Raw genomic sequence first — 115,343 nt, 5'->3', positions numbered from 1 at the left:
AGGCACCTCGCGCAGCAAGTAGTAACGAAGTTGATCCAGACCATAGCGGTCAATCAGCGTTACAGGGTCTACGACGTTACCTTTGGACTTGGACATTTTACCGTCCTTCATGAGTAGCCAGCCGTGTGCAAATACTTTTTTAGGCAACGGGAGATCCAGCGCCATCAGCATGATTGGCCAGTAAATCGTGTGGAACCGTACAATTTCCTTCCCTACGATATGCACATTGGCAGGCCAAAATTTATCGTATAGCTCGGTATTGGAGGAACCATAGCCCAGGGCTGTAATGTAGTTGGAGAGCGCATCAATCCACACGTATACGACATGCTTCGGATCACCCTTCACCTTAACGCCCCAGTCAAAGGTTGTACGGGATACAGCCAAATCCTCCAGCCCCGGCTTGATGAAGTTGTTAATCATCTCTTTTTTACGGGATTCCGGCTGGATAAACTGCGGATTCTCCTCATAAAATTGCAGCAAACGATCAGCATACTTGCTCATACGGAAAAAGTAACACTCTTCCTTGACCAGTTCTACAGGGTGGCCACTGTCCGGGCTTTTACCTCCAGCCACGTTGCCTTCCGCATCCTTGACCACGTCAACCAGTTGAGTTTCCGTGTAATAAGTCTCGTCAGGAATGCTGTACCAGCCTTCGTATTCGCCCTTGTAAATATCCCCTTGCTTGAGCAAACGATCAAATATTTCCTGTACAACGCTCTTGTGCCGTTCTTCCGTTGTGCGAATAAAATCGTCATTGGAAATATCGAGCTTCCGCCATAAATCCTGAATCCCTGCCACAATATCGTCAACGAAACGTTGCGGTGTTTTGCCAGCCGCACTCGCCTTCTGCTCAATCTTCTGTCCATGCTCATCCGTTCCTGTCAAATAGCGCACCTCGTAGCCGCGCAGCCGCTTGTAGCGTGCCATCGCATCTCCGGCTACCGTAGTGTACGCATGACCGATATGTAGCTTGTCGCTTGGATAATAAATCGGTGTCGTAATGTAAAATGTTTTCTCATTGGACATGTGTATTGCCTCCTGTTTTGTTCATGGCAGCAAAATAAGGCATGCTCCCCTGAATTCGGTACTCCAATTCATGTTTTTCACACCAATTGGGCACAAAAAAGACCCCCGTCCCTATGGGACGAGAGTCACCTCACGCGTTACCACCCAAATTTCCCGTATCCTCGCAGACTACAGGCTTCACCAGTCACTTCTGACCGCCCATTAACGCTGGATCACGCCTTTCCCTTACGGTTGCCCCTATAAACATTGAACTGCTGGCAAACACGCTCGAAAAAGGTTCCTCCAGGACCATATTCAGGCTTCGTTCCAGACCGGTTTGCAGCTAACCCCGGCTCTCTGTACTGGACGGCTGACCCTACTCATCCCTTCACAGGAAAACATTATTATCCAAAATATAACCAAACCCGCATAGCTATGTCAAGTCAATCCCTTCCCGGTACGGTCAGCAAAACGATCTTCATCGGATCTATTCGCCCTCTTTTTAGCAGGAGGCACCAGATCTACACCACCTGGATGAAAGGGATGGCACTTCGCTATACGTTTGGCGGCCAGCCAGGAGCCCTTGAGCACACCATGCACCTCCACCGCCTCAAGTGCGTACTTTGAACACGTCGGATAGAAGCGACAGGTTGGTGGCTTTAACGGTGAAATATAGGATCGGTATAACTTAATCGGAGCTTGAACCACTCTGCGTGTGGTAATCTTCATTTCAGTAGCCTCCGTGGCTGTGAGTGTGACCGCTCGCCTGTTTGTATCCCCCATTAGAATTGGCCTCTGCTTGCCCGTTCTTCTTCTGGCATTCCTTGCAATAACCGAAAATCTCAAACTTGTGTTCAACGATTTGGAACTGATCTGTCGTATCTGTCATCTGCATCGGGCAGAAAGAGATCGGTAAAGTTTTCTGACAGCTCAGGCAAATCATATGATGGTGGTGATGATGCTCATTGCAGCTCACCTTGAACTTCATCCCATCCTCAAAAGATACCTGCTCCAGGACACCCAATTCCTGCATCACACGCAAATTACGGTAAACGGTGTCAAAGCTGAGTCCGCTGTATTTTTTACCCATATATTCATAAACGTCTTTTGGGGACAGATACCCTTCATTCTCGGAAAATAACGTGGCCAGCGTCTTGCGCTGATCCGTAATACGCAGTCCCTGAGTGGACATTGTTGCGATAATTTCATCCTTTGTCAGCATGCGTTTCACCCTCCCCTGTCTGTAGTTTCAGGTTATCTGATGCAGGCTTAGGCTTGCATCTACTTATTATACCACGATTAAAGTCAAAGTTATAAGAGATATTCGCGCTCTTGATAAAGAAAAAGACGTTCTCCTGTGCTTGAACCGAATCCGCAACAGGAGAACGCCTTTATTCTGTAAGTGATCTGACTTTAAACGGTGAATGATGAGACCCTTCGGTCTAAACCGATAAACAAAACCGGATGTTCATATTAATTTTTAATAGCTGGTAATGGCATAACTACCACGGAAACTGGCAAGTTACTACCCGCCGCAGCAGTGAAATACATCTCTACACTTTCCTCGATATGACCTGTACGATACAGTACACTCATCTCATTCGGAGCCCACACGGAGCCGTTCGTCGGGATACCCACGACCTGATTATTCACCATAGCATAGCCAGAGTATTCACCACCACGCGGATTAAATGTAATCAGGGAATACGGCGCTACGCGATCCAGTTTAACCTTATACACAACACCAAAATTACCCGCATTGGAGGAAGAAGAACCGTCCAGACCGTCTGAACCAAGCAGGTTCGGGTCTACTTTATTGTCGCCAAGAACGATACGCTGAGCTGTTTTACCAACCTCTTCCGTATATTGAAGCGTAATATCCGAATTCGCATACGTTCCACGGTTATGAATGCCGTCCTTAGGCAGTTTTGCGAGAGTAGGCATTGCAGTCAACGGATCTGCATTTGCATCTAACACAACAACTGTGTATTGAATAGGTTGATCCGTATACAAGTCGGATAAGAGAGAAATGACCTGTTTTTGCTTAATTTTTTGCGCATTCAAATCCTGTAAAATAACGCGGCTTTCGCCTGGATTCAGAATTGTGCTGGAACGTTTGCTTCCATCCTGCATGGATTGAAAGTACCGCTGAATCGAAATCTTACCCGCAGCCGTCGCAAACTCAGATGGGCCGGCGAAACCGGAATTTTCGACGTTCAGATTGGTAGCAGTAATATTATTGTTGGTTGCGATAACGTACATTTTTACATCTCTGCCCGTTTCATTCACATGATGGACGAGTATACGTGTGCTGCCTGATCCCATTTCCTGATACACAATGCCATCCTGGAATACACGTTCCGGGCTGTTAGCACGGATCAGAAGGCGTGGTGAAGATGTACTGGTTACCGGAATGGTAGCCATGGTAGGCACCTGACTGCCATCTACACTGTATTTATCACCAAAGGGCGTGAAGATTTTGTTGAAATCATCTTCATTGTACAGCAGTTCATTCGTAATTTTAATCGTTTGACTTACTGTACCCGTTTCGCCATGTTTGTCGGTCACGGTCAGTGTAATGGTCACATCACCTGGCTCGAAAAACGCCAGCTTCTTGTTCACCCAGTCACGCTTGGTGATGGCATTTTCATCGTCCGTACTCAAGTCGGTAATGGTAATTTTTTCACCCATTTTGTATTCTTTTTTATCAGTCGTAAACAGAGCCACCGGCGGTTGGTTTGGCGGTCTTACTGTGATGGTCACGGAGTAAGGATCGCTCCAGTTCCCTGCCGAATCAAGAACGGAATATGTAACTACATATGTACCCGGCTCCTGAAATACATCCTGCTTGCCTTCCCAACGCTGGTTCACAATCGGAAGACCTGTAGGAGAAGATTCCTTCGTAAGATACGTAACTGTCGTTTGGTCTGCATAGATATCTTTTTGCTGAACCGTGAAGGAAGCTTTAGGCTTTTGATTCAAATCCATAATAACCTGTTTTGTAATATTATTTACAGTATAAGGAATATTCAAGGCCTGTGTAATAGAGGTCAACGGCACCATAAATACGTTCTTTTGCTGGAATGCCGGTCCCTTCATTTGTCGAGCCTCACCGTTAACCGTATAAATTTTGCTATCAGTCTTGAAGCGTAGCACGTTTGTACCTTGGGTGATAACGGTTTCCTTGGTAGCAGTGTCATAACTAAACTGTAATCCGACGCGGCTGACAAGCGAACGGATAGCTACATAAGAAACACCGTCCTTGACTGTCATCGGCTGAGTCGCCGTGTACACCTGTCCGTTTTGTTCCATTTTTGCGCTGTTCAAATACAAAATCAGTTGATTTGCACTCATGGATGTTGGAGAACCACCAGGGTTGATGATCGTTCCGTCCCCACCGTATACATCATTGGATACGTTCGATCCGTTGGTTGTATCCGTCGGCAAACCAGACAATGGATCATTGGATACGCCTGTGTTATCAGGTGTCACCATGTCATTTTGTGTTCCAGTGCTATCTTGTCCCCCGATGCTATTATCAACGCCGGAATCTGTGACATTGGCCTGAGCCTGCTGTCCGCTAACCGAATCGGTGGATTGAACAGTGGATACTGCTTCTGCTCCTACAGGGGCTACTGCAGCCACCTGGGCTACCGCAAGCGCGGTGAGCATGGTCCATTTCTTGAAATTCATTCTCTGTCTCCTTCTATTACCAAATTATTATCATCCCCGTAAAAAGTCATACTATTAGACGCGGCTGTTGCCCAAAAGTTGCTGGGAATTTTTCTGAACATGAAAAAAAGGGAACTTTCTCCTGTGGCTGCAAGAAATACTACAACAAAAAAACGCCGCCCCATCTGACCTGATGGGGCGGCGGCTTCATAAACAGAAAGTATTTTAACGGTCATTCAACATTATGACGGACGGACGGCGACATTTATCCCTGCAGTCTCCAGACGGCCCTCTTCAATGAGACGGTAAGCCCGTTGGACCTCTTCATCTGTAGGGGAAGGAACCCCTTCCAGCGGATACGCCTTGCCGAGCATTTCCCACTTGTATACACCCATTTGATGGTAGGGTAAAATTTCGAACTTTTCGACTCCGTTCAACGTTCCGATAAACCGTCCCAAATTCAGCAGATCCTGCTCATCATCATGAATACCCGGTACAAACACGTGTCTAATCCACATCTTGCGCCCTTGTTCAGACAACCAGCGTGCCGTACTCAGCATACGGTCATTGGACTTGCCTGTAAGCTTAATATGCTTGTCGTTGTCAATATGCTTAATATCCAGCAACACCAAGTCTGTTACGTCCAGCAGTTCATGGATACGGCCTGCATCATTAAAACCGTTACTGTCCAGCGTCGTGTGCAAATTCCAGCGTTGCTTCACTTCTTTGAACAGCTCTGCTACAAAATGAGCTTGCAGTGTCGGTTCTCCACCGGATACGGTCAATCCGCCTCCCGAAGAACGGTAGTAGGCTAAATATGGCTCAATTTCAGCCAATACCTCTTTCAGTGTCATTGGATTGCCTTCATTTAAAGCCCAGGTGTCCGGGTTGTGGCAATATTGACATTTTAACAAGCATCCTTGCATAAAAAGCACGAAGCGGATGCCAGGACCATCTACGGTCCCGAAGGTTTCCAATGAGTGTATGTGACCTTTCAGCATGTTGCATCTTCCTTCCCGCATCCGCTATGCGTGCGTCGTTGTAATATGTGATACGTAAAGCTTTGTTACATTGTACCGTGGAAAGTACGATTAATGACATCCAGCTGTTGTTCACGAGTCAGCTTGATAAAGTTAACGGCATAGCCTGATACGCGAATCGTAAGCTGTGGATAGTTTTCTGGGTGATCCATCGCATCCAGCAATTGTTCACGAGCAAACACGTTAACGTTCAGATGATGCGCATGGCTTCCAAAGTAGCCGTCCATCATGGAAACGAGATTCGTTTTGCGTGTTTCTTCTTCTTTACCCAGTGCTTTAGGCACGATAGAGAAGGTATTCGAGATACCATCCAGACTGTGCTCGTAAGGCAACTTAGCTACGGAGCTAAGGGAAGCCAAAGCACCTTTTTTGTCGCGTCCGTGCATTGGGTTCGCACCTGGTGCAAACGGTTCGCCAGCTTTACGTCCATCCGGTGTTGTACCTGTTTTCTTACCGTACACCACGTTGGAAGTAATGGTCAATACAGATTGAGTAGGAATCGCATTCCGGTAAGCTTTGTGCTTGCGGATCATGCCCATGAAGGACTCTACCAGTTCTACTGCGATGTTATCTACACGATCATCGTTATTACCGTAGCAAGGGTATTCCCCTTCAATTTCAAAGTCAATGGCGATGCCTTTTTCGTTACGGATCGGTTTCACCTTCGCATGTTTAATGGCGCTCAGGGAATCGGCTGCAACGGACAGACCAGCAATACCACAAGCCATCGTACGGACAATATCACGGTCATGCAACGCCATTTCAATCCGTTCGTAGCTGTACTTGTCATGCATGTAGTGAATAACGTTCAAAGTGTTCATGTACAGTTTTGCCAACCATTCCATCATTGGCTTGAAGCGGCTCAGCACTTCCTCGTAATCCAACACTTCACCTGTAATTGCAGGATATTCAGGGCCCACTTGAGCACCTGATTTTTCATCCACACCACCGTTGATGGCATACAACAAAGCTTTAGCCAAGTTGGCACGGGCACCAAAGAATTGCATTTGTTTACCGATTTTCATTGCCGATACACAACAAGCGATACCATAATCATCGCCATAAATCGGACGCATCAGATCATCATTTTCATACTGAATGGAGCTAGTTTCAATAGAAACTTTGGCACAATATTTTTTGAAGCCTTCAGGCAATTTTTCAGACCACAGTACAGTCAGGTTTGGCTCCGGTGCAGGTCCCAAATTGTACAGGGTGTGCAAGAAACGGAAGCTGTTTTTAGTAACCCGAGTTTCTCCAGTAATGGACATACCGCCAATGGATTCAGTTACCCATGTTGGGTCTCCGCTGAACAGTTCATTATAGTCAGGTGTGCGCAGGAATTTAACAATACGCAGTTTCATAACAAAATGATCGACCAATTCTTGTGCTTGCTCTTCTGTCATTGCGCCTTCTTCCATATCCCGTTGAGTATAAATATCAAGGAAGGAAGATACACGTCCCAAGGACATTGCAGCACCATTTTGTTCTTTGATCGCTGCAAGATAGCCAAAATACACCCATTGGAAAGCTTCTTTTGCGTTGTTAGCAGGCTTTGAGATGTCGAAACCATGCTCAGCAGCCATTTGTTTCAGCTCGTTCAAAGCGCGAATTTGCTCGGAAATTTCTTCACGCAGACGAATTACGTCTTCTTCCATGGAATCCACTTCAAGGCTTTTCAGTTGAGCCTTTTTGTCTTTAATCAGGAAGTCTGCGCCGTACAGTGCTACACGACGGTAGTCACCGATAATGCGACCACGACCATATGCATCTGGCAAACCAGTGATAATACCCGCTTTACGAGCTGCTCTCATATCATCGGTATAAGCGTCGAATACACCCTGATTATGCGTTTTGCGAATATGAGTGAAGATATCAACAATGCTTTGCGGTACTTCAAAGCCATAGGCTTTGCAAGCGTCGATCATCATCCGGATTCCACCAAACGGCTGCAAAGAGCGTTTGAATGGAGCGTCTGTTTGTACACCGACAACTTGTTCTTTATCCCGGTCTAGATAGCCCGGCTTATGTGAAATAATGGTGGATGGCGTATTCACGTCTACATCAAGCACGCCACCGTTTGCCAACTCTTTTTTGGTAAGATCGGATACAATATCCCACAGTGCAGTTGTGTTGGCAGTAGGACCAACTAGAAATTCCTCGTTACCGACATAAGGTAAGATATTGGTTTCAATAAAATCGTTGACGTTGACTTCTTTAGTCCATTTACCTTTTTTGAAACCTCTCCAGCCAGATTGTTGCTCTTGTAATTCTCTCTCAATCACCGACATGTAAATCCCTCCAAATTGTTTGGTCTTCCGGACTTGTGATTTTTTTCACATTAAAATAGTGTCTCGAGCCCGGCCTTTTCACCGATGCCTTACGCTCAGTGTCGGGACCTTTCTTACACCCTTATTGTAGAATAATGATAGAGTGTAGTATGTGACAAAAATCACAATACAGGTGACATTTATCACTTTATTTTCTTTAGCTTCACGCCCGTACTTTTATCCTTGCCGTTCACCCCCCTTCCCAAACCAACAGGCCCTCTATATAGAGAGCCTGCGTTGGTATTAACGGGAAAATGCTTAGTCACAAGCCTCTTCGTACCTATATATTATTGGTCAAAACGTCCGTAGAAGGCATTGCGGTATACATCAGCCAATTCGGTAACCAGCGGCAGCTTCGGATTCGCAGTTGTACATTGATCCTCAAAAGCGCGGTCAGCCAGATAATCTACACGCGATTCAAAATCCTTCGCATCGAAGCCGATTTGCTGGAACGATTCCTCGATACCGAGTGTTTTGTTCAACTTGCGGATCGCTTCGATCAGACTGTTAACCCCTTCTTCCGTTGTACGGGCAGGCAGTCCCAGTATGCGTGCAATTTCTGCATAACGCTCATCCGCAACAAAGTGCGAATATTTAGGGAACGAAGCAAACTTCGTTGGTTTTTTCGCATTATAACGAATGACGTGTGGTAACAAAATGGCATTCGTGCGACCGTGCGCTGTATGGTATTGTCCGCCCCATTTGTGCGCAAGACTGTGGTTAATACCCAGGAATGCATTGGCAAACGCCATCCCTGCCAGTGTGGAAGCATTATGCATTTTTTCACGAGCCAGCTTGTCGCCAGTCAGAGCCGATTGCTCCAGGTATTGGAATACCAGTTGAATGGCTTTAATCGCCAGACCGTCTGTGTAGTCACTAGCCATTACGGACACGTAGGCCTCGATAGCATGCGTCAGTACGTCCATACCTGTATCCGCTACAGCTGTTTTAGGCAGCGAGTATACAAACTCAGGGTCAATAATTGCCACATCAGGAGTCAGCTCATAGTCAGCCAGCGGATACTTCGTGTTGCCCTGATTTTTGTCTGTAATAACTGCGAACGACGTAACTTCCGAACCTGTACCCGAGGTTGTAGGAATGGCTACAAATTGTGCCTTCTGACCAAGACGCGGGTATTTGTAGATCCGTTTGCGGATATCCATGAATTTTTGTTTCAAGTTGTTGAAATCAGTATCTGGGTATTCATAGAACATCCACATGCCTTTAGCCGCATCCATCGGCGAACCGCCGCCCAATGCAATAATGCAATCCGGTTGGAAACGTCTCATCATTTCAGTACCACGTTCTACCGTAACTGTCGATGGATCTGGCTCTACTTCAGAGAACACTTCGATAGCTACTGGCGTTTGGCGTTGGTGTAAATAATGAATGACACGATCCACATATCCGAGTTTCACCATCATAGGGTCTGTGATAATGGCTACACGTGTGATATCAGGCATTTTAGCAAGATACTGAGTCGAATTTTTTTCGAAATAAATTTTGGAAGGTACTTTGAACCATTGCATATTCACCGTTCGTTTCGCCACCCTTTTCACATTAATCAAGTTGACTGCCGATACGTTCGACGAAGTCGAGTTACGTCCGTACGAACCACAACCCAGTGTCAGCGATGGAAGGTTGGTGTTGTAGAGGTCACCGATCGCACCATGTGTGGAAGGCGAATTTACAATGATACGGCCTGTTTGCAAACGGTTTGCGAACCGAGCGATAACGTCCTCATCGTTCGAATGAATAGCGGACGAGTGGCCCATGCCCCCGAATTCCACGACTTCAGCAGCGCGTTGAATACCTTGTTCCGCATTTTTTACTTTATAGCAAGCCAATACAGGACTCAATTTTTCCGCAGACAATGGGAATTTTGTTCCTACCCCTTCAATCTCAGCGACCAAAATTTTAGTTCCTGCTGGTACTGTGATACCACTCATTTCAGCAATTTTTACAGCAGACTGCCCGACAATAGCTGGGTTCACTGCACATTTCTCGACATTCATAGCTCCTTGAGTGAGCTTAGCTGCTTCTTCTTTATTTACAAAATAGCAGCCGTTAGCGATCATCAATTTTTTCACTTGTTCGAAGATTGGCTCTTCGATAATAACCGCTTGCTCGGAAGCACAAATCATACCGTTGTCAAAAGATTTGGAGAGGATGAGATCGTTCACAGCCTGCTTGATGTCTGCTGTTTTTTCAATAAAGCAAGGCACGTTACCTGGGCCTACACCCAGAGCAGGTTTACCGCAGCTATATGCCGCCTTAACCATGCCTGATCCACCAGTTGCCAGAATCAGCGCCACATCCGGGTGATTCATGAGTGAATTTGTCTTATCCATCGATGGAGCTTCAATCCATTGAATACAATCTGCCGGAGCACCATGTTTGACGGCTGCTTCAAGCAAAACGCGAGCTGCTTCCGCACTACACGATTGAGCGGATGGATGGAAACCAAAGATGATCGGGTTACGTGTTTTAATAGCAATCAACGCTTTGAACATTGTAGTTGAAGTCGGATTAGTCACTGGAGTGATCCCCATAATGATGCCGACGGGCTCTGCTATTTTTTGAAAACTGTCAAAGTCATTATCTTCAATGACACCAACGGTTTTTTCATTTTTGATGCTATGATAGACATATTCTGTTGCAAACATGTTTTTAATGATTTTGTCCTCATACACACCGCGTCCTGTTTCTTCAACAGCCAGCTTCGCCAGATGCATGTGCTTATCCATCCCTGCGATTGCCATAGCTTGTACGATTTCGTCAATCTGCTCCTGATTCATACTCATAAAAGCCTTCTGTGCCCGGTTCCCCCGGTCAATCAGTGTTTGAATATACTGCTCAGCGCTTTGCTCTTTTTGGATAACCTCGTTTTTAACAGCCATTTCCCTCATCCTCCTGTTATCTCGTGTACTATCTCTTGTTCACGCACTGATCGTAACACAGCTTTTCAAGATATATTGTGATTTTTTTCACAATCTATTTAAAATTTTATTTTATGAAGTGAATTAAATCACAAAGTTTGGAATTCTGCCACTTTTACCCCCTCTTCTTGCCCCAAAAACGCATAGCACAGGTATATAATGAATTTGAATTGATCAAGTTGCAGATAAAAAAACAAAGGAAACAAAGGGGAAATGGACGATGAGAAACCCTGCAAACGTAATGGAAGCCCGCGGCAACACCTGTTGCTTCTCGGAGACCAGCTTCAACCGGCTGCAAGTGATGATGAAAGATCGGGTCATGCCAGAAAGCTCACATCTGTTCTGGGAAGGAGATACAGCGGATAAGCTGTTTTATATCAAGCGCGGACGCGTGAAAGTAACGAAAACAACGGATGAGGGTAAGGAACTTATACTATATATGTACCAAAGCGGCGATCTGATTGGTCAAGCTGATCCATTTTTCGGTACCAAGCACTCCTTTTCTGCCGAAGTTCTGGAGGACAGTGATATCGGTGTTGTCGATCATACGGATTTGGAGCTGCTTATTTGCCAGCACTGTGATTTTGCCATTGACTTTATGAAATGGATGGGGTCCCACCACCGTATTACTCAGACCAAATTTCGTGATCTGATGATGTACGGCAAGCCCGGTGCTCTATGCTCCACGCTAATCCGCCTGTGTAACACCTATGGTGAGCCTCATGGGGAACATATCCTTATTCATAAAAAAATCACTCATACCGACCTCTCCAATATGATCGGTGCCACCCGCGAAAGTGTAAACCGGATGCTGAGTGATTTGCGTAAAAAAAATGCAGTCGAATATGATAATGGCATGATCGTCGTAAAGGATTTGGAAATGCTGCAAGGTGTATGTCATTGTGAGCTGTGCCCGCGTGAGATTTGCCGGATCTAAATTATTGTTTTATTTTATGTAAAAGAGAGTGTTCTGTAAACTGTATGGCTTACAGAACACTCTCTTAATTTTACACTCCCACTCCACCTAAATGGCGGGCAGCAGCGGAGCAATCCATTTGAATCTGAAGAAGCGAAGCATTCGCCTTTGCAGCGGGATTCTCACCTCTAAATGTCTTATACAACCCAAAAGAATCCCGCTGCAACAGCGATCATAAAATCAAATGGATCGCGAAGCGGCTAACACCACGCCAACATCCTTCTCTACACTTTTAGAACTGAAAGCACAGATAACTTAAATTCCCCATCTCATAGCTCCTGTGGATGACCTTGGCCTTATTCGCCGGATCTCCACTCCCCATGGCAATAAGCAACGGTACAAAATGTTCAGCTCTCGGTACCGCTTGACGAGCATATGGGGCTTCGCTTTCATAGCGATCCAAAGCCTCCACATCTCCACTCTGTACATTTTCAATAATCCAGTCATCAAAATCAAGTGCCCAAGGCTCTGTTTTCGTTTCTCCCCATTTGACGATGCGCAGATTATGAACAGTTACACCACTGCCAATGACCAAAATATCCTGCTCACCCAACCCCCGCAGCACTTCACCGATAGCATATTGTGCTTTAGGCGATAGAAACGGATTCACGGAAATCTGGACTACCGGAATATCCGCCTCAGGATACATACGATGCAAAAGTGTCCAGGACCCATGATCCAGCCCTCGCACCCGGTCCGTTTGTACGTCAATACCCTTTTGCTCATATAATTCTTTCAACTTGGCCGCCAGCTCCACCGAACCATGCGCTGGATATTTCACCGCATACAGCTCCGGCGGGAAACCGCCAAAATCATAAATCGTATCGTAAATGTCGTCTATCGAACTAACTGTCAATGCCTGCGTTTCCCAATGGGCGGTAAAGATAACAATAGCCTTCGGGCGAATACTCTTTCCAAGCTGCTCCAGAAAGGCAGTATATTCTGTCTGTTCAATAGCAAGCATAGGTGATCCGTGGGCTAAAAACAAAGATGGCATCATGTGAAAATCCCCTTATCATTTATCAATTTATTTTTCTCAACAAGTAACTTTATGTAAGTAATAATACATAAGTAACAAGGTTATGTCAATGCAGATTTTAGCATACACTTAAAAATCGTCGCTTCCTTAAATAAAGATTGATATAGGTATAAAGTCATAGTAGTATATAACTAAATATTCACTATAACTCGATATAAAGGACTGGTTTCTATGGAGATACATACTGCTAATTGCCCAAAGTGTGGTTCCGTTTTCCGCCAAATTCTTAGAAACCTGTGCAATACTTGTATTCAAGAAGAAAATTTATTTTATGACCGCTGTTCTAACTATTTGTGGAAACATCCCACTACTCATACTCGCCAGCTTAGTGAAGTAACCGATACACCTATGGATTTGCTTACAGACTGGGTGAGAGCAGGCAAGTTTCCCTCCACCTATAGCCAGCTTGATTATCCTTGCGAGTCTTGCCATTCCCCGATTTATGCGGGAAGGCTTTGCCATTCCTGCCTCGGTACGTTCCGTACAGCAGCGCTCGATATTCAAACCCGTGTCCCCCGTCGTACTGCGACAGGATTGTTTTCAATCGCAGGCCGCGCCAAAGTTTATTAAGTATTACAAAATAAAAAACAGCCTTTTTCCTAGGAAAAAGGCTGTTTTGCTATGAAAAACGTTTATTCGGCTTGGTACTCATCTAATCCATTCCTCGGCCCAATATTGAATCTGTTCCATTACCGGCTGAAGTGCACGGCCTTTGGTTGTCAGCTCATATTCAATGCGGACAGGAGTTTCCGGGTATACATGACGTGTAAGAATTCCTTCATTCTCCAGATCCTTCATCCGCTCAGACAGCATTTTATCGCTCATTGTAGGAATCAGATTGGAAATATCCTTAAAACGCTTGGGACCGCTCATCATGGATTGAATAATGAGTCCGTTCCAACGCTTACCCAGACATGAAAAGGCACTTTCAAAACGCGGACACATTTTTGTAAGTTGCGGTTGAACCTCCATATTTTTCACCTTCTTTAGCATTTCGGTTTGATAAAGCTTTCCTTTTGTTAGTATATATAATTTTAGCATACTTTATCCCGAAAGAAAACACTTTCTTCTTAATTTAATACCTGATCCGATAAAGTTGCCATGACCAAAGCTGATTATACAACAAACCTACATAAGAGGTATATGGCAAATGCGTTAAATAAAAAACAGACGGAATCTCAAGAGATTTCCGCCTGCAAGTCTGTTCAATATCATGCTTATTGGAATAAATAAATGGAAATTATACCAATACCCCACCGAGAGGTCTAACAGGCTCGCTTTTACCATATACTGGTTTAACTATACCTGTCGGATAAGCCCAGCGTATACTATTGGCAATGACCTTCAGAATATCGGGCTGGTAATAGGTCGGATACGTTTCATGACCCGGGCGGAAATAAAATATTTTACCACTGCCACGACGGAAGGTACAACCGGTTCTGAATACCTCTCCACCTTCAAAGTTGCTGACAAAGACCAATTCATCCGGCGCTGGAATATCAAAAAACTCACCGTACATCTCTTCGCGCTCTAACAAAATTTTGGCGTCAATTCCATTCGTAATGGGATGGGATGGATTTACGGACCAAATAATTTCCTGTTCTCCTGCCACTCTCCATATGAGATCACAGCTTGTGCCCATCAGGGCTTTGAACGGCTTGGAAAAATGTCCCGAGTGCAGCACGATCAAGCCCATACCTTCCTCTACCCGCTTTACAACACGGGCTGTAACTTCATCACTCACCTGATCGTGTGCTTTATGCCCCCACCACAACAGCACATCTGTAGAATTCAGGATTTCTTCTCCCAAACCATGTTCAGCATCATCACGTAACGTAGCCGTTCGAATTGCGAACCCTTCGCCTGAGAGGCCATCAGCCAGTGCCTTGTGTATCCCATCAGGATATACCTGTTTGGCTTCATCATTCAGCTTCTCGTTCAAAAACTCATTCCAAATGGTGACGTTAATCATCAATACTTCCCCCTATTAGGTTAGACCCACCACATCTCGCTCAGCGGTTCTTCAATGAGGACCTGGCGAAGATTGTGGACGGCTTTAGTAAAGCCTTCCTCAACGGACATCAGCCCATCCTCGTGCTCAATACTCACTACATAATCGTAACCCACCAGGCGAAGAGCACTAATAATATCCGCCCATGTTTTGATATCATGTCCATAGCCGACAGTACGGAACTGCCAAGCGCGATCCAGCATATTCGAGTAATCCTGCATATCGGTCAAACCGTATTTATTCACATTAATCGGGTCAATCGTCGTATCCTTGGCATGAAAATGGTGAATGGCTCCCTCTCGGCCCAGAATTTGAACCGCCTGTACCGGATCAATACCCTGCCACCACATATGGCTCGGATCCAGATTGGCACCAATGACCTCCCCGACCGCTTCACGCAGACGAAGCAAGGTCGCTGGCGTATGAACGGAAAAGCCACCATGCAGCTCCAGCCCGATTTTGACGTGATGATCTGCTGCGAATTTTCCGGCTTCGGTCCAGTAAGGGATAATTTTATTTTCCCATTGCCATTTTAGCACTTCCTGAAAATCATTCGGCCACGGCGCAACAGGCCAGTTCGGATACTTCGCATCCTCATGATCACCCGGACAGCCGGAAAAGGTGTTCACAACGGGAACTTCCAGCTTTTCTGCCAAACGAACCGTTTTAAGAAACGCCTCGTGATCAGCCTGTGCCAAATGCTTTTGCGGATGGAGCGGGTTGCCATGACAACTGAGTGCGCTAATGGTCAGTCCACGGGACTCTACTGCTTTTTTGAAGTTTTTGAGCGCTGTTTCGTTATCCAGCAGTTCATCCGGCTTGCAGTGTTTATCGCCCGGGTTACCGCCTGTGCCGATTTCTACTGCATCCAGTCCTTGGGATGCTACATAGTCCAAAGCCTCTTCCAGTGAACGTCCGCCGAACAATACCATAAATACTCCAAGTTTCAAACGTAATCCCTCCCTGTATTATATGTGAAAGAAGCTGCTTATCTTATAATGATGGCCTATTCAGGATACTTGCGGGCTTAATCAAAATAGACGGCTTTTCCTGTACGCGCCGATTCATAGATAGCTTCTAAAATTTCAGTAACTACCAGTGCCTGTTCCGGCTTCACAAGCGGCTCTTTATCGTCCAGAATGGCTTCGATCCACAGACGGGCTTCGCGATCCGCTTCGTTTTCCGTTTCTCCGGAGTAAAAGGCTACACCGCCCGCATCCAGATCAATTTTCGTATCAAACAAGCGGCTGTTCTTCTCCCCGTTAATACGCAGACCATCCTGCATATCGGCTCCGCCCTCAGTCCCGCATAACAGTGTCTTGGCTTCGCCAAATTCTACAACGTTCAGTGCCCAACTGGATTCCAATACAATAGTGGCTCCATTTTGCATGGTAATAAAACCAAAGGCAGAATCCTCCACCTTAAATTCCTCAGGGTTCCACGGTCCAAAGGCATTCGCCGCGTTTTTACGATCTCCGAGTTTATGGAAGGTTGAGCCCAGAACGCTTTTAGGCTTGTAATTATCCATCAGCCAGAGAGTCAGGTCGAGCGCATGCGTCCCAATATCAATAAGTGGACCGCCGCCCTGCTTATCTTCATCCAGAAATACTCCCCAAGTTGGAACCGCGCGGCGACGCAGAGCAATTGCTTTGCCTAGGTAAATTTCGCCAAGCTCTCCCTGCTCGACCAATTGTTTCAGGTACAAGCTGTCATTGCGATAACGGTTTTGATACGCAATGGACAGCTTTTTACCTGTACGGTTCGCAGCATCTAGCATTTCTCGAGCCTGCTCGGCGGTTTTGGCCATCGGCTTCTCGCACAGCACATGCTTACCTGCCTCAAGCGCAGCTACCGTAATTTCCGAGTGCGAGTCGTTGGGCGTACATACATGTACGACTTCAATGTCTTTATTTTCAAGCAGCTTACGGTAATCACTATAAACCTGGGAGCCTTCAGCACCAAACTTTGCTGCGGCCTCCTCCGCACGTTCCAGAATGATGTCACAGAAAGCAACGATCTCTGCACGCTTTTGCTTGGCAAGACTCGGCAAATGCTTGCCAGTAGCAATGCCCCCACAACCAATAATTCCGATTTTGAGTGTTTTAGACATGAATATTTCCTCCCTGAGCTGCGTATTGTTGGAGCCACTTAAAGCTGGTTTCAATGCTTTCGATTGGAGGATTCGAGCTGAAATCCTGTTCCACGACGATCCAGTTCACGCCTGCCTGAATAGCGGCGTCTGTAATGGCCTGAAGCTGCACTTCTCCTTTGCCAAGCTCTACGGTAACTGCTTTGTGCTGCTCGTCACGTGCCATATCCTTTAAGTGAATGATAGGCAGGCGTCCGCGATAACGTCCGATGTATTCCACAGGATCATAGCCTCCGTAGTATACCCAACAAGTATCCATTTCGACCTGCAACAAATCAGCGGGAACTGCATCATATAGAACATCAAATACCGGACGATCACTAATTTTCTCCGTCAATTCAAAATCATGATTATGGTAAGCCAGAACTAAGCCATGTTCTTTCACTTTTTCACCAATACGATGCAAATTGGCAAAAATCTCATCCCACTGGCGCTGTTCTTCGGTTAAATAAGGAACGATCAGGTACTTGTTGCCCAATTCTTTGTGGTAAGCGATCTCCTCATCCAAATGGTCCAGCAGGCGGGTATATTGAATATGAGTTCCAATAACTTCTATGCCCAGCTCATCCAAAAGCGCTCTGACATCCTTGGCACTACGTCCGAAAAAGGCATGAAATTCAACCCCTTTATAGCCCAGCTCAGCTACCTTGCGCAACGTACCTTCAAAATCCTGTTCAAGTTCTTCCCTTACTGTGTACAATTGCAATCCTACTTTAGCCATTGTCCTTCACCTCTTCAATTAGGATGGATGAATCGTTATATCTGTTCCATGATACAAATCCTCGTCTGGCTCAAATGTACTTTCCAACGTAATATGCTTACCTTCCAATGAGGAGCGCTGAAAAGCGTGCATAGCCTCTAATACATGATAGGCCAGTTCCACGTTAGCACGGTGGTTCTTTTCACTGCGAATGGCTCTCACCATCTCACCCGCACCTATTCCGCGTTCGTTCTTCCCACACTCAAATAAAGGTTCCACGAGCTCTGCGGTTTCCTCTCCAGATCGGCGAAGCTTGACATCTCCGTTAAAAAAGTTCGGATCAGGCAGGCTTAAGGTTCCTTCCGTACCATAAATTTCAATACGCGGCAGATCCGTCGCCCCCTGAATGTCAAAGCTGGCAATGAGCGTTACAATGGCTCCGTTATGGAAATCCATCGTTCCGGTCAAATGCGTTGGTGTCTGTACCCGCAGCGGTGTGCCGCTTTTGGGACCGGAATGTATGTAACGATCAGGAATCTGAATGCCCACTGAACTGCTGATTCGCCGGATCGGACCCAGCACATGGATCAGCGACGTCAAATAGTAAGGTCCCATGTCAAACATCGGACCGCCTCCAGCGACATAGAAAAATTCCGGATCAGTATGCCACCACTCGGGACCTCTACCCATAAAAAAGGCAGTAGCGGCTACGGGCTGCCCAATCATTCCGTTTTGTATGGCATAGCGTGCAGTCTGAATACCCGCGCCAAGAAATGTATCCGGGGCACAGCCGACACGCAGGTTTTTTGCCTTGGCTAGATCCAGAACGCGTTTGCCATCCTCCAAGGAAACCGCCAAAGGCTTTTCACTGTACACATGCTTGCCTGCCTCCAGTATCGCCATATCCGTTAGTGCATGGCTGCCAGGCACGGTCAGATTAAAAACAAGCTCAATCTCGGGCTGACGAAGCAATTCATCTACCTTGTATGCGTTTTCAATGTTAAATTCATTGGCCCTCGCTTTGGCCCTTTCCTCCAATAAATCAGCCACGGCCACCACTTCGATAAGCGGACTGTTTTGGAGATTTTCAAGGTATACCGCGCTAATGTTACCGCAGCCGATAATCCCGGCCTTCATTCGTTCCACGTCGTCACACCCCCTGGCCTCCAACATGTTCTGTATTCTGTTATAAGCCTTACAGACACAATAGTATTCTATTTCCGTTTCGTTTAAAATGAATAATATGATTAAAACATGAACAATCTGGTCAATATTTGAAGCAGCCATATGCCCAAAGGAGTCATCATCATGTCTATCGTCGAGCCTTGTCAGGTTCTTACCGCAGGCTATTCCTTCCATCGTAAGCCCTTTTATTCGAACCAGCCCGAAGGGATCAAAAATTATTTATTTCGTCTACAAACAGACGGACGCTGCCAGGCCCGCATTAACGGGGAAATGACACGGATTGAGGCGGGTGACCTGCTGCTGTTCAATCCTATCGAGCCTTATGAGCTGGACATTCACAGTGAGTTAAATCCCATGGGGGAACAGGTCGTGGAGAGCGGAGATTATCACATTTTTTTTGGAGGCTCCTGGGTAGATGAGTGGTGGCACCATCACAAACGGCCCAACCGCATCAAGGTCCAGCTTACCGAAGCACTGCTTGGCCTATTTCGGCAGCTTGTGATGGAGCAGCGGCGTATTTCTAATCCTTATCCGGAAATATCGAGCTATTACATGCGCATTCTTTGCCTGGAGTTTGACCGTATGCTATCCGAGCATCCGACTTCCACCCATCATAATTATCTCGCTTATCAGATTAAAAATTATATTGAAGAAAATGCTTCTTCCAATTTTAAGCTGGATGACGTGTCCTCACACATCGGCATCAGCGTATCCAGAGCTGTACATCTGTTCAAGGAAACATTTAATACGAGTATTATGCAGTACACACTGGATATCAGGCTCAACATGGCGAGGGAGCGCATTATTTTCAGCCCCATGTCTTTGGAACAGGCAGCCGAATCGTCCGGTTTTGCAAACTATACGTATTTTCACCGCGTATTTCGCTCCCGCTTCGGCATGTCGCCCAAGGAATTCAGAGTGATCCACCGCGAGCAATTGTAGTATTGGTAAAAATAAAACCTTGAGAGAGCCTTTCTTGCTCCATCAAGGTTTTGTTTTGTTCCGATTTCAAAATTATACTTCATATTTCTTCTGAGTCTGCAAAATATCTACGGTGCAATCGTCAGCATCACTACTGACATCGGTGGCAGTGTAACATCCAGGCTCTGATCTTGCTGCTGGAAGGACGTGAAAGTTTCCGTTTTCACACGCTCCGGCTGATCAAATGTATTGTGTGCCTGCATATCGTCACTGGCGAGAACAACGCCGCTAATTTGCTTAACGTTTTCCAGCCCTCTCAGCTCCAGATTCAAGAAAGCCGCCTCGCCCGGATGGACGTTGCACAAACTCACATGAATATATCCGTCCTGCGCCTTGGAAGCGGACACACTCACCTGTGGAATGGAATTACCATCATACTCATAATTGCCTACGGTTACATGGGTAGCCAGCGCTTGTGCATCCTGATGCACCTTGAACATTTCAAATACATGGTATGTCGGCGTCAGTAGCATAGCAGGTCCTTCGGTCAGAACCATAGCCTGCAAAACGTTGACCATTTGAGCAATATTCGTCATTTGTACACGGTCATGATGATCGTGGAAAATGTGCAGGTGCAGTCCGGCTACCAGCGCATCGCGCATCGTATTTTGCTGATACAGGAAGCCCGGATTGGTACCCGGCTCGGTCAGGAACCAGGTTCCCCATTCATCTACAATCATTCCGACCCGTTTGTCAGGATCATATTGGTCCATAATAGCAGAATGGCGTGTAATCAATTCATCCATACGTAATGATTTTTTCATCGTCTCAAACCATTCCGCTTCATCAAAACCAAGTGCTTGCCGTTTCGCTTCCCAGGTGCCCGGGACCGTGTAGTTATGCAGACTCAAGCCATCCATAAGATGCCCAGCTTCACGCATCAGCACTTCGGTCCAACGATAATCGTCCACATTGGCCCCGCCCGCAATCCGGTAGATACGGTTATCACCATAATTACGGACATACGTCTGATAACGACGATACAGATCAGCATAATATTCCGGACGCATATTGCCGCCACAGCCCCAGTTTTCGTTACCTACGCCAAAATATTTAAGCTTCCATGGCTGCTCACGCCCGTTTTCCTGCCGCCATGCGGCCATAGGGGATTCCCCGTCAAAGGTCATGTACTCTACCCACTCCGACATCTCCTGCACCGTACCACTGCCAACATTCCCGCAAATATAAGGCTCAGCGTCTAACAGCTCACACAGCTGAAAAAACTCATGGGTGCCAAAATGATTATTTTCAACCACACCACCCCAGTGTGTATTGACCATTCTTTTGCGATTTTCCTTCGGTCCGATGCCGTCCTTCCAATGGTATTCATCGGCAAAACAGCCACCTGGCCAGCGCAGCACAGGAATATTCAGCTTTTTGAGCGCTTCTACCACATCATTGCGAATCCCGTCCGTATTTGGAATCGGGGAATCCTGTCCAACCCACAAACCTTCGTAAATACATCGTCCAAGATGCTCGGCAAATTGTCCGTAAATATTTTTATTAATAACGCCTTGCTCCCAATCTGTATGCACAACAATAGAACCCTTCATGACAAGCCCTCCTCAAAAATAGTAAAGTTCATTAGACTATACATTTCAATGATTACGCTTTCATAAAATTAAAAAATATGGCGTATACCTGATTCTCTTTTCCATCTCAACGTTTACAATCATGCAATGTAACAGCTTAGATAGTTAATGTAAATATTAATAATTAAACAAAAATATTTTACATGTTTAATATATTTTATTGCCTTCTATTTGTCAATCGTTAACCCATAGCTCCACCCAAACCAAAAAGTCTGCCCTCAAGGCAGACCATGGTATGACCACTTTAGCTCGTGATCACAGAAACAGCCGCATGTTCAGTGGAGTCTGAGCCTACTTCATTTCAAGGATGTCCCTTGCCAGCGAGAACCGCTATAGCCGGGACAATTTTGATTGACTGCCAGAGCGCGTACACGGACAATACTTCCGCTGATGCTGCACGTATGCCCACCCATTAACTCATCACATTGCGAACAAGCTAACAGTCTGGCCTCGTATACATTATCGGTCACACATTCCATTCCCGGCCTCATGTTGTTTATAATTCTGGTAATTTGCTCTTCCGAAATAGCGATGTCCCTTTCACACCCTTTACAGGTGTTTGGTGCGGTTATACCATCCATCATCGGCTTACCCTCTCTTTCAACAACATCCTGAGTACATGCGGCTGGAGGACCTTATTTCCGTTCCGGCGGGAGCTGGGCAGCCGCTTCCGATACGACCATCGCCAAGTCCTCATTTCCGAACATAGACAGTACTCCTAATACTGTGTCCAGCGGGATATCTCCCGCTTCTTCACGCGATACGGTCAGCTTACGTACTCGGAGCAGACGCTCATTGCTATCCTGCTGCGGATAAGCTGCACGATACAGTTCCTCCGGCTCCAGCCCGTGATTGATGCACCATTGCGCAAACACAAGGATCATCATATCCTCTTCCTGCTTATAATTTTCGATGATAGCCTCTTCAAGCTGTTTACCGCGGTTGTACTCTTCCATTCGTACATTTCTCCTTCAATCTGTTTCTAGATGTCTGGACAACCTTGACGGCTGTCGTTCGTTCTGTGTTAGTCATCCAAACGGCTAATAAGTTCGTCCGCCAACATATGACTTTCCAGCACCCTGCCAGCACGCACACTGCATTCCTCTGGACGATGAATATGCTCCAGAAAATGATTTACCACTCCGGTGAATCCCCGTCTTTCCAAAATCGTGTCCCAGCTTCCGAATGAATGTGACAATGGCGGCTTATTTTTTTGCATAAAAATAGCCTGTTCCATGTTGGTCACCTCGACGGAACGACCTGCCCCATGCAGCTCCACCTTCTCAATGTCAGCCCCTGCCTGTCTGTTCATACTGTAGCTACCGGAGGCATTTCCCAAACGTACGGACCCGAAAGCAGCGTTCATGTATCCTTCACTCGTCGTGTCCAGACTGCTATGCAGCAGCTCATAATCATCGCCACCCAGCCACAATAGCAGATCGAGCATATGAATCAAATCATCATAAACCGTCTGTGCCGCAGGTCTTGGATCATATCCAGTCCGATGCTTGATCGTCGCGCATTGGCTGAAACCTCCTGCTTCCTCCAGCCACGCTTTAGCAGCTACATAATGCGGGGCAAAACGTCGGTTAAAGCCGACCGCCAGCAGCACAGCCTGTGCCTCCGCAAACGCGGTCATTTCCAGGTTTTGACGCACATCATAGGACAGAGGTTTATCCACATACACCGCAACACCTTTTTCAATACACGCCATAACCAGATCAAAATGGGCTTCGGTCGCAGCATGTATGAATACAGCCTCCGGCTCCCATGCCAGCATTTCCTTTACATCCGTCGTTCCTCTCGGCAGCCTGTATTGCTCCATAATGGAACTAACCGGCTCCTGCGAACGGTTCATGACTCCTACAATATCTACACCTTCGTGCGCAGTCAGCAGCGGCAAATACACTTTGCGGGCAATACCTCCCAGACCTGCAATAGCCACTCTTGTTTTCGTTTGCTTATTCATATCATACCCACCTCTGATGACTCATTTCTTCTGTTGTCTAGTTTACATGGAAGTCCGCTGACAAGCAAAGAAAAGAGGCTGCCCCCGATCCAGTTAGACCTGACGGAACAGCCTCTATGCATAAGCCTCCAGCTTCAGCTACGATTATTCCAGTGTGCTTAGCTTAGGCGTGCAGCGCTTGTTTTCTTGTTTTTTCACTTTTTATTTTTTTAACACGCATTCCAATGGCTACGACCAGAACAACGACTAGAACTTCAAATCCGTATTTGACGACCCCATTCGTGAACCAATGTGCAATCAGCGGCTCGGCCACTACCATTTTGGCAGCAGTATAGGCCAGTACAGCAGCTCCAATTGTAATGACCATCGGAAAACGTTCGGTCAGCTTCAAAATAATTGTACTGCCCCATACCATAATCGGAACGGAAATCGCCAGTCCCAAAATAACAAGCAACATATTTCCATGAGCTGCTCCCGCAACGGCAAGTACATTGTCGAGCCCCATCATGGTGTCGGCAATAATAATGGTACGAATCGCGGCCCACATTTGATTGGTTGCAGAGATTTCATGTTTTTTCTCCTCAACCAGCAGCTTGTAAGCAATGTAGATGAGCGCAAGCCCCCCGATTAAACGCAAGCCGTAAATTTCCAGTAAGTACGTGACCAGCAAAGTAGCGATAACACGAATGACAACCGCGCCGACCGTCCCCCAAATAATGACCTTTTTTTGATTGGCCTTCTCGACATTACGGGCTGCCAGACCAATCACAATCGCATTGTCACCAGCCAGCACCAAATCAATGATAATGATTGACAATAGTGCGGTTAAAAACTCGATTGACAAAAAATCCATACGTTTCTCCCACCTTCTTTATTTATTTGTTATACTGTACTTAGTTCTGCGCTTTATACTAAAAAAGCGCCATTTCACGGAATCCGGAAACGGCGCTTGACCCAAATTTAGCATCAAAAAAAGACCATTACCCGGATTCCGAAAATCCTGGCAAAGGTCTCGCTTACAACATTACGTTGCCAATAAAGCCGGGGATTTAAAAAATCCCGTAATGACGACTTTACTCGTTGAGCTACTCCCCTTTGGGAACTATTCTGTTAGTGGCAGTATAGCACACATTATTAGGAATGTGAACCCTATTTTTTTCTGTATAAGCGACAAGCCGAACAGGGATATTGAAAGAGGTATGTAAATGAAAAAATGGCTACTCACCGCGGCTTATGTTTCGCTGCTCTGCACCGCGTTTATCTACAGATATGATTGGCTCGCCTGGGCGAACAAGCAAACCTCATTTCCAGTTCTGCTGCTGCTCGCGTTTCTATTCGCGTTAATTCCATTTGTGCCTTACAAGCTGATTATCGCTTCCATTGCTTATGCAGCAGGTGCCTGGCAAGGTGCTCTGATTTGCTGGCTCGGCACTACATTGGCTGCGTTGGTGGTTTACGGGGCGGTACTTACCCTATTCCGTGACAAAGGACGGGCTTATCTGGAGCGAATTCCAGCGTTGGAGCGCTTGAACCGGGTCATGGAGCGAGAGCCTTTTGCTGCTGTGCTGCTGGCCCGCCTGATTCCGATCATCCCGCAGGCAGCTGTGAATGTATATGCCGGGGTCGCAGGCTTTCCGTTCTGGAGCTTTATGCTGGGTACGGCGATTGGCAAGCTTCCTGCAATTGCGGTATACGCTTATGCAGGCGGGACTATTGCCGAACGTCCGGTCACTGGCTTGCTCATTTTGCTGCTGTATACAGCACTGGTAGGCGGTGGCTTTGTGCTTTACCGCAAAAAGATTCAACGTGTTAATAAATCTTAGCTTCTGTGAGCCTGCCGCTAGATCAGTAAGGATGAAGGTTAGCGGTGGCTTTTAGTCCAAAGAAATTTGCAAAGCTGGTTTGTTTCTGTCGTTCCATTGGATTTTGCGAACATGTCGTATATAATTTAATTGTAAGCTATTTAAATAACAACTAATTGAAACTTTCTCAGAATGGAGTGACAAATATGAGCACCAACAATCCAAACACCGTGGAGAAGGCAACTTTTGCAGGCGGCTGCTTCTGGTGCATGGTTTCCCCCTTCGAGGAGCTACCCGGCATTTTAAAGGTAAGCTCCGGTTACACAGGAGGACATACGGAAAACCCGACCTATGAAGAGGTATGTTCCGAAACAACGGGACATGTAGAAGCAGTACAGATTACATTTGATCCGCAAATCTTCCCATATGAAAAATTATTAGAGCTGTTCTGGCAACAGATTGATCCGACGGATGAAGGTGGACAATTCCACGATAGAGGTTCATCCTACCAAACAGCTATTTTCTATCATAACGAAGAACAACGAATCAAGGCAGAGGCTTCCAAAAAAGCGCTGGGTGAAAGCGGCCGTTTTGACAAGCCCATTGCTACACCAATTCTGCCTGCGGCAACCTTTTATGAAGCGGAAGAATATCATCAGGACTATCATAAGAAGAATCCCGCCCATTACAAGCGTTACCGCAAAGGCTCTGGACGTGAAGATTTTATTGAGCAAAATTGGTCGGGCAAAATAGATAAATCTGATCTTAAAGATCGGCTGACACCTATTCAATACGAAGTAACACAAAAAAACGCGACCGAGCGCCCTTTTCAAAATGAGTTTTGGGACCATGAGGGTGAAGGGATTTATGTGGACATTGTTTCGGGAGAGCCTTTGTTCAGCTCGCTCGACAAATATGATGCAGGTTGCGGTTGGCCCAGCTTTACTCGCCCGCTGCGCAGCTATAACGTCAAAGAAAAAAACGACCTCAGCCACTTTATGATTCGTACCGAGGTCCGTAGTCGCGAAGCGGATTCCCATTTGGGACACGTATTTGATGATGGCCCAGGTCCTGATGGCCTGCGCTATTGTATTAATTCCGCTGCGCTCCGTTTTGTGCCTCAAGTAGACTTGGAACGTGAAGGCTATGGAGCCTATAAGTCATTATTTGAAAAGTAAGTAGACTTCAAAAATATTTTAGACTGGCCCAGAAATCATCTTTCGCAGATGGCTCCGGGTCAGCTTTTTTTGAATTAAACTGGTGAATTCAGTTTCCGGCTCAGTCCATAATCCATCCAAGCCAGATTGCGAGCGGCACCAATAGCAATTGTGCAAGCAAGGTACCTCCCAGACGCGAAATGATCATCCAGCCGTACATACTGTTCATACGATTTAAGGGCAGCTCCCCGCGCAGCGTTTTTTCAGACAATACCGCCAATCTGGGATCAATTAGCAAAGTTAGCAGTACCGTTGCCATACCATTGATTAGACCCGATGACATAGACATTGCTGTACCCTGAGCGGGCCACAGGAATGATGCATATAAAGCAGACACCACTCCAGTCGTATATATCGCGGTCACAATCATATTCAGGGTAATCAGACGCTTTGGGATCGCTCCCTTGAACAGCGAGGTGAGCATGGACCAGGTTGGACGCTTCATGTAGTAGCCTGCATGCTTCCAGTGGTTGCGCACCATTAAATGACGCACCAATGCCGGAATAGACCCGGTATGCTCCAGATGCACAATCCATCTGGCGGACATGCGTACCACTGTCGGATACAAAATTATAGCGATCATGGTTCCAACGGTTGCTGCCAGTAGGACCCCATGCATATACAGCTCCAGTCTAACATCAGCCCCACTCGCTCGCACGGCGGCCTTAGCCTGATCGACCATACCTCCGAGTAAAGGTCCCTGCGCCATATTAGAGGTGCGTGAAACCAACAGCAGCATACTTGCAACGGTTAAAGCCAATCCAATCCGACGCGCTCGCAAACCGCCAAGCCGGAGGGAATAGGACAAGCTATCTGTAGTATGTATGATGATGGTTAGCATAAAGACGAAACCCCAGGCAAGCAAATGCCCCACTCCTTTTCATATTTAAATCCTGAGCATGTAAGACCCTGACATTCTGTACACCATTATACGCTTTTTCTCAAAATACATTTTACAATATATTCATTTCTTGCTTTCCGTTTATTTAAGCGGACAGCGGGTAATACATAATACATCATCTGCTATAGGGAGTGATTAGCTGTCCCTTGGACCAAACATGATTATCCCCCATCTATGAAAAATCTGGAGCCTCGTGTGCGGGAAAGGCAATCATTCCGCTTCTTACGGATCTCAGGAGCCTATTCATGTCGTGCCACATGAGGATGGCTGGGCTATTAAGGAAGAAGGACATGACAAGTCTGCTTCAACCTTTAAGCACAAAAATAAAGCGGTGGACGAGGCTCGAAAATGAGTAGACCGCCAGCAGATTTCGGCGATTATTTATGACCGGAGCGGACGTATTCATTCTACTTTGAAGCCTTCCTGACAAAGCCTGGATACAGCGAAAGGGTGTCACGTAGGAAGATTTCTCTCCTGACGTAACACCCTTTCCTTATTGACGAAGGCTGTGGACGACCGGCACTGTTTTGGCAACTACCTTTGGGGCTGGAATAGCCGCAGGCAGCACCTTTTTCACAGGTCGGTGTAGTTGGAACGTTGTCGTCCATGTAATTATTTTTCCGGCGAGCCACACAGCCAGTATGGTAAACATTGTTTCCTTCACAGGCAGATACAACAGCGATAATCCCAATACAATAATGTCACTGACGATAAACACGTTACCGATTTTCCATCCGCGCCACTCGCTGATCAGCAGGGACAAAATATCATCGCCCCCGGTTGCTCCACCGAATCGCAGTACGATTCCGGCACCCAAGCCTGTAAGCACTCCGCAAAGCAGAGCCGCTACCAGCAAGTTGCCGTGCAGATCTATAACCAGCGTCGAATACTTTTCAAATCCTGCATAAAACAGGGAAAAGGCGACCGCCCCGATCAATGCCAGCAGCATGAATCTTTTGCCCTTCAGTACCCAGGCCAGCAATATGACAGGGATATCAAGCAGTAGCATACTCCAAGCCGGAGACACGCCAAATGCGTAATGTCCCAGCAGGGCCAAGCCTGCAAATCCGCCTTCTGACAAATGATTTTGAGCATTGATGTGATAATACGTAAAAGCTAAAATGCATGTTCCGAGCAGCATGACAGCAATCTGCCTTAATGCTCCATTGTTCACGATAGATTCGTAAGTTTTCCTCATACAGGCTCCCTCGGTTTCTCGTAAGTTTGATGTGGATGAACCCACTCTTACGGAAGCTACCGGGTAAGTTGTGCCTGGAGGACTTGGTCCTTCGCATATACAATCCCCTCTTCCGCAGAGTTGGCTTTCGCAACTTGACGTTACTCCGCGGAAAAGCTAAGTATAAGACAGATCAAATCGTTTCCAAATCGTCCTTTGGGGAAGTATCCTTCGGGGACACATGGTATCCTGATCCTTTCTTTTGTGGAATAAAACTCCGACATTTCTGTGGTACATGTAATTCTATTATTTATTATACCACACCTTACCACCTGCTAAACAGCTTGCTTTTTATGCCGCACCATATTTTTATTTTATGCGTGAGCATGCTTTATTGTATGTGCGAATAACGGCATTATACCGAAGGTTTGGCGGATGCACATACAATGTACTTATAGCATGGTTAATGTACTTATGGCATGGTTTATGCAGGTTTTCAGTGATACTACCCGGCTAATTTGGCTGTTCTGCGTTGGTTGGCCATAAACACCCCTCCGAGTATAAGGAGCAGCCCGGTCAGAACGTTCCAGCCGATGTGTTCATTCAGAAGCAAAAAGCCCCATACAATAGCGCTCACCGGTACAAAATAAGTCACCGAGGAGGCAAATTCCGGACTTCCCCGCAAAATCATATAATTGAACAATATATACGCTACTCCCGATCCCAAAACCCCCAGCCCTATAAGGGAACCCAACACACCAGGGATGAAGACGACCGACAGATCAGGTCGATCCACCATTGCCGTCATGATGCCGCCCCCTGCCGCCGCACCCAATAGTGTCGCAAAGGTTGCCTGATACATCGACAGATTGGATAAAAACCGCTTGGACAACTGCGTTCCGAAGCCATAGCAGAGAGTCGCAAGCAGCATACATCCAAAGCCGACGGGGTCGACAGAAATAATGGATACAGGATTAATACCCAGTAAAATAACGATTCCTACAAAAGCGAGGCCCATTCCAAACCACTGCATTCGATAAAAGATAGCTCTGAAAAAGACAATTCCGACCAACATGGTCCAGATTGGCGTGGTGGCATTCAATACGGAAGCCATGCTGCTAGCAATTCTGGTCTCGCTAAAACTAATCAAGGCCCATGGCAAAACCATGTTCACTAGAGCTACGAGAATAACCGATTTCCATGGAATACTTCTGAATTCAAATGGCTTGCGCATAAGTAGCATCAACAAAACAATAAAAATGAGGCCAAAGCCGGAACGAAGAAATACAATAGTCCAAGGCCCTACGTGATGGAGCAATAACACCTTGATAAACAAAAATGATCCGCCCCAAATGAGGCTTAGCAGCAATAGCACCGCATATAACGAGCGTGACAATATGTATACCTTCTTTCTTTCCAATAATTGATGATTGCTTTGGCAAAGGAATAATTTCTATGATGAAGTATAAAAAGAACATTTGTTCTGTATGCTGATTATAATTGTATTCCTGCTATGAGTAAAGGAGATTTCTTATGAAAAAGATACTGGACAACAAGAATAAGGCCCCACTGCCTTCCGAGGAAGACGCAGGGCTGATCAAAACTTGTGTACTTCTGACCCTCGTGCTGGATGTGCTGGAGCGGGACATTCGCATTCTGAATGCCTCTGCCTTAAAAATGCCCGATCTGTACGTTCGCAGCCTGACCGGGGTGCAACAGCGTGTAGCTGTTCAATTGGCGGAGACAAAGGCGCGAATGAAAAGGCAAGGAGTTAAAATATACAACGAAACCCGGAATCACGAAGGCGTGGAGGTTCTGTATGTATGCCGTGGCTACCAAAAGCGGTTTTTCATGCTTTCCTCCTTTGCACGCAGCGAGGTTCGACGAGAATTGGGACATTATTTAGGAATTGATGTGACCCAAAGCCACTCGACTGTGTAGTCTCGTTTACAATCCTTGTACGATGCGTTTTCCGCGTACCGTTGCTTGTACGAGCACCTCTTTCTCGTCTATTGTTAGCAACTGTCTTCCGCGCATTAGCACACGCCCATTCACAATGGTCGTATCAACATCCGCGCCGTTTACACTGTAAGCAAGCAGTGACTCTATCTGGTGTATTGGCTGTAAATGCGGCTTTTGCATATCTATCAGAATGATATCTGCCTTTTTCCCCACCTCAAGTGTGCTGGTTTCGTGCTCAAGGTTTAGCAGCTTGGCTCCATTGACTGTAGCCATTTGCAGCGCCTGCGCAGCAGTAAAAGCAGCTGGATTGCCTGTGCTTAGCTTTTGCAGCCATGTCGCTGCCTAAATGCAGTCTCCCTGTAATATGCCAGAAAGCCGCAAAATACCCATGTCTATCGAACCAATCCAGCATGCGGGAGCGTTCTGCACAATATACAGGCAACTCGGACTCCTCGTTATCCGGTGTAGACATGCTTTCCCCCGCTTCCGGTATCTCTGCTGCATCAACCATCAGATCCACGACGCAAATACGTCCGTGTGGTTTAAGCGTGCGTCGCATTTCTGACAGAGAGAGTATTTTTTGTTCATCTGTCAGATGATGCAGGGCATAACTGCTGACTACAAGTCAAAGGTCCCGTCCATATAAGGAATCGACATCAGATTTCCCAGCCTCGTCTCCACCTGCGGGAATTTACTCCGGCAGCGCTTGAGCATTCCATTCGATTGATCCACACCTGCCATACGAATGCCCTTTTCAGCGAACAACCCCGCCAGATTCCCCGTCCCTGTACCTGCGTCCAGACTCACCTGCATTGGCAGCCACACGCTGTACGATAAGACGCAAAGCACGCCTGTACGCGGGATGCCTGCCATTTTCTCCCTCTTCCAGACTCACCCTGATATCATGTACAGCTGCGCGGCTGTCAAAATCCCAACCGTCAAACCAGTCTTCACGCAGCTCCCGCTGACGCTTCAAACCTCCGGCCAACTGAAACATCTCTTCCCACTCCAGCTCGCTGTCACGTCTCAAACGTTCGATCATTTGGTCGGCTGCCTCCAGCCTGCGCTTATGATCCATCCACGTCGTGAACATCACAGAACGTTGCAGCTCCAGCTCATGAAGTGCCTCATCCCTTCTCCCTTGATCCAATCGGTCCAGTATGGATTTGACTTCCTCTACCGACATACCGAATTCACGTAGCGCCATAATCATCCTCAGGCGAACGGCTTCACGCTCTGTAAAATAACGATATCCATTATCCGGGTGCTTAACAGGAGCAATCATCCCTTTCCTCATAGAATCGTATCGTGCGTGTAGATATATGTAATTGAGTCTCTCGTTTTCAGCCTATTCTATTATAAAACATTCACGTTACGTGAGGTGAAACATGATGCGGGATATGGATAGATCGCCAGATCATGGATAAATCCAATCCATTTGGCACACATTATGCTTATCTCATCCAAAAAGAAGGTGTTTCCTTGACTGGACATAACCCAGCTTCCTTTGAACTGAACAAGAATATTTCCTTTATCGAGCAAGCTCTTTTTTATACGGATGATTTAAAAAAACAGGCTATTTCTGTTGACGGGAAAGATGGCATTCTTCTCTATATAGACTCACTCGTGGATCAGGAGATCATTCAGACGCATATTCTGGCCACATTGTATAAGAAAACCGATTCTGGCTCTCATCAAATGTTTACCACCCTGAACAGCCAAAAGGACACCGACCTCCGAAATGCCGCTGATTCGCTTATTGAGGGATACTCCATTTTAATGGTGGATGGCGCAGAAGAATTTTATATCCTTTCCTCCGAAAAAACATACGCCCGTAGTACAGATGAGCCGGAGAACGAGGGAATTATCCGCGGGCCGCACAATGGATTTATTGAGCAGCTGTCCGTCAATCTGAATCTTATTCGCAAACAAATCATCAGCACATCGCTGATTGTGCGCTACTTTTATGTCGGATCTAAAACCCGGACCAAAGTCGCTATCATGTATATGCAAGACTTGGCCAATCCTGAGCTAGTGGAGGAAGTGGAAAAAAGAATACAAGCCATCTCCTCCGATCTGGTACTGCCTCCCGGTTTTATTCAGGAATTCACGGAGGACAATCCCTTTTCCCTGTTCCCTCAGCAACTCAGCACAGAACGTCCAGATCGGGTAGCCGCTAATTTAATGGAAGGACGAGTAACTATTTTGGCCGAAGGCAGCCCTACTGCCTTAATCGCTCCCGTCTCTTTTTTTGCATTTTATCAAAGCCCGGATGATTATAACGGTCGCTGGATTATTAGTTCCTTTCTGAGAATGATCCGAATGATGAGCTTTCTGATCGCTTTTACACTGCCCGCCGTTTATATTGCAACGATTGCCTTTCACTCAGCCATTCTACCGCTAGAGCTCGCACATACGATCAAAAAATCGTTGGAAAATGTTCCATTTCCCGCCATTGTGGAGGCGATGTTGCTTGAAGTGATTTTTGAGGTGCTACGGGAAGCCGGGATTCGTCTGCCCAGCCGAGTGGGCCAAACAATAGGCATCGTTGGCGGTCTGGTTATCGGGGATGCTATCGTTCGGGCTGGTCTCGTATCATACACCATGATTATTGTCGTTTCGTTAACAGCTATCTCTTCTTTTTTGGTACCTTCCCATGAAATGAGCTCAGCTGTCCGCATTCTCCGTTTTCCAATGATGATTGCTGCAGCCTTGTTCGGATATATTGGCATTGCCTTCGGAATGCTTATTCTCCTTATTCACCTTTGTAAGCTGGAAACATTTGGTTCACCTTATTTTGCTCCTCTGGCACCTTTCCGGCTTGGAGATATGAAGGATGTTTTTATTCGCTTCCCCATTTGGACACTCCAACAGCGGCCGCATGATTCCCGACCCCAAAAAATGAAGCAGCAGAACTACTCTAGGAGCTGGAAACGTCGTGAATAAAGAAAGTACAATTACACAGGGTCAATTGTTTTTTTTGATTATCAAGTTTGAGATTGGCGTGGATATTCTATCACTTCCTTATCAGATGCATTTGTCATCCAAGGGAGGGGGCTGGATATCCGTCATTATTGGAGGCATTTTGATCCAGCTTATCATTTTAATGTGCTGGCTCCTGTTAAGACGTTTTCCCTTCTCCTCCATTTACCAAATCCTCACTCGGATTACTGGTTCCTGGATGGGGAAAATTTTGACGTTGGCTTACATTATGTACTACTTGCTTATGGGAACTTCGGTTCTTGTGAGCGCCTATGACGTCATTAATCGCTGGATGCTGCAAAAAACCCCGCGTTGGGCTATATTGGCTCTGATTCTGTTCAGCAGCATCTATCTAGTTCGCGAAAATTTGAGGACAATTGCCCGAGTGCTTGTTTTAATCTCCTTCCTGATCGTACCGATGATGCTTTTAATCAGTTATGGAATAAAACAGGCCAATCTGCTCTATCTGCTGCCTTTGACTGAGGCTGGATGGCCTCATATTATTATAGGTTCCAAAGAAACGCTTCTAGCCATGTTCGGCTTTGAATTCATCCTCGTGGTCTTTCCCATGGTCGAGGGCAAAAGTAAGGGGAAGCTCAAGTCGCTCCTGCTAGCTAACGGGGTCGTGGTTCTCTTGTATGGTTTTACCATATTAACCTGTACAAGTGTATTTAGCCCCCAGCAGCTTGATTTGATGCCTGAGCCTGTCATTTACCTGCTCAGATCTATTCCGCTGGGAACGATGGACCGGGTTGATTTTATTTTCCTGCCCATCTGGTTAATTTCAATCTTTGGCTCCATAAGCGGTTATTATTATGCAGCGTCCTATGGACTAGGCTATTTGTTCAAGCAGAAAAACCACAAACAAGCCGTTCCTTTCGTAGTATTCGTCTCATGCATTATTGCCTGCATCCCTCAAAAAAGAGAGGATTTTGAACTCGTCGGTACAATTGCCAACAATTCGGCTTATTTTTTCCTGATTGCACTACCTCTGCTGTTGCTGATTCTATCGTATATATTCAACAAAAAGGAGGAGCCCGGAACATGAAAAAAAAGAGGAGAGCACTTGGTATGCTGGCTCTACTCATTTTTATGACTGGCTGCTGGGATCAGGACAGCTTGAAGGATGCCCGGCTGGCAAATGCTTCGGCCTACGATCTTACTCCAGAAGGCATATTGCTGCAAACACTCGAAATTGTAGACGACTCTGGAAATAACCAAGGGAAAAGCACCAATGAAATTCATTCAGGCACCGGAAATTCCGTTCGGCAAAGTACAGACAAAATTCGAGCCAAAGTAACAGGGGATATCCGTTACTTTAAATATGGGGTTACTTTGTATGGCACAAGCTTGGCCCAAAAAGATTTGTATCCATATCTGGATGTCCTGTATCGGGAGCCGGATCATCCAACCTCACATGTAAAGGTAGCTATAGTAGAAGGATCAGCTGGAGAATTAATGAACAAGAAAAGTGTAGGCAGTCTCTTAATCGGCGAATTTATAACGAAAAAAATACGAAGCCTGGAGGAAATGTGCGTATTTCCCGAAGTGACGCTAGAAACACTGCTTCCCCCTATGCTTGATCCAGGACAGGACTTTGTTCTCCCCTATCTCTCCAAAGATGGAGAAGACATCGTAGCACGAGGGATTGCCTTGTTTCACGGACAAAGATTTACAGGAACCCTTAACGACGAGCAAGGGGTGCTTTATGTCCTGATGACCGGGAAATGGAAGGACACAGCGCGCTTTGTAAAAAGGGTTCACTCGGGACCTGCCAGTGATTTGCAAAACTTTATTACCTATCAGGCTCATATTCGGAACATCAAACGCCAGCTTATAGTGAAAGTTGGACGTGATGGTCAAATTGATGTGTACCTCAACCTGAAGCTCCCTGTCGATGTTGTTGAATACGCGCGGGATCATCTTCAGGATAAGGATAATGTCATACGCCTGAACCGTCAGCTTTCGGAAATCATGACCCAGGATGCGGAGGAAATTATCCGTACGCTTCAAAAAAGCGGTTGTGATGCCTTTGGCATCGGCAGACAATTGATTGCCCATCACCCGACCTTGTGGAAAAGTCTGGAGTGGAATAAAGAGTACCCTAATGTTCGTTTTCACCCACAGATCACCGTTAATATTGTCGGGAACGGCATTTTGAATTAGGCCGCTCCCTTTTGTTTAGTTTTCCGGCTGATCAGGTGTTTCGTTATGAATAGCTTCGCTGGGTTTATTTTCTGGAGCTTCATTCTGGGTTTCTGGTTCAGAAGGAGGCTCCTGCTTATTTTCAACAGATGGCTGCGAACTATCTGCTGGCGGCAAATCATTACTCTCACCATTTGTATCTATTTCTGTGTCAGGATCAGAAGGTACTGTTTCTTCTGGTAGAATCTCCTTCTGATCCGTTGCAGGTTCTTGTTTCTCCGGAGTTGCTTTATCCTTTGTATCCGATTTGGACGGTACGACAGGTATGGATGAACGTGTTCGTTGCTCCCTCCCAACTTCCGTTGGCACGTATTTTTGGTTAAACCAGTCTGTCACAAGTTGACCGGATTGACGGGAATAACTTCCCGGCAGCTTACCTGTAAGACTGGAGACCGTAACTTTTACAACACCTTCTGGCTGTGTAAAATGCTTATTTTTGAAAAGCTGGGGCTGATCCTTGACCGCCTCGTTCATGATAAGCGCCCACACCGATTGTGCTCTGGAGTGCCCTTCTTGAGATAGCGTGTTAACCTGTTGACGGTAACCTGCCCAGACGCCAAGTGTAACATCCGGGGTATAGCCCATGAACCATACATCGCCAAAGTTTTGTGTCGTACCGGTCTTGCCAGCAATATCAATGGTACCATAGCTTTTAAAAGCATTTTGCATACGTTTGCCTGTACCCCTAGGGTCCGATATAACCGTTTTGAGCATATCTGTCATCAAAAACGCGGTTTGCTTGGAATATACACGCTTCGCCTGCGGTTTGAATTGATATACGATCTTGCCGTCGGCATCCGTAATTTTACTGATCAAATGGGGTTCATTGTATACGCCCATATTGGGAATCGTACCATATGCCGCTGTCAGTTCCTTGACAGATACTCCCTTACTCAGCCCACCCAGAACGCCTGTCTGAGCATGTTCATCCTGCGGCTGAATTGTTGTAACCCCAAGGGAACGCACAAAATTCCAGGCATTTGGAATTTTAACTTCATATAAAAACAATCTCAGCGCAGGAATGTTGATCGATCGATTGAGTGCTTCGCGGGCTGTCATCAGTCCTTCGTACCGTCTGTTATAATTTTTAGGGATATGATAGCCTTTACGTCCGTCTTTCAATACAATTTGCGAATCATCAATAAGACCAGCAGGCTGAGTGTAGCCTTTTTCCAAAGCAGGCAAATAAGCTGCAATAGGCTTCATGGCAGAACCGGGCTGACGCGTCATCTGGGTTGCATAGTTCATTTGCTCAGTATTAAAGTCCCTGCCCTCGATCATACCGAGTATAGCCCCCGTTTTATGATCAATCATGATGGCAGCAATCTGTTCCAGTCCCTTCTGCTTACTGTATGGAGAAAAGTTTTGCGGATTGGCTGCAATCTGTCTCATATCGTTATAAACTTTCTTATTTATCGTTGTATAAATCCGATAACCGGACCGTTGCAGCTCTTCCCGTGTATTTTGAAGGAGTTCAGCATGCTCAGGTTTGGAAATCTCAGCTGTTGTAAGATCCGGATTTTCCTGGAGCGCCAACAACCGAGTGGCCTCCCGCTCCGTCTCCAGCATCAAATAAGGGAATGTATTGTAGCTTTTCTCGCGATGTGGTGCAAGAGTAGCTTTAATATCAAAATGAAGTCCCTCGTTATATTCCGTTCGTGTGATTTTACCTGTTGCCAGCATTCTTCCCAGCACGACATGCTGGCGCTCGATAGCTTTGTTGAAGCCCTCTTCATCAAACTTCCCTTTACCGTCAAAAGCTGAATAAACAGATGGTAATTGTGGAAGACCGGCCAAATAAGCCGCTTGAGCAATATGAAGCTTATGTAGATCACTTACATTAAAAATCCCTAACGAAGCCGACTTGATCCCGTACAAATTGTAACCTGCGGAGCCATTGCCAAACGGCATTTTGTTTAAGTATGCCGTTAATATTTTATCCTTGCTCATAAAACGCTCCATACGCAGTGCGAGCAGCATTTCCTTTACCTTGCGGCTGTCCGTCTTATCCAGACTGAGGAAAACTCGCCGGGCTACCTGCTGTGTCAGTGTGCTGCCGCCTGTTTGGCGATTTTCGTTCAGAAGCTTCTGTTTGACGGCGCGAGCCGTCCCTTTTAGATCAACACCCTGATGCTCATAAAATTGGCTGTCTTCTGTTGAAATAAGGGCATCTACAATGGATTGGGGAACATCCTTCAGATCCACGAGCTGCCGATCCTCCTCCATGCGCATTCGTCCAACCGGGGTTACCTGGTCATTAAAAAATACAAAGCTGGTCAGAGCGTTCTCGTTTACCTTTTCATATATCAACTGGCGTGATCGTACAGGTTCATCATAAACCAGCGCTGCCACATAACCGGATATAAGACCTCCGGCAAATAGGATCCCAAGTACGCCCGCTAGCGAGAACCACTTGATATTAATCAGCAAAACTCTGCCAAAAATACGCCACCTGCTGCGTTTTTGAGATGATGGTCGACGTTTTGGGTTCATAAAAATGGTTTTCTCCCCTCAATATGCATTCATTTCCACATGCTTTCGTTCAAGATAATATAATACGCCATGTTAGGTTTTCCGTAAACTATAACGTTCCAGAAAATACATTTGGATTAAGAACACTTGTTCTGTATATAATACTACTATATGAATTTACATTCAAGAATATTTTGGAAAGACGATCAGCATACATCTGGAGAGGAGGTTGTAACATTGAACAAACGCGGAAAAAAAACTATATTTTTAGCAGACTGCCAAAGCTTTTATACCAGCATTGGAAAGGCCGACAATCCCGAATACCACCATAAGCCGCTAGTTGTTGCTGGTGACCCTTCGCTGCGTTCAGGCATTATCTTGGCTGCGTGTCCACTTGCTAAAAAATACGCTATATCTACAGCAGAGCGTTTGGGGGAAGCGATAAAAAAATGTCCTGACCTTACCATTGTATGCCCGCGCATGCAGCATTATATCGACGTCTCATTAAAAATAACAGAAATTTATAACGAGTATACGGATTTGGTTGAGGTTTTCAGTATTGATGAGCAGTTTTTAGACATAACCGGAAGCCTCTCCCTGTTCGGAGATCCAGTGAGTATCGCAAGTGAAATTCAACAAAAAGTAATGGCACAGACAGGGGTATGGATTCGCATCGGCATCAGTTCCAATAAAATGCTCGCTAAAATGGTATTTAGACAAACTAAATTTCTTGTACATAATTATAGAATCCTGTAGGAACAAGATATTTAACGAATAAAAGTGATGTACAGTATTCAATTGCTTTGTTTATTGTCTTCTGAAAAAGTTTTAGATTAAAAGATTAAGTTATAGACTAGGAAAATAAAGTATTCGACTGGTCCTAGAATGAGGGCTAACATGTCTGATAACAATTCACTAACTTTACCTCTAATTTCTAAATATTGTAGAGGTCTTTATGTTTATTAAACTGTTAGATAAGGAGTATAGATCCATTTTTTAAGTCTGTTGAAATTCAAATCAGTATCCTATTCCAGAAGGATCTAAAGTGGTTTCTAGCAACCATACAGCAAACCATGTCGTTATAGTCCATAAGCATTCAGATAGTTTGCTGCTATTCTAAAATAACGAATTTATCTAATACCATCATTATTCAGCTTACCAGCTTTAGACCAACTGCTGAACCAAGTACCATCGCAATGAACAAAATTCTCGCAGTATTACGTGGTTCACCATAAAAGATCATACCCAATATGGCCCCGCCCGAAGCTCCAATACCGGTCCAGACGGCATAGGCTGTTCCCATTGGTAGTGCTTCCATGGCCAGGTTAAGAAAGAAAAAGCTCAATCCAAAGCCTCCAAGCAAGTAGAAAATGGACAGGAAATTCCGGTCTTTATGGAGCTTATTAATCATGAGAACTCCAATCATCTCAAATACGCCTGCCAAAATTAGTAATACCCAGTTCATACGTCAGTGCACCTCTTTTCCTTGTTTCTTCTCTTTGCTCTGTATTTTGAGTCCTACAACTCCGAACAGAAGTAGCCCGATCAACATCAATTTAGATCCCTGTACTTCAGCACCAAACAACAAAATATCTGCCAATACAGTACCAGCCGTTCCCAAACCGACAAACACTGCATATACTGTTCCTACTGGAAGCGTACGGGAAGCCATAATCATGAGTATGAAACTTACAAAAATGGCGACTAAAGTCCCTCCCCACTCTAACCATCCACTAGCATGTTTCAGGCCGATAACCCATCCGACTTCAAATAATGCCGCAATTACAACAGATAACCATGTCTTGTTCATTCTGTGCTTCCTCCTTTTTGATAACGCTGCAAATGTAGTATGGGTTTAAAGCAGCAATTGAAAAAAAGCCTGAGATCATACTGCATACAGCAGTTTTTCTCCCAGGCTTTTATCCCTCCGTGACACAGTACGACGACTGTGAGTTTTCTCTCGGACCAGCCGATATTATATCGCGGAACCCTAGAAAACATTTTTGAATTCAATTATGGATAATATTATACACATAAGTAAACAAATTACAATATAAAATAATAAAGATTCGGATATTATCAGGTAGTACTTGCTAAGTAAGCTGTCGAATGTTAAAAAGGAGTAGTCCCGAACCCTTGCTCAATATCACAGTTTTATTACTGGAAAGATGCATTTACTAAACCTATATCATTGTTTTGGTCATTATGAAATCAATTTGCTCTTCATCACCCATATAAAAAGAGTGTGCACCCGTTTGAACAAACCCCATCTTCTTATAAAAAGCAATAGCGTTTTCATTTTTTTCCCATACACCGAGCCAGATTTTCTTTTTATTTTGTTCCATTGCAATTTCCATAGCTTTATTTAGCAGATATTTACCAAGCCCATGTTTTTGATATTTGTTTTTTATATAAATCCTCTCAATTTCGAGTGACTCATCACCCATTTTTTCGGATTGGGCCTCATTCATATTTACCTTTAAATATCCAGCAAGTTCTTCATTGAAACAGATGAAAAAGATTTCTGAAGAGACATTGGACAATTCCTTATCCAACTGTTTAGAGTTAAATGCTCTTTCCAGATAGGTTTGCATATTTTCAGGTGAATTCTGATCTTTAAATGTATCGTTGAATGTTTCAATACTTATTTCTTGGAGTATTTGTAAATCTTCACGGCTGCACTTTATTATTTTTACAGTCATTTTAATGCATCGCTCCTTCTTATAAATCAATAATTTCTCTTGTTCCCCTTTTTCACAAATTCCCAGTCATCCCCTATATTTTCTCTTACTCTTTGAAGAAGAATGAAAATGGTTTCTACTTCTCTTTCCGAAAATCCCTCTAATGCAACGTTATTGGAATGATCATTTTCTCTTTTTATAAATGGATAAACATTGTTCCCTTTCTCAGTTGGAAAGAGTTTTTTAATTTTTTTGTTATGTGTATCTTCTTTCTTTTCAATAAAGCCATTAATTTCAAGTTTTTTTATAGCACGAGATGCTGTTGTTCGATCTACCTTTATCATCTCAGCTAACTTTTCTTGAATGATTCCGGGGTTTTCACATATTCGCACAATGTACAAATACTGCCCTTTTGTAAGGTCATATTCTTTAAATTCTATATTACTTATAGAATCTAATGCCCTTGCTATCATTCCAATTTCACGAAGTACTTCCTTCATAATTAACTCCTTTGCACCTATTTTGTTGCAAACGCAATAAAAATGGTATATATTAAATTTACCCTAATTTTGTTGCATTTGCAACATGAAATTATGATAAAGAGGTCGAGTACAGTGAAATATGTTTTTTTGTATTAGGAATTTTTATATTATCCCTTGGAATTTCGTTCACTATACAATCAGACCTTGGGACTTCACCCTTTGATGCACTTTTGGTAGGACTGTCCATAAATGTGGGGCTTACTGTGGGAAGTTGGGAAATAATAATAGCTATAATATTGATATGTTGTAATTCACTTTTAAAAAGACAAAGACCAGAATTTTTAGGGTTGTTAACAGCATTTATAACGGGTATTGGTATTGATATGTGGCTTTTTTTATTGCAAAATTTGATAACACCTGAACTATGGTACAGCAAAGTTGTTTGTTTTGGAATTGGTTTAGTTGTTGTAGGATTAGGAACTGCAACATATTTACAGACAAATTTTGCGCCGATTCCAGTTGACCGATTAACATTAATCATACAAGAATTAACTAGAACAAATCTATTTTTTTCGAGAACATTCATCTACCTCATATTCTTGATAATAGCAGTAATTTTAAATGGACCCATTGGCATTGGAACTTTGTTAACCGTTTGTTTAGGGGGGCTAATACTCAATTACTTTATGCCATTTACTGAAAAGGTACTTAACCGCATATTAACACACTCTGGTACATCACCAAATTATGAGAAAGATAAAAAGCATTCTATATAGAATGCTTTCTTTCTTGTTCAACTAACCTGATCCGTTAGTTGAACTACCAAAGAACTATGTTCATTGTAATAACATCCGTTGATTTCGATACAGAATTGTATTTTGTACTTAGTTCCAGACCTACGGCCGAGAAATTTCTTACGTATTGAACCTCATTTTTTTCCAAGTTGACACTGAAGCTTGATGCTCATATTTCTTTGTTTCGATCTTAAGTTTCTCTAGAAGAATTGGTACTGTTATTTGTCTCTCAATTGGTACTTTAATTGTGTCTAATTCATTTTTATAATGTGTTTGTATTTTGAAGGTCAATTAATAAAGGAGTGTAGCATTATGTTCTGTGGATTATCTGCTTTTCCACTCACCCCAGTTAACGAGACAGGTATTAACGAAAAAGCATTTGTAACACTGATTCAACAATTAGTTGCAGCTGGTGTAGACTCAATTGGTGCATTGGGTTCAACTGGAAATTATGCATATCTTAATCGAGAAGAACGTTTACGTGTTCTTCGACTTGCTGTCCATTCAGCTGAGGGGATTCCCGTGATGACAAGCATAAGTGCGATTCGTACTTCTGAAGTACTTCGATTAGCGGAAGATGCACAAAGAGCAGGAGCAAGCGCAGTGCTGCTAGCCCCTATCTCCTATCAAACACTAACTAATGACGAAGTATTTTTACTCTATGAACAGGTGACGAATTCACTCTCCATTCCACTTTGTGTATATGATAATCCGAGTACCTCACATTTTCATTTCAGCGATGAGTTGCACGGTCGAATTGCTGAGCTACCTAACGTTAGTTCTATCAAGATTCCTGGAGTACCTTCTGATCCTGAAGCAGCCAAGACACGCATTAGAAAACTGCGAACGGCCATTCCTCCCCATGTAACTATAGGAGTAAGTGGAGATTCATTTGCAGTCACTGGCTTGAATGCAGGCTGTGAAGCATGGTACTCAGTTCTCGGTGGTTTGTTTCCAAATGTGTGCCTAAAAATGACCCGTTTGGCCCAGGCCGGTTTTGCTGACGAAGCGAAACGACTCTCGGCACTACTTGAACCGATTTGGACGTTATTTCATCAATATGGTAGCCTTCGTGTTATTTCAGCAGCAGCAGAAATAAGTGGCTTGATCTCAAGTCCCAGTCTTCCTTTACCCTTACAACCATTGAATCAATCAGCTAGAGAACACTTGGAATTCATACTAAAGGATATTCAGACTACAGAAACATCCTGTTCCCCATTCGGCTAATACCTTTTCGAAGGGGAGACTACTAAGCACGTTTGCTGTGAAATTTTTCTTTATGAGTGTTGGAGGAACAACAGATGTGGTTCACATTTGCAATTGGCGCTGCTTTTTTCTTTGGCTTACATGGTATCTTCTATCAATGGACGTCTCAACGGTCTATTGATCGGAATCTGTTGTTTGTTGGGGTGTATGTATCCAGTACAATCCTGGCATTAATTATGAATAATGTACGCAAATCAAACTTGGAGTTACAAGGCCTGGCTCGGCTTATTAATGGGTATTTTTTCTTTTATGGCCAATACGTTCTTATACAAAGGTTATGCTGTTGGTAGAGCTTCAGTCATAGCATTTTTTTCGGGACTAACGCCTATGCTTGTTGTCCTGCTAGCTGCTTTGCTTTGGCAAAAGACGCTTACTTTAGTGCAGCTAGTCGGATTCTGCATCATTATCCTCTCTCTTATCGTCGTTAGATACCAGCGAGATCTGCAAGTAGACAGTATCAAGGCTGGCAATGGGGCATACTGGCCATCTTGTTTTATAGCTTCACAGACCTTTCCTCAAAACAAGCTTTACTTTACGGAGTATCTATTTTTCCTGTTTTGACAATTATGTTCATGACAAGTAGCATATTATTTGCTGGAGCATACTTTGTAATTAAGATTAGACAAGATCCTTCTTCAACAGATATAACTTTTAATGAAGCAAAACAATTCGGAGCATAAAATGGAGTTAATCCATCTTGTACTCTTCCCTTAATATATAATGTGCGTAATCAACCTAAATTACAGTTTCTAAAAGCTTGCTATTGTATTTGCTACGCAGGCAAATCACATCGAAACCCAGCATATTTTTCATTCAATGAAGCTCTATTCCCTCTGACTAGTACTCCTCTATGGTTTTTCAAACTACATACATTTGTGCTCAACCGAGAAAGCTTGCTACCTGTATTCAGTCTAGCCACTGATCAATTGACGAACCGAGTCAGTATATCCATAACACGCGTAACCATGGCAGCTAGTAGCATTATTACGTGCTATTTGTCATCTAATCCAATCCGTGGATTTCTTAGAAGCAGGAGTTAAACAAGCCGAAATGGTGTTTTGCAATACTACAAAACATTTCTTTATCTATTATCTCTGTTTTTTTCATTTCTCCATTCACCCATTCAGTGAACGAAGTATCTGTTAATGTTAAGTTTCCGTTATCGGTGAATTTAGTGACTATCGGTCTCTTATTAAAGTTCGATCCAAGATGTTCAACGGTGAGCTTTTGAACTTCATTTAACTCAGTTATATCCTGTATGGCGTTTTTGGAATCAAAAGCATAACCAATCTTCCAATCAGTATCCTTGTACCTCATTTTCATACAAAAAATAAAATCCCCATACCCACTGCTTACATTTATTACTTTGAATTCCCCATTTTCAGAAGTCACCTTATCTCCATTTAAAGGAACAATCTTTAATGGTGAATACCCTCCAAACCCAACATCGACGAGGTACAACTTATCGTTATGATTGATTATAATAGCAACATGTGTTTTTCCTATCGCACTCCAGCTTCGATTAGTATAGTCGTACCTCATACAGCGAATTAGCTTTGCATTATACCCATTTTCACTTAAAAAGAAATAAAATAATGAATTTAATTCATAGCAAAGTCCACCTTCATTGCGTTCGATTATTTTTTTTAATAGATTTTCAGGTGTTATTTCACTCGACGAACTGTTTATAATACTTAAATTCTCAAATGGAATTGTTTTTGCTGTTTTTTCAATAATAGTATTTAAATCTTCAAGTTCTAATTTATTGTCCCAACTTATTCCTAATCTAGTACACAATAATTTATTTAGGTTTAACATATTGGTTCATTCCTCCATAATTAGTATCGAAACCAGTGCATTTCAAAGCAAGACACCTCTTCCGGGGGGAAATGTAGACATTGAGTCTATCATTTGCTAGCAAAGAGATGTGTTGGATATCGTACGGAATTAAAACTTCATTCGTGGTCGGTTAAAGAAAATACTATTAACGGATACGATACCAGCCAAACAAGTGTTGATTTAGTTCTCCCATATGTCTTGTGCATCAACAAGTAGAGGTGCGTTCGCGACCTGGTTTATCCACTCCGGTTAAAGGTGTAAACCGGGCTCTACCACAGCATTGAGGCATGTCTCCTACATTGTTGGCACGCTGTTCATTTACAGATGAAAAGTTCCAGTTTGATTGATTTCCCTGTTCCCACAAGGCCTGTTACAATTGTGGGTTTGCTTTTTGTTCTGGATCAACGTGTTTCAAGAGGCTTTGAATTACATTGTCCTGGAAGCAGACTCATTACCTCTCGAAGTCGATAAGGCTATTTCGAGACTTTATTGTCCAATACTTTGCTGAACTACCCAGGCATTCGTAATATCTCAATCCTTTTCTTCGTTAGCAACAGAACTATCTACTAGAAAAACAACCAACTATAGTAGCTATAGCTGGTTGTTATACGTTTTTTTCAATTTACTTCCAAGATCAAATCCATGCTGTCCTGTGTTAAACCAAATTTGAAGATGAAACCCCAGGTTCTGCAGGAATCACATGTAATAACTGTTTTGAATTTGGATCCTCCAGATTCACATGCACTTGATCATAATTAGATGAATTCGTAACAATAACCATTACCGTAGGATCATAACCTGCAGCCTTGATTTGCTCCAAGTCAAACTCAACTAATTTGTCTCCAATCGTAATTCTCTCATTTTCCTTAACCAATGGTTTAAAGTGTTGTCCCTTTAATTTCACAGTATTAATACCGATATGGATCAAAAGTTCTACACCGGAATCAGATACAATGCCAATCGCATGCCCGGTTTTGTACACGCTGCTTACCGTTCCGTTTACCGGAGCTGTAACAATTCCGCTTATTGGAACAATCCCTGCTCCTTTACCCATCGCTTCAGACGCAAACACTTCATCGCTCACACTGCTTAAAGGAACAATTTGGCCATCCACAGGTACCACAACGTCATTTGGATTTGCTTGAACGCTTATGGAATTCGTCCCAGTCTTATTAGATACACCGAAGAAATAGGTTAAAATGACGGCTCCAAAGAATGCAATAATCAATCCGATGACTTCTCCAATGAAACCTTGGCCTAAATAAGTTGGAATAGCCAACAAGCTAGGAAATGTAAATGTGGATGCGTGTACTTCAAATGATCCAATGACAGCGCCTCCAATACCGGCGGCAATCATTGCACAGTAGAATGGACGCTTTAACTTAAGGGTTACGCCGTAAATTGCCGGTTCAGTGATTCCAAATATGGCTGTGATCGCTGCGGAACCCGATAGGCCTTTGATTTTGGCGTCCTTGCTTTTCAAAAATACGCCAAGAGCAGCACCTGCTTGAGAAAGTACAGCTGCACATACAATTGGCAACCATTGGTCGTATCCTTGATTAGCGACATTGTTTATCATCAGCGTAATCAGCGCCCAATGGACTCCAAAAATGACGATCGACTGATGGAACGCTCCTAAAACCAACCCAGTAAGTAATGGGGAGAACCCGTAGATTGCCAACAATACCATGGCGAACAGGTCACTGATCTTTGTGCCTATAGGGCCGATAGCAGCCAAAGTTAGAGGCAACATGATCACTAGCGAAAACAGAGGGGTTAACATATTACGAATCGATTCCGGAAAGAATTTGTTCAACAAAGGTTCCAAGTAAGAGAGGCCCCAGATCGACAACAGAATCGGAAACACAGACGACGTATACGTAATTGGTATGATCGGTATGCCAAAGAAATCAATCGTTTGTGAATTGGATACGATCTCTACTAAAGACGGATGAATGAGTGCACCAGCTAACGAAACGGCTACGAATTGATTGACTTTCAGCTTCTTGGCCGCAGTAAATGCCAAGAAAATCGGCAAGAAGTAGAAAATTGCATCACTTGCTGCATTCCATACTTTATACGCACCACTGTCGATCGATATCCAGTTCATTGTTGTAAATAAAGCCAGAATACCTTTTAAAATTCCGGCTCCAGCCAAAGCTCCCAGGAAAGGAGTGAATACGGCCGAAACAAAATCCATTAATTGACTGACAGGATTGAATTTCCCAGTTCTTTTTTCTGAAGCGCTTTCAGCGTTGGCAGACACATGTACTGCCATTCCAGGTAATGAAGTTAGTTCATCGTAGACTTGAGATACAGAATTACCGACAACTACCTGATACTGTCCAGCACTATTGACAACAGTAATGACTCCATCTGTGTTTTCAATCTTTTTGGTGTTGGCAGCACTGGCATCATTTAATTTGAAACGCAGTCTTGTGGCACAATGCCAAACCGCATTGACGTTCTCTTTACCTCCTACACCATCCAGAATATCCTTTGCCAATTTTTGATAACTCATTGTTATCCCCCCCATTTTAAGTGCCCGGATCATTCCTCCAGATACCGTTAACTGGTACGATAAATGATCCAGGGATGCCTTATTCAACTAGTCAGTTCTCATCTTAATCGCTGGTGATTACATGAAGATTCTCGCCGTTTGTATCAATGACTTGCTTATACCAGTAAAAGCTATCTTTATAATGGAATTGCCCAGTTCCTTTACCTTCATCATCATAGTCCACATAAATAAAGCCATATCTTTTGCTCATTTCTGCAGTACCTGCACTGATGATGTCAAAAGGGGCCCAACTGCAGTAGGCAAAAACATCTGCCCCTTCACGTATTGCCTCTTTCAGCGCAGCAATATGTTCCTGGTGGTATTCGATACGATAATCGTCATGAACTTTGTTGTCCTCTGTTAAAACATCTTTAAAACCAAGACCATTCTCAGCCACCATCATGGGAACATGATACCTGTCCCAATACTTGGACATGCAGAGATATAATCCTGAAGCATTAATGGACCAGCCCCAGCGATTCGCTTTCAAATGGGGATTTTTGACGGTAGAATTAGGGTCCATCGTATTCTCGCTAGCTTTAACGGTATTGGACCAGTAATATGAGACTGCAAGGAAGTCGGCTGTATTGTTCCGAAGCAGTTCTTTCTCCGATTCAGTAATTTCCAACCGGATGCCATGGTCTTCGAAATACGTCAATGCATATTCTGGATACTCTCCTCGAATCAGAACATCACTGTAGAAATATTGCATTCGATTCCGTCTGAAATTCAGTTCGGCATCTGCAGGTTCACATGAATAAGGGGCGGTTAATGTATCAGCCAACATCATTCCCATTTGAAGGGATGGGTTTAGCTTGTGGCCAAACTCAGTAATCTTTGCAGAAGCAACGAATTGGTGATGAACCGCTTGAAACTGGGCCTGCTCGTAATGGTCAACTTTATCTTTCAATATGCCTAGGGAAGCAAACGCCTCTTTGTGCACAAGATTAATCTGATTGATAATAATCCAATATTTAACGGTTTGATGATATCTTTGCAGTACGGTTTGTCCATACTTTACGAAATAATCGATTAATTTCCGGTTCGTCCAACCGCCATATTGCTCAACCAGATTCAAAGGCATTTCATAATGGAAAATGGTGACGATCGGCTCAATATTTTTTTCTTTCATGTACCTAAATAGTCGATCATAAAAGGCCAAGCCCTGCTCGTTTGGGCCGGTATCATCCCCATTCGGAAAAATCCTGCTCCATGAGATGGACAACCGCAATGTTTTTACATGCATGTCCGCTAACGCATCGATATACTCACGGTATCGTTCGTAGAAATGTACTCCTTGGCGCTTAGGGAAATAGTATGTCCCATGTTTGTATTTTTCATATGTTTCTGAATCCATATTATTAAAATGTAGATCAGTAGGAGCAGCCCCTGGAATAAACGGCTGAATATCAGCGGTACTTAAACCTCTTTCATCCCTGCGATGTGCACCTTCTGCTTGGTTAGCAGCAATAGCTCCTCCCCACAGAAAGTCTTTTCTTATTTTGCTCATGTACGATTCCCCCAAGCGTATTTAAAATTTTTGTACGATAAAGACTCCTGCAATAACCAAAAGAGCTCCCAATAATCGAGGAATATTCAAAGTGTGCATACTAGCACCAATTAATCCAAAATGATCAATGATCACCGACACGATTATTTGTCCAGCTAAAACGTATCCAACCGTAGCTGCTACTCCTATTCTGGGCATGAGAATGGTTGTCGCCAATACATAGAAAGCACCCAGTAGTCCTCCTGTCCACATCCACCAGGGAGCTTCAAACCATTCTTTTTTGAACAACGATCCTTTTACAAAAAAAGATATGATTATTAATGAGATGGCACCTACTGTAAAAGAAATGGCCGAAGCAACAATAGGTGATCCCACCACCGTCCTTAGCTGCGCATTAACACTAAATTGCGTAGGTAAGGCCATTCCTGCCAATAATGCGAAAATTATGAATACGATAGCCACGTATGTTCCCCTTTCTCTTGCTTTGATCGATTAGCCAATCGGAAATTGAACGAAGTGCTTCATTAAATCGTTTATCCGATTTTAGAACCACGAGAAAATACCAAAAGAACGGTTTCAAGTGTGTCCATTGCAAAAGTAATCCCACCTACTATTTAGAGAGCAATGGAATAGAAATCAGAAACATTCAGTATTATCCCCTCTCAAATTCTGAAGATTGAATATCCCCTACAGATGATTCAATAATTTATCTTAAATATGGGAATACTAGATTGATCACCTTCTCAATTTATCGATTAATCATTGACAACCCGAGTATAATTCACGCAGTATAATAAGTAAAATTAATAATAAATATAGGAGGTATACTAATTACTTATATGGATATTAATTATGAGCTCTATAAGATCTTCTATATCACAGTAAAAGCTGGAAGTATGTCTAATGCGGCAAAAGAACTGTTTACATCACAATCGGCAGTTAGTCAGTCCATAAAATTACTTGAAAATAAGCTAGGTGGACAGTTGTTTCATAGAAGAGCACAAGGAGTGTCCCTTACTGTAGAAGGAGAGGTATTATTTCAATATGTAGAACAAAGCTATGAGTTATTACAGGCGGCTGAAAGAAAATTTTCGGAATTAAGGAATTTAGATGCTGGCCAACTAAGAATAGCCGTAAGCACAACAGCTTGTAGTAACTTCTTGATGCAATACCTAGAAAGATTCTCCTTGGCTTACCCTAATATCGAGATTTATATCAAAGATCAATCTACTCATTCTACAATTAAGCAGCTAGAGTCAGGCGAAGTTGACATAGGAATCATCAATCTGAACGGAAGCAGAGATTCTCTGACGGTGATTGGAAAAATAGAAATACAAGATTGTTTTGTAGTAGGTGAGAGATTTAAAGAAATATGTGATAAACCAATATTCTTAAAAGAACTAGTAGTAAATTACCCGATCATTCTAATGCAGAAAGGACTTAATACAAGAAAGTACATTGACAACTTTTTCACTTCATATGGCTTAAAAGTAATACCTAAAGTAGAGCTGAGTACCATGGAACTGTTAATTGAGTTTGCTAAAAAAGGTTTGGGCATATCATGTGTAATCGAGGATTTTGTTCGCAGCGATTTGGATCAACAACAGCTATTCAAAGTACCAATCCAAGAAACCATACCTAAAAGGTTTCTAAGTATTGCTATCAAAAAAGATTTGCCCCTTTCTTCAGCAACTCAAAGGTTTATTGAGCTTTTTCAAAGTAGTACAGGATAAATTTAATTATATAAAGAGCTTCCTTTTTTCTATATGCATCTAGAATCTTAACTACAGTAACTAGAATACGATCTAATAGAGCCATCGTTCCTCTATAACAAATTTTTTGTTCAATAATCAAGCAATTTTTTAAATTCGAAATGACTTTTCAGAATATCTTGAAATATGCTTCTATCATTTTCTGCCTCTGTCCATCCACCCATTTAGTGAATGAGGTATCCGATCTGTAAAAGGATCATGTGTATGTCCTTTACGGCAAAGGAGAACAAGTTCTTGTCCGAAGAAGTGGGGAGAATTCGGATTGAGGCATCCACTGCGTGCAAAGATCTATTTCACAGCTTCCAGATACGCACCGAACAAAGCTCGGTATGAATATTCAGGATGAGATCGAATACGAGATTTCTCCAACAACCACGCAATAAGGCGAAGTATACGAGCTACAATCTCTATGTCTTCGTCCTTTACAAGCAGATAAACGTAGCCGAGGTCCAGCGAACCTCGCTTCAACCGCTCCAGAATGAAGTCCGTCTGCTCCTGTGACAACTGGATGGTCGGTATAGTGAGCATGAAACTGATCAAATTGGAATTTGTCTTCTTTCTTCTTGCTAACAGGCATATCATTCAAATAAAGATACTCTTGATAATTTTTTTCTTGCACTAGTAAAGCTTCGACTAAGATGTTGGGAAAGATTACGCAGTGTTCTTTTCATTTATTTTCTACACCCTCATCGTAAATTTGACATACTTTATACATTATATTCCTTTAGCAATGGAAAGCATAATTATTTTTGTATTATTGATTTATGGTACTATCTTAAAGGAGCATTCTAAATGCATAGTGCTAGATGATTAGTTTTATTTTCCTTATCTGCGAACTGTTTATTTATAATGCCCCCCGATTTTTAGGGACCTTTCCAGCGCCTGACCGGCGTTGGTCAAAGAGGAAGCTCTTACAATAGCTGCACTACCATAGCGTTCTTTAATGCTATCTGTTGCTTTTTCCAGGGAACGTGTACGCTCCTGATCTTCAAAGAAGGAGAGTTGATATGTTTGATCGTCAACCAGTTCACTTAAAGTGACACCTAGGCGTCGTATCGGCATGCCATTCCAAAAATTATAAAATATTTTTTTTGCTGCATCGTACACTTTATTCGTATTGTTAGTCGGGTCAGTAAGCTTCATTTGCCTGGAAAATCCAGTAGGGGCTTCATATGGACTGCATATACAACTGACAGTCACAACAGAACCCATATACCCTTTACGACGGCTGTCTCGACAAACCTCTTCGGTGAGTTCAAGCAAAATCGTTTCAATCTCATTCTTGTTCGAATAATCCTTGGGCAGGGTCATTGCATGGCTTATCGACTTTTGCGGGGAATCGAGCGTAGATGGGATAACAGGACTATCGTCCAAACCGTTAGCAGTTCTCCACATAATCTCAGCCTGGATGTCCGACTGTTTTCCAAAATGACTGCGGAGTTTCGTCTTAAGTTCTGGCAAAGTCATTCTGCCTATATCTCCAATAGTTGTTATGCCAAGCCGTGCAAAATGTGCTGTCATCCGCGATCCCACTCCAAACATTTTGCTGACCGGCTGTGGCCACAATAAATGTTCAACTTCTGCTCTGGATAGTGTGAAAATCCCGCTTTTGTTCTTCTTGGCCCAAATGTCAGTTGCAATTTTTGCAAGTATCTTATTGAAGCTGCTTCCTATTCGAACCCAAACTCCAGTTTGTAAAAGAACATTTTGCTGAATGTCTTTTGCAATAACTAATGAATCACCAAACGTTCTTACACTACCAGAAATATCCAAGAACTGTTCATCAATACTAAACACTTCTACAAGATCAGTATACTCCTTGTATATATTCGTGATTGCTAAAGAAACATCAATATAGTATTTCATCCGTGGTCGTACGATAACAAGTTTAGGACACTTTTTCACAGCTTCTCCCAGACGCTCTGCTGTAGTTACACCAAAACTTTTTGCAATGGGGCACGCCGCTAAAATGATTCCCGACCTACGTGAAGGATCGCCAGCTACCACAAGTGGTTTATTTCTATATTCTGGGTGAGAAGCTTTTTCCACGCTAGCGTAAAAACTTTGACAATCTGCTAAAAAAATTGTTCTCTTATCTTTTTTAATCATGTTGCACCTCCAAAAAGCAAATGAATAAGAACATACATTCACAAGTCAATTATATACCAAACATACGTTCTATATACAAAGTAAATACTGGAATTAAAAAAATAGTGGAGACAGCAATTAAAGAGCTATCTCCACTATTTTTGTTACTTATATCATGTGCTAAGCATCCTGCCTTTTATAAAAAATATATTACTAATAAAGAGCTTAAGTCTATCTAAGATGTTTAGGGATATAAAAACAATTACGCCAAAAGCATCATATCGATTAAATCTGCTGCTAAAGATTTAGATCCACTCACACCTTTTACATATTTTAAAGGACCGTCAGATGACCAATTCATTGTACTGAGCTTCTTTACTCTCTTATGCATCATATTATAATCGATTCTATCACGCTCATTTATGCACATTGTTAGAAGCTTGGACCCCGCAATAGAAAGAGCATCTAGACAAACAATATGAGTGATACGGTACTCCCCGTAGTCAATCCATTCCTTGGAGAATGTATCTTTAATTGATCGATAATAGTTTAATGCAACTTGGTATCTCTCTTCGTTGCTCGTCCCTATTAACTTTTGTTCCTTAAATAACAATTGAGTAGTTCGATACAGATTTTGGAGAGTAATGTGACGTCCGCGAGTGCGTTTACCTATTATGCTGCCAATATTGTGGAAAGGACTCTCTGGTCTAGTGATAAGTTCAGTCGCGATCCAGCTAGACTTATCAGAATTACGGCGTTAAGATAGTGCATTGTAAACCCTCCACATCATATCGACTCAACCTGATAATCTTATGGTATCATCAACGATGACAGAAGTATAATTTATGATAAGTATGCTTTCGATGCATTTCAGTAATGAATAATGTGAAATGAATTCAGGAGGACACGTATGGAAATTCAACAATTAAAATATTTTCAGGTCTTGGCTGACATACAGCATGTTACGCGAGCTTCAGAGGTACTGAACCTTTCCCAGCCAGCATTAAGCCGATCAATCTCCAAGCTCATTTCATTGGTTTGAACGAATTAGCTAATGAATCCCTTATTTTGTTAAAAAAGGATACGCTCTCCGTCAAACCACGGATCTGATGTTTCAAGAACACGGAATCCAACCTCACATCACCTTTGAAGGCGAAGAGGTCGCAACCGTTGCGGGACTGGTGGGCTCAGGCCTTGGCGTATCGTTGCTTCCAGACTTACAGGGACTGGACACCCATAAGGTTGTCCAAGTCCGCCTAAATGTCCCAGAATGCCACCGATCCATAGGATTAGCATGGAGGATTGAGAGATATTTACCGCCCGCTGCTGGGAGTTTTAAAAATTTTATTATAGCCAAATTTTCTTAGGGAAATTTTACAACTGGGAACAAGATGAAAAGATTAGAGCAGCGGGCTGATTATAAAATTCATCTCTATTGGATGCTAGGATTAACCGTATTTGGGATGCATCTGATACGCAAATAAAATTAAAAGCATGGGAAACCTGTCTCCTCTTTAATGAACCAGTTACTACGACCTGATATTTTGGAATTGAAGTGAATAGAACTCACTATAACTTGTGGGAAATAGGGTGCGGTTTGGTCACAACATGTAAAATCACACTAAATACTGAGATATTTCAATAAGATTTTGATCCGGATCTCTAATATAAACGGATACAATAGGACCTAGCGCGCCTGTTCTGGTTACGGGTCCCTCCTCAATATTCACTCCAATGGTGTCTAGATGATTCACAATCTCTTCGATGTTTTTATCGGTAATGAAACACAAATCAGCAGACCCGGACACCGGGTTTTGGGCTTTGGGTTCGAATTCTTTTCCAGCTTCATGTAAATTTATTTTTTGATCGCCAAAACGCAATGCTTTACGATTTAAACCGAACGTTTCCTCCTTCATACCCAAAACATGGGTATAAAAATGTACGGATTCTTCAATTTTTCTAACAGTTAAAACGAGATGATCAAGCCGTTTTATCATTATTTCTCCTCCTATTTTAAAGATGGGTGGCTTCTCCAGTATCTTTTATTACAAAGAAATGTTCTCTTCGTTTGGACTGCATTAAGTACAACAAAAAAATAACAGATTATATTTAGATTCTTGAATATGGAAGTCACCTAAAAACATTGTTCTAGAAGAACTCAACATAAGCTATCCCCATCTTACCTTATCATAAAATGCATAGAACCATCCTTAACTGGAACAACATTGATAGTTTCAGTCACTGGTCCCCCCCTCCCAAGGTATTATATCCCATACCTCACTTTTAAAAAATTATTAGACTCATTTTCTAATTACTTATCAAATAATACAACATTTCACAATATTTATAGATGTTAATTATGTACATTGTAATATAAAGTAAAATCACAATTAAATCTTTACAATGTAGTACATATAGAAACAATTATGCACAAATATTAATATGCACACTTTTTTGCTGATACTCTGGATCACAGTCCCGTCAAGCCGGAAACATTGGATACACCCCCAAAATCGATCGGTCATATAATGACCCTGCCCCGGGATTATGTTCAGTCTGCGGAAGTGGAGACTATCCTGCTTGGCACCAATATAATATTTCATATGGGGACGGGCAAATCACAAGCTCAGGACACTTCTTGAGAGCTTCACCGAGCCGTTTTGCTGTAGACACTCCGAAGCTTTTTGCCATAGGACAGGCTGCCAAAATAATTCCGGATCCTCTTTACCAAGACTTAATTTTATAAATTCTTGTTCATAAGGTGGTTAATCGATATATATGTATTTATCGATAGATAAGAGCAGCTCCATATAAAATAGAAGCTGCTGCTTCCTGTTTATTTTACAACTTTAAAATATTTTAAAAAGGAGGCGTAAAATGCCTGAACTAACTGCAATGAAATGTAATGAGTTAGCCCTTCATTAGAACAGGTTGGAGCTCAACCAAGAACTGTTCTAAGTTTACAGGGTCCTGCCCTGTGAGTTCTGCAAATGCTGGAGAAACCTGTTCATATTCTCCTTTAGCAGCTGCAGTATCAAAAGAAGCTAATCCCTGTGCCACTTTCGGAGGCGCTCCAAACGCTTCATACATACCTTCTACTTGTTTTATGTTTATTAGGTTGTACGTAATGCTCTTACCTGTGATTTTATTTAAAATGTCTGCTATATCGGAGCTGGAGAGTGCTGTTGGACCGGTAATATTCAAGGTGCGTTTGTCCTGTTTCGCAAAAGCTAATGCCACTGCCGCTGCAATTGCACAATCATTACGAGTGACGTAAGCAACTTTGCCTTCGTCTATAGCGTTGATATATTGACCAGTTTTAACTGCATGTACTAGAGAAGGTAGTAAATTATCAGCATACAAATTATTACGAAGTATAGTATAAGCGAGACCACTTTGGTGTAAGGCTTGTTCCGTTCCATAGTGGTCAGAAGCAGTAGTATTAGCTGTGCCAGGCACAGGATTCAGAAATGAAGTATAGACAATGTGCTTTACTCCTTTCTGGGCTGCTATCTGTATCGCATCCTGATGCTGTTTCAATCGTTGACCAGGTACTGCCAGAGCGTCGGTACTAATAAGAAGTAACCGTTGTACTCCAGCAAAGGATTCTTTTAACTGCTCTAGATAGTTAAAATCTGCTTGACGGACCTCTAATCCTTGCGTAACTAGATCCGAAAGTTTCTCAGGGTGACGTGTTAATGCAATAATTGATCCTTCATAATGGTCAAGCAGCCATTCTATAGCTGTACGGCCTAGATGCCCGCTTGCTCCCGTGACTAATAATGTATCTTTTTGTGTGCTCATATTAGTATATCCTCCTCAAAGTAACAAAATTAAAATATGATTTACCTTATTGACTGATGGCTCTAAAATATATCAACAGATGAAGGTGCAGACGCAGAAAAATTAAAGTTTTGGCGGATATTAAACAACCATTTTTCATAGATTTCTGGTCGCCAATCTGGAGAACCTGTAAGTGGATTGGCTCCAAACAAAGTTAGCATTTGACGTGATTTATCAACGAGTGACAGATTCAGCGTTGCGACTTGTAATTCTTCTCTGGATCCGGCTGGTTTAGCATAATAAGCTGTACTTAAGATAGATGACGAAGGACCAATAATGAGACTCTCACCTGAAAAAGATAAATTACAATCGTATCCTACCAGATTGGAACTCATTATAAATAATGCATTTTCAATTACACGTGCTTTGAGTTGAGTAAAATAACTGTCTTCCCAGCCTATAGCAGATGCCGTCGGATTAAGATACAACCTAGAGCCAAGAGCGGCATAATACCTTACCACTTCGGGGAATGTATAGGTATCGAAACATATACCAATACCTACAGGTCCCCATGGTGTATCAAATAACAAAGGATCGTTTCCTTTTGTGGCCCACAACAGCTCATGACCAACAGGATGAATTTTTCGGTAAGCACCTACAATGCCTCCTGGGCCAACAACGAGTGCTGTATTGTAAAGTATAGAAGAATCTATAGCATCGCGTTCTGGCATACCCACTATAATATATGCATTATGTTTTTGAGCAAGTAAAGCCAGCTCGTTGGCTGCTGGACCTGGTATTGTTTCCGCATTTTCAATTTGCATTGCTGTGGAATCTTTCTCAATGTTATACCCGGTAAGTGCCATTTCCGGGAAAAGAATAATTTTAGCACCCTGTTCAGCAGCAGATTGAATATATTCTTTAATTCGAGCTAAATTCCCAGTTTTATTTCCCCATTCTGCATGGAAATTAATATTTGCTACCGTAACGATATTTTCATAAGACATAGTTACTCTCCTTTTGTATGGATTGCGCTACTTGAGTTAAACTGAAATAAAATTGGTTCAGGCATGTTTATGAAGTTGGTTTATCCAGTGATTATTGAGACATTCCTGATTTGATCAGCAGGTATCTAAACTATACAGAAACACTACTGACAACTGTATGGCAGTAGTGTTTTTGGTGTTCAAATATTTATTTTTTAGTTTGACAAATGAATTTTCAAACCATAAACTGATGAAATTGAAATAGAAAGTTCTTCCATATTAGCAAAACTCATTCTATTTCAACTGTGGTACAGGCGATCCGAAATTGGGCCACCTGTACCTTTTTTTGTGCACGAATTCTTGCACACAAGCAATCAAAACGAAGGTGGAAATAAAAAAGGTGGAGAGATTTAGGAATAACAGCGAGGATATATTTTAACTGGTATTTTACTTGCCACAACGATATCAACACCGATTTTTGGTAAGTTAAGTGATTTATACGGAAGAAAACCAGTCTTTGTGATTGGCAGCATCCTTTTTTCTCTTGGTTCTTTTTGGTGTATGTTTGCCCATTCAATGGAGTCGCTAATTATATATCGGATAATTCAGGGGATAGGAGCAGGAAGTGTAGTTCCGGTTACTTTTACAATTGTAGGAGATATCTATAAAGCAGAAGAGAGGGGCAAAGGATTGAAAAGCAGGCAAAGGAACCAGTCGTTCCGCTAAAACTGTTTCGTATTCGTGATATCATGATTTCATGTATAGCCGGCTTTCTGGTAAGTTCATTGATTATAGGATTGACTAGTTATTTACCACTATGGATTCAAGGTGTCTACGGGGGTAATGCATCTTCCGCTGGAGTGGCACTATTACCAATGACTATAGGCTGGTTTATTAGTTCAATCGTTAGTGGAAGAATCATGTTTTCTCTCGGCCCTCGGATTACATGTATTATTGGTTCAAGTTTTATCGTTTTTGGCGCTGTCACTCTGGCGTTTTTTTGAATAGTAGCTCACCGTCCTGGTTTTTACCGCTGTGTACGCTGCTGTATGGTATAGGTTTTGGTTTTTGTGTTACTGTCTTTACTGTTATTGCGCAGTCTGCAGTTGGATTTAAACTAAGAGGATCGTCAATTGCACTATCAACGTTTTTAAGGAGTCTGGGTTCTACCTTGGGAGCAGCGGTATTTGGCTCATGGCTTAATTATAGAACTACTTCGGAGGTTCAACAAGAAGACCTGCTATCTCAAAAAGTTACACAGTCGGATATCGACTCGATTCTTTCACCACATTCACATCAGGCAGGGGATCAGGTCGCTCTGCTCTTGCGTGGTCTTCTGGAACACAGTTTGCAATCCCTCTTTAATGGTTTCAGAATTTATTTCCGGCACCTGTAAATCATACAGATCAAAATGAATAATTTTATGTTGCGGATAAGTTGCACGATAAGAATCCGCCAATTGCTGACCAACCGATAGAACGCAGGAATGAGAGGAGAATCCTGAATGTGCAGTGAGAAATAAAATAGTGGACATGTTGGTGTCTTCCTTCCAGTAAGTAAATTGTCTAACTTGGCAACCCATAAAAATATATGCGCTTAGATTAAACTATACAAAAATGCTACTGACGATAGTGTGTCAGTAGCGCTCTAGCATCTTTTGAATTTCTTTGTGGACCTGATCCCGAAAGGATTCCGGTTCGAGAACAATTACATCAGACCCCCAGTTGAGAATCCAGGACAATAATTCTTCCGGTTGACGAACACGGAAATTCACCACATATCCGTCCGGACATAGCTCGGCATCTTCCATATAATAATTGTTTGTTTCTTGAACCTTACCTGCAAGTTCTGCTTTAAACAATGCACGGATATGAATATGACGATCATCTTTCCGTCTATATTCATGCAGATTGAAATCCTCTGGAAGCTGAAAAGGTTCATCTGTAATAACAAGATCACTAATTCGGGAGATTTTAAAGTGGCGGATATCTTCACGCAAATCACATCTGGCGAGCAACATCCACATGCCTTGTAGCAATACTAGTCCGAAAGGTGCCACGGTCCGGATGGTTTCACTATAGCCATTCGACTCTTTTACGCCTTTACGGTATTTAAATCTAACTTTTTTTCCATCAAGCATAGCGATACGTATAATCGCCAGATCATTTCTTGTAGGTTCTCCTGCTGCTGGTTCTTCAGGAGGTAAAAGTCGGATGTTACTGTAATTCCGACCAGCCTCTTCTCTTACTTTTTGAGGTAAGATTGTTTCTATTTTAGCACGAGAAGAACGAGCATTTTTGCTAAGGTTGCTATCAAAATGGTGTTCTATAAAATCAGAACCAATTAATAATGTTAAAGCCTCTTCCATCGTAAAACTAATGGGAGGCAGAAAGTATCCCTCCATTAAGGAATAACCTGATCCCGGCAGACCTACAATTGGAATACCCGCTTCGCTAAGAGCCTGGATATCACGATAGATTGTTCGTACACTGGTTTCTACCCGCGCTGCCAGCTCTTCAGCTTTTAATACACGACTGCGTTGCAATTCTAACACAATGGCTAACAGGCGTTCTGTTTTATTCAACTTATGGTCTTCCTCCTTAGCCAGTGAAATTCTCAGTCATTTCATAATAATTAACCAGGTCAACTCCAGTGGAAGTGATTTTAAAATTGATTTGCCATATTTCGATTCCTTGCTGGATTGAAGCATATATAGATTCTTTAATATAATGACTATTTTTATTTTTCATGGCAGGTCGAAAGCCTTGGTTATTATACACTAAACAGGTTAATAAAATCGCTCGTTCATTGGCTTCTAAACTTCCAGCCAACTCACTAATATGCTTGATGAATCGCTCATGAGAATTAAAGTCGCTCCCTTTTTGTTCAGTAATATGAGCGGGAATTTCGATCTGCAATTGCTGAAGAGGGGTTTTAACCTCAATATAGGTGTTATTCACTAGGAAATCTAACTTTGAATTTCCGAGTTTCTGCTCTCGTTTCAATGTAGTTCCGTTTTTAACCATGTCTGATAACTGGTCGGTGACTATATAATGCTCTACATAACGATTAGCTGCATTTTGGTTAATACCGATCCAATTTTTCTGTTCTGAGTTAAGGTGGTCAAGTGATATAGCTTCAACAGTATAGGGTGTTTTTCGTTTTAGATCAGTGCTATGAGACAACAAACAAGCAATATCTCGAATAACAATATTACCGATTCGTCCAGTAGTAGGGCAATGGCAATCATAAATGATTCCATTAATCTCTACTTCCATGATAAAACGATTTCTACGCTTGCGAATTATCCCTTCCTGAAGAGGGGGCTCAAAAATAAATGGATTATTGTTTTTCATTAGATGTCTCCTGGATAAGATCTGAATTGCTGTTCTTAGTGAATATATAGAAAAAAGCATACCAAGAAGGAGAAATTACAAGATGCAATTCAAAATCTCTATAGTCAGTGTATAGCTTGTTAACACTGCACCTTGATTATATAAAAACACTCCTGACAACAGTATGTCAGTAGTATTATTATACTAAAATCATTAAATTAGGAAAATTTGAAATTTTATAATATTTTCTTAAAAATCACCATCTTTGTACAACCTGCTTTTTGCAATGATCGCATGAGTCCCAACATCCCAACTTGATTTCCATAAGTTCTTGCGTTTCATGCGCACCATTTGAGCTGCATAATGAACAAATGACTGGGAAAAATGATCCAAATGCTTATGGTAATGGAGTTGGGCTTCCAACTGAGCATGCCCACCTTTGCGTGCAATAGTTAACATATTAAATCCCTGTAGCATCATATTGCAAAAGGCAAATGTCTGGTGTCGCCGGGTCTTATTCTTTCAATATCACCATACTTTGGGACAACCATTTCATCATAAAATCGATCAATCAAGGTAATAAATTGATAAGAACCTATTCTCGGGAAGAATAGACAGTCGTAAAGCTAAGGAATCTTTGCTTTGTTGCTGTCTTACTAAGAAACAACCAATTTGTTCCAGTTGATAATTTCCACTCCGGTCAGAAGGTTTTTTGATACCAATTTTCTGATCCACAATTCCGTAACAGATAAATAGTCGGCTGCTTTATTTTTCTGCTCCAAAACATTATTTTTATTAAAGTAAACCCAAAGAAATTATTGTCCAAGAACAATGACTCGATTTCGCTACTCATTTTTTTGTTAATTTTGGCAAGTAATCTTTATACAATTTGTTGCATCCGGTTCTCAATTTTTTTCTCATTCGTTCCGTATTACCTTGATAAACCAGCGATGATGAAAGATTAGAGTCTCCTCTTGGCAGTGCAATATCGTATGGATTATCAGCTTCTTCGGCCAGAAGATTTGTAAATATGCCGCGGCCTAAATGAGTGGACCACTTATATTCCTCCAACTTGATTGTAAACAAGGTCATCCGAATTAGATGATTTCCTGAGTCGCTTTTAAAAACTCTTGTTTTAACCTACTGAAATAAGCCCTGTAGCTTGTCCTGACATGGCTTTACCATCTCGATTTACAAATAACGCAACCGACCCATCCACAGGGGAATAAGTTTCTAAATGGTTTCGATACAATAACTGAAGCCAATCTTGAATTGGAAAAACAATCTGTCTTCTTACTTTTTTAACACCATTCGAACCGGAACTATCTTTAAGATCCGTTTCTCATATTTGTTTGTTGCAGCTTAACCACTAAACCAAATTCTCCAAAGAAGCCGATTGAGGTCACATCTGATCTTCGGACGTTCACAAGCTCTCCTTGGCGGATTCCTCCAAAGCAATGCATATAAACTCCCAAAGCAATGGGATTCGCGACTTTCACTGCCAGCTCAATCAAAGGTAAAATATATTGTTCCGGTAAATCATGGGCTATATGGCCTTGCTTTTTTCTCGGCATGATGACCCCTTGAAATGCAGAAACCGTATATTTTTGATTCGATGTTCCGTAGAGGATTTTCTTTTTAAAGACACTTTCATCAACATGGACCAGCAGTTTTTTCTTCGCTAAGAACTCATAAAACAAGGTTAAGGTTCTCTCTGCTTTCCTTACAGTCATTCTTGTTTCCTCTGTTTTCATTAATTCGTTCAAAAAAGCAGTTGCATGATAAAATTGGAGATCCCGCAAAGACGAAAGCTTGTACTTTATTCGGTTTTCAATAAGTATGTAATTTAAAAGCGCAAAGATAATTGGCGTGTAGTCTCTGGGAATTGAACGCTCTATATTTCCAGTAATGAAATATAAATTCCGATAAGGAGTGAACGCACATCCATCCATTTTTTTTATTTTGTAAAACGATCACAGCATGTTTATTAATAACAGGTTCGCGATCCCGATACTTTTTCCACAATTCAATCCCTACGCTTTGTACACCAAAACGCACCTCGTTAATCTTCCATGAAAAAGGTACGATTGAATTATTATGATTCATCTAAAGTCCCCCATGACTAATTCGTCTCATAGTTATGCCCATAGATTATCACATAAAATTCAATACATTACCATATTTTAGTTATCATGTTAAATCGCTATTTATGCTCACACAGAAAAAAGGGAAGCAATAAAACCTGTGGGATATAAGGATTTACATCATATTTAATGAGGCAGCGACCGGGTTTTCCCGCCAGATAAAGCTGTCCGATCCTACAAACCGTGCCGAAAAAAATATATGAAACCGTGAAAAAAAATTTTTTATACCTTTTGGAACCATATGCCTGTGAAGCGAGTGGGTGTCGCCTTAAGCAGCCTGATGGATGATCAGCTGTACCAGCTGGACTTTTATGAAGATCAGGAGCGATCCGTCAAAATTGGCGGTCATTATAAATAAAATCTCTCCATTAACACACAGTCTATTACCCGGGGAATTAAATACGAGCGAAGGCTATGGAATACTATGCTGAATAGAAAACAATCTGGAAATAGAGGAGCAAGCAAAAAAGGACCACCTGACATCAGGCAATCCTTTTTCCAGCTTGGATGAGCATCGAGCATTCAGAGAGATTTTAGAGACATTCTGCGTATGTCTGGTTAACGAAACATCCCCCACAGCTTAATCAGATGGAACGTATTAGATGGATCGATTTTTTGGGCCAGTACGAAGGCCGTCAGTTGCTCTTCCTGTGCAGCCGTCAGCCGCTCGTTCAGAATAGCGGAAGTGGACTTCACAAGTTGACGTACCTTGGCTTTGTTTTGCAGGTCCGCCTTGGTCACACCTTCGATCTGCTGCTTAACCCGCTCCTTGAGTGCACGATTTTTCATTTTCAACTTAATCCGCTCCACCAGTTGCGGACTGATTCCATATTGCTGATAGCTCAATGTTACCGCACCTCCCATATCATTCGGTCATTCCCAAATATATGACGGTCAGCCTGTCCATTGTGCCTATCTGTTTAAAACTATAAAAACAACCTTATAATTCAAGGTGTATCAGTCGATAAGATCTCCCTGGAAAATCTGCTCTTTTTGCAAATAGCCACGTAATGCTTCATAATGCGGAGATGTCCAAAAGGACGAATCCGCGATCAAACCAGTCGCATCCTCACGTGCCTTTTCCAGCACCTCAAAATCCGCTACCATATCTGCTAACCGAAACTCGGGCAGCCCACTTTGCTTGGTACCGAAAAAGTCACCCGGCCCTCTCAAATCCAAGTCACGTCTAGCCACCTCAAAACCATCGTCCGTATCGGTCATAACCTTCATCCGCTCCTGACCCACCTCAGACTTGGGATCAGCGACCAGCACACAGTACGAGGCATGTGTACCCCGTCCGACACGTCCACGCAGCTGATGCAACTGGGACAAGCCAAAGCGGTCGGCATCCATAATGATCATTAGCGTCGCATTCGGCACGTCTACGCCCACCTCTACAACTGTCGTTGAAATGAGTAACTGGACTTCATTGGCATAGAAAGAACGCATAACCTCTTCCTTTTCTGCGGGAGTCATTCGCCCATGCAGCAGACCGACGCGGTAACGTGGAAAAGCCTGTTGCATTTGAATATGCAGATCGATGGCATTCTGTACATCCAGCTTCTCAGACTCCTCAATCAACGGGCAGATCAGATAAGCCTGCCGTCCCTGATCCACCTCACGGGAAATAAATCCGAGCACACGATCCATCAGCTCATGCTTTACCCAATACGTAGAAATCGGAATACGACCCTTTGGCCGCTCTGACAACGTAGAGACATCCATATCGCCAAATGCGGTGATCGCCAGCGTACGCGGAATCGGCGTTGCCGTCATCGTAAGAACGTCGGGATTATAGCCCTTGCGACGCAATATACTACGCTGATTTACACCAAACCTGTGCTGCTCATCCGTTACGACAAGCCCAAGCTGGCGGAAATACACATCTTCCTGAATAAGGGCATGCGTGCCCACCACAATATCCAGCAGACCCATCTGGAGCGAAGCCAGCAGCTCCTTACGCTTCTTCCCGGTCGTACTGCCCGTCAACAACCCCACACTAATCCCAAACGGTTCAAATAACTTATGAAGCGACCGCATATGCTGTTCAGCCAAAATTTCCGTTGGCACCATCAGCGCCCCCTGAAAACCGGAACGCACCGTAGCAAACAAACCGATGGCGGCAACCACGGTTTTACCTGACCCAACATCCCCTTGAAGCAGACGGTTCATACAATAGGGCGAGCGCAGGTCATGCAGTATTTCAAGCTCCACTTTCTTCTGAGCATCCGTCAGTTCAAACGGCAAGGCCCTCACAAATTCGCGAACCGTGGCATTATCCACTGTATGTACAACCCCATCTGCCCGGCCGCGGTTCAACGCACGGAATGCCTGCATTTTCAACTGAAATAAAAACAGCTCTTCATACACCATCCGGCGGCGGGCCTCTTGTCCCTCTCGATTGTCCTGAGGCTGGTGTATACCTGCAATAGCCTGCTTACGCGGCATTATACTATATTTACGTACAAGTGACTCCGGTAAAATTTCGGGAATCATTTCACCAAACTGCTGGAGCGTCTGGTTCATCGTCTTGCGCATCCAGGTCTGCGTAATCTTGCCGCCTACGGAATACACAGGCTGAAGCGTCCCCGAACGAGCGACTCCTTTATCGGGAAACTCAGAATCTGCAACAGTCATTTGCATCCGTTTGAGGTCCCATTTACCAGTCACCACAATTTCACGACCTGAGGTTAGCTGCTCCTTCATGAAATGCCGATTAAACCACGTTGCTGTAAACATCCAATCCTCGGCCATCAATTTACAAGTCAATCTGGATTTGCGCCCGTAACGCTGAAGCACCGGAATGCCCATGATTTTAGCCTGCACCGTAATTTTATCTCCGTCCTTCACTTCGCTCAACGAACGCAGACGGTAATCCTCATACCGGAACGGATAGTATTCCAGCATGTCCTGCACGTTAGAAATGCCAAAAGCGTGAAGCTCTCCTTCTTTGAGAGCACTCACGCCATGTATTTGTTTTAAAGGTATTTGATCCAAATGCAGCATATTACCTCTCATCTCCGGCCGGCCATACAAAAATGCCAATCGTTCCTGGTCCTACATGGGTCCCAATAACAGCGCCAAGTTCAGTATATATTCGATCTCCCAGCTCAAAGTGTTCTGCCAACTGTGCCTCGAACGCTTCTGCTGCCGAACGATCTGCCGTATGGCCTACAGCAATATTAATTTTTTGGCCCTTTAAATCCCGCTCCAGCAATTCAATGATTCTTGCTGTCGCTTTTTTATGTCCTCTTGCCTTGTCTACCGAATAAATGATACCTTCCTTGTCCATCGAGAGAATCGGCTTAATATTGAGCAGGGTGCCAACCATTGCCGCTGCCTTGCCAATACGTCCACCTTTTTGCAAGTATTCCAGGGTATCCACCAGGAAATACAAACAACGGCGCTCCCCACGACGTTCCACAGCCCGACCAATATCAGCTGGGGATTGCCCGGCAGCCGCCAGCTCTGCCGCATAAACCACTAGCATGCCGTATCCGTATGAAGCTGATTTGGAATCCACCACGGTCACTCTATGTTCATGCTTCTCCAGCATGGATTTACCCAACAGAGCGGACTGATACGTTCCACTCACGCCGGAAGACAAATGGATGGAAACGATCTGGCTCTCGGGATGTTGCTCCAACAGCGTCGTAAATGTCTCCAAAAAGCGGGCTGGTGAAGGCTGTGACGTCGTAGGTAGCTCATCAGCCCGTACCAGTTCGCTGTAAAATTGCGCAGCAGACATCTCAATGCCGTCAAGGTAAGTCGTGTTTCCAAACATCACCGTCAGCGGCACAATGACTATCCCGAGACGGTCTACCAGTTCCTGTGGAATATCAGCCGTGCTATCGGTCACAATGATGGTGTTACTCATCGATCAGACCTCCTTTTGTGGTGAGCTTCTATGGACGCTCTACAGCCCATCAAGTTTCCACCGAAAACAGGTAAGGATAAATCGGCTGACCGCCTTCATGAACTTCCACTTCAGCATCCGAATAATTTTCTTCAAGCCATGCAACGAGCAGCTCTGTATCTTCTTGCTTCGCATCCGAACCTGTGAGAATCGTAACAATCTCATCACCATTCACCAACATTTTGGTCAGCAAAAGACGAGCCGTTGCGATTAATTGTTCTTCAGTCGCTACAATTTTGGAATCCTGAATACCGATATAATGGCCGGCCGTAATGTGCAGGTCATCAAGCGTCGTATCCCGTACTGCATAGGTTACCTGTCCTGATTTCACGCGGCTGACCGCGTCCCGCATGCTGTCCTGATTGGCCTCAAAGGCTTCTTCCTCCTGAAAAGCGAATGCCGCAGCAATACCCTGAGGAATCGTCTTGCTCGGAATAACCGACACCAGGCGCTCCATCTCCAGCAGTTCACGGGCCTGCTCTGCCGCCAGAATAATATTGGAATTATTCGGCAGGATAAAAATGTGCTGAGCCGCAATCGAGCGAGCCGCATTAACAAAGTCTTCCGTACTTGGATTCATCGTCTGACCACCGGAAAGGACAACATCCACACCTAAGCTTCTGAAAATATCAGCAATCCCTTCGCCTGAAGCCACTGCTATGAAACCATAGGGTGCCAGCTCATGAGCCGGTGGCTCAGATGGCTCCTCCTCACGTGCAGGCTCTGCCGGTATTTCAGCAAACCACTCAGGCTCAGGAGCGCCATCCATACCCGCAGACAACAAATCACGATGCTGCTCGCGCATATTCAGAATACGGATCTGTGTAATTTCCCCGTAACGTAGCGCCAGATTCAACACTTCGCCCGGAGCCTTGGAATGAACATGAACCTTAATAACATCATCGTCAGAAATAACAATGATAGAGTCTCCATCCACAGATAACGCTTTCCGGAAGGCTTCCTCATCAAAGTCCGTACCTTGGGCTTCTCCCAATTGTCGATTAATAAAAAATTCCATATCATATAAAAATTCAATATTTTCCGTTTCAAGCTTCGCCTGCGCCGAAATCGGTGCATCCGGTGAAGGAGCAATCTCTTGCGCTGTCGGTCTCTCGGATACATGAGGAGCATAAGCAGTGCGTGCATTCTCCCCTTTTACAATTGGAGCTGTCACCAAACCGCTTCCAAGATGCTGCATGAACCCTTCATAAATATACACAAGTCCTTGTCCACCCGAGTCCACAACCCCAACTTGCTTCAGTACCGGAAGCATGTCCTGCGTCATGGCAAGCGTTTCCTTCGCTTTGGCAAGCACTTCTTCCATCAGTTCAGTAATGTCATTTGTCCGGCGTGAAAAAAACACAGCATGCTTGGCCGCTTCCTTCGCCACGGTAAGAATTGTACCCTCCACCGGCTTAACCACCGCCTTGTAGGCCGCATCCACCCCGCTCTGCAATGCCGATGCGAACTGAAGGGTATTCAATTCCTCGTATGGGGCAGCGTAACGGCTAAAGCCACGAAACAACTGAGACAGGATAACCCCTGAATTGCCGCGGGCTCCCATCAGCAAACCTTTGGATAATATGCCGGACATGACACCGATGGAGGAAGAATCCCCCCTCTTTAATTCTGTTACGCCCGCGCTCATCGTCAAATTCATGTTAGTTCCTGTGTCACCGTCCGGCACCGGAAATACATTAAGTGAATTGACGTGTTCCGCATGCTGCTGTAATTGTTCCGCCCCGGCTAAAACCATTGCGGTAAAATCTGTTCCATTCAAAGAACGATTACTCAAGAGAATTCCCCTTCCTAGCTTAATACACTTGTTTTGCCATCAACCTTCCGCATCGTCATGTTCATCTGTGCGGACAGGTTCAATTGAATTATACTAAAGCCAGACGACGAATACGAATGTCACACTTTCGTAAGCTTTTCGTACTCATGGCCTGATCAGCCTTCCACAGGTCATATATATGAAAAACCAGTCAACCACCCGACACTGAAACATCGGCTGGAATGATAAATATGGTTCCGCCTCTGATCTGTCCGGCATGACTGGAATAAGAATTCACATTCCAACTATTACAAGAATAATCACAGCAATAGCTATCCCATATTGTACTATAATGCGTAAGAGAAATAAATAAAGTTTTTGAATCGGTTGACGGAGCTTTTTTGACTATGATATTATATATAAGTATTGTTTTGTTCAGGTTAGTGACTTACAAAGTCCGACTGACCCAGTCGGCCTGAAGAGCGACCCGTTCCATACGGAACTTGGTTATTTTCAGAATAGGAGGTGGAATCATGTCTCGTAAATGTTCTGTAACAGGCAAAAAGCCTGGCACCGGTAACCACGTATCTCACGCTAACAACCGTAATCGCCGTACTTGGGGCGTCAACGTACAGAAAGTTCGTATTCTCGTTAACGGTAAACCGAAACGCGTTTATGTCAGCACTCGTGCATTGAAAGCCGGTAAAGTGACTCGCGTGTAGTCGCAAAAAAATAACGTTATAAACAAAAGGCACCTCGTTTTAAACGGGTGCTTTTTTGGTTATTCAAAATGTTACGTCCATTCGATCCATGATGTCAAAATGTCAGGCATCTTCCCGCGCGTTCCCGCCTTTTGCTGCCGAGCTACCTTTATGTTATTGTGCCCGGGAAGCATGCCCTGCGTACCTTGCTCTTCATTTTGCATCCTGTGTGTACGTTACCGTGCAATTCAGCTTTTCTGGAATGTATTCAGAATGGCTTTGACGAATCCACCCAGAAATCTTGGTAGCTTGATTGTATAAAACTTCATGCTTCACCCTCCCCATCATCCTCGTGCATCCGTTCTCTGTAGTTTATGCAACCTGTCAAGGGTTGTTGCCATACAAAAAAAGGCTACATGAGAATCCCGCTCATGTAACCATATTTATGCACATCCATCCCATGCTATACCATTAGACAAGTCCACGAACATACAGATATGCTGAGAGTATGAAAATAAATAGGATATAATAAAGCACGCTGCTTATTACAAAGCCGATGCGCAAACCGCGCCGTTCATTTTTACGAAAATAAAACAGCACAATCAGAACGGCAACGAGTGAAAGAAGGGCATTCCAAGGAGCCTTCACCAGCGAGAAGCAACTTAGGATCACACCAGTCGCCATACTCGCTACCGTCATCCACAGCGCTTCGGTCAGCTTCACTTGGACAAATGAGCTGCACTGTCCCGAATAGCCGTAATAGCCGCTCCACGGTCCGCTCTGCCAAATACCGCACTACCAGCCACCAGAACGTCAGCACCTGCTTCAAATACGGCTGGTGCCGTCTCCTCGGCGATGCCACCGTCTACCTCGATATGTACATCCGGACGGCCGATTTCATTCAACCATGTGCGAATCTGTCTGATTTTATCCAGCGTCTCCGGAATAAAAGACTGTCCTCCAAACCCAGGGTTAACTGTCATAACCAGAATCATATCTACATTTGGCAGCACTTCCTTGATCGCATATGGTGAAGTGCCCGGATTGAGGGCCACACCCGCAAGAGCACCTTGCTGCTTGATCAAATGAATGACCCCGTGCAGATGAACACAAGCTTCGGCATGAACGGTGACGATATTAGCTCCAGCCTTCACAAAATCGCCGATGTAACGTTCAGGATGCTCAATCATCAGATGAACGTCCAGAGGAAGGCTCGTATGCGGACGAATAGCCTGAACGATAGGAGGCCCTAAGGTAATATTGGATACAAAATGACCATCCATGACATCCACATGAATCCAGTCTGCTCCTCCTGCTTCAGCTTCCGCAACTTCACTGCCCAAACGGGCAAAATCAGCGGATAAAATCGACGGTGCTATTTTTAACATATGCTCAGTACCTCCGCTTTTTTTCTTTTAACTCCTGATAAAACTGTAAATAGTTATCATACCGGCCCTGCGAAATATGTCCTTCTGACAAGGCCTCTCTCACTTTACAGCCAGGTTCGTGAATATGAGTACAACCTCGAAATTTACACCCATCAGCGTACGGTTGGAATTCACGGAAACACGGGGATAACTCATCCACGCCCAGCTCCAAAAAATCCAGCTGGCTGAAACCCGGTGTATCTGCTACAAAACCGCCATTGTCGAGTGGAATTAATTCTACATGACGAGTCGTGTGCCGTCCTCGGCCCAGCTTATTGCTAATGGCACTCGTCTCCAGCGTTAGGCCCGGTTCCAGCGCATTAAGCATGGAAGACTTCCCGACACCTGACTGTCCGGAAAACACGCTGATTTGACCAGCCAACAGCTTTTTAAGCTCAGCCGTACCTTCCCCGGTACGAGCACTGGTCACCAGTACCTCATAACCAATCTTCTGGTACATTTCCTGAACAGCCAAAACCGTCTCATCCTCCGAAGGACTACCCTCATACAAATCGCGCTTTGTCAGACAGATAATCGTATCCAGCCCTGCGTGCTCAATATGCACCAAAAATTTGTCCAGCAGAGGCAGATTTAAATCCGGCTCACGCAGGGAAAACAACAATACGGCAAGCGTAGTGTTAGCCACTGGCGGGCGAATGAGCTCCGTCGTGCGCTTCCGAATCTCATTAACCATACCTTCCCCGTTTTCAGTCAGTTCGTAAACGACCCGGTCGCCGACAAGCGGCGTAATCTCTTTTTTCTTAAAAATTCCGCGTGCTCTGCATTGTACCGTAGCTTCGCCGGATACCGGCCGCCCATTCTGATCCAGACTGGAGACATAATAATATCCGCTGAGCGCCTTGACGATCAGACCTTCAGGCATGTGTAAGCTGTCCTCCTTTATTTTTTTAGGTTCCAAAATTCGAATAGTGAAAGCGAATAACGGATAGTATTATACTGACCTCCGGCAAGATTACTGATGCTTTACAGCCTCAATGACTTCACCCTGTTTTTTGTGGAGGCCCTTTTCCTTACCTGAATGGTTTGTGTGTTTAACAGCAAACTCACCACCCGCTAGGCCCGTGGAGCCCGTTTCGGGGGCAAGAGCGGACGGTTCACCGTTACTATTGGTACCATCCTGATTGCTTGGGTCACCCCCGGTATTACCATCATTTGAAGCATCCCCGCTATTCCCTTGTTCGCCACTGCCATTCTGTGAAGAAGTACCTTCTGGCGTATCCGTCGGTGTAGTTCCAGCAGGCGGAGCGATTTGAGGCATCGTCACCGTTCCATTCTTCGCGTCAATATAAGAAACGGGATACGTATCAACAAATTGTCCATCTCTGTATACAGAGACAACACTGTCCTTGTTCGGAGCCAGCAACAGATTAATAGTGAACACTTGTGTCGTATTAATCGTACGGCTTCCCCATTCCTGGTTTTCTCCACGTGCATCCGTATAAGTAATACGAATCTTGCTGTTTTTACCCTCTTCCTTCGGCGCAACTGGCACATTAAATGGCAGTGTAATCGCTTCTGGCGGATAACCAGTGCTTACATAAAACGTAATTTCCGTATTTGGAGGCAAATCACTGCCAGCCTCTGATGGCCACTGCTTGGTTACTTTTCCTTTTTCCTGCTCATAGCTGAATTCCTCTTTAATCGAGCCAACCTTCAGGCCAGCCTTTTTGACCTCATTTTCTGCTTCCTTCTGTGTATGCCCGACCAGATCTGGCATTTTCACTGTAGCAGCGCCCTTGCTGACCGTCAGCACCACCTGTACCGTATCCTTATCAAAGGACTCATTCGCCGCCGGTGTCTGACTAAGGACGGTTCCTTCGGCCTTGTCACTGAACTGCTCATTCCGCTGAATCTGTGTCTCCTTAATTTGCTGGGAGGTCAACAGCTTGACAGCATCATCATAGCTCTGCCCTTTGACATCCGGCATCGGAGTAAGTGGCTTCGCAATCCCGACTTTCAGCTCAATTTCTGTTCCCTTCTTAACCACAGATTTCTCTGGATAGCTCTGATAGTAAACAATTCCAGGCGCAACCCCATCCTTATACTCACGCTTAATCGGATCCTTAATAACCAACCCGGACTGACTGATCAGCACTTTCGCCTGATCCTCGGTTTTGGTCACCACATTCGGCACTTCAACGTCAGGGACGACGAGCAAATTTTGCACATAGTACACTACGCCGCCCATGCAAAGAAGCAATACGAGCACCAGCGTTATCCATAAGATCGGCTTCTTTTTACTTTTTTTAGCCGTTTGCTTGCTCTGAGGCTTTTCAGAATTGCCGGATTGGACAGACACGTCGTCTCCATTGGAGGACATTCCCATTTGCTGAGGCTTAATAGCCGGAATAACCCGCGTTTGATCCTCGTCGTCCAAATGTGTAAATTCCAGCTTGGATTCATTACGTCGTCCTGGCAACAGGCATGTCTCCAAATCTTTTAACATTTCATCCGCTGATTGATAACGTTCCTCCGGATTTTTGCGCATGGATTTTAAAATGACATTTTCCACGCTTTGCGGAATCAGCGGATTAATTTTGCGTGGTTCCTCAAACTCCTCTTGCAAATGCTTGAGTGCTACACTGATCGGGCTTTCCCCCAGAAAAGGGAGCTGCGCCGTCAGCATTTGGTATAAAACAATCCCAAGAGAATATAAGTCCGATTTCTCGCCGGTGACGATTCCCTTCGCATGCTCAGGTGAAAAGTAATGGACAGAGCCCACGACAGAGCCTGTCTGGGTAATCGTCGTTGACGTGACGGCTCTAGCAATCCCAAAATCGGTTACCTTAACCCGTCCGTTGCGCCCGATCAATATGTTATGCGGTTTAATGTCCCGGTGAATAATCTGATTTTGGTGAGCGTGTTCCAGCGCATCACAAATTTGAGAAGCGATTCGTACCGCTTCATCCACTTGCAGCGGAGCACGTTCCTTAATGATTTCGTTCAGATTTTTGCCCTCCACGCACTCCATTACGATATAATGGATTTCATCCTCTTGGCCGACATCATAAATACTGACCACATTAGGATGGGAGAGCGAGGCCGCAGACTGCGCCTCACGCCGAAACCGGCGAATAAATTCATCATCATGAACAAATTGCTGACGCAGCACCTTGACCGCCACATTACGATTCAGCAAAATGTCTTGAGCCCTGTACACCAGCGCCATACCGCCGCCGCCGATACGCTCAATAATTTCGTATCTTCCCCCAAGCAGGTGCCCGATCATGCGTCACACCCCTTTTCACTCAATGAAACTGTGTCATCGGGTAATTCAAACAAAGCTACCGTGATGTTGTCGTCGCCTCCGGCAAGCAGTGCCAGATGCAGCAGACGATCTGCTCGTTCTTCCAGAGGATTCTCGGCGGCACCTACTACTTTACTAATTTGCTCCTCTGTCACCAGATTGCTCAGCCCGTCGCTGCACAGTAACAGTACATCGCCTTTTTCCAGAGAAATGGAGTCCATATCCACCTGCACCTCGGAATCAGTACCCAGCGCCCGTGTTAACACATTGCGACGAGGGTGGTTCTCCCGCTCTTCCTTGCTGATCTGGCCGTTTTTGAATAACTCATTGACCAGCGTGTGATCTTCCGTAATCTGACGTACCGCCCCTTTAGAAATCACATAGGCACGGCTGTCCCCGATATGTCCGATAATCCCGGAGGCATCGTTTAGCAAAACGGCTACAACTGTTGTTCCCATATTATGATACTTGTCATCGTGGGCAGCCGTCTGGAAGATGACTTCATTAGCATGCAAAATAGCGTCGCTAAGCGCCGCTGTCAAAGAATGCGCGGATAACCCGCTCTCCAGCGTCGCCAAATCAGCGGCAAGTGTCTCAACCGCAAGGCGGCTGGCCGTATCACCGGCCAAATGCCCCCCCATGCCGTCGGCAACAATTCCAAGAATATATCCCTGCTCCAAGTGCCTGATCCAGGCAGAATCCTCATTCACCGAACGTACACGTCCGACGTGGCTGACATGAACTGTTTTGATCAAATGGTCTCACCCCAACTCCATATGCTTTGCACGCAACTGGCCGCACGCAGCGGCGATATCATGACCCTGCTCACGCCGGATCGTCACATTGACGCCTTTCTCGGCAAGAATGCGCTGGAAATTAAAAATATCGCTGCGCGATGTGCGCACATACTTGCGCTCAGGCACATGGTTAACCGGAATCAGGTTGACGTGGCACAGCATGTCCTTCAGCACGTCCGCCAGTTCTTCAGCATGTTCCGCCTGATCATTCACTCCACCAATCAAGGCATATTCAAACGAAATTCTCCGGCCTGTTTTAGCAAGATAGTAACGAAGCGATTCCATAACATCCTGAAAAGGATAACGTCGGTTTACAGGCATCAGCTTCGAACGAAGCGCATCATTGGGGGCATGAATGGATATTGCCAGATTAATCTGGGTATCCTCGTCCGCAAATTTGTAAATATTCGGCACGATACCGCTGGTCGACACCGTGATGTGACGCTGACCAATATTCAGACCCTTTTCATGAATCATCGTACGCAAAAATGTCATGGTCGCTTCATAGTTTTCAAAAGGCTCACCCGAACCCATAATGACGATGCTGCTCACACGTTCATTCGTCTTATCCAAAATTTTCTGTGCCTGAACGACCTGCGCAGTTATTTCACCGGCGGTCAGGTTACGTTTGAGTCCACCAAGCGTCGAAGCGCAAAATGTACAGCCGATCCGGCAGCCCACTTGAGTCGTTACACAAATACTGTTTCCGTAATTGTGTCTCATAATAACTGTCTCGATAGCATGATCATCATGCAGACCAAACAGAAATTTTACCGTACCGTCCTTCGACTCCAGCTTTGTAATTTCATGAAGCGTCACAAAACTGAACTGGTCCTCAAGCTTCTCTCTCAGCGACTTGGACAAATTCGTCATCTCACTAAAATCATTGACCCGCTTCACATACAGCCAGTCAAAAATTTGTCCTCCGCGAAAAGCAGGCTCGCCATTACGCTTGGTCCAGTCCTGCAACTCCTCCAGAGTTAAATCATATATAAAAGGTTTCATCAATGTTTGCACCCGTTCCTTCTTCATTAAGTTCTGTTTCATTCTCACAGACAGTGTTTTTCATTCTTCCTATTTTAGCACAAATCCCTTAGGGGGTAAAAATTTTTCGTCCCAATGCAAAAACCGCCGGATGATGTCCGGCGGAATGTGGAAATGTTGGTGGTTGACTGCCTTCGGGATTCTTACGAACTATTTTACCCGGCGCAAACGCGCGATATAAAATCCGTCGCTGTGAAAATGCTGCGGCAACAGCTGTATCGAGCCGCGCTGAGCATGATCCATGCCGTCAGTTACGTCTGATAAGAAATGTCCTTCTGCCAGTTCATACTCGGGATGGTCACTTAAAAAACGGGTGATTTGCCCTTCATTTTCATCCGGTTCAATCGTGCATGTACTGTACACCAGAATACCACCCGGCTTCAAAAGCTCAGCTACGCTGTCCAGCAGTTCATGCTGGAGCTGCGTGATGTCACGAACATCCTGGAGAGTTTTACTCCAGCGCAAGTCAGGCTTGCGGCGGATCACTCCAAAACCGGAGCATGGCGCGTCCAGCAAGACGCGGTCAAATGATGCCGGAGCATAACGATTTTTCAACTCAAGTGCGTCCCCGGTGACCGTTTCCACGGCATCCAGCCCTAGCCGATCTGCCTGTTCCTGGATTAGCCGATGTTTGTGAGCATGCAGATCGTTGGCGATAATCCGGCCCTGATCCTTCATTAACTCAGCCATATGAGCTGTTTTGCCGCCCGGAGCAGCGCAGCAATCCAGTACCAGCATATCCGGCTCAGGCGCAACCGCCTCGGCGACGAGCATGGAGCTTTCGTCCTGCACGGACAGCAAACCGTCTGTATACCAGGAAGTGAGCGCCATATTTCCGCCGCTGCGAACGACAATTCCGTAAGGGCTAACCCCCGATGGAACAGCATCCATCCCTTTCGCAAGCATCTCGTTCAAGAGTTGATCACGACTGGTCATTGTCGTATTCACCCGCACGCTGACCGCAGGTGGCTCATTATTAGCGCAGCAGATGGCTTCCGCAATATCCACACCGTATTGCTTAATCCAGCGCTTGACCAGCCACTGCGGATGGGAATGCTCCAATGCAATCCGTTCCTCGGCTGACAGCCCGTCCGGAATGCGCAGCTTGTCCGGCTCACGCAGCATGCTGCGCAACACGCCGTTGACCATCCCTGAAATCCCCTGGTGTCCGCGACGCTTGGCAATGGTCACTGCTTCACTAACGACTGCATGATCCGGAATGCGATCCAGATATACGATCTGATAGACACTCATTCGCAACAGCGAACGTACCCAAGCCTGGAGCTTGGCTGTTCCTTTCTGAACAAACTTTGTTAGAAAATAATCCAGCGTATTCTGGCGTGCAACCGTACCATATACAAGTTCCGTGGCCAAGCCAGCGTCACTCGCGGACAAGCCCGCCTGTTGAAGCCGACGGTTCAGCTCAAGGTTGCTATATGCACCTTCCTGCTCAACTCCCGTCAGCACGTCCAACGCAACTTCCCTAGCCGTCTGGTTACGGGTCTTGCCTGCTCTTGCACCAACGTCCCTGCCTTGGCCTCCCTGACGGGAGTGACCGCCGCTCACCCGAGCACCGTGCCCGGCTTCATCTGGCCGCCACACGCAAAGTTCCCGGCTTCCATAACCTTCTTGCCTGCCGGCTGCACCTGTGTCAGCCAGAGCGTGCCCTTGCCCGTCTGTACTTCAACGCCACGGGCAGTCAATTGCAGAACTGTTCCGGGTGCTGGAGCATTTGGACCAGCCGCTTCACTATGGATGGAAGGCTGCTCAGCCGCCCATATTTTAAAAACATTTTCTTCCCACAGCGTAAATGCACCTGAAAACGGAACCAGCCCACGAATCCGGTTGTATATTTGCTGCGCACTGTCATTCCACGGAATGCGCTCATCGTCGCGGTTCAGGTTCGGAGCGTAAGTTGCCTCTTCCTCGTTTTGCGGCGTTCGACCCGATTGCCCTGCCAGCAGCTTAGGCAGCTCATCCTGTAAAAGCTCTGCTCCATCTATGCTCAGCTTCTCAAAAATCGTACCGGATGTATCCTCCGGTTCAATAGCAACCTCAACCCGCGATATCATATCGCCGGTATCCAGTCCTTCCGCCATATACATCAGCGTTACACCTGTAACGGTTTCGCCGTTAATAATTGCACGCTGGATTGGCGCCCCTCCCCGATAACGAGGAAGCAGCGAACCATGTACGTTAAGACAGCCGAAACGGGGCAAGTCCAATACGGATTTAGGCAAAATCTGCCCATAAGCCGCTGTTACGATCAGATCCGGACGCAGCTCCGCCACCTGAGCCACCGCTTCCGGCTGGCGTAAGCGGGTCGGTTGAAGCACAGGCAACCCGCGCTTCTCCGCCGCTTCCTTAACTGGCGTAGGCGTTAATATTTTTTTCCGTCCCTGCGGCTTATCCGGCTGCGTAATGACACCGACTACATTATAGCCATTGTCCAGCAGCATGTTTAACGAAGGCACAGCGAAATCCGGCGTGCCCATAAAGACGATACGAATGTCTTGACTCATCGAACCTCACTCTCCTGTCTGACGGTTCGGTCCTGGCTGTTCCGGAGCAACCTCATATACTTTTTCCGCAATATCCGTAAATAAAACTCCGTTCAAATGGTCAATTTCATGTTGAAAAGCCCGAGAAAGCAATCCTGTCGCTGTAACCGTAATCACCTTACCATCACGGTCCAGCCCCTTGACGGTAACCTTCTCGGCACGACGCACATCACCATTTAACCCAGGAATACTTAAGCAGCCCTCAGCACCCAATTGCTCGCCTTCTTCGGACATAATTTCAGGATTTATCATTTTAATTAAACCATGCTCATCCCCGGCATCCACAACGATTAGACGCTTCAAAATACCTACTTGTGGAGCAGCAAGGCCCACTCCCTCAGCTTCATACATGGTATCTGCCATATCGTCGAGCAGCTTTTGCACGTTAGGCGTAATTTTAGTAACTTCCTTTGCTACTTTGTGCAGTACATCATCCGGTTCCAACACTATAATTCTAATTGACATGACAATAGAACACCTTCCTCTTTATCCTTCATTTAAGCTTCGTCGTATTCACAACAAGCGCGACTGCTACATTATCCTATGTACGGACGGCTTGTCCGCATTAACTGTGCCGAAAACTTTTGCGCATACGCTACATAAGCATCTGCGGATCGACATCCAGACTGACCAGCAGCTTTTGGGCCTGTGCGGATTCCGCCATTTCATCAGCTACCTGCTGGGCCAGACCAATCGCATCTATATTTCCACGCCATTTTATCATACATTGAAATCGGTATCTATTCTTGATTCTCGAAATCGGTGAAGCTACAGGCCCTAAAATGTCAAGCACATCCGATGTAAGCCGATCCATATTGCCGAACCAGCCCCTTTGCCTCGCTCTCCCTTGTACTGTGGCTGAATAGTTCTCAGCCAGTCGAACCAGTACAGGGAGCTGTTCATGAGAGAAGGTCACCAAAATGAGACGGCAATACGGTGGATAATGCAGATTACGGCGGTGTTTTAACTCTTCCCTGACAAAAGAACCGTAGTCGTGCCGACTCGCGTGAATAACCGAGTAATGTTCCGGTGTATAGGTTTGCACGAACACTTCCCCAGGCAATTGATGCCTCCCGGCGCGTCCGGCTACCTGTGTTAACAACTGGAATGTCTTTTCCGCAGCCCGAAAATCCGGTAAATTAAGCGCCGAATCCGCAGTGATGACACCTACCAGCGTTACATCGGGAAAGTCCAGCCCTTTGGCAACCATTTGGGTGCCGAGCAGTACATCCGCTTTTTTATCACGAAATTGCTTGAGCAGCTTTTCATGGGCATTTTTCTCCGTCGTTGTATCGACGTCCATCCGCACGACACGTATACCGGGAAACAGCTTTGCCAGTTCCTCTTCCACTCGCTGAGTACCTGTGCCAAAGTAGCGAATATGCTCACTACCGCATTCCGGACAAACCTGAGGCACGGGCTCAGAATAACCGCAGTAATGGCAACGTAAATTGTTTGACCGCTGATGATATGTGAGCGAAATATCACAATGCGGGCAACCCGCCACATAGCCGCAGCTACGGCACATGACGAACGTAGAATGTCCGCGCCGATTCAGTAGCAATACTGTCTGTTCCTTGCGCTCCAGCCGCTCTGCGATTCCGTTATGCAATGCGCGGCTGAACATGGAGCGGTTGCCAGCACGCAGTTCCTCGCGCATATCCATGATATGCACCTCGGGTAATGAGTTCCCTAGTGCGCGAGTCTGCATTTCAAGCAGCAGCGGTGCAAACTCGTCATTACTTTGCGAGCGGGCCGCGTAATAGCTTTCCAGAGACGGCGTAGCTGAACCAAGAATAACCACAGCCCCATGCTGATGGGCTCTGCGTACAGCCACGTCACGCGCGTGGTATTTGGGTGTCTCTTCCTGCTTATAGGAGGTTTCATGCTCCTCATCCATAATAATAAGGCCAAGTTCACGAAAAGGCGCAAATACAGCCGAACGGGCGCCAATCGCCACCTTCACACGGCCTTCGCGTATTTTACGCCACTCGTCGTAACGTTCGCCTCCGGACAGTCTGCTGTGCATCACCGCGACCTGATCGCCAAAGCGACCTTTAAAACGCTCTACCATTTGCGGTGTCAACGATATTTCCGGAACCAGCACAATCGCCTGACGATTCTGCTCAATACAGCGCTGAATCGTCTGTAGATAAATTTCCGTCTTACCACTGCCCGTAACTCCATGCAGCAAATAAGCTCCTTGCTCACGCGTATCCAGCTGCCGGATGATCCGTTCATACACGTATTGCTGCTCTTCGGTGAGCGGCAACGGCTTCGTAGGCTTGAAGTTTCTACCCCGATAAGGGTCGCGGAACACCTCTACATCCTCAAGCACCGCATAGCCCTTATCCTCCAGCGCCTTGACCGTTGCGGCTGATACACTAAGCGAGGTCATGACTTCCTTCAGCGGCAGGGGCAGAAACTCGCTGCGTTCCAGCAAAAAAGCAAGTACCTCCCGCTGACGCTGCGCTTTGGCGGAAAACTGTTCAAGCGCCGCTGATGCCTCTTCTATGCCGATAGCCAAATCCACGGCCTTCATGGTCTTCTTGCCAAGCTTGTCCTTAATAACCTGACTCTCCTGAAGCACCCCCCGGCGCAACAGCGATTTAATAATCTCTGCTTCTTCGGGGAAACGGCGGCTTAGCTGCTGAAGCGGGACTTGCTCCTTCTCCTGAATAAAGCTGACAATCTGGCGTTCAGCCGGGTCGCTCATACCATCGTCGGTCAGAAGAGCCCATTCGGGTTCTCCCCTCATATCCGACCGCATGGCTCGATGTGTATCCGCTTCTGAACCGTAATTCAAAACGTCAGCAGCAGGCAGATGATCTGTGAATTCATGCTGCTCAGCGATAGAAATATAACGTTCGGCCTTGCCCTTTAACGCTGTAGGAATCATCACTTGCAGCGCCATAATTTGATTGCAGGCATAGCGTTCGCTTATCCATTTACCCAGTTCTACCAGATCCGGAGACAGGGGCGGTACCAAATCCAGCAGCTCCTGTATCGCCCTCATCCGATATTTCGGCGGCTCCTCGGCCGGTACTACCGAGATGACAAATGCCTGCACCGTCCGTTTGCCGAATGGCACTGCAACCCGGCTACCCGGCTCAATCCATGGCCGCATTGACTCAGGAATCAGATAATCGAAAGTACGATCCGTATCCTTGGCGGGCACATCTACAATAACTTTGGCAACTAAATTGCCCATTTCCATTAATGCAACACCCCACCCATACGTCCAGCCGCTATCGTAAGGAGCTTACGCGCTACTTCTTCCTTTGACTGCACAGGAATACGTTCTACCATTCCGCCACGGTCATAAATTTGTACAGCGTTCGTATCGACGCCAAAGCCTGCTCCATCAGCAGTTACGTCGTTAGCCGCCAGAAGATCACAATTTTTTCGCTCCAGCTTATCCATGGCATACGTCTCCAGGTTCCCGGTCTCCGCAGCAAAGCCGATTAAAAATTGATGCTTCTTGCTTCGTCCGAGTGACTCCAGAATATCGATATTCTTCACTAACTCCAGTGTAAATGTACTATCCTTCTTCTTGATCTTGGTCAGTGCCGCCTCACGCGGTCGATAGTCTGCAACCGCAGCAGCCATCACGACCAAATCGCTCTCTTCCCACTGTCTGAGCACAGCGCTATACATGTCGTCAGCGGACTGAACTTTTTCAATCGAAATGCCCACAGGAGGCTCCGCACTTGTATTTGCAGCAATCAAATGTACATCGGCACCCAACTCCTGAGCCACTTTTGCGATGGCAAAGCCCATTTTACCGGAAGAGTCATTCGTAATGTAACGTACCGGATCAATTCTCTCGATCGTGCCTCCAGCGGTTACAATCACTTTTTTGCCTGACAGCAACCGTTTATTGCCATTCAGCAGCGAACCTTGCGATTGTCCACCCGAATCCACAGCTTCTCCGCCAAACCAACGTGGCTCCGGCTTGTTGGTGACGCCCTTACCTTCCTGTTCTTGCTGTTCAAAAAACCGTTCTACCGTTTGTACGATGGTTTCCGGCTCTTCCAACCGTCCTTTGCCAACATAACCACAAGCCAGCAATCCTTCACCCGGCTCAATCATCATGACACCCCGGGATACGAGCGTCTCCATGTTTTGCATTACTGCGGGATGAGTATACATATGCACGTTCATAGCAGGTGCTACCATAATAGGTGCTGTCGTTGCCAGCAGCGTTGTGGATAGCATATCTTCAGCAAGCCCATGCGCCATTTTCCCGATGATATTTGCGGTTGCAGGTGCAACCAGCACCAGATCGGCTTTGTCCGCCAGATGAATATGGGATACGACGGACGGTTCTCTTTCATCAAACGTGTCACTGTATACCGGATTACGAGAGAGCGACTGAAGCGTAAGCTCGGTAATAAACTCCTTCGCGGATGCCGTCATAATGACATGAACCTCGGCTCCCTTTTGCGTTAGCTTACTACACAGCGCAGCCCCTTTATAAGCGGCAATTCCGCCGGTAATACCAAGAATAATAACTTTCCCCTTCAACATCGTTAACTCCCCCTGACCGAAAAAAATAACAACCTTGCGGTTGTCAAAGAAATTGGCATTGCGCCCGGTTATAATAATTGTCTATAATTCTTATTCGTCTTCGCCACTTTCAAGACGCAAATGATCCGCGTAGATCTCTTCCAACGCCACTCCAACTTGCTTGTGGGATTTAGGATTCTTGAGAGTCGTCTTCTCACCCTCGCGCAACTGTCTGGCACGGCGTGAAGCCGCTACAACCAACGAATACTTACTATCTGCCTTTTTCATCATTTCATCAATGGAAGGATACAGCACTAATAGACACCTCTTCATGTAGTTTTGGGACTATACAAGCTGAATTCCAGTGTACATTTCCGAGTTCAGCTTGTATAGTAATTTTCTCTTTAAGTACGCTTGGCATATATATAGTCCTCGTTTATGGATGGACCTTACAATGTTCGGCGATAATAATGGATTCTATTCGTTTACAAGCGAAATCAATCTCATCATTGACAACCGCATAATCATAGTGACGCAACAGATTCATTTCATCCACAGCTACCGACATGCGGTGATCAATGGTTGCCTGAGTTTCTGTGCCCCGTCCCCGAATCCGGTCCTTCAATTCATCCAGCGAAGGCGGAAGCAAGAAAATGAAAATGCCATCAGGAAATTTCTCCTTCACTTTGAGCGCTCCCTGAACCTCAATCTCCAGAAAAATATCTTTTCCCTGCGCAAGCGTCTGATCTACAAAATCACGTGGAGTGCCGTAATAGTTACCTACGTACTCTGCATGCTCCAGCAACTCATCCCGTTCAATCATGCCCAAAAACTGTTCACGCGACTTAAAAAAATAGTTAACTCCGTCCTGTTCACCCATGCGGGGCGTGCGGGTTGTCGCGGAAACCGAGTATGTCAATTCCGGCAGTTTTTCACGCAGTGCGTTGCCTACTGTTCCTTTGCCGACACCCGAAGGTCCGGATAATACAAATAATAATCCCTTAGCCATAGTACACTCCATTTTTATTCGTCATTGTCATCATCTTTAGTGGATAGTCGATGAGCGACCGTTTCCGGCTGCACCGCAGACAAGATCACATGATCACTGTCCGTTATAATAACAGCTCGTGTCCGGCGGCCATAGGTAGCGTCAATCAACATATGACGGTCCCTAGCTTCTTGTATAATCCGCTTGATCGGAGCAGACTCCGGACTGACGATGGAGATAATTCGGTTGGCCGACACGATATTGCCGAAACCAATATTGATCAATTTGATTGCCATATTCAGGTCTTTCCCCCTATACATGTGACTATTGCAGCCGTGCCGCTACCAGGTAGCTACTCGATGTTTGCAGCCTGCTCACGAATTTTTTCCAGCTCCGCCTTCATCTCGACGACTAAATTAACTAGCGCAAGATGATTGGCCTTGGAGCCGATCGTGTTGACTTCCCTGTTCATTTCCTGGATTAAAAAATCTAATTTGCGACCGGCTGGCTCGTCCGGCAGCAGCAATCCCCTGCATTGCCCAAAGTGACTTTGAAGCCGGGTAAGCTCCTCATCAATACTGCTGCGATCCGCGAATAAAGCAATCTCCATTCCGAACTTATGCTCATCAAGCGTAAATGAACCATCCTGAAGCTCAGTAAGTCTATGTTTTAGCCTGTTACGGTAGTCGCTCACAACATGAGGAGCCAGCACAGTCATTTCATGATGCAGGGACTCCAAACGCGAAATACGGGATTCCACATCCTGCGCCAAATGCCCGCCTTCTCGTCTTCTCATGTCCAGCAGTCCCTGCAATGCTTCATTCAGAGCTTGCTGAAGCTGCTCTCCCCAGCCCTCTTCGTCTCCATTGCAAGCCTCACCAGGCTCACCCAGAACGTCAGGCAGCGCAAGAATGTCGCTTATACCCAACGTTCCCTTCACGCCGTACCGATCCGCCAGCTGCTCCGCTGCATGCAAATAAGCCTGCACTACAGTGTCATTCAACCGTGCGGCGGGTATCTGTTCTTCATCACGTTCCCTGTGAATGAAGACGTCGACACGGCCGCGCTTGATTTGCTGTTGAACCGTTCTTCTCAAGTCATCTTCATAACGAGTCCATTCGCGCGGAATCCTCATCATCACTTCGCAATAGCGGTGATTCACCGATTTCAGCTCCAAGCGCACTTTATAGCCTTCATAATGAAGGATGGCTTGACCGTATCCGGTCATACTCAATGACATCGGCATCACATCCATTATACTATTGTAATTGATTATTATAGTCGAAACAAGGGGGCCTGCACACGGCCGGATTTTTGCCATACATAAGAAGTCAGCTCCGCCGTCATTTCATAGAACATAAATGGAGTCATTAAATAGATACCGTTAAAATGCTCCATCGCCGTATCTAGCAGCTCCTTGGCAATGGTCACGCCCATCGCGCGGCCTTCCGCCCCCTCCAGACCAGACATACGTGCACGAACCTCGTCCGACAACTGGATGCCGGGTACCTCGTTGTGCAAGTACTCCGCATTGCGCCCGCTGGCCAGCGGCATAATACCGATAAAAATCGGCACCTCCAAATGACGGGTCTGTTCCGCCATGGCTATAATCAGTTCGCGGTCGTAAACAGGCTGGGTCATAATGTAATCCGCACCGGAAGCAATTTTTTTCTCCAGCCGCTGCACAGCTTTGCCCAAATGCTTGACATTGGGATTAAAAGCGGCACCCACCACAAAATTAGCTTTTTGCTTGAGTGGCTTGCCGGAAAAAGCGATACCGTCATTCAATTGCTTGATCATACGTATAATTTCAAAAGAAGTCATATCATACACCGAGCTGGCACCAGGCAAATCACCGAACCGCGCCGGATCTCCTGTAACGGCCAATACATGATCAATGCCCAGCGCATCAAAGCCCATCATGTGGGACTGGGTACCAATCAGGTTACGATCACGGCAGGCAATATGAATTAACGGGCGCATGCCCGTTTCAAGGCTCACCAAATGTCCAAGCGCCATGTTGCTCATGCGAGTAACCGCAAGTGAATTGTCTGCCAGCGTAAGCGCGTCGGCCCCGGCCGCTTTCAGTGCCTGTGCCCCCTGCATGAACCGTGTAATGTCCAGATCGCGCGGAGGATCAAGCTCTACAATCACCGTATGCCGTTCCTTGACCAATTCCACAATGTTGGGTTCGCTGGCGCTTCTACCGTTGCCCCGTTCCCCTTCACGTGCAATCTGTTCCGGCTCAGCCACAATGACTGGCGCATCTGTCAGTATCTCTCTTGGAGCCAGAGGAGGAGGCTGCAAACCATTCAAAGCTTTTGAAATCGCTGCGATATGCTCTGGTGTGGTGCCGCAGCAGCCACCGATGATTCTCGTACCCAGCTCTACGAAGGAAGCAGCGCATTCCCCAAAATATTCAGGCGATGCACCATACACATAGTGACCATCCACATAATCCGCCAGACCCGCATTAGGATATACGGACAGCGGTACAGACAGCGGACCGTCCAGCTGCTCCATCACACTCATAATCCCCTGTGGGCCAGAGTGGCAGTTAAATCCGAGGATATCCGCCCCTTCATTTCGCAGCACCGTAAAAGCCTCCGCCACCGAAAATCCATCCTGTGTACGCCCTACCTGATCTACCGCAAACTGACAAATCACCGGGGTATTACTATATTTACGCACACCACGAAGGGCAATGCGCACTTCATCCAGCGAATAGAACGTTTCGCACAAAATGCCGTCCACCCCTTCGGAGAGAAGTGCATCAATCTGCTGATCATAGTTACGTGCCAGCTCTACCTTTGATATATTAAGCCGTTTGCCACCGCATATGGAGCCTACCGCACCCACCACATAGTGCTCTGGGCCAGCCGCTGCTCTGGCAATTCTCACCCCGGCACGGTTAATTTCTTCCACCTTGGATTCCAGCCCGAAGCGGGCCAGTTTATAATCGTTTGCAGAAAACGTATTGGTCTCCAGCAACCGTGCTCCCGCTTGTACATATTGACGATGCACGTCTGATATGACGTCAGGCGACGTGATATTCAGCTCTTCGTAAGACGTATTTACCGGAAATCCAAGCTGATATAAAAAGGTTCCCATTGCGCCGTCTCCGACAATAATTTCACGATCCAGCACAGTACGCAAATCCGGTTTCATGTCCTCTTCTCCACCCCGCTCTTTATTTTCATACTAATGTAACATAAAGAGACTGCAAACATAAGCCAAAAACAAAAAAAGCCGCCCCACTCCCCATATTTATGCGATCAGGAGCGAAGCAACTTGACTCATCATAGCTATATTCTATTACCTTTATTGCAATTTCCCATCGGCAGAATGAAGAGAGAATGCGTAAAAAGTTCCTTTTTTATTCACTTTACCCACAATAGAGGGCGTCCCCTTTTGTTTTTTGGAAAATGTATATGCATTCCCCTGGATTTCAACACTATAATCGGATAAGTTAATGTTAAATAACAGTTGGACCTTGGGCTTGGCCAGCTTCAAAGCTTCAGAGGCCGTATATTTAGGGCTGGTAAACGATTTTTTGAAATCCGTGTCATCGTTCCAGTCCACCCCAAAGGTGGATACAGCCAGCACTTTGCCGGTTACTGCGCCAATTTTGATCTCACTCGCCTCGCTTGCATCCTCAAACGACCAATAAGAAAGCCCCTTTGCCTCGTCCTTGTAACGTGAAGCATGCAGCACCGTGATACGCTGTCCGCTAACACGCTTGAAGCTGTTCACTGCACGATTTAGCAATACAGGGTCCACCTGCTTCAGCGGATAGTCGGCATTAATGGTGATGCTGTTGCCGCGATCCACATCAACGTACAGCGAGGAAGCCTTTTCCCCGGCCCCCCAGAACACCCAATAATTCGAAGGCTTGTTAGACTGGTAAGGGGATTTGACCCGCCAGAATGCCTCAAATTGCAGGGGACGCTTGCTATCAAACGCTTTGGCGCTGTTCAGCACTTTAGTTTTGAGTGGCGCGTCCATCGCTTTTGCCAAGCTGCTTATTTTATATCGAACGGTTGTAGAATCCACTCTGTTTTTTTCCTTATTATATTCCGTCTGAATCGTAGCTGTTCCATCCTCCAGTTCGCCCTCGACAATCCAGGTTTTACCCATATCCGTCACATCGTCAAATTGAAATGCCGTCTTCGTACCGATGAGTTCTTGTACTGCCTTTTCCAAACGATTCACGACAGTAGGGGTTAGTGAGCCGACCTGCTTATCAGTCGTTTTTTCCGCAGTAGCAGGAACGGTCGCGGCCTGAGCCGGAAGCGCGGCGACTACAAATATAAGAGCTGCAAACGCTGAAATCCAACGAAATTTCCGCACCATGAACGGCCTCCTTATCGTTTTCTCATTTTCTATATTATACATGGTTCAGACGTCAAAAAAAGACAGAATGTTGCTTCATGCCCCGCATTTCCTTCATTTTATACGAAAAAAGGCGAAAAAAAGAAGACCGGCTAAGGTCTTCATCACACTTATCCCAATCTTCCTCTATCACAATGCTGCATTCGCTTATTTCAGGACAAACGACCATCGTACACAATCTCAGCCGGCCCCGTCATATATACATGATTGTCATTCTCGTTCCATTCGATATCCAGATCTCCGCCCTTCAGGCTGACAATCGCGCGGCGGTCGCTATATCCGTTCAATACAGACGCCACAAGCGTAGCACAGGCTCCGGTTCCACATGCCAACGTAGGCCCGGCTCCCCGCTCCCATACTCTCATGTCAATGTGGTCCCGGCTTCGTACCGTAGCGAACTCGACATTTGTTTTTCTAGGGAACAGCGGGTGGCATTCCAGCTTCGGCCCCCAGGCTTCCAGATCAAAGCCAGGTGCATCCTCAACATAAATGACACAGTGCGGATTGCCCATGGATACAGCTGTAAAACGAAAGCCGCTGCCTCCAGCTTCGATGGACTGGTTGATGACACTAGCCAGATCCAGCGTTGTTGGAATTTTCAAACCCTCCAGAATCGGTTCTCCCATATCCACCTTCACTTGACGTACAAGTCCGCCCTCTACGGTCAATTCGACCTGCTGCACACCTGCACCCAGCGTCTCAATCGTAATCTGATCACGACTGATATGCTTGCGGTCATACACATATTTGGCTGCACAACGGATGGCATTTCCGCATTGCTCAGCCTCCGAGCCGTCTGAATTAATGATGCGCATGCAGAAATCCGCTCTTTCAGATGGCAATATATATACCAGACCGTCAGCGCCGACACCAAAATGTCGGTCACACAGCCGAACAGCCAATTCCGAAGCGTCAGGCGGCAATTCCTGATACCCAAACCAAACGATAAAATCATTACCCAATCCGTGCATTTTTGTGAATTCCATAGCTTCCCCCCGCCGTTGCTGCTAATCTCATGCTCCTTATGAAGCTTTGGTTCCATGATAGCATACGGGGCAAAAAGGGAAAAGTGATGCAAGTATGTCTGTCCCGAGCAGGAAGCTTAAGCCGAAAACTTCGTGCGCCCTGGAGCGAAGCGCGTATGTCCGCCACGACGACGGTTGCGTCTGCCACCCCATACGCTTCCCGCCCCCATCAGGAAGGTCGGAATACCGGCAGCGACAATGGAAAGCGCCCATTCGCGGAAGCCGAGCGGTACCGTTTTGAAAATAGGTTGCAGCACAGGTACGTACATAACCACCAGCATCAGCACCACCGAAGACAGCACGGCAAGCACGAGATAACTATTTTGAAACGGATTACGGTGGAAAATAGAACGGGAGCTGCGACAATCAAACACATGAATGAGCTGTGCCAGCACCAACGTGGCGAAGGCAACCGATTGTGCCTTGACCAGTTGTGCCGCGTTATCAGGCGCGATACGCAGTGTCAGCCAGAACGCCGCAAGCGTACATAAGCCGATCAGCAGGCCGCGACTAATGATTTTCCAGCCAAGACGGCGGGCGAAAATATTTTCCTTCGCGCCGCGTGGTTTGTGCTCCATAAGATCCTTTTCCGGCTGATCTACACCCAGAGCCATCGCGGGAAGCCCGTCAGTCACCAGGTTCACCCATAAAATCTGAATCGGAAGCAACGGCAATGGCAAACCGGCCATCATCGCGAAAAACATCGTCAAAATTTCACCGACATTGGAGGCAAGCAGATAACGGATAAATTTACGAATATTTTCGTAAATATTTCGCCCTTCCTCAATCGCTGCTACAATCGTCGAGAAATTATCGTCGCTGAGCACGAGCGCAGCCGCTTCCTTGGTCACATCCGTTCCTGTTATGCCCATCGCAATACCGATATCCGACGCCTTAATCGCTGGCGCGTCATTCACGCCGTCTCCAGTCATGGCTACGACATGCCCGCGTCTTTGCAGCGATTTGACAATCCGCAGCTTATGCTCCGGGGATACCCGCGCATATACAGAGACCATGTCTACTGCTTTGTCCAGCGCCGCATCATCCATCACAGATAGCTGCTGTCCGGTCAGCACATGCGAGCCGCGCTGAAAAATGCCTAACTGCTGCGCAATGGCCTCAGCTGTTGTACCGTGGTCGCCCGTAATCATCACCGTGCGGATGCCAGCGCGGCGGCACTTGCTAATAGCTTCGCGGGCCTCGCGGCGCGGCGGATCAATCATACCCGTAAGGCCGATGAAGATGAGCTGATTCTCAGCCTCTTCCACCGAGACGACACGCTCATGCGAGCGGATATCCCGGTAAGCGACACTCAGTACACGGAGTGCCTCCGAGGCCATTCCTTCGTTGGCTGCCAGCACCTTTTGGCGCAGCGTGCCCGTTAGTGGAACGACATTCCCTTCCCATAAAATGTAGGAGCACTGACCTAACAGCACATCCGGCGCGCCTTTGGCAAATACGATATGCCCTCCTTGATGCCTTACAAGTACAGACATCCGTTTCCGCTCCGAGTCAAAAGGAAATTCGCGTTCCCGTGTATACAGCTCATTCAGCCCCTGGCGCGTAACCCCGCCCTTGGCGGCTAACGTGACAAGCGCCCCCTCCGTCGGGTCGCCTTTCAGCTCCCAAACAGCGGACGGCATCGGCTCCTTGGTTTTCTTTTTTGAGCGTAGCTCATCCATGTCGGCTTGAACAATTTCCGCGTTATTGCACAGCACGCTGGCTTGCAGCAGTCTGCGAAGTGATTGTCCGTTTTTGAGGTCCGCAGGAGCATCCCTGTCCATAATATGTCCGTGCGGGTCATAGCCCTCTCCTGTCACTCCCCAGAAGCGACCGTCCACCCATAGCTTGGTGACCGTCATTTTGTTCTGGGTCAGTGTACCTGTTTTGTCAGAGCAAATGACAGACGCACATCCGAGCGTTTCAACCGAAGGCAGTTTTCTCACAATCGCCTTGCGTTTGATCATACGCTGCACGCCCAAGGCGAGCGCAATCGTCACAATGGCAGGCAAGCCTTCCGGTATAGCTGCTACAGCCAAGCTCACCCCTGCCAGGAACATACTCATCGCTGGCTGTCCATGCAGGATACCCGCTACGACGACAAGCACCGTTAACGCCAGTGCTACTATGATCAGAATTTTACCCAATTGCTCCAGTCTGTGCTGCAACGGGGTCTCCTGAGACTCCGTATTTTGGATCAAGTCTGCGATTTTGCCCATTTCCGTATTCATGCCTGTACGAATAACGACTCCCTGAGCTGTACCTCTGGTCATCATTGTGCCCATAAAGCCGATGTTCTTTTGATCTCCCAGCGGTACCTCGGCGGCATGAATAGGACGGCAATGCTTGCTCACTGGAACCGATTCGCCAGTCAGGGCGGATTCCTCCACATCGCAGCCATTCGTGCTCAGCCATCTTATATCTGCGGGAATACGATCGCCGCTTTCCAATAGCACGATATCACCCGGTACCAGCTCTCTGGCCTGAATCTGAATCCGTTTGCCTGCTCGCAGTACTTTAGCGGTCGGAGCGGACATCTGCTTCAAAGCTCGAAGCGAACGTTCAGCTCTAAACTCCTGCACAAAACCAAGAATTCCATTCAGCACAACAATAGCAATAATGGTAATCGCATCCAGATATTCGCCGAGCAGGCCGGATATCAGTGTGGCTCCCATCAGTACGAGCATCATAAAATCCTTGAACTGATTCAGCAGCAGCAGGATCGGCGAGACACGCTTCCCCTCGCTCAGCTCATTCCATCCTGACCTTTCTCTTCTTTCCGCAAGCTGTTCCTCCGAAAGACCCTGCTTCGGGTCGACTTCCAGGCTTGTTGAAAGCTGTTCATTGCTTAATTGGTGCCAGTGTGCTTGTTCCATTCTCCCCAATTCCCTCCCGGTCAGATAGTCCGTTTCCGTCGGTAGTGCGTAGGATGGCTGCCCGTAATTGCGTTTTTGTGCCACGAATGCTGATAAGCTGGACAGACTTTCTAGATTCAATCTATTCGGACAGGACCTGAAATATCACAATGCCGCTTAAGTTTTGTCCCAAAGTTATGTATCATAGAAGGAAGGCAAAAATATTTGCTTCAAAGGAGAACAAACATTATGGCATTGGACGGAATCGTAACCCGCGCTATCGTACACGAGCTGCAAGGCATCCGGGGCGGGCGCATCAATAAAATACATCAGCCGAACGATCACGATATCTTACTGAATCTGCGGGCTCAAGGCGGGAGTGTCAAGCTGCTGCTGTCGGCCAACCCGACATTCCCGCGTGTACATTTTACAGAACAAAGCTTTCTCAATCCGACGGAGGCCCCTATGTTCTGTATGCTGCTTCGCAAGCACTGCGAAGGTGGTATCATCGAAAAAATTAGCCAGGTGGGCATGGAGCGTATTATTCACATGGATGTGCGTCAGCGTGATGAGCTGGGGGATATTTCACTCAAGCGAATTATCATTGAGCTGATGGGCAGACACAGCAACATTATTTTGCTTGACCCGGAAACAGGCGTTATGCTGGACGGCATCCATCATGTTACACCGTCTATCAGCAGCTATCGGATCATCATGCCCGGCTTTCAATACACGGAGCCTCCTGAACAAAATAAGCTGAATCCGCTGGAAACGGAAGAAACAGCTTTCGCATCCTCATATCAGACAGCTATCGAAGCAGAAGAAGCTCCCAAACGCTGGATCGTGAACACCTTTACTGGACTGAGTCCCCTTATTGCCGAGGAGATGCTGACCCGAGTTTCCAACGAAGCACCTGCTGAGGATTATCGTCCGCTGTGGAATACATTTAGTCACATCATGGATGACGTCCGGGATCATCGTTTTCAGCCGGTATCCGGTCTGAACGCACAGGAAAAAGTGATATTTTCTGCCATTCCCCTCACGTTGATTCAAGGAGAGCGCAAAGAATACACTACGATCAGCGAGTGTATGGAGGACTTTTTCGGTGAAAAAGCAGAACGGGATACGGTCAAGCAAAAGGTCAGTGACCTGCTGCGCTTCCTGCAAAATGAACGGAGCAAAAACGTAAAAAAACTAGACCATCTGCATCAGGATTTAGCTGAGGCCGAGGACGCTGATCAATTTCGCATTTACGGGGAGCTGCTGTTCGCTTCGCTGCATGAAGTGAAAAAGGGCGACAAGGAAGTGACGCTCACCAACTTTTATGATGAAGAACAGCGTCCAATGACTATCCCGCTGGACCCGTTGCTGGGTCCATCAGATAATGCGCAACGGTACTTCAAAAAGTACAATAAATATAAAAACAGCCTGGCTGTCATTGATGAACAACTGGAGAAAACACACGAAGAAATTCGGTATATGGACAATCTCCTACAGCAACTGGCTCATGCCTCCATGAACGATATCGAGGAAATACGTGAAGAATTGGTTCAGCAAGGCTATCTCCGAGACCGGGTCAAAAAAGGGAAGAAAAAGAAGAAAACTGACCGTCCAACCTTACACGTATATACGTCATCCGAAGGCATCGAGCTGCTGGTCGGCAAAAACAACTTACAGAACGAATATGTAACGAACCGACTGGCCGGGCCTAATGACACGTGGCTGCACACGAAAGATATTCCGGGGTCACACGTCGTTATTCGCGCTGAGCAATTCGGAGACACAACGCTGGAGGAAGCAGCTCAGCTCGCTGCCTATTTCAGCCAGGCCAAACAGTCCAGCAGCGTGCCCGTAGACGCCACCTTGATCCGGCATGTGCGCAAGCCTAGCGGAGCCAAGCCCGGCTTTGTTATCTACGATCATCAGCGCACGCTCTTCATCACACCCGACGAGGAGCTGGTCAAAAAGCTGCCAAATCGCATCAAAAACGGCTGAGCCGCACTAGCATAATCTAGTAAATAAGTATCCATTCAGGAACGCCCGCCACGAAGCATAGCATAGCGGACAAGTTCCTTGCATCCACTTAAAGCCCCTTATCTTGTGCAAAGCCACACTTCATGTGTGCAGACACAATACAAGGGGCTATTTGTGTTTCCTATTGCTGTTTCCTATCGTCATTCTGTGATACATTTTCATATATGTGCAATAGCAGCCTTTCTCAACTCCTCCACGACCTGACTCTCCACACTACGGCTGCCCAGATCACCGTGAAAAATAACGCCTTGGCGTGCACCATGAAAATCCGAGCCACCAGTCGGGATCAGCCCGTAGTGTGCCGCCATTGCGGCATATCGACTCTCAGCCGCATCATCATGGTCTGAATGTCGCACTTCCAAGCCCGCAGGCTTCGCCTCCTCTACAATGGAGCGAACCAGCTCATCATTGCCATACAATCCAGGGTGAGCCACCACTGATACCCCTGCTGCTTCCCGAATCCAGCTTATGGCCTCCGCAGGCTCCACTCGGGGCACAGACACATAACCGGGCGCTCCCTCTGCCAAATAACGGTCAAACGCATCCCTCATATCCTTCGCATAGCCTTTTTGCACCAGCGTATCCGCCATATGCGGACGTCCAATGCTTTCATCTGGCGCCAGCGGTCTGCCCATCGTAGCTACCACCTCATCCAGTGTGATTTCCACACCCAGGCTACGCAGCCGACTCAAAATCAGATCATTGCGGGTATCCCTCGCCTGACGTAGCTTTTCCAACCGTTCCAAAAAAACTTCATTACGGTAATCCATAAAATAACCGAGTATATGAATATCCTTACCACCTGCCCGTGTGCTAATTTCCACACCCGGCACCACTGTAATGCCCAATCGCCGCCCTTCCTCAAGCGCTTCCTCCAGCCCAGCTACCGTATCGTGATCCGTAATTGCAACCCCTGCCAGTCCTTTTTCCTTGGCCCAACGCACATTGTCCGCTGGTGGCTGCATTCCGTCAGATGCCTGAGTGTGAGTGTGTAAATCGTATCGTCCCGAATTCGTCTGCTCCTCCATTACGCATTCTCCTCCTCTTTCATCTCTGCAAGCTCGTCCACCGTATCCCCGGACACGTTCGTTCCCTGATCATGACGACGCAAGAATGACAGAAAGGTCACCACCGGAATCGGCAATAGCGCTGATTTCAGATGAATGGCATAAAACTCGCGTTTAAAGGTGATATCGGAAATATTTACGATTTTCAGCAATCCGAGTGCAACCTCGTGCTTCACCGAAGAAGGCGATAGCATCGTAATGCCTAATCCCGCCTCCACCGCCGATTTGACCGCTCCAGTGCTGCCCATCTCCATAACGATGGAAAGTCGGGACGCATCAACACCACGGCTTTTCAGCTCATCCTCTATCACCTGCCTTGTACCTGACCCCTTTTCTCTTGCTACAAAAGGATGCTTAAACACGTCCTCCAGAACTACCTTTTTGCCCTTGGCCAGTACATGATCCGAAGGAACAATCAGCTTCAGCTCATCCTGCATCACGGGCTCCACCACGATATCCGGGTGTTGAATCGGTGCTTCAATCAGCCCTAAATTCAATTGATGCTTTAAAATATCATCCATAATTTGAGTCGTATTCATTACATTCATTGCCATGCGTATATGAGGGTACTCCTGACCAAACGGCCCCAACATTCTCGGCACAATGTACTCGCCAATCGTAAGACTTGCGCCAATATGTAATCTCCCCTCCAGCATGTGAGTAAAAGCAGACATCGCCTCATCAGCTTCACGAATTAGCTGCATGCTTTTTTTCGCAAAAGGCAGCAGTGTCGCTCCTGCCTCCGACAGCTCGATTTTTTTGGTAGATCGATGCAGTAGCTTCGTACCAAAATAATCTTCCAAAGACTGAATTTGCATCGTCACGGCAGGTTGCGTCATATGCAGCGCTTGCGCCGCTGCCGAGAAGCTCCCCCGCTCCGCTACCGTATAAAAAATATGCAGCTGATGAAAGTTCATACTAACAGCCCTCTCCCCTCTCTGATCTCCTTATTTTAACATAAGAAAAACATCTGTCGAAGGATTCCCAAGAAAACAGACCTAAATTAGTGGATTTTTATTATAGATTTTATAAATAAGCATTTTGCATAAATCCCAAGAGCGATTTCAAATCAGCAATATATAGATCAAAATCGGTCTAGTTTGTCTATATATTGTACTTTTAAGCGTCGGAAATCGAATGATGCAAAATGCTGAAATAAAAAAAGTATGCAGCTGATTCCTGCATACTTCTAATAGATAAGGTACTAGACGATATCCCTTCCGCCAAATCAACGTCTATTTCCGTTTGCGGGTGCTTTTCATCAGTGTCATACGCCGCGAATGGCGCAACCAGGAATAGTATGACTTCAAATCCCGCAGTTCAATGGTCTCTGACATCCTTCCCAAAAAGGTGATCACAATCATTTTGTGGAGCGGGTTACCCGCAATATCCATTTCGCCAGGCAACTCACCAAACTCGGCCACGACGACCAGGTCACCATCAATTAAATATACATCCTCTTCATTGTGATAATAGGACTCCATCCTGTTTTGCTTCAGGCATTCCCAAAGCCAGGCGGCGATATGATTCGTTTCGGACTGTTTCTGTTCTATACGGTCTAAGTAGCGTGTTTGCGCATGATTTGTAATCACAATATCGGCGACCTTCTTGTCGCCCATCTCTACGTAGAACGGTTCGTATGTACTCCATCGCTGCATTGCCTTGTCACGCACGGGATCACTCTCCCCACCAGATAGGTCTTTATATCTACCAATATATTCATATGTTACCTCAACAGACCCGGGACTACAAGTTACAAAATTGAAGTTTATCGCTAATTTTTAAAGATTATTTTAGGTCTATCAGCATTAAGGCTATTATGCAAAAGTCCTGACTTTATAAAAAAAAGCCAGCCCATAGGCCGACTTTTTAATAAAACTTGAAAAATAACACCTTTAAAAATTATATTTCATACTCTTTTAATTTTTCCTTATCGTCGTTATACTCCGTCCTTATCTCATTTCGGAAGGAGCGTTCGACCTTGCGCACATAGGAAAGCCTGCGAATATTTTTAACGGTATCCTCTGCCCGATCCGCATTCATGTAAATGACAACATAATGCATACGCCTCGAAATATAGTGGACATTCCCGTATTTCTCCAAATTGCGGGCAGCCTTGATATCGCTTACCCAAATGATGTACCCTGTCCGCTCGGCAAACATTCGCTTCATCTCCCCTCCATTCGATATCATCCCTATGGCCTATCCGCAGGAGCACTTGCCTCCGCTACCGCAGCCACCCTTTTTCACATTCGGATCATTGCTCGGCACTTTAATGGTGTCGGACACAGAATAAGCAATCGTTTCGGACATGGCATGGAGCATATCATCCAACGCCCTTTCTGCCCGTTTGAACTCCTGAACCTCCTGAAATTGTTCAAGTTCCAGTTCAACGAGCTGCACTGCATCCTTCGCTTCATGAAAGTTTGGGTGAAAATGCCCAAAGCGTTCCGTTTCCGCGAACAGCTCCTTTTTGGCATCCAGCTTGCGTACACACGCCTGAATCGACGGATTCAATTCCACACGCTGTTTCCAATATAAATAATCCGATACCTCAAAGGACCGGTTGACCATATCGCCCAATTCATAGGCGTTAATAAGCACTTCTGCCATATTGACCGTATTCAATTCGGCTACGCTCATGAATGTTCATCTCACTTTATATAAAGTTCTACTGGTAAAGTAGACTCATTTATCATACCACATCCTTCTTTTGAGAAGAAGGAGTTTCATGCACATCCTGGCTCTTCTATGTAAAAGGAACCAGCAGGCGCATGTCCGACCATTCCCCCGGCTGTAAAGTCGTGCGGGGCAACGTCTCACCGTCCGTTCCGGTAGCATACCAGCCAGTCACACTCCACGGCTCACCGGGAGCCACCGCTTCCGGTATCCATTTGACCTCTTTTTCACCGATTCGCAGTCCTACCGCCGCTTGCCAGCGAATCGCCTGTTCCATGAGCTGCCGAGCGGTGGATGCATGGTAGCTTCTCCATTCTTTCGTCCATGACGCGGGTACTGCCAATTTCTCTGGAAAATAATCGGATGGGTCAGGTAGCGTATGCTCCCGTTCATAAAAATGCAACGTCCGCCCCGTATAAACCAAACCTGCCCTTCCCTCTTGAGAAAACATCGGCCATTCCTGAGTTGAGTCTGTTAACGTTTCGCCAACCGTCGTTTCTGTATCATCCACATCAAATAGACTGTTGGAACTATCCGTACAAATTCCCTCCGTTTCCGCAACCAGCGGATAACGGTGAACAGGCTCGTCCACCCCCTCCAGCTCCCGGCGCGGACTTAGCCCAATCGTAGCAAGTGTCCTGCGGATTTTGGCAGCCGAACGTGCCGGAATAATAAAGTCCCTTTCACCAATCCGTTCAAGCAATCCAGCCAGTCCGGGGTGACGTGCAGCAGTGTCTGCGTCCTCTCGGGTACCACAGCGCAGAAGTGTTACCGTTGCAAACGCTATCCGTCCCACATCTCCTGCCCACTGCTCCACTGCCACGCGTACATGGTCAGGCACGCCTGTCCGGCTAAACTTGTCCAGAAGAGCAGGAATAGCTTTGGCCTCCATCCCCAACTCGATCGCCTCTGTAACACTGTCTCGGGTGATCCGGTATACCACCATTCGGTCCCCCGTCACACGTTTGCAGAAGCATTCCAGCTTCCAGCGCACATCATAAGCTACATCCGGTGGCACCAATATTTCAAAATCCGGCTGTACATAAAAGGTACCTGGCTCCTGAACCGCATCCTTCTCATCATCGGAACGAAGCATATCCAGCACCGGTACGTTCCAGCGAAAACACAGTTCTCCCGACGCGGTCAGCCCCCAATCACCCATTCCAAAGGCGGTCAGTGCGGTCAGCCATCCCTTAACCATATCTATGTATTGTCCGTTAAAGTTGAAATCAGAGACTGTGTTGCCCTCAATTCTTACGGGGCTTGCATGAATAGCAGCAAATTCCAAAATATTACTACTTTTCCGATCCTCTTTACTCAGACTCTCCTGCGTAATCAGTCCCGTCTGAGTCATCCATTGGAGCAACGGCCCGATATGTATCCAGCCTTCTGGTCCCGCATGAGTGGAGGCCACACACAGCATATACCGAAAATGCTGCATAGACGCTTCGGCCTTGCCGTACCTTTCCATGAGCGTGACAAGAATATGCTTGCGCATTTGCCAAGCGGACAAGCGAACCCACGCTGCCAGCCCGGATTCCTGAACATGAAAAGAAGCAGCTTCCTTCAGCAGCAGACCCAAGCTGAGCAGCAAGTCCATCATCACCACCGTTTGCACCGGATATAGCTCGGCGTGCGCATATTGTAGCCCAAGTCCAGTCAAATCTTTCGGATGAAAGGGAGTCAGCTCGTTTAGCTTTTGCAGCGACCGTTTATGAATGGTCCCTTTCGCTGTCAAAGGTACTCCCTGCACTGCAATACGGGACAACACATGTAGCAGCTCCGCTTCCAGTCCCGTCATTGCTTCATGCACCGTCAGCGGTTGGTCTGTATCCATCGCTTTCATCGTACTTTGGCTTTGCTCCAACAGCATTTCGTACAGATCTGGCAGCCGATAAACCGGAATATATAACATTCGTTCGCCCCACGATTTGGTAACCGCCTCCAGCCAGCCCCGGTCGCGCAGTCCGTGCAGTGCCAGTTTCGTTTCGGCTCCGCTCAATGCTCCCCGGGTAAGCCGTAATGGCTCTTCTTCCTTCATGGGCTGTCCCGCGTGTCGGATAAAGCATCGACGTAGCACCAACAGCTCATCCGATGCAAGCTCCTTCCAGCCGCCTTCCGTGTCCGTTACGCCCATCCTTGATTACGCCTCCCTTTTCTTTCCACCAGCTTCGGTCTCATCATTCAGGTTACTGATAACCTCCCCGGAGCTGAATCTGCGAATCGCATATTCATAGCCCTGCTCAATCAGAAACAGCTGACGACGGGCTGCAAAATCCGTCTCCTTACTGTTTTCCGTCACCAGCGCATAAAAATAAGCCTTATTTTCACCAGACTTTGGTCTCAAAATGCGGCCAAGCCGCTGTGCCTCCTCCTGACGGGAGCCAAAGCTGCCCGATACCTCAATAGCTACGGCCGCATCCGGCAAATCCACAGCAAAGTTCGCCACCTTGGACACCAGAAGAGTCCGAATTGTACCGTTGCGGAACGCATCGAACCACCGCACCCGTTCAGCCTGGCTCATAGACCCGGTTATCAACGGCACACTCAGCTCCTGCGCCAATATACGCAATTGATCCAAATATTGCCCAATAATAAGCGTGGGCAAGCCCTTGTGCTGTTGCATCAGGCTGCGCACCGCTTCCAGCTTGGCCGGATTTTCGGCGGCAATCCGATACTGCTGCCTGCCTTCAGCACGCATACTACGCTCCAGAAGTGCAGCCGACATGGGAAGCCGCAGCTCCACACAATCGACCTGAGCGATCCAGCCCTGTCGCTCCAGTTCTTTCCACGGCATGTCGTACCGTTTCGGTCCGATCAAGGAGAACACATCCCGCTCACACCCGTCCTCCCGAACCAGCGTCGCGGTCAATCCCAAACGACGGGTGGCCTGAATATCCGCCGTTGCCCGAAATACCGGCGCAGGCAGCAAATGCACCTCATCATATACAATTAACCCCCATTTGCGCTCGCTAAGTAGCTTCATATGCTCAAATCCTCCATCTTTAGTACGGCGATGCGTTAAAATCTGGTAGGTTGCCGCTGTAATCGGACGCACTTCCTTTTTCTGTCCACTGTATTCTCCAATGGAATCAACAGGAATATCCGTCTTTAGCTTCAATTCCTCAATCCATTGCCGAACAGATGTGGTATTGGAGGTTAAAATAAGCACCTCGCACTGAAGCCGCTCCATCACCGCCATACCGATTACGGTTTTTCCCGCTCCACATGGAAGCACCAGCACACCGCTGCCACCCAGACCGTCTGCCCCTTCAAACGCATCGGCTGCCTCCACTTGATAATCACGAAGCTTCAGCTCCGTTTGTCCCTGACCCAGAGAAAAACGAAGCTGATTCCCCTCAAGATAGCCTGCCGTATCCATGACCGGGAATCCAAGTCGTGCCAGTTCCTGCTTGAGCAGGCCCCGATTTTCTGGCAGAACCGACACGGTCACTTCACTGTCACGAAGCAAACCAAGCTGCTGAAGATCCTGCTTGAGCAGCAGTTCATCCAGTAAAGCCGGGCTGTCCGCCGTTAGTATCAAGCGGTCGACCGCTGTACAGCTATGAGTTTTATCCGTTTCCATGCCTATAGTTGCATCCTGCTCTATACTGTTCAGATCAGCAGTATGCATGCTGTAACGGCCCTCTTCTTCCACTCTCGCCCGTGACAGCCTAAGCGTCCCGTAACGGGCGACGAGCTGTTCAATATCCTTTAACAATTCACGGGGAATTTCCCAACGGGACATGGATTGTAGACTATGTTGAACATCGGCGGCACTCCACCCAAGGGCGGCCGCATTCCACAGGGACAAGGGAGTGATGTGATATGTATGAAAAGCGGATGGGCTTTTAACCAGCTCCGCATAGACCTGCAACTGTGAACGTGCATGCTCCGAAGCGGGCAGGCCGATTTCCAGCAAAACGGTAAAATCGCGTTGTACAATACAAGGGTGATCCGGATTCATAATTACCTCCCGTCAATCTATAACACATCATCTTAAAATCTATATAACAAACAGTTTGTCCGTTTATTCGCAGATCAACCGGAATAGCAAGAAGTCCAACCCGTATATGGGTTGAACTCCTTATCATCCAAGCCTATCCTTGCTTTTTTACCTAGTGAACCTGCTCTGAAATATGGCTAAGCGCCTCTCCAGCGTTGTCTGCAAAAATATTACGTACGGCCAGATCGCCAATCGAAACAATCCCGATCAAACGATCCCCTTCCGTTACCGGCAGACGGCGGATTTGCTGCTCCGCCATCAGCTCGGCTGCTTGATCCACCGACATGTCGGCTTGAGCGGTACGGATGCCTGTTGTCATCACTGTGTCGACCGAACTAGAGCCGGAATGCTTAGCCGCATAACCGCGAACGACAAGGTCACGGTCCGTTACCACACCGATGAGCTTGTCACTGCCTTCACTCTCCACAACCGGGATAAAACCGGTGTCGTTGTCCTTCATTTTGAGCGCAATTTCATAAATATTGTCTTGCGGGGTAACCGTTACACATTTTTCAGTCATAACTTCCTGAACCTTTTTCATGGGTACTCCCTCCTTTTCAAGAGTAGGGTACCCCATTTCATTCTGCTCATACACCGAATCAGCTCATACCGTTTCAGCTCCGTTAGCTGTCAACGGCTGGAATTTTCTGCTTTTCGCTCCGCTGCATATCCGGTAGACATCGCAATAAACAAACGAACCGCCTTAATCATCGCGTCCTCGTCAAAATCAAACTTAGGGTGGTGATGCGGATAAACGGCTCCTTTAGCAGGGTTACCCGCTCCCACGAACATGAAGCAGCCAGGCACACGTTCCAGATAATAAGCAAAATCTTCGGCAGGCATCAGCTTCGACGCTTCCTGAACTTTTCCCTCACCGAAAACGGGTCCTGCTTCCTTAAAGAAACGCGAAGCTTCGTGCGCATCATTTACAACAGGCGGGTATCCCATAATATAACGAATATTGGCTGTTGTTCCGTAAGTTGCCGCTGTAAGCTCCGCAACCGCATGTAGCCGATCCTTCATCACCATCCGGGTTTCCTCATCAAACGTACGAATCGTCCCACTCAGACGGCATGTTTCCGCGATCACATTTTGCGCAGCCCCCCCTTGAATCGTTCCTACCGTCAACACAGCAGGTTGCAAAGGGTCTACTGAACGGCTCACGATGCTTTGCAGTTGCATAACAAGAGCTGAGCCCGCTACCACACTATCATGGGTGGACTGAGGCATACCGCCATGACCACCCTTGCCCGTAATTTCAATATAAAAATCGTCCGCCGCCGCCATCAACGGACCTGCGCAACTCGCAGCCGTTCCGACCGGAAAGGGTGTCCACAGATGGATGCCGTAAATAACGTCCACACCTTCCAGCACACCATCCTTCAGTACATTGACCGCACCGCCGGGCAACAATTCCTCCGCAGGCTGGAACAACAACCGTATTTCTCCTACCAGCTCATCCCGATGCAGACTAAAATAGTAAGCCGTTCCTAGCAAAACGGACGTATGCCCGTCATGTCCGCATGCATGCATGACTCCATCTATGCTGGAACGATATTTGCATTCTTTTTCATCCTGAATGGGGAGAGCATCCATATCGGCGCGCAGCATCACAACAGGCCCGGGCTTGGAACCACGAATGGTACCGACAACACCGTGCCCCCCTACTTGACGGCGGACCTCAATACCCCAGCTCTCCAGCTTGTCCGCTACAAAGGCTGCCGTTTGGCTTTCCTGAAAAGAGATTTCAGGATTTTTATGTAAATATCTGCGCCACTCCACCATATGTTCCTGTAGCTGGTCAAACCAGCTCTTATCTGTCGAATGTTGTGTCATATTGCTCCACCTCTCCTTTTAAGGCACCGGTTAAAACACCGGGTAGCTTCCCGATAAATCTTGCAGATTCACAACGTATGTGCCACTGCTCTCAAACCTAATTTTGTATTCTATTGTAGCAGATATGGAATTGTTGCGATATCCGTTGCTGTATGGAGGTTGCAGAACCCCTCCAAAAATACTATGATTAAATGGATAAACGATAAAATAATAATGATAAACGTCTGCGAGGTATAACTTGCGGCGAATACCGGGGGAAGCTGATATGAGAAATACGAAGCCGGAGACTCGAAGAAGAGGCACACCGGATTTCCAATTGCTGATCCTCACCTTGTTGCTGGTTGGATTCGGCGTAATCATGGTATTTAGCGCCAGCTCCAGCGTAGCTCTGCTGAATAAAGATTACAATTTTGACTCTTTGTATTTTGTGAAGCGTCAAGCTGCGTTTGCTATACTTGGACTTTTCATCATGTTCGTAGCTATGAATATTAGGATGGAAAAATATAAAAAGCTGTTTGTACCTTTATTTTTCATTACAGTTTTACTGCTGGTCATCGTTCTTTTTACAGGCTCTCTTAACGGCGCAAAAAGCTGGCTCAGATTTGGTAGTATTGGTTTCCAGCCAACCGAGCTTGCGAAAATATCCATTATCCTGTACTTATCCGCGCTGATTGTCAAAAAAGGGGATCGCTTTAGAGATTTACGAACCGGCTACATACCCGTAACCGTCATTGTAGGCTTTGTTGCAGGACTCATTATGCTTCAGCCGGATTTTGGGTCTTGCTTCATTCTGGTAGCCACCAGTGGCCTGATTATTTATGCCGGGGGAGCCAGTGTCAAGCATATTACGGCTTCGATTGGTCTGCTCTTACTGGGCGCTGCCCTCGTTTTCGGTGTAGGCTCGTTGTTTGGAGGAAATTCTGGAACAACAGATGGACAAGCCACAGCCAAGCAAGATTACAAAATCGGACGTTTTCAAGCTTTCCTTAATCCTGAGAAATATAGGCAGGGAACTGGATATAATCTGGTGCAATCCTTGCAAGCTATAGGGGAAGGCGGAATAAATGGGTCGGGATTCGGTAAGGGCATTATCAAGCTTCACTACTTGCCTAACTCTTTTAATGACTTTATTTTTTCCGTGATTGGTGAAGAATTCGGATTCATCGGAACAGCCATATTTCTGATGCTGTACCTGTATTTCATTTGGCGAGGGATGATTATCGCCTTGCGTTGCCATGATCCGTTTGGGACGTTGGTGGGTACAGGTATTATGGGCCTGATCGCCATTCAGGCGTTCATTAATATCGGCGGTGTAACCCAGACTATTCCGATCACCGGGGTTACGCTTCCTTTTATCAGTTTTGGTGGATCATCGCTTCTCGTCACGATGTTCTCCATTGGAATCATGCTCAGCATCTCCCGCGAAAACACCAAGCAGGCAGTACAGGAACGTACTACAGGAGTAGCAGTTCGGACCGAAGTGCCTAACCGTTTTCAAACTCGTAGAGCCAACCGTTCCCGTTAAAAAAAGAACTTCCCCGATCGCCGGCGACGGTGGTTTGGAAGTTCTTTTGTATATGTATATACATGCGTTCAATCTGGCGATATACGATGCTGCTTATCTGCAAACAAAAACTGGCGATCCTGAAACCGCCAGTTTTTGTGTTTTATTTGTATCTTCGCGGGGAAATTCCCTGCATGTATAAAACTGGCGGAAAACGTCGATGTACCCGCCTTGTCTTATTTACACTGCGTCGTCCTTGAAAGCGACACCCTCTACTTTTACGTTCACTTCCACAACCCGCAGACCTGTCATGCTTTCGACAGCTTCCCGCACATTTTGTTGAAGAATTCGGGACACCTCATGAATAGGTGTTTCGTAGAGCACAATAATACGGAGATCAATGGCAGCTTCCAACTGTCCAACCTCCACTGATACGCCTTTTTGCACATTTTTACCACTCAGCCTTTTGGCCCAGCCTTCAGATAAGCCACCTGACATTGCAGCAATGCCGGGCGTCTCCAGTGCGGCCATCCCCGCAATTTTACCTACGACATCGTTGGAAATCTTGATGTTTCCTGCTTCCAGTTGTTGAATTTGCTCTGCCATGACCTATGTCCCCCTTCATCCATCCTTTATTTGTATTGTAAAGCCTCAGCCACTGCAATTGCAAACCTTACGTATGAAAAATAACTTTCGTTTACAACCTATATCAATTTGGGTATATTAATTTAGAAAATCCATACAAGTGACAGCATTCACCAAACTTGTACATATCCTTTGATATCGAGGTGCACTACATTGAAAAAATGGTTATCTCCCAGCTTGCTGGTAGCGACCTTTGCCCTTAGCGCAGTCGCTCATTACGCACATTGGAACGCGATCGCTCAATTCGTCATTTGCGCAATCTCTGTCGTGTTCGTAGCCGGGTTTCTCGGCAGAGCCACCGAAAGCGTAGCACATTATGCAGGCCAACGTCTGGGCGGATTTTTGAATGCCACTTTCGGCAACGCAGCCGAACTGATCATTGCCATCTTTCTCGTAAAAGAAGGTCTTTACGATATGGTGAAGGCGAGTCTGACCGGCTCGATCATCGGCAATTTGCTGCTAGTGCTTGGAGCAAGCCTGTTCGCTGGTGGGTTGAAATACAAAGTACAAAATTTTAATGTATCACTGGCTGGCTTAAGCGGTTCACTGATGATTGTGGCGGTCATTGCCCTGTTTGTTCCGGCTGTATTTCTGAATACACATGTCATTACGGAAAGTGAGTCGGATACGCTCAGTCTCATTGTGGCAGGCACACTGATTGTGGCCTATATTGCGTGGCTTATTTTTTCCATGATTACACACAAAGACTATTTATCTGACGTAACTGAACAACAGGACGAAGAACTGCCGCATGAGCACGCCCCTGTGTGGTCCAGAAACAAATCTATTACTTACCTGGTAATCGCTACCGTTATGGTCGCCTTTGTCAGCGAATGGCTTGTAGGAACACTGGAGGTATTCACGACCCAGTTCGGACTCAGCGAATTGTTCGTGGGTGCATTCCTCGTTGCCATTATCGGTAATGCGGCTGAGCACAGCGCGGCCATTTTGCTGGCGATGAAAAACAAAATCGGCGCATCTGTCGAAATCGCAGTCGGCAGTAGTCTGCAAATTGCGCTATTCGTTGCACCTGTGCTGATTTTTGTCAGCTACTTCATGGGAAATACGATGAATATCGTTTTCACCACGATTGAGCTGGTTGCCATTGCCGTCGCTGTATTTATCGCCAAGTCTATTACCCAAGACGGCTCAACCAACTGGTATGAGGGATTGATGCTGCTGGTTGTGTATGTTCTGTTAGGCGTATCATTCTTCCTGGTGTAGACACCTTTCAAGGTAGGTTGACTCGTTCCTATTGCATATGTAAAGGCATCAAAAAAAGCATGCTCTCAGACTCGCATGCTCTCATCAATTAAAACCGTCTTCCTAATTGGCCTTATTGTTCATGGCCTCATATAGAATAGCCAGATTGCGTTCCAGCTCACTGACCAGCTGTTTACCTACCATTTCCGGAAGAAGGCCGGCGCGAACCGCAAAATCCACTTCCTTGGAAAATCCGTACATCTGAGTATCCAGCACTTCCTCATAGAGAGGGCAGTAACGGGTTGCCAGATTCTCCATCTGTACTTCAATAAGCTTCTTTATTTTATCTGCATCGTCCTGAAGCAGATTAATGGCCCTGATGTTCAATTGTTCCTGCAAATCAGATGAAGTCATGGATTCTTCCCCCCTATGTCTCAATGTCGCACAAGACGTCCTAACGTTAATATTAGACCAAATTGCAGGCTAATACAAGAACCTGACAAAAAAAGCATCCCTACAGTTACAGGTAGGGATGCTTTTGATCCAAGAATATAGTCAGGAGGCTACCGTTATGTGTAGCCCGTGCTTCTGGAACACTTCAGTCATCGCTTTCTTGGCTTCCTCCGCGTCAGGTCCGTGAACATGCAGCTCATAGCTGTGGCTGCTGACCAATGTCGTAAACAAGCCAAGTATACTTTTCACATCAATATACTTATTTTCGGAATGAAGGACGATGGAAGAAGTAAACTTGCTCGCTGTCTGTGCAATTTCAACAACCGCCGCATTATTATTAGACATAGAGATCCCTCGCTTTACTGGATTATCATGTATCATTACTCATCCATTATAATACATTGAAATCGCTTTCTCAGCAAGGAGAGATATCGTTATTTTAAATTCTCAGGATTTAACGGCTCCAGCTCAGGAAGTACAAATATGCCGTCTTTGCGGATTAGAACATCGTCAAAATAAATTTCGCCGCCGCCATATTCCGGACGCTGAATCAAGACCAAATCCCAATGGATCGAAGAACGGTTGCCGTTGTCTGCTGTTTCATAAGCCTGACCCGGCGTAAAATGCAAGCTGCCTGCAATTTTTTCATCAAACAGAATATCCTTCATCGGATGCAAAATATACGGATTGAACCCAATCGCAAACTCGCCAATATAGCGTGCTCCCTCGTCGGAATCCAAAATATCGTTCAGCCGCTTTGTATCATTACTCGTTGCTTCTACAATTTTACCATTCTCAAAGCGGAATTTTACATTTTCAAAAGTGATACCATTGTACAACGTTTGTGCATTATAGCTAATGGTTCCGTTAACGGAATCTCGCACGGGTGCGCTATATACTTCGCCATCCGGGATATTGCATTGACCGGAGCATTTGATGGCACCGATTTGCTTAATAGAGAAATTCAGATCCGTGCCCGATCCGCTAATCCGCACCTTGTCCGTCCGGTTCATCAGGTCTGCCAACGCATCCTGTGCCTTATCCATTTTCGCGTAATCCAGATTGCACACATTGAAATAAAAATCCTCGAACGCCTCTGTGCTCGTATTCGCTAACTGCGCCATGCTGTCATTCGGGTAACGCAATACAACCCATTTCGTATGCTTCACCCGCTGCTCGCTATGTACCGCATGCTGATAAATCGAATTATACAATTTCATCTTATCTTCCGGCACGTCTGACAGATCATTGACATTTTCACCAGCGCGAATCCCGATGTAGCAATGCATTTGTTTCATCCGATTAAGGTCTATTTCAGCCCAGGTTTGCACCATTTCCTTTGTCGCATGGCGAAGCATGGCGCTCTGTACCTTACGATCAGTAAGTTGAACGAAAACGTTGCCGCCTTTTTTGCCCACCTCATGAATAATGGCGTTAAGCAGGTCACGTTCTGTACCGATCATTTCAACTAACACGTTCTCACCCGGCTGTACCTCAACAGAGTAACCTACCAGATTTTCTGCCAGTTTAAGTATTCTGGGATCTTTCATTTGTTGTCTCTCCTTCTCTATTTCATTCTTTTTGAACAACGGTTAATTCGAAATCCATTGTATCATGCCCGCCCTGTTACTTGTAGCCCTCAAAAGCAACTCTGGTAATCAGAGCTTCCTCATGCTCCTCTCCGATTGCCTCCTGCCGGGCAATTCGGCATTCCGACGACAACTTCAGGGGCAGACCTGTTTGACGTTCTATCGTCAGATGATACACAGCCTGCACATCAGAATGTTCTAATTGGCTACTCATATCCTCGCGACTCTGCGCCCATATTCGATTCAATTTTTGCTGTAGCTCTCGATTCGTCCCGTCATACTTCATTTTCGCTTGCAAGAGTTGAGGATTTATGGCATTCATTTCTTTCATTAAACGCTCTTTCAACCATCGCTTTGCGGAAGCAGGCTCCGGCTCAATCCTCACTACCCAGGTTCCCCTCGCTGCCCCGGCCTCCATACGAACAGTCTTATTCAGTGCATTCAGTTCCTCCAGCTCCTGAATCGGATTAAAACGATTTAACATCCCTGCTCCATTCATAGCTATACGATCAGGCGTCACCGCAATCCATTTTCCATCCAGACGAAGAAAACGCTCCTTTGTTACCCCATTCCCGGATACGCCTTGTTCGAATGCAGCATAGCTTGACTGTTTGTTAAAAGCCGCCGCAGAACCCCAATGCATGGTCAGTTCATCGTGATTGCTCACTTTCCCATGATATGCAAATTGTTTGTTCATCAGCAAACCGTTTTTGGTTATGACACCAGCCTGTCCTTTGAACGTTAACATTTCTTTGCCCGCTATTCCTGCAACTGCTCTTTTAAAAATCTGCTCCGGCGCATTTTGCTGTTCTGTCAGTGTACATCCACTCAACGAGCACATCACGAGCAATATACAAACTAGCATAACCCATTCTCTTCTCCAACGCATCCAATCATCCGCCCATCATGTCCTGAAATAACCACTACCCAGTAAACAAGGAATCGCACTTCAGGAAAACTACGTTACTTGTACTTATCCATTCTAGTGCCGCTTATGCGCCACACGTCTGAGTTTGTTATTTTTATAGCTACGATTAGGGTTTCCTGTCTACAAAAGGTTATGCACAGCAAAAAAAAGAGAATATTCCATTAGGAACATTCTCTATGAATTACTGACATGATCAATAACAATCCGGTTGCGCCCTTCATTTTTCGCCTCATACAGAGCCATATCTGCCCTGTAAAATAAAGATTCAATACTAATCTGCTCATCCAGCCAATTCCATTCGGCAATTCCGCAGGAGACGGTCACCTGTGGCTGGGTCTCATGTTCTACGCGATAACGGATTTTTTCCGCATATTCCAACGCCTGCTGCACCCCAAGCTGCGGCAAATAGATCGCCAGTTCCTCGCCACCCCATCTGGCACATACATCCACACTGCGAGTCGCCGAACGAACAATATCGCTGACGCTTTTCAATATTTGGTCACCTATCTGATGCCCGTATGTATCATTCACCTGTTTGAACTGATCAATGTCCACCAGAATGAGAGATCCGCAAAAATCTTTCTCCTGATGCCTCTGAATTACTTTGTCCACATAATGACGTACATACAAACCCGTTAACATGTCCATATTGGCCAGACGCCGTACCTCAGCATGCAGCATGGCATTTGTTACAGCCAAACCGATATGGGGCGCCAGCATTTGCAGCATTTTGTAATTATCGTACGAAAAAAAGTGAGGGAGCTTACTAGACAATAAAATAGCCCCTCTCGGCGTGCCGCTGGTCTTCATAGGTACCGCCATCAAAGAAAGGGAGTCGGTCATATCCATAAAATCGGAGGATATCTTCCCTTCCTTTCTGTAATCCGACACGATGAGAGGCTCTCCTGTTCTGCGTATCAGCCCTGCAAACCCGTCCTCATCAGAGTAACTATGCAGCCTCGAACTTTCTACGTTGCTTGACGTGACCTTAAAGCAATTTTCCTCCTGATCGAGTTGCACAATACAGCAAAAGTCAGCCAAGAACATTTTCAATAATTCCTGCACAGCAAACTCGAATATTTCATTCAGTTTAAGGCTTTGATTCAAGCGCTGAACGAGTTCATTAATGAGGCGCAACTCATGGATGAGCACATTGGATTGCTCCAGCAGCTTTGCATTTTCAAATGCGGTGCCGGCTGTGTCTGCCATCATGGCGATCAGCTCCACATCCACTTTCTTCATGCTTTCGACACCTGATGGAAGAATCATATGGAATACACCATATACTCCTTGCTTGCCACGTAAAGGAATGCCAATTTCGGTCATTTCTCCTTCTGTGCCTCCAGGCTCATTTACAGCCATTTGACCTTTCATAAATGCACGCACACATACATCCTCGTCCCGCTCGTGCAACAACAAAGGTTTGACCTGTGGATTACGACTGTGTCGATCCTGGCTCATATATAACGTGATATCCACATGAGGAAACAAGTAAGCTATGCTGCCAAATACCTCGTCCAGCACGCCTTCAACATCAATCTTGTCATGCATCCGCTTTACAATCTGAAATAAAATAGAGCGTCGCCTGCCTTCGCGGTCGCTCCGGTTCTTCATCCCGAGGATGTCTTCCATAAATATATACTCAAATCTCGTATAAAAGCAGGATCTAAAATGCAAAGCTGCCGCCAATAATGCATCCTGCTCAGGAACAGAATGTTGAGCAGGCAGTGTAAAACGAAGAGCAGCAAAAGTCTCACCCTTATAATTGCGGCAAAATACAGGAACCATGTACACAAATGCAAGGCTTCCGTCCCGAAGTTTGCGTTGGCTTATTTCCATTTCTCTGGACAAGCAGCAACGTTCGACCAGCTCCAAATCCTCGTCATCATCCTCTTCCCTACCTGCAACCCGAACACCTGTAAAATTAAAAACGGCGGTATGTTCTTCATTAACCCACGATATGCCATTGCTCTGCTGCAACCAGTTTCGATACCCTTGGACAAGAAGCTGATTAATATAGGGGAAATCAAATGGTGTCATATCCATGTTTTGGAGCCAGGCAAAAGACGTATATCCTTTATCATCAAACAGCGGGGCATCGCTAGCCTGGGCTGTTTTACCGTCAAGCGTTTGCTGATCCGTTGTTGAAAAGTCCGACATATTAAGGCGCTCCTTCACAGCAAAATTAGCTGTACCAAGACAGCGGCTATACACCACTATAGCTTATAATATGATCTATTTTACTCTTAACTACAGAAATATGCATCCATTTTCCAGAAATTCGTCCCACTTTTTTAGTTCTAAAGCCCTATCGACAAATTTTGACGTTTTCATTCTTTTTCTCTTCTTGACATTGACCCACTATTACATATAGTATATATTAATGAAAAAGACTGTACGGCAGAACTATCTACTGTGCGGATCTTAAATTTTGGGCGTAACAGTTTGTGTCACCCTCATCTTATTTGTTGCTGACAGGACAGCGGCTGAACTTTTCTGTCAGTAGTGCGCATCACCTTGATAGGGAGCGCCGAACAAATTGGAGCGCAAAGAGAGCCCCAACTCAAATTTTAATTATGAAGGAGTTAACTCTATAATGGCACGTTACACTGGTCCTAAATTTAAATTGAGCCGTCGTCTGGGAATTTCCCTGAGCGGCACAGGTAAAGAATTGAAACGCCCTTTCCCTCCGGGACAACATGGTGCAAACCAACGGAGAAAAATCAGCAACTACGGTATGCAGCTTCAAGAAAAACAAAAGCTGCGTCACATGTACGGCTTGGGTGAAAAACAATTCCGCACTCTGTTCAACAAAGCTCAACACATGCACGGTATCGCTGGTGAGAACTTCATGTTCTTGCTGGAAAGCCGCCTGGACAACCTCGTGTTCCGTCTTGGCTTTGCTAACTCCCGTGCAGGCGCACGTCAATTGGTAGCACACGGTCACGTTACTGTGAACGGTAAAAAAGTTGACATCGCTTCTTACCAAGTAAGCCTGGGCGACGTGATCGGCCTTCGTGAAAGAAGTCGTTCCCTGTCTTCCATCAAAGAAGCTTTGGAAAACCGCAACCACTTGGCAGCTTACCTGGAGTACAATGACGCAGCTCTGGAAGGCAAATACATCCGTTTGCCTGAGCGTGGCGAATTGTCCCAAGATATCGACGAAAAACAAATCGTCGAATTCTACAACCGCTAATCCTTGTGATAGCACCGAAAAGCACCCGAACTTCGTTCGGGTGCTTTTTTTCGTGTTACTGTTGCGTGAAGCTTGCAACATTTTATTCGATCGGTATATATACCTTAATATCCAAATCGGGAAAGGAAGAATTCATCACATCGGTGATTTCAAAATCCGGTCCTTCCCTACGCTCAAAATTAGAGTTGGGAAGCCATGTGCCGTAGATATAGTTTCTTACATCCTGAACCCGGCCATTTGGACCTGAAGCGTTAAATTCGGCATACCTTCCAGCTGGAATCTCCATATAGATAAAGCCCTTTGCCAAATCCTCCGCTTCTCCCTCAACTTCCTCGCCAATCACAAATGAAAATTCACCATTATCTTGAAAATAGCAAGCAATACCATACGACATCCCCGGTGCAATTTTGTTCGGAATGCGCATAAAATGCTCATTCTTTCCAAAGTGATCATAAAATCCTGGAATCTCATTATAATGCTGCTCATGATTCAGGTTTGTTTTGTATTCATGCCCTATAATCTTAATCGTATCGAGTTGCAGCATCACCGGCTTATTAACATCTAAATCTCCTTTGGTGTTCTTTTGATAATCCAGAAAATTGATCTTGTGTTGTCGAGAAATATCTATATCACCGTTCCGGTATCTCCCCGGGGTGACACCAAAACTTTTTTCAAAAGCACGTGTAAACGCTTCTTGCGAGCTGTACTGGTATTCAAGAGCGATATCTAATACGTTTTGATGGGACCGTTTCAGCCCTACAGCCGCCTCCGATAATCTTCTCTTCCTTATATACTGTTGAACCGTAAAGCCCGATATCGCCTGAAAAAGCCGCTGAAAATGAAAGGCTGAAAAGCAAGCTTGCGAAGCAATTTCAGTAATTTCTAACTCCTCCCGAAGATTCATTTCAATAAACTCAATCGCACACTGTATTCTTTTAAAGTAGTCCATACGATCCTTCCCCTTACTCGTTGTGGTTTGACCATTCATCCGCCAAGCGAATTTAATAAGACTTCGTAATCCATTATGTACAATCCTACACAAGCTTGTTTGATCATTTGTGCTAAGTTTACCACGGTTTTTCACTTCAAATAGAATGTGTAAAAAAGCAACGCTAAGACATGAATATCGTCTCAGCGTTGCTTTTAAAAGCATTTTTATTTCCCAACTATAAAAATCAACCCAGCTTGATTTTGGCGAACTTCCGTTTACCAACCTGCACAATATCGCCTTCCTGCGGCGTGTATGCTTCGTTTACATCGGTCCATTTCTCTTCGTTAATTTTGACCGAGCCCTGCTGAATGCTGCGTTTGGCTTCACCGTTAGAAGCCGCAAAGCCCAATTGAGTCAGCAATTGGATGACACGGATGCCGCCATCTTCCAAATGATCCTCCGTCAAAGTGAA

Annotated in this window: 111 protein-coding genes, 2 pseudogenes and 1 riboswitch (2 of these 114 only partly in view); of the genes and pseudogenes, 24 read left to right on the top strand and 89 right to left on the bottom strand. The window is 45.6% G+C overall.

From position 1 onward, the window contains the following. The 7 genes from metG to adhE all read right to left on the bottom strand — a co-directional run. Positions 1–1,026: the 5' portion of a methionine--tRNA ligase gene (gene metG / locus ABH897_RS05390; RefSeq protein ID WP_283652328.1), read on the bottom strand. 993 nt of this gene lie to the left of the window's left edge; 1,026 of the gene's 2,019 nt are visible here — the first part of the coding sequence; its start codon is at positions 1,024–1,026; its stop codon lies off the left edge, out of view. Positions 1,027–1,443: 417 nt separating this feature from the next. Next, a complete protein-coding gene (yidD, locus tag ABH897_RS05385; RefSeq protein ID WP_283652329.1) occupies positions 1,444–1,734 on the bottom strand; it encodes a membrane protein insertion efficiency factor YidD in 291 nt (96 codons plus the stop codon). A gap of 1 nt (position 1,735) precedes the next feature. After that, positions 1,736–2,227, bottom strand: a complete 492-nt coding sequence (locus ABH897_RS05380) for a Fur family transcriptional regulator (protein WP_044647275.1) — start codon at positions 2,225–2,227, stop codon at positions 1,736–1,738. Between the two features lie 251 nt (positions 2,228–2,478). Beyond that, positions 2,479–4,698 (bottom strand): copper amine oxidase N-terminal domain-containing protein, encoded by a 2,220-nt coding sequence (locus ABH897_RS05375; RefSeq protein WP_404591335.1) that lies wholly within the window; start codon positions 4,696–4,698, stop codon positions 2,479–2,481. Positions 4,699–4,919: 221 nt separating this feature from the next. Then, on the bottom strand, positions 4,920–5,678 hold the full coding sequence (pflA, locus tag ABH897_RS05370) for a pyruvate formate-lyase-activating protein (protein ID WP_283652331.1): 759 nt from the start codon (positions 5,676–5,678) through the stop codon (positions 4,920–4,922). A gap of 65 nt (positions 5,679–5,743) precedes the next feature. Next, positions 5,744–8,005 carry a formate C-acetyltransferase gene (gene pflB / locus ABH897_RS05365; protein ID WP_283652332.1) on the bottom strand — a complete coding sequence of 754 codons (2,262 nt, stop codon included), beginning with the start codon at positions 8,003–8,005 and terminating at the stop codon, positions 5,744–5,746. Positions 8,006–8,331: 326 nt separating this feature from the next. Continuing rightward, positions 8,332–10,944 carry a bifunctional acetaldehyde-CoA/alcohol dehydrogenase gene (gene adhE / locus ABH897_RS05360; protein ID WP_283652333.1) on the bottom strand — a complete coding sequence of 871 codons (2,613 nt, stop codon included), beginning with the start codon at positions 10,942–10,944 and terminating at the stop codon, positions 8,332–8,334. Positions 10,945–11,203: 259 nt separating this feature from the next. Between adhE and ABH897_RS05355 the strand changes: the two genes are divergently transcribed. Beyond that, positions 11,204–11,920: a Crp/Fnr family transcriptional regulator gene (locus ABH897_RS05355; protein ID WP_283652334.1), complete on the top strand. Its 717-nt coding sequence runs from the start codon at positions 11,204–11,206 to the stop codon at positions 11,918–11,920. A 271-nt stretch (positions 11,921–12,191) separates the two neighbouring features. Here ABH897_RS05355 and ABH897_RS05350 read toward each other — a convergent pair whose 3' ends face one another. Further along, a complete protein-coding gene (locus ABH897_RS05350) occupies positions 12,192–12,959 on the bottom strand; it encodes a DODA-type extradiol aromatic ring-opening family dioxygenase (RefSeq protein ID WP_404591333.1) in 768 nt (255 codons plus the stop codon). 330 nt (positions 12,960–13,289) lie between these two features. Between ABH897_RS05350 and ABH897_RS05345 the strand changes: the two genes are divergently transcribed. Further along, on the top strand, positions 13,290–13,568 hold the full coding sequence (locus tag ABH897_RS05345; protein ID WP_404518881.1) for a hypothetical protein: 279 nt from the start codon (positions 13,290–13,292) through the stop codon (positions 13,566–13,568). 78 nt (positions 13,569–13,646) lie between these two features. On the opposite strand, the gene ABH897_RS05340 is transcribed toward ABH897_RS05345, so the two are convergent. The 6 genes from ABH897_RS05340 to ABH897_RS05315 all read right to left on the bottom strand — a co-directional run bounded on the left by ABH897_RS05340 (position 13,647) and on the right by ABH897_RS05315 (position 19,004). Beyond that, a complete protein-coding gene (locus tag ABH897_RS05340) occupies positions 13,647–13,970 on the bottom strand; it encodes a winged helix-turn-helix transcriptional regulator (RefSeq protein WP_044647281.1) in 324 nt (107 codons plus the stop codon). Between the two features lie 268 nt (positions 13,971–14,238). After that, positions 14,239–14,970, bottom strand: a complete 732-nt coding sequence (locus ABH897_RS05335) for a ThuA domain-containing protein (RefSeq protein WP_404518879.1) — start codon at positions 14,968–14,970, stop codon at positions 14,239–14,241. 20 nt (positions 14,971–14,990) lie between these two features. Continuing rightward, positions 14,991–15,959, bottom strand: a complete 969-nt coding sequence (locus ABH897_RS05330) for a sugar phosphate isomerase/epimerase family protein (RefSeq protein WP_044647283.1) — start codon at positions 15,957–15,959, stop codon at positions 14,991–14,993. A 77-nt stretch (positions 15,960–16,036) separates the two neighbouring features. After that, a complete protein-coding gene (locus ABH897_RS05325; protein WP_283652337.1) occupies positions 16,037–17,119 on the bottom strand; it encodes a Gfo/Idh/MocA family protein in 1,083 nt (360 codons plus the stop codon). Further along, positions 17,112–17,879: a sugar phosphate isomerase/epimerase family protein gene (locus ABH897_RS05320; RefSeq protein WP_283652338.1), complete on the bottom strand. Its 768-nt coding sequence runs from the start codon at positions 17,877–17,879 to the stop codon at positions 17,112–17,114. The genes ABH897_RS05325 and ABH897_RS05320 overlap by 8 nt, the downstream gene beginning before the upstream one ends. A gap of 18 nt (positions 17,880–17,897) precedes the next feature. Further along, a complete protein-coding gene (locus tag ABH897_RS05315) occupies positions 17,898–19,004 on the bottom strand; it encodes a Gfo/Idh/MocA family protein (RefSeq protein WP_283652339.1) in 1,107 nt (368 codons plus the stop codon). Positions 19,005–19,166: 162 nt separating this feature from the next. Between ABH897_RS05315 and ABH897_RS05310 the strand changes: the two genes are divergently transcribed. After that, on the top strand, positions 19,167–19,985 hold the full coding sequence (locus ABH897_RS05310; protein WP_283652340.1) for an AraC family transcriptional regulator: 819 nt from the start codon (positions 19,167–19,169) through the stop codon (positions 19,983–19,985). A gap of 107 nt (positions 19,986–20,092) precedes the next feature. Here the strand turns inward: ABH897_RS05310 and ABH897_RS05305 are convergent, their stop codons facing one another. From ABH897_RS05305 to ABH897_RS05285, 5 genes are all read right to left on the bottom strand, one after another. Beyond that, positions 20,093–21,577 carry an alpha-N-arabinofuranosidase gene (locus tag ABH897_RS05305; RefSeq protein ID WP_404591331.1) on the bottom strand — a complete coding sequence of 495 codons (1,485 nt, stop codon included), beginning with the start codon at positions 21,575–21,577 and terminating at the stop codon, positions 20,093–20,095. Positions 21,578–21,912: 335 nt separating this feature from the next. Beyond that, positions 21,913–22,200 (bottom strand): DUF6171 family protein, encoded by a 288-nt coding sequence (locus tag ABH897_RS05300; RefSeq protein ID WP_404518877.1) that lies wholly within the window; start codon positions 22,198–22,200, stop codon positions 21,913–21,915. A gap of 51 nt (positions 22,201–22,251) precedes the next feature. Beyond that, positions 22,252–22,572 (bottom strand): hypothetical protein, encoded by a 321-nt coding sequence (locus ABH897_RS05295; protein ID WP_025683366.1) that lies wholly within the window; start codon positions 22,570–22,572, stop codon positions 22,252–22,254. A 68-nt stretch (positions 22,573–22,640) separates the two neighbouring features. Further along, positions 22,641–23,585: a Gfo/Idh/MocA family protein gene (locus ABH897_RS05290; RefSeq protein ID WP_404518876.1), complete on the bottom strand. Its 945-nt coding sequence runs from the start codon at positions 23,583–23,585 to the stop codon at positions 22,641–22,643. A gap of 163 nt (positions 23,586–23,748) precedes the next feature. Continuing rightward, positions 23,749–24,438, bottom strand: coding sequence for a TerC family protein (locus ABH897_RS05285; protein WP_044647291.1), 690 nt, complete (start codon positions 24,436–24,438; stop codon positions 23,749–23,751). 352 nt (positions 24,439–24,790) lie between these two features. On the opposite strand from ABH897_RS05285, the gene ABH897_RS05280 reads away from it, so the two are divergent. Beyond that, positions 24,791–25,408: a TVP38/TMEM64 family protein gene (locus tag ABH897_RS05280; protein WP_404518874.1), complete on the top strand. Its 618-nt coding sequence runs from the start codon at positions 24,791–24,793 to the stop codon at positions 25,406–25,408. A gap of 185 nt (positions 25,409–25,593) precedes the next feature. Further along, positions 25,594–26,565, top strand: a complete 972-nt coding sequence (gene msrA / locus ABH897_RS05275; RefSeq protein WP_404518873.1) for a peptide-methionine (S)-S-oxide reductase MsrA — start codon at positions 25,594–25,596, stop codon at positions 26,563–26,565. Positions 26,566–26,665: 100 nt separating this feature from the next. Here the strand turns inward: msrA and ABH897_RS05270 are convergent, their stop codons facing one another. Then, positions 26,666–27,469 carry a lipid II flippase Amj family protein gene (locus ABH897_RS05270; RefSeq protein ID WP_404518871.1) on the bottom strand — a complete coding sequence of 268 codons (804 nt, stop codon included), beginning with the start codon at positions 27,467–27,469 and terminating at the stop codon, positions 26,666–26,668. Positions 27,470–27,755: 286 nt separating this feature from the next. On the opposite strand from ABH897_RS05270, the gene ABH897_RS05265 reads away from it, so the two are divergent. Continuing rightward, positions 27,756–27,857, top strand: coding sequence for a DUF2188 domain-containing protein (locus ABH897_RS05265; RefSeq protein WP_283652347.1), 102 nt, complete (start codon positions 27,756–27,758; stop codon positions 27,855–27,857). A 141-nt stretch (positions 27,858–27,998) separates the two neighbouring features. Here ABH897_RS05265 and ABH897_RS05260 read toward each other — a convergent pair whose 3' ends face one another. Continuing rightward, positions 27,999–28,703, bottom strand: coding sequence for a YitT family protein (locus ABH897_RS05260; RefSeq protein ID WP_283652348.1), 705 nt, complete (start codon positions 28,701–28,703; stop codon positions 27,999–28,001). A gap of 484 nt (positions 28,704–29,187) precedes the next feature. Next, positions 29,188–30,078 carry a DMT family transporter gene (locus ABH897_RS05255; RefSeq protein ID WP_283652349.1) on the bottom strand — a complete coding sequence of 297 codons (891 nt, stop codon included), beginning with the start codon at positions 30,076–30,078 and terminating at the stop codon, positions 29,188–29,190. A 137-nt stretch (positions 30,079–30,215) separates the two neighbouring features. Between ABH897_RS05255 and ABH897_RS05250 the strand changes: the two genes are divergently transcribed. Next, positions 30,216–30,623: a YhjD family protein gene (locus tag ABH897_RS05250; RefSeq protein WP_134913660.1), complete on the top strand. Its 408-nt coding sequence runs from the start codon at positions 30,216–30,218 to the stop codon at positions 30,621–30,623. A gap of 6 nt (positions 30,624–30,629) precedes the next feature. Here ABH897_RS05250 and ABH897_RS05245 read toward each other — a convergent pair whose 3' ends face one another. Genes ABH897_RS05245 through ABH897_RS05230 form a run of 4 tightly spaced genes read right to left on the bottom strand, consistent with a single transcriptional unit; the run spans position 30,630 to position 31,941 of the window. Then, a complete protein-coding gene (locus tag ABH897_RS05245; RefSeq protein ID WP_349361858.1) occupies positions 30,630–30,917 on the bottom strand; it encodes an amidohydrolase family protein in 288 nt (95 codons plus the stop codon). Then, a complete protein-coding gene (locus ABH897_RS05240; RefSeq protein ID WP_404559543.1) occupies positions 30,880–31,203 on the bottom strand; it encodes a hypothetical protein in 324 nt (107 codons plus the stop codon). The genes ABH897_RS05245 and ABH897_RS05240 overlap by 38 nt, the downstream gene beginning before the upstream one ends. 59 nt (positions 31,204–31,262) lie before the next feature. Beyond that, on the bottom strand, positions 31,263–31,409 hold the full coding sequence (locus ABH897_RS05235; protein ID WP_283652350.1) for a class I SAM-dependent methyltransferase: 147 nt from the start codon (positions 31,407–31,409) through the stop codon (positions 31,263–31,265). Then, positions 31,399–31,941, bottom strand: a complete 543-nt coding sequence (locus ABH897_RS05230; protein ID WP_404529614.1) for a MerR family transcriptional regulator — start codon at positions 31,939–31,941, stop codon at positions 31,399–31,401. Before ABH897_RS05230 ends, ABH897_RS05235 begins: the two co-directional genes overlap by 11 nt. Before the next feature lie 122 nt (positions 31,942–32,063). Here ABH897_RS05230 and ABH897_RS05225 point away from each other — a divergent pair, with 122 nt between their 5' ends. Genes ABH897_RS05225 through ABH897_RS05215 form a run of 3 tightly spaced genes read left to right on the top strand, consistent with a single transcriptional unit; the run spans position 32,064 to position 35,792 of the window. After that, positions 32,064–33,590 carry a spore germination protein gene (locus ABH897_RS05225; RefSeq protein WP_404518867.1) on the top strand — a complete coding sequence of 509 codons (1,527 nt, stop codon included), beginning with the start codon at positions 32,064–32,066 and terminating at the stop codon, positions 33,588–33,590. After that, positions 33,583–34,674, top strand: coding sequence for a GerAB/ArcD/ProY family transporter (locus ABH897_RS05220; protein ID WP_404591328.1), 1,092 nt, complete (start codon positions 33,583–33,585; stop codon positions 34,672–34,674). The genes ABH897_RS05225 and ABH897_RS05220 overlap by 8 nt, the downstream gene beginning before the upstream one ends. Further along, positions 34,671–35,792, top strand: a complete 1,122-nt coding sequence (locus tag ABH897_RS05215; protein ID WP_404518864.1) for a Ger(x)C family spore germination protein — start codon at positions 34,671–34,673, stop codon at positions 35,790–35,792. Before ABH897_RS05220 ends, ABH897_RS05215 begins: the two co-directional genes overlap by 4 nt. A gap of 15 nt (positions 35,793–35,807) precedes the next feature. Here the strand turns inward: ABH897_RS05215 and ABH897_RS05210 are convergent, their stop codons facing one another. Beyond that, on the bottom strand, positions 35,808–38,324 hold the full coding sequence (locus ABH897_RS05210) for a transglycosylase domain-containing protein (protein ID WP_404518863.1): 2,517 nt from the start codon (positions 38,322–38,324) through the stop codon (positions 35,808–35,810). Positions 38,325–38,540: 216 nt separating this feature from the next. On the opposite strand from ABH897_RS05210, the pseudogene ABH897_RS05205 reads away from it, so the two are divergent. Next, a pseudogene (locus ABH897_RS05205) lies at positions 38,541–39,008 on the top strand (Y-family DNA polymerase); the annotation flags it as partial. 445 nt (positions 39,009–39,453) lie between these two features. Here ABH897_RS05205 and ABH897_RS05200 read toward each other — a convergent pair. The 4 genes from ABH897_RS05200 to ABH897_RS05185 all read right to left on the bottom strand — a co-directional run bounded on the left by ABH897_RS05200 (position 39,454) and on the right by ABH897_RS05185 (position 41,484). Beyond that, entirely contained in the window at positions 39,454–39,768 is a 315-nt protein-coding gene (locus ABH897_RS05200) for a DMT family transporter (RefSeq protein ID WP_044647304.1), read from the bottom strand. Positions 39,769–39,771: 3 nt separating this feature from the next. Next, a complete protein-coding gene (locus ABH897_RS05195) occupies positions 39,772–40,113 on the bottom strand; it encodes a DMT family transporter (protein ID WP_283652354.1) in 342 nt (113 codons plus the stop codon). Positions 40,114–40,209: 96 nt separating this feature from the next. Further along, positions 40,210–40,308: riboswitch (guanidine-I (ykkC/yxkD leader) on the bottom strand. Between the two features lie 178 nt (positions 40,309–40,486). After that, complete coding sequence (paiA, locus tag ABH897_RS05190) at positions 40,487–41,005, bottom strand: spermidine/spermine N(1)-acetyltransferase (protein ID WP_404518862.1); 519 nt, start codon at positions 41,003–41,005, stop codon at positions 40,487–40,489. A gap of 26 nt (positions 41,006–41,031) precedes the next feature. Next, positions 41,032–41,484 (bottom strand): MarR family winged helix-turn-helix transcriptional regulator, encoded by a 453-nt coding sequence (locus ABH897_RS05185; protein ID WP_404580522.1) that lies wholly within the window; start codon positions 41,482–41,484, stop codon positions 41,032–41,034. A gap of 119 nt (positions 41,485–41,603) precedes the next feature. On the opposite strand from ABH897_RS05185, the gene ABH897_RS05180 reads away from it, so the two are divergent. The 3 genes from ABH897_RS05180 (at position 41,604) to ABH897_RS05170 (ending at position 44,087) form a co-directional block, all read left to right on the top strand. Then, positions 41,604–42,242, top strand: a complete 639-nt coding sequence (locus ABH897_RS05180; RefSeq protein WP_404591454.1) for a YczE/YyaS/YitT family protein — start codon at positions 41,604–41,606, stop codon at positions 42,240–42,242. Positions 42,243–42,572: 330 nt separating this feature from the next. Next, complete coding sequence (locus tag ABH897_RS05175; protein ID WP_283652358.1) at positions 42,573–43,487, top strand: dihydrodipicolinate synthase family protein; 915 nt, start codon at positions 42,573–42,575, stop codon at positions 43,485–43,487. Positions 43,488–43,709: 222 nt separating this feature from the next. After that, on the top strand, positions 43,710–44,087 hold the full coding sequence (locus ABH897_RS05170) for an EamA family transporter (protein WP_404518859.1): 378 nt from the start codon (positions 43,710–43,712) through the stop codon (positions 44,085–44,087). A gap of 462 nt (positions 44,088–44,549) precedes the next feature. Here the strand turns inward: ABH897_RS05170 and ABH897_RS05165 are convergent, their stop codons facing one another. The 4 genes from ABH897_RS05165 to ABH897_RS05150 form a co-directional block, all read right to left on the bottom strand. Continuing rightward, on the bottom strand, positions 44,550–45,344 hold the full coding sequence (locus ABH897_RS05165; RefSeq protein ID WP_404591326.1) for an arylamine N-acetyltransferase family protein: 795 nt from the start codon (positions 45,342–45,344) through the stop codon (positions 44,550–44,552). Positions 45,345–46,020: 676 nt separating this feature from the next. Continuing rightward, the gene (locus tag ABH897_RS05160; protein WP_404591324.1) at positions 46,021–47,886 is read right to left on the bottom strand and encodes a beta-glucoside-specific PTS transporter subunit IIABC; all 1,866 of its coding nucleotides are present in this window, start codon (positions 47,884–47,886) and stop codon (positions 46,021–46,023) included. A 103-nt stretch (positions 47,887–47,989) separates the two neighbouring features. Next, positions 47,990–49,450: a glycoside hydrolase family 1 protein gene (locus ABH897_RS05155; RefSeq protein ID WP_404518854.1), complete on the bottom strand. Its 1,461-nt coding sequence runs from the start codon at positions 49,448–49,450 to the stop codon at positions 47,990–47,992. Between the two features lie 6 nt (positions 49,451–49,456). Beyond that, the gene (locus ABH897_RS05150; protein ID WP_283652363.1) at positions 49,457–49,897 is read right to left on the bottom strand and encodes a DMT family transporter; all 441 of its coding nucleotides are present in this window, start codon (positions 49,895–49,897) and stop codon (positions 49,457–49,459) included. A gap of 377 nt (positions 49,898–50,274) precedes the next feature. Between ABH897_RS05150 and ABH897_RS05145 the strand changes: the two genes are divergently transcribed. Further along, a complete protein-coding gene (locus ABH897_RS05145) occupies positions 50,275–51,168 on the top strand; it encodes a LysR family transcriptional regulator (protein ID WP_283652364.1) in 894 nt (297 codons plus the stop codon). Between the two features lie 327 nt (positions 51,169–51,495). Here the strand turns inward: ABH897_RS05145 and ABH897_RS05140 are convergent, their stop codons facing one another. From ABH897_RS05140 to ABH897_RS05130, 3 genes are all read right to left on the bottom strand, one after another. Then, the gene (locus ABH897_RS05140) at positions 51,496–51,735 is read right to left on the bottom strand and encodes a hypothetical protein (protein WP_404529615.1); all 240 of its coding nucleotides are present in this window, start codon (positions 51,733–51,735) and stop codon (positions 51,496–51,498) included. A gap of 312 nt (positions 51,736–52,047) precedes the next feature. Continuing rightward, positions 52,048–53,316: a DNA polymerase IV gene (locus ABH897_RS05135; protein WP_404518853.1), complete on the bottom strand. Its 1,269-nt coding sequence runs from the start codon at positions 53,314–53,316 to the stop codon at positions 52,048–52,050. A 241-nt stretch (positions 53,317–53,557) separates the two neighbouring features. Continuing rightward, a complete protein-coding gene (locus ABH897_RS05130; RefSeq protein ID WP_404529616.1) occupies positions 53,558–53,908 on the bottom strand; it encodes a hypothetical protein in 351 nt (116 codons plus the stop codon). Positions 53,909–54,205: 297 nt separating this feature from the next. Here ABH897_RS05130 and ABH897_RS05125 point away from each other — a divergent pair, with 297 nt between their 5' ends. Both ABH897_RS05125 and ABH897_RS05120 read left to right on the top strand, forming a co-directional pair. Further along, on the top strand, positions 54,206–54,337 hold the full coding sequence (locus ABH897_RS05125) for a LysR family transcriptional regulator (RefSeq protein ID WP_283652367.1): 132 nt from the start codon (positions 54,206–54,208) through the stop codon (positions 54,335–54,337). A gap of 67 nt (positions 54,338–54,404) precedes the next feature. Continuing rightward, positions 54,405–54,662 (top strand): LysR substrate-binding domain-containing protein, encoded by a 258-nt coding sequence (locus ABH897_RS05120; protein ID WP_283652368.1) that lies wholly within the window; start codon positions 54,405–54,407, stop codon positions 54,660–54,662. A gap of 249 nt (positions 54,663–54,911) precedes the next feature. Here ABH897_RS05120 and ABH897_RS05115 read toward each other — a convergent pair whose 3' ends face one another. The 4 genes and pseudogenes from ABH897_RS05115 to ABH897_RS05100 form a co-directional block, all read right to left on the bottom strand. Next, positions 54,912–55,292 (bottom strand): VOC family protein, encoded by a 381-nt coding sequence (locus ABH897_RS05115; RefSeq protein WP_044647313.1) that lies wholly within the window; start codon positions 55,290–55,292, stop codon positions 54,912–54,914. Between the two features lie 591 nt (positions 55,293–55,883). Next, a pseudogene (locus ABH897_RS05110) lies at positions 55,884–56,019 on the bottom strand (Y-family DNA polymerase); the annotation flags it as partial. 186 nt (positions 56,020–56,205) lie between these two features. After that, positions 56,206–57,099, bottom strand: coding sequence for an SDR family oxidoreductase (locus tag ABH897_RS05105; RefSeq protein WP_404518850.1), 894 nt, complete (start codon positions 57,097–57,099; stop codon positions 56,206–56,208). Between the two features lie 62 nt (positions 57,100–57,161). Then, on the bottom strand, positions 57,162–58,085 hold the full coding sequence (locus ABH897_RS05100; protein WP_283652371.1) for a carbon-nitrogen hydrolase family protein: 924 nt from the start codon (positions 58,083–58,085) through the stop codon (positions 57,162–57,164). A gap of 411 nt (positions 58,086–58,496) precedes the next feature. On the opposite strand from ABH897_RS05100, the gene ABH897_RS05095 reads away from it, so the two are divergent. Beyond that, positions 58,497–58,790 (top strand): MFS transporter, encoded by a 294-nt coding sequence (locus ABH897_RS05095; protein ID WP_404518976.1) that lies wholly within the window; start codon positions 58,497–58,499, stop codon positions 58,788–58,790. Between the two features lie 23 nt (positions 58,791–58,813). Continuing rightward, positions 58,814–59,068 (top strand): MFS transporter, encoded by a 255-nt coding sequence (locus tag ABH897_RS05090; RefSeq protein WP_283652372.1) that lies wholly within the window; start codon positions 58,814–58,816, stop codon positions 59,066–59,068. 287 nt (positions 59,069–59,355) lie between these two features. Here the strand turns inward: ABH897_RS05090 and ABH897_RS05085 are convergent, their stop codons facing one another. The 9 genes from ABH897_RS05085 to ABH897_RS05045 all read right to left on the bottom strand — a co-directional run bounded on the left by ABH897_RS05085 (position 59,356) and on the right by ABH897_RS05045 (position 69,254). Then, the gene (locus tag ABH897_RS05085) at positions 59,356–59,598 is read right to left on the bottom strand and encodes an NADPH-dependent FMN reductase family protein (RefSeq protein ID WP_283652373.1); all 243 of its coding nucleotides are present in this window, start codon (positions 59,596–59,598) and stop codon (positions 59,356–59,358) included. A 102-nt stretch (positions 59,599–59,700) separates the two neighbouring features. Further along, on the bottom strand, positions 59,701–60,648 hold the full coding sequence (locus ABH897_RS05080; RefSeq protein WP_283652374.1) for a helix-turn-helix transcriptional regulator: 948 nt from the start codon (positions 60,646–60,648) through the stop codon (positions 59,701–59,703). A 16-nt stretch (positions 60,649–60,664) separates the two neighbouring features. Continuing rightward, positions 60,665–61,420 carry a DNA/RNA nuclease SfsA gene (locus ABH897_RS05075; RefSeq protein WP_283652375.1) on the bottom strand — a complete coding sequence of 252 codons (756 nt, stop codon included), beginning with the start codon at positions 61,418–61,420 and terminating at the stop codon, positions 60,665–60,667. 228 nt (positions 61,421–61,648) lie between these two features. Then, on the bottom strand, positions 61,649–61,879 hold the full coding sequence (locus tag ABH897_RS05070; RefSeq protein WP_404559541.1) for a hypothetical protein: 231 nt from the start codon (positions 61,877–61,879) through the stop codon (positions 61,649–61,651). 848 nt (positions 61,880–62,727) lie between these two features. Further along, entirely contained in the window at positions 62,728–63,165 is a 438-nt protein-coding gene (locus ABH897_RS05065; protein ID WP_404591322.1) for a hypothetical protein, read from the bottom strand. Positions 63,166–64,101: 936 nt separating this feature from the next. After that, the gene (locus ABH897_RS05060; protein WP_014282284.1) at positions 64,102–64,389 is read right to left on the bottom strand and encodes a stage VI sporulation protein F; all 288 of its coding nucleotides are present in this window, start codon (positions 64,387–64,389) and stop codon (positions 64,102–64,104) included. Positions 64,390–64,500: 111 nt separating this feature from the next. Continuing rightward, positions 64,501–66,549 carry an ATP-dependent DNA helicase RecG gene (gene recG, locus ABH897_RS05055; RefSeq protein WP_283652378.1) on the bottom strand — a complete coding sequence of 683 codons (2,049 nt, stop codon included), beginning with the start codon at positions 66,547–66,549 and terminating at the stop codon, positions 64,501–64,503. Position 66,550: 1 nt separating this feature from the next. Next, positions 66,551–67,420, bottom strand: coding sequence for a DegV family protein (locus ABH897_RS05050; protein ID WP_044647316.1), 870 nt, complete (start codon positions 67,418–67,420; stop codon positions 66,551–66,553). 49 nt (positions 67,421–67,469) lie between these two features. Continuing rightward, on the bottom strand, positions 67,470–69,254 hold the full coding sequence (locus ABH897_RS05045) for a DAK2 domain-containing protein (RefSeq protein ID WP_404518843.1): 1,785 nt from the start codon (positions 69,252–69,254) through the stop codon (positions 67,470–67,472). Between the two features lie 512 nt (positions 69,255–69,766). Between ABH897_RS05045 and rpmB the strand changes: the two genes are divergently transcribed. Next, the gene (rpmB, locus tag ABH897_RS05040) at positions 69,767–69,955 is read left to right on the top strand and encodes a 50S ribosomal protein L28 (protein WP_014282288.1); all 189 of its coding nucleotides are present in this window, start codon (positions 69,767–69,769) and stop codon (positions 69,953–69,955) included. Between the two features lie 71 nt (positions 69,956–70,026). On the opposite strand, the gene ABH897_RS05035 is transcribed toward rpmB, so the two are convergent. From ABH897_RS05035 to ABH897_RS04935, 21 genes are all read right to left on the bottom strand, one after another. Beyond that, on the bottom strand, positions 70,027–70,158 hold the full coding sequence (locus ABH897_RS05035; protein ID WP_404529618.1) for a hypothetical protein: 132 nt from the start codon (positions 70,156–70,158) through the stop codon (positions 70,027–70,029). 24 nt (positions 70,159–70,182) lie between these two features. Then, the gene (gene spoVM, locus ABH897_RS05030) at positions 70,183–70,263 is read right to left on the bottom strand and encodes a stage V sporulation protein SpoVM (protein WP_014282289.1); all 81 of its coding nucleotides are present in this window, start codon (positions 70,261–70,263) and stop codon (positions 70,183–70,185) included. A gap of 142 nt (positions 70,264–70,405) precedes the next feature. Next, positions 70,406–70,657 carry a hypothetical protein gene (locus ABH897_RS05025; RefSeq protein WP_044649370.1) on the bottom strand — a complete coding sequence of 84 codons (252 nt, stop codon included), beginning with the start codon at positions 70,655–70,657 and terminating at the stop codon, positions 70,406–70,408. Further along, complete coding sequence (gene rpe / locus ABH897_RS05020; protein ID WP_283652380.1) at positions 70,654–71,322, bottom strand: ribulose-phosphate 3-epimerase; 669 nt, start codon at positions 71,320–71,322, stop codon at positions 70,654–70,656. Before rpe ends, ABH897_RS05025 begins: the two co-directional genes overlap by 4 nt. A gap of 4 nt (positions 71,323–71,326) precedes the next feature. Then, on the bottom strand, positions 71,327–72,244 hold the full coding sequence (rsgA, locus tag ABH897_RS05015; RefSeq protein WP_283652381.1) for a ribosome small subunit-dependent GTPase A: 918 nt from the start codon (positions 72,242–72,244) through the stop codon (positions 71,327–71,329). Between the two features lie 90 nt (positions 72,245–72,334). Further along, positions 72,335–74,611, bottom strand: coding sequence for a Stk1 family PASTA domain-containing Ser/Thr kinase (gene pknB / locus ABH897_RS05010; RefSeq protein WP_404591319.1), 2,277 nt, complete (start codon positions 74,609–74,611; stop codon positions 72,335–72,337). Then, positions 74,608–75,384, bottom strand: coding sequence for a Stp1/IreP family PP2C-type Ser/Thr phosphatase (locus tag ABH897_RS05005; RefSeq protein ID WP_283652383.1), 777 nt, complete (start codon positions 75,382–75,384; stop codon positions 74,608–74,610). The genes pknB and ABH897_RS05005 overlap by 4 nt, the downstream gene beginning before the upstream one ends. Before the next feature lie 6 nt (positions 75,385–75,390). Next, positions 75,391–76,431 (bottom strand): dual-specificity RNA methyltransferase RlmN, encoded by a 1,041-nt coding sequence (gene rlmN / locus ABH897_RS05000; RefSeq protein WP_283652384.1) that lies wholly within the window; start codon positions 76,429–76,431, stop codon positions 75,391–75,393. A gap of 189 nt (positions 76,432–76,620) precedes the next feature. Next, positions 76,621–78,036 carry a 16S rRNA (cytosine(967)-C(5))-methyltransferase RsmB gene (gene rsmB, locus ABH897_RS04995; RefSeq protein ID WP_404591452.1) on the bottom strand — a complete coding sequence of 472 codons (1,416 nt, stop codon included), beginning with the start codon at positions 78,034–78,036 and terminating at the stop codon, positions 76,621–76,623. Continuing rightward, on the bottom strand, positions 78,033–78,992 hold the full coding sequence (gene fmt, locus ABH897_RS04990; RefSeq protein WP_404591317.1) for a methionyl-tRNA formyltransferase: 960 nt from the start codon (positions 78,990–78,992) through the stop codon (positions 78,033–78,035). Before fmt ends, rsmB begins: the two co-directional genes overlap by 4 nt. A 6-nt stretch (positions 78,993–78,998) precedes the next feature. Next, on the bottom strand, positions 78,999–79,496 hold the full coding sequence (gene def, locus ABH897_RS04985; RefSeq protein WP_404518837.1) for a peptide deformylase: 498 nt from the start codon (positions 79,494–79,496) through the stop codon (positions 78,999–79,001). A 130-nt stretch (positions 79,497–79,626) separates the two neighbouring features. Beyond that, positions 79,627–82,248, bottom strand: coding sequence for a primosomal protein N' (priA, locus tag ABH897_RS04980; RefSeq protein WP_283652387.1), 2,622 nt, complete (start codon positions 82,246–82,248; stop codon positions 79,627–79,629). Then, complete coding sequence (coaBC, locus tag ABH897_RS04975) at positions 82,248–83,561, bottom strand: bifunctional phosphopantothenoylcysteine decarboxylase/phosphopantothenate--cysteine ligase CoaBC (protein ID WP_283652388.1); 1,314 nt, start codon at positions 83,559–83,561, stop codon at positions 82,248–82,250. The genes priA and coaBC overlap by 1 nt, the downstream gene beginning before the upstream one ends. 90 nt (positions 83,562–83,651) lie before the next feature. Further along, a complete protein-coding gene (gene rpoZ, locus ABH897_RS04970) occupies positions 83,652–83,855 on the bottom strand; it encodes a DNA-directed RNA polymerase subunit omega (RefSeq protein ID WP_013310893.1) in 204 nt (67 codons plus the stop codon). Positions 83,856–83,976: 121 nt separating this feature from the next. Continuing rightward, positions 83,977–84,549, bottom strand: a complete 573-nt coding sequence (gene gmk / locus ABH897_RS04965; RefSeq protein ID WP_137063621.1) for a guanylate kinase — start codon at positions 84,547–84,549, stop codon at positions 83,977–83,979. Positions 84,550–84,563: 14 nt separating this feature from the next. After that, a complete protein-coding gene (remA, locus tag ABH897_RS04960; protein ID WP_005548256.1) occupies positions 84,564–84,824 on the bottom strand; it encodes an extracellular matrix/biofilm regulator RemA in 261 nt (86 codons plus the stop codon). A gap of 56 nt (positions 84,825–84,880) precedes the next feature. After that, the gene (locus tag ABH897_RS04955) at positions 84,881–85,768 is read right to left on the bottom strand and encodes a YicC/YloC family endoribonuclease (RefSeq protein WP_404591315.1); all 888 of its coding nucleotides are present in this window, start codon (positions 85,766–85,768) and stop codon (positions 84,881–84,883) included. A 35-nt stretch (positions 85,769–85,803) separates the two neighbouring features. Further along, positions 85,804–87,696, bottom strand: coding sequence for a bifunctional homocysteine S-methyltransferase/methylenetetrahydrofolate reductase (locus ABH897_RS04950; RefSeq protein ID WP_283652390.1), 1,893 nt, complete (start codon positions 87,694–87,696; stop codon positions 85,804–85,806). Positions 87,697–87,849: 153 nt separating this feature from the next. Further along, the gene (locus ABH897_RS04945) at positions 87,850–88,878 is read right to left on the bottom strand and encodes a hypothetical protein (RefSeq protein ID WP_404518973.1); all 1,029 of its coding nucleotides are present in this window, start codon (positions 88,876–88,878) and stop codon (positions 87,850–87,852) included. A 194-nt stretch (positions 88,879–89,072) separates the two neighbouring features. Continuing rightward, complete coding sequence (gene dapF, locus ABH897_RS04940) at positions 89,073–89,906, bottom strand: diaminopimelate epimerase (protein WP_283652391.1); 834 nt, start codon at positions 89,904–89,906, stop codon at positions 89,073–89,075. A 116-nt stretch (positions 89,907–90,022) separates the two neighbouring features. Next, positions 90,023–92,821, bottom strand: coding sequence for a calcium-translocating P-type ATPase, SERCA-type (locus ABH897_RS04935; protein ID WP_283652392.1), 2,799 nt, complete (start codon positions 92,819–92,821; stop codon positions 90,023–90,025). 228 nt (positions 92,822–93,049) lie between these two features. Here ABH897_RS04935 and ABH897_RS04930 point away from each other — a divergent pair, with 228 nt between their 5' ends. Then, positions 93,050–94,795 carry an Rqc2 family fibronectin-binding protein gene (locus ABH897_RS04930; RefSeq protein ID WP_283652393.1) on the top strand — a complete coding sequence of 582 codons (1,746 nt, stop codon included), beginning with the start codon at positions 93,050–93,052 and terminating at the stop codon, positions 94,793–94,795. A 197-nt stretch (positions 94,796–94,992) separates the two neighbouring features. On the opposite strand, the gene ABH897_RS04925 is transcribed toward ABH897_RS04930, so the two are convergent. From ABH897_RS04925 to ABH897_RS04885, 9 genes are all read right to left on the bottom strand, one after another. After that, positions 94,993–95,862, bottom strand: a complete 870-nt coding sequence (locus tag ABH897_RS04925) for a PHP domain-containing protein (RefSeq protein ID WP_404518832.1) — start codon at positions 95,860–95,862, stop codon at positions 94,993–94,995. Continuing rightward, positions 95,862–96,818 carry a selenium metabolism-associated LysR family transcriptional regulator gene (locus ABH897_RS04920; RefSeq protein WP_404591312.1) on the bottom strand — a complete coding sequence of 319 codons (957 nt, stop codon included), beginning with the start codon at positions 96,816–96,818 and terminating at the stop codon, positions 95,862–95,864. The genes ABH897_RS04925 and ABH897_RS04920 overlap by 1 nt, the downstream gene beginning before the upstream one ends. 318 nt (positions 96,819–97,136) lie before the next feature. Then, entirely contained in the window at positions 97,137–97,574 is a 438-nt protein-coding gene (locus ABH897_RS04915; RefSeq protein ID WP_014282310.1) for a hypothetical protein, read from the bottom strand. A 229-nt stretch (positions 97,575–97,803) separates the two neighbouring features. After that, a complete protein-coding gene (locus tag ABH897_RS04910; protein ID WP_014282311.1) occupies positions 97,804–98,064 on the bottom strand; it encodes a YlbG family protein in 261 nt (86 codons plus the stop codon). A 39-nt stretch (positions 98,065–98,103) separates the two neighbouring features. Beyond that, complete coding sequence (locus ABH897_RS04905) at positions 98,104–98,544, bottom strand: YlbF/YmcA family competence regulator (RefSeq protein ID WP_014282312.1); 441 nt, start codon at positions 98,542–98,544, stop codon at positions 98,104–98,106. Between the two features lie 106 nt (positions 98,545–98,650). Continuing rightward, positions 98,651–100,717 carry a helicase-associated domain-containing protein gene (locus tag ABH897_RS04900; RefSeq protein WP_404591310.1) on the bottom strand — a complete coding sequence of 689 codons (2,067 nt, stop codon included), beginning with the start codon at positions 100,715–100,717 and terminating at the stop codon, positions 98,651–98,653. A 6-nt stretch (positions 100,718–100,723) separates the two neighbouring features. After that, positions 100,724–102,547, bottom strand: coding sequence for a DNA repair helicase XPB (locus ABH897_RS04895; protein ID WP_404580531.1), 1,824 nt, complete (start codon positions 102,545–102,547; stop codon positions 100,724–100,726). Positions 102,548–102,698: 151 nt separating this feature from the next. Then, positions 102,699–103,127: a CBS domain-containing protein gene (locus tag ABH897_RS04890; protein WP_014282315.1), complete on the bottom strand. Its 429-nt coding sequence runs from the start codon at positions 103,125–103,127 to the stop codon at positions 102,699–102,701. A gap of 89 nt (positions 103,128–103,216) precedes the next feature. Continuing rightward, positions 103,217–104,422 (bottom strand): M20 metallopeptidase family protein, encoded by a 1,206-nt coding sequence (locus ABH897_RS04885; RefSeq protein ID WP_283652399.1) that lies wholly within the window; start codon positions 104,420–104,422, stop codon positions 103,217–103,219. 265 nt (positions 104,423–104,687) lie between these two features. Here ABH897_RS04885 and ftsW point away from each other — a divergent pair, with 265 nt between their 5' ends. Further along, positions 104,688–105,947 (top strand): putative lipid II flippase FtsW, encoded by a 1,260-nt coding sequence (ftsW, locus tag ABH897_RS04880; RefSeq protein ID WP_283652400.1) that lies wholly within the window; start codon positions 104,688–104,690, stop codon positions 105,945–105,947. Between the two features lie 219 nt (positions 105,948–106,166). Here the strand turns inward: ftsW and ABH897_RS04875 are convergent, their stop codons facing one another. Continuing rightward, positions 106,167–106,532, bottom strand: a complete 366-nt coding sequence (locus ABH897_RS04875) for an Asp23/Gls24 family envelope stress response protein (protein WP_013310912.1) — start codon at positions 106,530–106,532, stop codon at positions 106,167–106,169. A gap of 192 nt (positions 106,533–106,724) precedes the next feature. Between ABH897_RS04875 and cax the strand changes: the two genes are divergently transcribed. Beyond that, positions 106,725–107,795 (top strand): calcium/proton exchanger, encoded by a 1,071-nt coding sequence (gene cax, locus ABH897_RS04870; RefSeq protein ID WP_283652401.1) that lies wholly within the window; start codon positions 106,725–106,727, stop codon positions 107,793–107,795. Positions 107,796–107,897: 102 nt separating this feature from the next. Here cax and ABH897_RS04865 read toward each other — a convergent pair whose 3' ends face one another. The 5 genes from ABH897_RS04865 to ABH897_RS04845 all read right to left on the bottom strand — a co-directional run bounded on the left by ABH897_RS04865 (position 107,898) and on the right by ABH897_RS04845 (position 112,904). Further along, entirely contained in the window at positions 107,898–108,188 is a 291-nt protein-coding gene (locus ABH897_RS04865; RefSeq protein ID WP_014282319.1) for an Fpa/YlaN family protein, read from the bottom strand. A 141-nt stretch (positions 108,189–108,329) separates the two neighbouring features. Further along, on the bottom strand, positions 108,330–108,572 hold the full coding sequence (locus ABH897_RS04860) for an HPr family phosphocarrier protein (RefSeq protein ID WP_044649319.1): 243 nt from the start codon (positions 108,570–108,572) through the stop codon (positions 108,330–108,332). An 89-nt stretch (positions 108,573–108,661) separates the two neighbouring features. Continuing rightward, entirely contained in the window at positions 108,662–109,777 is a 1,116-nt protein-coding gene (locus ABH897_RS04855) for an aminopeptidase (RefSeq protein ID WP_283652402.1), read from the bottom strand. A gap of 76 nt (positions 109,778–109,853) precedes the next feature. Next, entirely contained in the window at positions 109,854–110,705 is an 852-nt protein-coding gene (locus ABH897_RS04850) for a hypothetical protein (protein ID WP_283652403.1), read from the bottom strand. Between the two features lie 213 nt (positions 110,706–110,918). Next, a complete protein-coding gene (locus ABH897_RS04845; RefSeq protein WP_404518827.1) occupies positions 110,919–112,904 on the bottom strand; it encodes a sensor domain-containing diguanylate cyclase in 1,986 nt (661 codons plus the stop codon). A 436-nt stretch (positions 112,905–113,340) separates the two neighbouring features. Here ABH897_RS04845 and rpsD point away from each other — a divergent pair, with 436 nt between their 5' ends. Further along, on the top strand, positions 113,341–113,940 hold the full coding sequence (rpsD, locus tag ABH897_RS04840) for a 30S ribosomal protein S4 (RefSeq protein WP_025684247.1): 600 nt from the start codon (positions 113,341–113,343) through the stop codon (positions 113,938–113,940). A gap of 82 nt (positions 113,941–114,022) precedes the next feature. On the opposite strand, the gene ABH897_RS04835 is transcribed toward rpsD, so the two are convergent. Together ABH897_RS04835 and tyrS are read right to left on the bottom strand one after the other, a co-directional pair. After that, on the bottom strand, positions 114,023–114,889 hold the full coding sequence (locus ABH897_RS04835) for an AraC family transcriptional regulator (protein WP_404518971.1): 867 nt from the start codon (positions 114,887–114,889) through the stop codon (positions 114,023–114,025). A 226-nt stretch (positions 114,890–115,115) separates the two neighbouring features. Next, positions 115,116–115,343, bottom strand: partial view of a tyrosine--tRNA ligase gene (gene tyrS / locus ABH897_RS04830; RefSeq protein ID WP_283652405.1) — the 3' end only. Its footprint extends 1,026 nt past the window's final position; the window shows 228 of its 1,254 coding nt (coding positions 1,027–1,254); its start codon lies off the right edge, out of view — the gene reads right to left on this strand; it ends in the stop codon at positions 115,116–115,118.

The organism is Paenibacillus sp. RC73, from assembly GCF_044908085.1.
GTDB classification, from domain to species: Bacteria; Bacillota; Bacilli; order Paenibacillales; family Paenibacillaceae; genus Paenibacillus; species Paenibacillus terrae_A.
Note: the sequence above shows the minus strand (reverse complement) of the source record. Positions and strands in the feature narration are given on the sequence as shown.

Excerpts from the sequence above, each read along its gene's own strand:
- yidD (WP_283652329.1), bottom strand. The coding sequence starts at position 1,734 with ATGAAGATTACCACACGCAGAGTGGTTCAAGCTCCGATTAAGTTATAC.
- ABH897_RS05380 (WP_044647275.1), bottom strand. The coding sequence starts at position 2,227 with ATGCTGACAAAGGATGAAATTATCGCAACAATGTCCACTCAGGGACTG.
- ABH897_RS05375 (WP_404591335.1), bottom strand. The coding sequence starts at position 4,698 with ATGAATTTCAAGAAATGGACCATGCTCACCGCGCTTGCGGTAGCCCAG.
- pflA (WP_283652331.1), bottom strand. The coding sequence starts at position 5,678 with ATGCTGAAAGGTCACATACACTCATTGGAAACCTTCGGGACCGTAGAT.
- pflB (WP_283652332.1), bottom strand. The coding sequence starts at position 8,005 with ATGTCGGTGATTGAGAGAGAATTACAAGAGCAACAATCTGGCTGGAGA.
- adhE (WP_283652333.1), bottom strand. The coding sequence starts at position 10,944 with ATGGCTGTTAAAAACGAGGTTATCCAAAAAGAGCAAAGCGCTGAGCAG.
- ABH897_RS05355 (WP_283652334.1), top strand. The coding sequence starts at position 11,204 with ATGAGAAACCCTGCAAACGTAATGGAAGCCCGCGGCAACACCTGTTGC.
- ABH897_RS05350 (WP_404591333.1), bottom strand. The coding sequence starts at position 12,959 with ATGATGCCATCTTTGTTTTTAGCCCACGGATCACCTATGCTTGCTATT.
- ABH897_RS05340 (WP_044647281.1), bottom strand. The coding sequence starts at position 13,970 with ATGGAGGTTCAACCGCAACTTACAAAAATGTGTCCGCGTTTTGAAAGT.
- ABH897_RS05335 (WP_404518879.1), bottom strand. The coding sequence starts at position 14,970 with ATGATTAACGTCACCATTTGGAATGAGTTTTTGAACGAGAAGCTGAAT.
- ABH897_RS05325 (WP_283652337.1), bottom strand. The coding sequence starts at position 17,119 with ATGTCTAAAACACTCAAAATCGGAATTATTGGTTGTGGGGGCATTGCT.
- ABH897_RS05320 (WP_283652338.1), bottom strand. The coding sequence starts at position 17,879 with ATGGCTAAAGTAGGATTGCAATTGTACACAGTAAGGGAAGAACTTGAA.
- ABH897_RS05310 (WP_283652340.1), top strand. The coding sequence starts at position 19,167 with ATGTCTATCGTCGAGCCTTGTCAGGTTCTTACCGCAGGCTATTCCTTC.
- ABH897_RS05305 (WP_404591331.1), bottom strand. The coding sequence starts at position 21,577 with ATGAAGGGTTCTATTGTTGTGCATACAGATTGGGAGCAAGGCGTTATT.
- ABH897_RS05300 (WP_404518877.1), bottom strand. The coding sequence starts at position 22,200 with ATGATGGATGGTATAACCGCACCAAACACCTGTAAAGGGTGTGAAAGG.
- ABH897_RS05295 (WP_025683366.1), bottom strand. The coding sequence starts at position 22,572 with ATGGAAGAGTACAACCGCGGTAAACAGCTTGAAGAGGCTATCATCGAA.
- ABH897_RS05290 (WP_404518876.1), bottom strand. The coding sequence starts at position 23,585 with ATGAATAAGCAAACGAAAACAAGAGTGGCTATTGCAGGTCTGGGAGGT.
- ABH897_RS05285 (WP_044647291.1), bottom strand. The coding sequence starts at position 24,438 with ATGGATTTTTTGTCAATCGAGTTTTTAACCGCACTATTGTCAATCATT.
- ABH897_RS05280 (WP_404518874.1), top strand. The coding sequence starts at position 24,791 with ATGAAAAAATGGCTACTCACCGCGGCTTATGTTTCGCTGCTCTGCACC.
- msrA (WP_404518873.1), top strand. The coding sequence starts at position 25,594 with ATGAGCACCAACAATCCAAACACCGTGGAGAAGGCAACTTTTGCAGGC.
- ABH897_RS05260 (WP_283652348.1), bottom strand. The coding sequence starts at position 28,703 with ATGAGGAAAACTTACGAATCTATCGTGAACAATGGAGCATTAAGGCAG.
- ABH897_RS05250 (WP_134913660.1), top strand. The coding sequence starts at position 30,216 with ATGAAAAAGATACTGGACAACAAGAATAAGGCCCCACTGCCTTCCGAG.
- ABH897_RS05245 (WP_349361858.1), bottom strand. The coding sequence starts at position 30,917 with ATGGCTACAGTCAATGGAGCCAAGCTGCTAAACCTTGAGCACGAAACC.
- ABH897_RS05240 (WP_404559543.1), bottom strand. The coding sequence starts at position 31,203 with ATGCGACGCACGCTTAAACCACACGGACGTATTTGCGTCGTGGATCTG.
- ABH897_RS05230 (WP_404529614.1), bottom strand. The coding sequence starts at position 31,941 with ATGAGGAAAGGGATGATTGCTCCTGTTAAGCACCCGGATAATGGATAT.
- ABH897_RS05225 (WP_404518867.1), top strand. The coding sequence starts at position 32,064 with ATGGATAAATCCAATCCATTTGGCACACATTATGCTTATCTCATCCAA.
- ABH897_RS05215 (WP_404518864.1), top strand. The coding sequence starts at position 34,671 with ATGAAAAAAAAGAGGAGAGCACTTGGTATGCTGGCTCTACTCATTTTT.
- ABH897_RS05210 (WP_404518863.1), bottom strand. The coding sequence starts at position 38,324 with ATGAACCCAAAACGTCGACCATCATCTCAAAAACGCAGCAGGTGGCGT.
- ABH897_RS05200 (WP_044647304.1), bottom strand. The coding sequence starts at position 39,768 with ATGAACTGGGTATTACTAATTTTGGCAGGCGTATTTGAGATGATTGGA.
- ABH897_RS05195 (WP_283652354.1), bottom strand. The coding sequence starts at position 40,113 with ATGAACAAGACATGGTTATCTGTTGTAATTGCGGCATTATTTGAAGTC.
- paiA (WP_404518862.1), bottom strand. The coding sequence starts at position 41,005 with ATGACTGTAAAAATAATAAAGTGCAGCCGTGAAGATTTACAAATACTC.
- ABH897_RS05185 (WP_404580522.1), bottom strand. The coding sequence starts at position 41,484 with ATGAAGGAAGTACTTCGTGAAATTGGAATGATAGCAAGGGCATTAGAT.
- ABH897_RS05175 (WP_283652358.1), top strand. The coding sequence starts at position 42,573 with ATGTTCTGTGGATTATCTGCTTTTCCACTCACCCCAGTTAACGAGACA.
- ABH897_RS05170 (WP_404518859.1), top strand. The coding sequence starts at position 43,710 with ATGTACGCAAATCAAACTTGGAGTTACAAGGCCTGGCTCGGCTTATTA.
- ABH897_RS05165 (WP_404591326.1), bottom strand. The coding sequence starts at position 45,344 with ATGTTAAACCTAAATAAATTATTGTGTACTAGATTAGGAATAAGTTGG.
- ABH897_RS05160 (WP_404591324.1), bottom strand. The coding sequence starts at position 47,886 with ATGAGTTATCAAAAATTGGCAAAGGATATTCTGGATGGTGTAGGAGGT.
- ABH897_RS05145 (WP_283652364.1), top strand. The coding sequence starts at position 50,275 with ATGGATATTAATTATGAGCTCTATAAGATCTTCTATATCACAGTAAAA.
- ABH897_RS05140 (WP_404529615.1), bottom strand. The coding sequence starts at position 51,735 with ATGCTCACTATACCGACCATCCAGTTGTCACAGGAGCAGACGGACTTC.
- ABH897_RS05135 (WP_404518853.1), bottom strand. The coding sequence starts at position 53,316 with ATGATTAAAAAAGATAAGAGAACAATTTTTTTAGCAGATTGTCAAAGT.
- ABH897_RS05125 (WP_283652367.1), top strand. The coding sequence starts at position 54,206 with ATGGAAATTCAACAATTAAAATATTTTCAGGTCTTGGCTGACATACAG.
- ABH897_RS05120 (WP_283652368.1), top strand. The coding sequence starts at position 54,405 with ATGTTTCAAGAACACGGAATCCAACCTCACATCACCTTTGAAGGCGAA.
- ABH897_RS05115 (WP_044647313.1), bottom strand. The coding sequence starts at position 55,292 with ATGATAAAACGGCTTGATCATCTCGTTTTAACTGTTAGAAAAATTGAA.
- ABH897_RS05105 (WP_404518850.1), bottom strand. The coding sequence starts at position 57,099 with ATGAGCACACAAAAAGATACATTATTAGTCACGGGAGCAAGCGGGCAT.
- ABH897_RS05100 (WP_283652371.1), bottom strand. The coding sequence starts at position 58,085 with ATGTCTTATGAAAATATCGTTACGGTAGCAAATATTAATTTCCATGCA.
- ABH897_RS05090 (WP_283652372.1), top strand. The coding sequence starts at position 58,814 with ATGATTTCATGTATAGCCGGCTTTCTGGTAAGTTCATTGATTATAGGA.
- ABH897_RS05085 (WP_283652373.1), bottom strand. The coding sequence starts at position 59,598 with ATGTCCACTATTTTATTTCTCACTGCACATTCAGGATTCTCCTCTCAT.
- ABH897_RS05075 (WP_283652375.1), bottom strand. The coding sequence starts at position 61,420 with ATGAAAAACAATAATCCATTTATTTTTGAGCCCCCTCTTCAGGAAGGG.
- ABH897_RS05070 (WP_404559541.1), bottom strand. The coding sequence starts at position 61,879 with ATGATGCTACAGGGATTTAATATGTTAACTATTGCACGCAAAGGTGGG.
- recG (WP_283652378.1), bottom strand. The coding sequence starts at position 66,549 with ATGCTGCATTTGGATCAAATACCTTTAAAACAAATACATGGCGTGAGT.
- ABH897_RS05050 (WP_044647316.1), bottom strand. The coding sequence starts at position 67,420 with ATGAGTAACACCATCATTGTGACCGATAGCACGGCTGATATTCCACAG.
- rpmB (WP_014282288.1), top strand. The coding sequence starts at position 69,767 with ATGTCTCGTAAATGTTCTGTAACAGGCAAAAAGCCTGGCACCGGTAAC.
- ABH897_RS05035 (WP_404529618.1), bottom strand. The coding sequence starts at position 70,158 with ATGCAAAATGAAGAGCAAGGTACGCAGGGCATGCTTCCCGGGCACAAT.
- spoVM (WP_014282289.1), bottom strand. The coding sequence starts at position 70,263 with ATGAAGTTTTATACAATCAAGCTACCAAGATTTCTGGGTGGATTCGTC.
- rpe (WP_283652380.1), bottom strand. The coding sequence starts at position 71,322 with ATGTTAAAAATAGCACCGTCGATTTTATCCGCTGATTTTGCCCGTTTG.
- rsgA (WP_283652381.1), bottom strand. The coding sequence starts at position 72,244 with ATGCCTGAAGGTCTGATCGTCAAGGCGCTCAGCGGATATTATTATGTC.
- pknB (WP_404591319.1), bottom strand. The coding sequence starts at position 74,611 with ATGATCGGGCACCTGCTTGGGGGAAGATACGAAATTATTGAGCGTATC.
- rlmN (WP_283652384.1), bottom strand. The coding sequence starts at position 76,431 with ATGAAACCTTTTATATATGATTTAACTCTGGAGGAGTTGCAGGACTGG.
- fmt (WP_404591317.1), bottom strand. The coding sequence starts at position 78,992 with ATGAGTCAAGACATTCGTATCGTCTTTATGGGCACGCCGGATTTCGCT.
- def (WP_404518837.1), bottom strand. The coding sequence starts at position 79,496 with ATGTCAATTAGAATTATAGTGTTGGAACCGGATGATGTACTGCACAAA.
- priA (WP_283652387.1), bottom strand. The coding sequence starts at position 82,248 with ATGGAAATGGGCAATTTAGTTGCCAAAGTTATTGTAGATGTGCCCGCC.
- coaBC (WP_283652388.1), bottom strand. The coding sequence starts at position 83,561 with ATGTTGAAGGGGAAAGTTATTATTCTTGGTATTACCGGCGGAATTGCC.
- gmk (WP_137063621.1), bottom strand. The coding sequence starts at position 84,549 with ATGGCTAAGGGATTATTATTTGTATTATCCGGACCTTCGGGTGTCGGC.
- remA (WP_005548256.1), bottom strand. The coding sequence starts at position 84,824 with ATGGCAATCAAATTGATCAATATTGGTTTCGGCAATATCGTGTCGGCC.
- ABH897_RS04955 (WP_404591315.1), bottom strand. The coding sequence starts at position 85,768 with ATGTCATTGAGTATGACCGGATACGGTCAAGCCATCCTTCATTATGAA.
- ABH897_RS04950 (WP_283652390.1), bottom strand. The coding sequence starts at position 87,696 with ATGAAACCGGATTTGCGTACTGTGCTGGATCGTGAAATTATTGTCGGA.
- dapF (WP_283652391.1), bottom strand. The coding sequence starts at position 89,906 with ATGGAATTCACAAAAATGCACGGATTGGGTAATGATTTTATCGTTTGG.
- ABH897_RS04935 (WP_283652392.1), bottom strand. The coding sequence starts at position 92,821 with ATGGAACAAGCACACTGGCACCAATTAAGCAATGAACAGCTTTCAACA.
- ABH897_RS04930 (WP_283652393.1), top strand. The coding sequence starts at position 93,050 with ATGGCATTGGACGGAATCGTAACCCGCGCTATCGTACACGAGCTGCAA.
- ABH897_RS04925 (WP_404518832.1), bottom strand. The coding sequence starts at position 95,862 with ATGGAGGAGCAGACGAATTCGGGACGATACGATTTACACACTCACACT.
- ABH897_RS04920 (WP_404591312.1), bottom strand. The coding sequence starts at position 96,818 with ATGAACTTTCATCAGCTGCATATTTTTTATACGGTAGCGGAGCGGGGG.
- ABH897_RS04910 (WP_014282311.1), bottom strand. The coding sequence starts at position 98,064 with ATGTTTGCCGAGCGGACAGGGTACATCATTTGGGTAAGCGATATCAAG.
- ABH897_RS04905 (WP_014282312.1), bottom strand. The coding sequence starts at position 98,544 with ATGAGCGTAGCCGAATTGAATACGGTCAATATGGCAGAAGTGCTTATT.
- ABH897_RS04900 (WP_404591310.1), bottom strand. The coding sequence starts at position 100,717 with ATGGGCGTAACGGACACGGAAGGCGGCTGGAAGGAGCTTGCATCGGAT.
- ABH897_RS04895 (WP_404580531.1), bottom strand. The coding sequence starts at position 102,547 with ATGAATCCGGATCACCCTTGTATTGTACAACGCGATTTTACCGTTTTG.
- ABH897_RS04890 (WP_014282315.1), bottom strand. The coding sequence starts at position 103,127 with ATGAAAAAGGTTCAGGAAGTTATGACTGAAAAATGTGTAACGGTTACC.
- ABH897_RS04885 (WP_283652399.1), bottom strand. The coding sequence starts at position 104,422 with ATGACACAACATTCGACAGATAAGAGCTGGTTTGACCAGCTACAGGAA.
- ftsW (WP_283652400.1), top strand. The coding sequence starts at position 104,688 with ATGAGAAATACGAAGCCGGAGACTCGAAGAAGAGGCACACCGGATTTC.
- ABH897_RS04875 (WP_013310912.1), bottom strand. The coding sequence starts at position 106,532 with ATGGCAGAGCAAATTCAACAACTGGAAGCAGGAAACATCAAGATTTCC.
- ABH897_RS04865 (WP_014282319.1), bottom strand. The coding sequence starts at position 108,188 with ATGACTTCATCTGATTTGCAGGAACAATTGAACATCAGGGCCATTAAT.
- ABH897_RS04860 (WP_044649319.1), bottom strand. The coding sequence starts at position 108,572 with ATGTCTAATAATAATGCGGCGGTTGTTGAAATTGCACAGACAGCGAGC.
- ABH897_RS04855 (WP_283652402.1), bottom strand. The coding sequence starts at position 109,777 with ATGAAAGATCCCAGAATACTTAAACTGGCAGAAAATCTGGTAGGTTAC.
- ABH897_RS04850 (WP_283652403.1), bottom strand. The coding sequence starts at position 110,705 with ATGCGTTGGAGAAGAGAATGGGTTATGCTAGTTTGTATATTGCTCGTG.
- ABH897_RS04845 (WP_404518827.1), bottom strand. The coding sequence starts at position 112,904 with ATGTCGGACTTTTCAACAACGGATCAGCAAACGCTTGACGGTAAAACA.
- rpsD (WP_025684247.1), top strand. The coding sequence starts at position 113,341 with ATGGCACGTTACACTGGTCCTAAATTTAAATTGAGCCGTCGTCTGGGA.
- ABH897_RS04835 (WP_404518971.1), bottom strand. The coding sequence starts at position 114,889 with ATGGACTACTTTAAAAGAATACAGTGTGCGATTGAGTTTATTGAAATG.